We start from the raw sequence: 113,932 nt of genomic DNA on the forward strand, positions 1-113,932 counted from the left end.
TCGCGGTGAGTAACGCCCAGACGCTCGCCTTCGAGACCGATTGCCACATTTTTGAAGGGTGCGGTTTCCCGACCCCCGGCCTGCACTCCTTCCTCTTCAAGCCGATTTTCACCGTCGGCGGCTTCGAGTTCAACAAGCCGATGCTGCTGGCCCTGGTGAGTTCGGTCGTCGTCGTCGGCTTCTTCTGGGCCGCCTTCAACAAGCCGAAGCTGATCCCCGGCAAGCTCCAGATGGTCGCCGAGATCGGCTACGACTTTGTGCGCCGCGGGGTCGTCTACGAGACGCTCGGCAAGAAGGAGGGCGAGAAGTACGTCCCTCTCATGGTCTCGCTGTTCTTCTTCATCTGGATCATGAACCTCTGGTCGATCGTTCCGCTCGCCCAGTTCCCGGTGACCTCGGTCATCGCCCTTCCGGCGGGCCTCGCGGCGATCGTCTACATCCTCTGGGTGAGCGTCACCTTCAAGAGGCACGGCTTCATCGGCGGCTGGAAGAACATCACCGGCTACGACCGCTCGCTCGGCCCGGTCTTCCCGATGGTCATGTTCTTCGAGTTCCTCTCGAACATGATCATCCGGCCCTTCACCCACGCGGTCCGGCTCTTCGCCAACATGTTCGCGGGCCACGTCCTGCTGGTGATCTTCACCATCGCGAGCTGGTACCTGCTGAACGGCATCGGCATCGCCTACGCGGGTGTCTCGTTCGTGATGGTCATCGTGATGACGATCTTCGAGCTCTTCATCCAGGCGCTGCAGGCGTACGTCTTCATCCTGCTGGCCTCCAGCTACATCCAGGGCGCGCTCGCCGAGCACCACTGAGTACGCCTGGCCTCTCCCCCCGATACATCCGGTGGCCAACCCCCACCGGCCCGTAAAAAGAAGGAAGTTACGGCATGTCCGCTCTCGAGACCCTCGCCGCGGTCAACGTCCAGGGCAACTTCGGTGCGATCGGCTACGGCCTCGCCGCCATCGGCCCCGGCATCGGCGTCGGCATCATCTTCGGTAACGGCACGCAGGCCCTCGCCCGTCAGCCCGAGGCCGCCGGCCTCATCCGCCAGAACCAGATCCTCGGCTTCGTGCTCTGTGAGGCCCTGGCGCTCATCGGTCTGGTCATGGGCTTCGTTTACCCGGTTCCTTCCTGATCCGGTCTCGTTGACGAGAAACTTCAACGGAAGGCACTGATGTGATCTCCCTGGTACAGCTGGCGTCGGAGGAGCCTCAAAACCCTCTGATCCCGGCAATCCCCGAGCTCGTCATCGGCCTGATCGCGTTCGTCATCGTCTTCGGCTTCTTCGCCAAGAAGTTCCTCCCGAACATCAACAAGGTTCTGGAAGAGCGTCGCGAAGCGATCGAGGGCGGCATCGAAAAGGCCGAGGCCGCTCAGACCGAGGCCCAGAGCGTTCTTGAGCAGTACAAGGCTCAGCTCGCCGAGGCCCGGCACGAGGCCGCGCGTCTGCGCCAGGAGGCGCAGGAGCAGGGCGCTCAGCTCATCGCCGAGATGCGGGCCGAGGGCCAGCGTCAGCGCGAGGAGATCGTCGCCGCCGGTCACGCCCAGATCGAGGCCGACCGCAAGGCCGCCGCGCAGTCGCTGCGTCAGGACGTGGGCCAGCTGGCCACCACCCTGGCCGGCAAGCTCGTCGGTGAGTCCCTCGAGGACCACGCGCGTCAGAGCCGCACGATCGACCGTTTCCTCGACGACCTCGAGGAGAAGGCCGAGGCGGCTCGATGACAGCGCACGGAGCCAGCCGCGAGGCACTGGCCGCCGCGCGTGAGCGTCTGGACGCGCTGACCGACAACACGTCGGTCGACGCGAAGCGGCTCGCGGACGAGCTGGCCGCGGTCACCGTGCTGCTGGGCCGCGAGGTCTCGCTGCGTCGGGTCCTGACCGACCCGGCGCAGTCCGGTGAGGCCAAGGCCGAGCTGGCCGGGCGCCTGCTGAGCGGCCAGGTGGGCGGCGAGACCGCCGACCTGGTGGCCGGCATGGTCCGCTCGCGCTGGTCGCAGTCGCGTGACCTGGTCGACGCTCTGGAGGAGCTGGCCAACCTCGCCGACCTGACCGGCGCGCAGAAGTCCGGCGCGCTGGACAACGTCGAGGACGAGCTGTTCCGGTTCGGCCGGATCGTCTCGTCCAGCACCGAGCTGCGAGCGGCACTGACCGACCGCGCCGCCACGGGCACGGCCAAGAGCGAGCTGCTGCGCAGCCTGCTCGGCGGTCGCGCCGAGGACGTGACGGAGCGACTCGTCGCACGCCTTGTGACCGCGCCGCGCGGACGTAGCCTGGAAGAGGGACTCGAGTCCCTCTCCAAGCTGGCCGCGGACCGACGCAACCGCATGGTCGCCGTCGTCACCTCCGCCGTCCCGCTCACGGACCGGCAGAAGCAGCGTCTCGGCGCCGCGCTGGTCAAGGTGTACGGACGGCAGATGCACCTCAACCTCGACGTGGACCCCGAGATCCTCGGCGGGATCAGGGTCCAGGTCGGCGACGAGGTCATCAACGGCTCCATCGCGGACCGCATCGAGGAAGCCGGCCGCCGCGTGGCCGGCCAGTAACTCAACACGCACGAACTACGGCCCTAGTTGGGCCGTGCAGAGGATTCCTGGGGGCTGACCCCAGACCCCCCAAGAAAACTTCGGGCCCAACAAGGAGAGCAGGGAACCCAGATGGCGGAGCTCACGATCCGGCCGGAGGAGATCCGGGACGCGCTGGAGAACTTTGTCCAGGCGTACAAGCCGGACGCGGCCTCGCGCGAGGAGGTCGGTACGGTCACCGTCGCCGGCGACGGTATCGCCAAGATCGAGGGTCTGCCCTCGGCCATGGCGAACGAGCTGCTGAAGTTCGAGGACGGATCTCTCGGCCTCGCGCTGAACCTCGAAGAGCGCGAGATCGGCGCGGTCGTCCTCGGCGAGTTCAGCGGTATCGAGGAAGGCCAGCCGGTCAGCCGTACCGGCGAGGTCCTGTCGGTCGCCGTGGGCGAGGGTTACCTCGGCCGCGTCGTCGACCCGCTCGGCAACCCGATCGACGGTCTCGGCGAGATCGAGACCAGCGGACGTCGCGCCCTCGAGCTGCAGGCACCGGGCGTCATGGCCCGTAAGTCGGTCCACGAGCCGATGGAGACGGGCTACAAGGCCGTCGACGCGATGACCCCGATCGGCCGTGGCCAGCGTCAGCTGATCATCGGTGACCGCCAGACCGGCAAGACCGCCATGGCCGTCGACACGATCATCAACCAGCGCGACAACTGGCGCTCGGGCGACGTGAACAAGCAGGTCCGCTGCATCTACGTCGCCATCGGTCAGAAGGGCTCCACCATCGCCTCCGTGCGTGGTGCGCTCGAAGAGGCCGGCGCGCTGGAGTACACGACCATCGTCGCCGCCCCGGCGTCCGACCCGGCCGGCTTCAAGTACCTGGCGCCGTACACCGGCTCGGCCATCGGCCAGCACTGGATGTACGAGGGCAAGCACGTCCTCATCGTCTTCGACGACCTCTCGAAGCAGGCCGACGCCTACCGCGCCGTGTCCCTGCTGCTCCGCCGCCCGCCGGGGCGCGAGGCCTACCCGGGTGACGTCTTCTACCTGCACTCGCGTCTCCTTGAGCGTTGCGCGAAGCTCTCCGACGAGCTGGGCAAGGGCTCGATGACGGGTCTGCCCATCGTCGAGACCAAGGCGAACGACGTGTCGGCGTTCATCCCGACCAACGTCATCTCCATCACCGACGGCCAGTGCTTCCTGGAGTCGGACCTCTTCAACGCCGGTCAGCGCCCCGCGCTGAACGTCGGTATCTCCGTCTCCCGAGTCGGTGGTTCCGCGCAGCACAAGGCGATGAAGCAGGTCTCCGGCCGCCTGCGCGTGGACCTCGCCCAGTTCCGTGAGCTGGAGGCGTTCGCCGCCTTCGGTTCCGACCTGGACGCCGCGTCGAAGGCGCAGCTCGAGCGCGGCCAGCGCATGGTCGAACTGCTCAAGCAGCCGCAGTACGAGCCGATGGCCACCGAGGACCAGGTCGTCTCCGTGTGGGCCGGTACCACCGGTCGCATGGACGACGTGCCGGTGGGTGACATCCGCCGCTTCGAGAAGGAGCTCCTGGAGTACCTGCACCGCAAGGAGCAGGGCCTCATGACCTCCATCAAGGAGGGCGGCAAGATGTCGGACGACACCCTCCAGGCCGTCGGCGACGCCATCGTGGAGTTCAAGAAGCAGTTCGAGACCTCGGACGGGAAGCTTCTCGGCGAGGACGCTCCGGCCGCCGCCGGCAAGTGACGACGGAAGGGACCTGACTCATGGGAGCCCAGCTCCGGGTCTATAAGCGTCGCATCAAATCCGTCACCGCGACCAAGAAGATCACCAAGGCGATGGAGATGATCGCCGCCTCGCGTGTCGTCAAGGCGCAGCGCAAGGTGGCGGCCTCCACGCCGTACGCGACCGAGCTCACCCGCGCGGTCACGGCGGTCGGCACCGGCTCGAACACGAAGCACCCGCTGACGACCGAGGCGGAGACGGCGACCCGTACCGCGGTTCTGCTCCTCACGAGCGACCGTGGTCTGGCCGGCGCCTTCAACTCGAACGCCATCAAGGCCGCGGAGCAGCTGACCGCGCGCCTGGAGGCCGAGGGCAAGGAGGTCGACACGTACATCGTCGGCCGCCGTGGTCTGGCCCACTACAACTTCCGCGAGCGCAAGGTCGTGGAATCGTGGTCGGGCTTCACCGACGAGCCCACGTACGCGGATGCCAAGAAGGTCGCGGCGCCGTTGATCGAGGCGATCGAGAAGGAGACGGCGGACGGCGGCGTGGACGAGCTCCACATCGTCTACACCGAGTTCGTCTCGATGATGACGCAGACGGCCATCGACGGCCGCCTGCTGCCGCTCAGTCTCGAAGAGGTCGCGGAGGAGAAGCCCGCCAAGGGCGAGATCCTTCCGCTGTACGACTTCGAGCCGTCGGCGGAGGACGTCCTCGACGCCCTGCTGCCGCGCTACGTCGAGAGCCGTATCTACAACGCGCTGCTCCAGTCGGCTGCCTCCAAGCACGCCGCCACGCGCCGCGCGATGAAGTCGGCGACCGACAACGCCGGGGATCTGATCAACAGCCTCTCCCGGCTTGCCAACGCGGCCCGCCAGGCCGAAATCACCCAGGAAATCAGCGAGATCGTCGGCGGCACAGCAGCGCTGGCCGACGCGACCGCGGGGAGTGACAAGTAATGACGACCACTGTTGAGACGGCCGTTGCCACGGGCCGCGTCGCCCGGGTGATCGGCCCGGTCGTCGACGTGGAGTTCCCCGTCGACGCGATGCCGGAGATCTACAACGCCCTGCATGTCGAGGTCGACGACCCGGAGACCGCGGGCGGCCGCAAGACGCTGACCCTCGAGGTCGCCCAGCACCTGGGTGACGGCGTGGTCCGCGCGATCTCGATGCAGCCCACCGACGGCCTGGTCCGCCAGGCCCCGGTCAAGGACACCGGAAAGGGCATCTCGGTGCCCGTCGGTGACGTCACCAAGGGCCGGGTGTTCAACACCCTCGGTGAGGTCCTGAACGACGACCCGTCCACGGTCGCCGACGCCGAGCGCTGGACGATCCACCGCAAGGCCCCGTCCTTCGACCAGCTCGAGTCCAAGACCGAGATGTTCGAGACCGGCCTGAAGGTCGTCGACCTTCTCACCCCGTACGTCAAGGGTGGAAAGATCGGTCTGTTCGGTGGTGCCGGTGTCGGCAAGACCGTGCTGATCCAGGAAATGATCGTCCGTGTGGCCAAGCTGCACGACGGTGTCTCCGTCTTCGCCGGTGTCGGCGAGCGCACCCGTGAGGGCAACGACCTCATGGTCGAGATGGAGGAAGCCGGCGTTCTGGACAAGACCGCGCTGGTCTTCGGCCAGATGGACGAGCCGCCGGGCACGCGTCTGCGCGTCGCCCTGGCCGGTCTGACCATGGCGGAGTACTTCCGCGATGTGCAGAAGCAGGACGTGCTGTTCTTCATCGACAACATCTTCCGCTTCACGCAGGCCGGTTCCGAGGTCTCGACCCTGCTCGGCCGCATGCCCTCCGCGGTGGGCTACCAGCCGAACCTGGCCGACGAGATGGGCCTCCTCCAGGAGCGCATCACCTCGACCCGCGGTCACTCGATCACCTCCATGCAGGCGATCTACGTCCCCGCGGACGACCTGACCGACCCGGCCCCGGCCACCACCTTCGCCCACCTCGACGCGACGACGGTTCTCTCCCGTCCGATCTCCGAGAAGGGCATCTACCCGGCCGTGGACCCGCTGGACTCCACGTCCCGCATCCTGGACCCGCGCTACATCGCGCAGGACCACTACGACGCCGCCATGCGCGTCAAGGGAATCCTGCAGAAGTACAAGGACCTCCAGGACATCATCGCGATCCTCGGCATCGACGAGCTCAGCGAGGAGGACAAGCTCGTCGTCGCCCGTGCCCGTCGCGTGGAGCGCTTCCTGTCCCAGAACACCCACGCCGCCAAGCAGTTCACCGGTGTGGATGGTTCGGACGTGTCCCTCGACGAGTCGATCGCGGCCTTCAACGCGATCTGCGACGGCGAGTACGACCACTTCCCGGAGCAGGCGTTCTTCATGTGCGGTGGTCTCGAGGACCTCAAGAAGAACGCCAAGGAGCTCGGCGTCTCCTGAGCCGCGTAGCTCATCCGCGCGAAGGGGCGGGTTGCACCCCGCAGGGGCCGTGTCCCGCCCCTCCGCGTACGCCCACTAGAATTTGACCCAACACCCGGCGAAGCCGCCGGGTGGTGACCCGAGGAGCCACCCTTGGCTGCTGAGCTGCATGTCGAGCTGGTCGCCGCGGACCGCAGCGTCTGGTCCGGCGAGGCCACCCTGGTCGTCGCGCGCACCACGTCCGGCGACATCGGCGTCATGCCCGGTCACCAGCCGCTGCTCGGTGTGCTGGAGTCGGGCCCGGTGACCATTCGTACGAGTGGCGGCGGCACCGTCGTCGCCGCCGTCCACGGAGGTTTCATCTCCTTCGCGGACGACAAGCTGTCGCTGCTGGCCGAGATCGCGGAGCTGTCCGACGAGATCGACGTCCAGCGTGCGGAGCGGGCGCTGGAGCGCGCGAAGTCGGAGGCCGACGCCTCCGCCGAGCGGCGCGCCGATGTCCGACTGCGTGCGGTGGCGGCGCGCTGACCCCAGCGCGCGGCGTGACGTGACTCAGCCGCGGCCAGGTCCGGGAACATTCCGGACCGGGTCGCGGCTGAGGCAATGCGGGTGCAATGTATTGGTCCGTCGTCGGTCGGCCGACCGACAGTAGAGGCGAGGAGGTCGGTGCCGATGATCCTCACTCTGCTCGTGTGCGGACTTGCGTTGATCGCGCTGGTGTTGGTGGGGCTCTTCGTCTTCGGGCTGCGGCGCCGGCTGATCCAGCGTTCCGGCGGCACCTTCGACTGCTCCCTGCGCTGGGACGCCCCGGAGAAGGGCGACACCTCCGGCAAGGGCTGGGGGTATGGAGTCGCCCGCTACAACGGCGACCGCGTCGAGTGGTACCGCGTCTTCTCCTACGCTCCCCGGCCGCGCCGGGTCCTTGAGCGTTCATCCATCGAGGTCGTCGACCGCCGCGCCCCGGACGGCGAGGAGGAGCTGGCCCTGCTCTCCGACGCCATCGTCCTCGGCTGCCTGCACCGTGGCGTCCGCCTGGAGCTGGCGATGAGCGAGGACGCGCTCACGGGTTTCCTGGCCTGGCTGGAGGCGGCGCCTCCCGGGCAACGGGTGAATGTGGCCTGACCGGTCACGCACGGCCCGCGGACATGAAGAAGCCGGGAAGATGGGGGGCGATCCCATCTTCCCGGCTTCGTTCGTGGACGGCGCTTACTTCAGGCCGTCATTGATGGCGCTCACCAGCTCACCGTTGCTGGTGTCCCCGCTGAACTCCCAGAAGAACGCCCCGCCCAGACCCTGCTGCTTGGCCCAGGCCATCTTGGAGCGGATCGTCTCCGGGGTGTCGTACGACCACCAGTTGCTGCCGCAGTGGGCGTACGCGGTCCCGGCGACCGTTCCGTTCGCGGGGCAGGAGTTCTTCAGGACCTTGTAATCCTCGATGCCCGCCTCGTAGGTGCCCGGCGCCGCGCCGGTCGCGGTGCCGCCCGGCTCCTTCTGGGTGACGCCGGTCCAGCCACGCCCGTAGAAGCCGATGCCGAGCAGCAGCTTCGCCGCGGGCACGCCCTTGGCCTTCAGTTTGGAGATCGCGGCCGCGCTGTTGAAGCCCTCCTGCGGGATACCGGCGTAGGAGGTGAGCGGGGAGTGCGGGGCCGTCGGGCCCTTGGCCGCCCACGCGCCGAAGAAGTCGTACGTCATGACGTTGTACCAGTCGGCATACGGTGCCGCGCCGCCGTAGTCCGCGGCGTCGATCTTGCCGCCGTCGGAGCCGTCCGCGGTGATGGCCGCGGTGACGAGGTTCTTGGCGCCGAACTCGTTGCGGAAGGCCTGCATCATCGTCTTGAAGACGGCCGGGCCCGAGGTGTCGCAGGACAGGCCGCAGGCGTTCGGGTACTCCCAGTCCAGGTCGATGCCGTCGAAGACGTCGGCCCAGCGCGGGTCCTCGACGAGGTCGTGGCAGGACTTGGCGAAGGCCGCCGGGTTCTTCATGGCGTCGGTGAAGCCGCCGGACCAGGTCCAGCCGCCGAAGGACCAGAGGATCTTGATGTTCGGGTACTTGGCCTTCAGCTTGCGCAGCTGGTTGAAGTTGCCGCGCAGGGGCTGGTCCCAGGTGTCGGCGACGCCGTCCACCGACTGGTCGGCGGTGTACGCCTTGTCGATCGCCGCGTAGGAGTCGCCCATGGTGCACTTGCCGTTCTGGACGTTCCCGAAGCTGTAGTTGATGTGGGTGATCTTCCCGGCCGAGCCGGAGGTCGCGATGTTCTTCGCGTGGTAGTTGCGTCCGTAGACGCCCCACTCGGTGAAGTAGCCGAGCTTGACCTTGTCGCCGGGGCCGGGGCCCGGGTCGCCGCCGCCTCCCGTGGTGCGCACCTTGACGGCGCCGCTGACCGGACCGGTCTGGTCGGCGGTGTCACGGGCCTGCACGGTGTACGAGTAGTCGGTGCCGGCGGTCAGGTCCTTGTCGGTGTACGTGGTGTCCGTGACCGTGGCGACCTTGGCGCCGTCGCGCAGGACGTCGTAGTTCTTGACGCCCTTGTCGTCGGTGGCGGCCTTCCAGGACAGCTTCACGGACGTGTTGGTGACGTCGGAGGCCGTCGGGGCGCCGGGCGCGCTCGGCGGGTTGTCGCCGGGGACGCTGCCGCCGTCGCAGCTGCCGCCGTTGAGCGAGCACTTGGACGGGGCGCCGGAGCCGGTGCCGTTGAAGCCGAAGGAGACCGAGGCGCCGGGGGCGAGCGTTCCGTTCCAGCCGAGGTTCTTGGCACTCCAGCGGGTGCCGGAGTTGGTGACGGTGGCGTCCCAGGCGGAGGTCACCTTGGTGTCGGCGGGGAAGTCCCACTGGACGTTCCACGAGCTGAGCGTCGTGGTGCCGGTGTTCTTGATGGTCCACTTGCCCTCGAAGCCGTTGCCCCAGTCCTGGGTCTTGGCGTACGTGGCGGTGGCCTCGGAGGCTGCCTGGGAGGCGGTTTCGGGGGCCGCCTCGGCGGGGGCGCCGAGGGCGACCAGGGTGGCGAGCGGGAGCAGCAGCGTGGTCAGTCCGGCCACGGCTCGATGTCTGATGCTGAGTCCTGAGCGGGTGTCGCTCTGTGTGAAGCGCACGAGGTGCTCCTCGGGTGAGATCCGGGGGTCTGAGGGGTGGGACCCTGCGCCGCCCGTGAGCACGTGGACACGTGGGGGAGTGCTCACCGCAGTGCGGCGAGAATAGAAAGGTCTGGACCAGCGGTCAAGAGGTCTGTACCAATGGCCGAAATGTTCCGGTCCGGCGCGATCCCGCCCCCGGTCAAACCCCCAACTCCTGCGCGAGCACGGCCGCTTGCACCCGGCTGCGCAGCTCCAGCTTGCCGAGCATCCGGCTCACGTGCGTCTTCACCGTCGCCTCCGCCATGCTGAGGCGGTCGGCGATCTCCGCGTTCGACAGCCCCTCCCCGATGCAGGACAGCACCTCGCGCTCGCGCCGCGTGAGGCTCTCCAGGATGGCCGGGTCCGGCGCGTTCTCCCTGCGCACGGCCTGCCGCGGGGCGGCGAACTCGGCGATCAGGCGGCGGGTGACGGCCGGGGCGATCAGCCCCTCGCCGCGCGCGACCGTGCGGACGCCCTCGATGAGGTCCTTCGCCTCGGTGTTCTTCAGGAGGAAGCCGCAGGCACCCGCGCGCAGCGCCCCGAAGACGTACTCGTCGAGGTCGAAGGTGGTCAGCACGAGGACGTCCGCGAGGCTCTCGGCGACGACCTGGCGCGTCGCCGACACCCCGTCAAGGCGTGGCATCTGTATGTCCATCAGGACCAGGTCGGGGCGCAGCTCGCGGGCGAGGGCCACGGCCTGCTCGCCGTCCGCCGCCTCGCCGACCACCTCGATGTCGGGGGCGCTGCGCAGGATCAGGACCAGTCCCGCGCGTACGGCGGACTGGTCCTCGGCGACCAGCACTCGGATCATTCCTTGGCTCCTTCGTCCGCGGGGTCGACGGGCAGGGTCACGGAGACGGTCCAGACCTTCCCGCCGCCCTCGCTCTGTGGGCTGGTCTCGGGGCCCGACTCGAAGGTGCCGCCGAGCAGTTCGGTGCGCTCGCGCATGCCGACGAGGCCGGCTCCCGAGCCGGGGGCGCGGGGCCCGGCGGGATCGTCGTAGGGGCTGGTGACGCGGACCCGCAGGGCGCGCGGCTCCTGGGTGAGGGTGACGGTGACCCGGCCGGGGGAGGCGTGCTTGAGGGCGTTCGTCAGGGACTCCTGCACGATGCGGTACGCCGCGAGCTCGACCGGCGCGGGCAGCTTCGGGCCGTCCGCGGCGAGGGTGTCGTCGAGCGTGACGTCGAGGCCGTTGGTGCGGGCGGTGTCGAGCAGGGCGGCCAGCCCGTCCAGGGTGGGGGAGGCGGCCGGCTCCAGGTCACCGCTGTCGTCGCGCAGGATGCCGATGAGGCGGCGCATCTCGGCGAGGCCCTGGACGCTGTTCTCCCGGATCACGGCGAGGGCGTCCTTGCTGGTGGCCGGGTCGTCCAGGGAGAGCGCGGCCGTGGAGTGGATGGCGATCGCCGAGAGGTGGTTGGCGACCATGTCGTGCAGCTCGCGGGCCATCCGGGCGCGCTCCGCCGTGACCGCCTGGGCGCGGTCCATCTCGGCGAGCAGCGCGGTCTGCTCGGCCCGCAGCTTGGCCGCGGCGGCGGCCTCGCGGTGGTTGCGCACCAGGACGCCGGTGGCGGCGGGCCCGAACGAGACGATGCCGGTCAGCACACCGACGAGCACGGCCTCGGGCTCGCGCCACCACGCGAGGAAGCCGAGCGTCACCGCGACCGTGATGGTGCCGGTGGTCAGCGGGATGCGGCGGGCGGCGGCCGGGGTGCCGTAGACGACGGCCGCGTACATGATGTCCGTGAACATCATCACCGAGGCGAGGTTGCCCGACGTGAACTGGTCGAACACCAGCGCGCACGTGGCGAGGACCAGGGCGGTCTGGGGCATGGTGCTGCGCAGCAGTTCGAGCGCCGCCAGAGCGAAGAGCGGGAGCAGCGCCCACGCGGCGCCGAGCAGGCGGTCCGTCTGCATGTGCAGCCCGAGCGCCCACAGGGCGAGCCCGCTGGCCAGGCTGACGACGGCGATCTGCACGTCGATGCGCTGCGGGCGGGGCAGGGGCGGGGCCATGCCCTCCATCCAACACGCAGCGGGGGCCGCCCGCCTGATCCTGAGGGAGGAACCGCCCGCTACATCGAAGGATGCAGTGCCACTTCGTCACTGGCGACGATGATCCGCGCCCGGTCCGGCGGGAGCCTGGAGGGGTGACCGAGAGGAGCGAGCCGTGATCGTCACACTGATCATCATCTGCGAGGTCGGCTTCTGGGTGCTGCTGGCCGCGGGCCTCGCCGCCCGCTATCTGCTGCGCAAGCCGCGCCTCGGCCTCGCCATCCTGCTGTGCGAGCCGCTGCTCGAGGTCCTGCTGCTCGTCGTGACCGCCGTCGACCTGAAGAACGGCGCCGACCCGAGCTGGAAGCACGGCCTGGCCGCCGTCTACATCGGCTACACCGTGGGCCACGGCCACCGCACGGTCAAGTGGCTGGACGGCCACGCGGCGCACCGCTTCGACGGCGCGCCGCTGCCGCGCCCGCCCCGCTACGGCCGGGCCCGGGCCCTGCACGAGGCGAAGGTCTGGCTCGGCACCCTGGTCGCGGCGGCCGTCGCGAGCGCACTGCTGCTGCTCGCCATGTGGTACGTCGACGACCCGGGCCGCACCACGTCGCTGAAGGGCTGGCTGCACACCGCCTGGCGGGCGGCCACCATCCACGGCGTGGTCGCGCTCACCTACGCGCTGTTCCCGAAGCGGGCCCCGGCCCCGCGGGAGCGGGACGAGGACCGGCCCCTCACCCAGGTCTGACGGCGCCTACCGCTCGCCGCCCGGCACCCACAGCACGTCCCCGACCTCCTTGTTGGCCGTACGGGCCAGGATGAACAGGAGGTCGGAGAGGCGGTTGAGGTAGGTGGCCGTCAGCGGGTTCATGGTCTCGCCGTGCGTCTCGAAGGCCGCCCACGTGGACCGCTCGGCCCGCCGCACCACCGTGCACGCCTGGTGCAGCAGCGCCGCGCCCGGCGTGCCGCCCGGCAGGATGAAGCTGCGCAGCTTCTCCAGCTCTTCGAGGAAGCGGTCGCAGTCGGTCTCCAGCTTGTCGATGTAACTCTGCTCGACGCGCAGCGGCGGATACTTCGGGTCCTCGACGACCGGCGTGGACAGGTCGGCGCCCACGTCGAAGAGGTCGTTCTGGACCCGTACGAGGACCTTCACGACCTCCTCGTCGAGCCCGCCGAGCGCGATCGCCGTGCCGATGGCCGCGTTGGCCTCGTTGGCGTCGGCGTACGCCGCGATCCGCGGGTCGGTCTTGGCGGTGCGGCTCATGTCCCCGAGGGCGGTCGTGCCCTGGTCGCCGGTCCTGGTGTAGATGCGCGTCAGATTGACCATGCGGGCCAGCGTAGAGGGGGGACGCCGACGGGGTGAGCCGAGGAGTCGCCGCCCGGGGGGTCAGAAGGGCATGCGCCCCCGGGCGCGGCGGCCGGCGGACCCGCTGCGGCCCACCGCCTTGGAGCTGCTGCGGAAGGGCTTGCTGAAGAGGCGGCCCAGGATGCCGGGGGCCTTGCCGCCGGCGCGCGAACCGGCTCCCAGGGTGCGCTGGGTGCCGCGTTCGGGATGCCGGGACAGGCGGGGGACGAAGAAGGCGAGGACGGCCAGGACGACGCAGACGGCGACGATACCGACAACCATCATGAGGGGCTCCCTGAGGTGGGGTACGCCTTCCGTCTGCCCCCGCGGCCCCGGCCCATGCGCCGACCGACGGCCGCTCGTGGGGGCGGGGGTACAGTCGGCTCGCCGCTCAGCCCGTGCCGGACCGGGCGCCGCGGCCCGACGTTGCCTCGTGGTGTTCCGGCCAGGGAATGCCATGACCGGTACGCAGGAGTCCCCCGAGCTGACCTCGGACGCCACCGGAGGGCCGGGGAACCCGTCCGCGACGGACCGCGTCGCGCGGATACGCCGGCGTCTGGAGCGGCTGATCGGCATCGCGGCGACCGAGGGCAACGCGCTGACCGTCCTGCGCAACGGCGACGAGATATTCGCCGCCATGCTGGCCGCCATCGGGTCCGCCGAGCACACGGTCGACATGATGACCTTCGTCTACTGGAAGGGCGACATCGCCCGCCGGTTCGCCGACGCCCTCGCGGAGCGGGCCCGCGCCGGGCTGCGGGTGCGGCTGCTGCTCGACGGCTTCGGCAGCCGGCTGATCGAGGCCGAGCAGCTGCGGCTGATGGAGCGGGCCGGGGTGCAGGTGGCGTGGTTCCGCAAGCCGCTGCACCTGTCGCCCCTCAAGCAGAACCACCGCTGCCACCGCAAGGTCCTCGTCGTCGACGAGGAGACCGCCTTCACCGGAGGCGTGGGCATCGCCGAGGAGTGGTGCGGCGACGCCCGTAACCCCGACGAGTGGCGCGACACCCACGTCGAGGTGCGGGGCCCCGCGGTGGACGGCATCGCCGCGGCGTTCGCGCAGAACTGGGCCGAGTGCCACGGCGAACTCTTCGACGGCCGGGACCGGTTCATCGGGCACCGCCCGCAGGGCGACGCCATCGTGCAGGTGGTGCGCGGCTCGGCCAGCTTCGGCTGGCAGGACATGCAGACCCTGATCCGCGTCATGCTCGAGTCCGCCGAGGACCGCTTCCGGCTGGCCACGGCCTACTTCTCGCCGGACGCGTACTTCGTCGAGCTGCTCTGCGCCACCGCGCGGCGCGGCGTCGAGGTGGAGATCCTGCTGCCCGGCCCGCACACCGACAAGCGGGTCTGCCGGCTGGCCGGGCAGCACCACTACGAGGACCTCATCCGCTGCGGGGTGCGGATCCACGAATACCAGCCGACGATGATGCACGCCAAGGTCATCACCGTCGACGGCGTCGCCGCGCTGATCGGCTCGACCAACTTCAACCGGCGCTCCCTCGACCACGACGAGGAGGTCATGCTGGCCGTCCTGGACCAGGAGTTCACCGCGACGCTGGACGCGCACTACGACGAGGATCTCAGGGCCAGTGAACTGATCCGACGGGGCCGGTGGAAGGGACGCTCCCTCGTCCAGCGGGCCCGTGAGATGAGCGTCCAGCCCATCCGCCGTTTCCTGTGACGCGCCCACAGCGCCGCGGCCGCGCCCCGGACACGACGCGTTCGCGTCACGCCCCTGCCTTCTTGTAGACGCGCGTGCCCACCGCCACGGACAGCAGCACGAAGGCGAGCGCCATCAGCACGCCGTACAGCATGGTCGTGGAGGCGTAGTCGCCCACGTAGCCGGCCCGCACCGCGTCCACGAGGTAGCGGAACGGCATGAAGTGCGACAGGACGTCCAGCCAGGTGGGCGCGAGCGCCATCGGCAGCATCAGGCCCGACAGCAGCACCGAGGGCAGGCTGATGGCGTTCACGGCGGGCCCGAACTCGTGGGCCCTGGCGACCTTCATGCCCAGCGCGTACGAGAGCGAGGCGAGCGACGCGCTGAGCAGCGCCACGAACGCGAACCCGATGAGCACACCGCCGAGCGGCGCCCTGAGCCCCATCACCAGCGCGGCCAGCACCAGCAGCACCGCCTGGAAGACGAAGAGCGCGGCGTCGCGCAGGATGCGGCCGAGCAGCAGCGCGAGGCGGCTGACGGGCGTCACCCGCATCCGCTCCACCACGCCGAACTGCTTCTCGATGATGAGCGCGAAGCCGCTGAAAGTGGCGCCGAACAGGCCGAGTTGGAGCAGCAGTCCGGGGACGAGCACCTGCCAGGAGTCGCCCTTCGAGCCGAGCGGCAGGTCGGTGAGGAGCGGGCCGAAGAAGAGCAGGTAGAGCAGGGGCGTCAGGACGCCGAAGAGGATCTGGAACTTGGAGCGCAGGGTCTGCCGGGCGTACCGCCCGAAGATCAGCGCGGTGTCGGAGAGCAGTGCGGGCATCGGTGGGGTCCTGTGGTGTCAGACGGCGAGGGGAGCCGTGTCCTTGGGGGCGAGGTCGCGCCCGGTGATGGCGAGGAAGGTGTCCTGGAGCGTGGCGTCGATCGAGCCGCCGTACCGGAGCTTGAGCGCGCTCGGCGTGCCCTCGGCGGCCACGACGCCCTTGTCGACGACGACCAGGCGGTCGGAGAGCGCGTCGGCCTCGTCGAGGTAGTGCGTGGTGAGGAAGACCGTCGTGCCGTGCTCGTCGCGCAGCCGCCGCACCAGCGCCCACAGGTCCGCGCGGCTGCCCGGGTCGAGCCCGGTGGTCGGCTCGTCGAGGAAGAGCACTTCGGGCCGGTGGGTGAGCCCCATGGCGATGTCGAGCCGCCGCCGCTGACCGCCGGAGAGGGTGGCGCAGGGGCGCTCCATCAGCTCGGTGAGCCCGAGGTCCCTTGCCAGCTCGTCGGCGCGTGCGGCGGCCTGATCTTTCGTCAGGCGGTAGAGGCGCCCCTGGGTGACCAGTTCCTCGCGTACGCAGATGGTGGGGTCGACGCCGCCGGACTGGGCGACGTAACCGATCTTCTCCCGTACGCCGGCGGGGTCCCGGAGCAGGTCGTGGCCCGCGACGGTGGCGGCGCCGCCGGTCGGCGCGAGCAGGGTGGTGAGCATGCGCAGCGTGGTGGTCTTGCCCGCGCCGTTGGGCCCGAGGAAGCCGAGGATCTCGCCCGGCTGGACGGTGAGGTCGATGCCGCGCACGGCCTCGACGGCGCCGTTCTTCGTCGCGAAGGTCCGGGCGAGCCCGGCGGTGCTGATGATTGGCATGGTGACCACAAAAACAGAGTCCATGAAATTTTGCAATGCCACCAAGTTTTCAGGGGGCCTAAGATGGCGGCATGGCTGAGGGGCTCAGGGAGCGCAAGAAGAGGCAGACAAAGCAGCGCATCTCGGATATCGCGACCGGGCTCTTCCTGGAGCACGGCTTCGTCACGGTGACGATCGCCGACATCGCCGAGGCCGCAGACGTCTCCGTCAACACGGTCTACAACTACTTCCCGGCCAAGGAGGACCTCTTCCTCGACCGGGGCGCGGACGCCGTCGACCGGCTCTCCCGCTATGTGCGCGGCCGCCGCGACGGCGAGTCCGCCGCCGACGCGGTCCTGCGCGAACTGCGCGCCGACGTCGAAGGGCTCTCACCGGGCGTCGGGCTCTTCCCCGGCTGGGCCGACTTCATGAAGGTCATCACCGAGGCGCAGCCGCTGCGCTCCCGCCTCTGGGCCATCCAGCAGGAAGCCCTCGACGACCTCACCAGGACCCTCGCCGAGGAGACGGACGCGGCCGAGGGCGACCCGCTGCCGGCGCTCGTCGCCGGCCAGCTCTCCTGGATTCACGGCACGCTCATGAGCTGGATCGGCGACGAGATGACCAAGGGCCGCGAGGCCGCCGAGGTCTCCCGGGAGGCGCTCGCCCTGCTCGACCAGATGGAGTCCCTCCTCGGCGAGAAGGTGCTCAACTACGCGGTGCGCGCCGCCAAGTGACACGTGCGCGGCGTGCGCCGGTGTGATGTCCGTCAGTTGAGACGTGACGCGCATCTCTTCGCCGCCACAGGCGCCCTCACGGCCGCTAATGTCCGCTCCAGAGGCATACGTAAACAGCGTGCAAGCCAAGCGTGACAAGCGGTAGGGGAGTCGGAACAGTGGCACGGAAGCTCGCCGTCATCGGAGCCGGACTCATGGGGTCCGGCATCGCACAGGTCTCCGCCCAGGCGGGCTGGGACGTCGTCCTGCGCGACGTCACCGATGAGGCCCTGACCCGTGGCACCGACGGGATCAAGGCGTCGTACGACAAGTTCGTCGGCAAGGGCAAGCTCGCCGCCGACGACGCCGAGGCCGCGCTCGCGCGGATCACGACCACCACCGACCTGGACGCCGTCGCCGACGCGGACATCGTCGTCGAGGCCGTCTTCGAGAAGCTGGAGGTCAAGCACGAGATCTTCCGCACGCTGGACAAGCTCGTGCGCGAGGACGCGGTGCTCGCCTCCAACACCTCCGCCATCCCGATCACCAAGATCGCGGCCGTGACGGAGCGCCCGGAGCGCGTCGTGGGCGCCCACTTCTTCTCGCCGGTCCCGATGATGCAGCTGTGCGAACTGGTGCGCGGCTACAAGACCAGCGACGAGACCCTCGCCCGGACCCGCGAGTTCGCCGAGTCCGTCGGCAAGACCTGCATCGTCGTCAACCGCGACGTCGCCGGGTTCGTGACGACCCGTCTGATCTCCGCGCTCGTCGTCGAGGCCGCCAAGCTCTACGAGTCGGGTGTCGCCACCGCCGAGGACATCGACATCGCCTGCAAGCTCGGCTTCGGCCACGCCATGGGCCCCCTCGCGACCGCCGACCTCACCGGCGTCGACATCCTCCTCCACGCCACCAGCAACATCTACACGGAGTCCCAGGACGAGAAGTTCGCCCCGCCGGAGCTGATGCGCCGGATGGTTGACGCCGGTGACATCGGGCGCAAGAGCGGGCAGGGCTTCTACAAGCACTGAGTCCGACCCCACGCGTGCCGCTTACGCCTGCTGACGCCTCGTCCGACGATTCGTCGCCCTCCTGGGTCACCCCTCGGAGTGAATTCGGTATCGGTTCGCTTACAGACGGCAACTTCCTTGCCCATGCGGCAGTCAGTTGCTGTGACATACGCAGACGACTCACGGATCAGACGGCACAGCGGACACGGCACTCTCGGGGAGCGTATATGCACATCAAGGGCGACCAGGCCCAGCTGGTCGTCGGGGGCCGCCTCGACGTACGCAGCGCGGCGGACGCCCGTACGGTCCTGCACTCGGCCGTCGACGACGGCGCCGGCGACCTGGTGCTGGACCTGTCCGAACTCGACTCGTGGGACGCCACGGGACTCGGCGTCATCATGGGCGCCCACCGCCGCGCCGGGCGGTGCGGGCGCAGGCTCGTCCTGCGCCACGTGCCGCCCCAGATGCAGCGCCTGCTGGTGGCGACGAGGCTGCACCGCATCCTCGCCATCGAGGGCGGCATCGGCGTCGAATCGCTCCCCAGGGCCTGAACCGGAACCGCGCGCGCAATCCTCACGAGACCGTGACGTCTCGGGCGGGACGGCACCCCGCCCTCTCGTAGATACTGTGCGAAGGTCTAGGGTTCGGTCGCCCACCGATAGACGAACCCGCACGGGGGCACCGGACCAGAAGCGACAGCGCAGTGTGCACGAAGGCCGGAGGGGGCTCTGCACACCACGCATCTGGGGGGCTTTGACCATGGACCCGATGGACCCGACGAACCACAGGCCCGAGGAGTACGACCACGGCGGCGCCGGCCACGACGGCACGGCCCGCCCGCCGCGGCCACGCGACCCGCTGACGCCCGACTTCGGCCAGCCCGCGCCCGCGCTGGCCCGCACCGTCCGGCTCGTCTCGGGCGACTTCCTGCTCACCGTCAACCCCGTCGACGGCAGCGAGATCGAACCCTGCCCGCCCGGGGAGCGGCCGGCCCGGCCCGCCAAGCGCACCGCCGACGAGCGCGCCGAACTGCGCCGCGCCGCCGCGCCGCCCGTCCCGCCGGGCCCCGCCCTGCCGAGACTGCCGCTCCTGGAGCGCCAGGAAGAGCGTGAGCGCCTCGTACGGCTCCTCGCGCGCGGCCGCTCGGTCCGGCTGACCGGGCCCGCCGGATCGGGCCGCACAGCGCTTCTCGACGCCGTCGCGGACGACTGCGCGGGCCTCGCGCCCGACGGCGTCGTCCGGCTCTGCGGCTACCGCAAGACGCCCGGCGAACTGCTGCACGACCTCTTCGCCGCCGTCTACCACGCGCCCCTGCACCGCCCCGAGCGCTCCATGCTGCTCGAACTCGTCCACGAGATCGGCGCGGTCGTCATCCTCGACGACCTGGAGTTCGGCGGCGCCGGCCTCGACGAACTGCTCGACGCGACACCCGAGTGCGCCTTCCTCCTCGCCACGACGCCCGACGTCGCCGCCCCGTCCGCCGACTCCCGCCTCGAAGAGGTCTTCCTCGCCGGCCTCGGCCGCGGCAGCACCCTGGAGCTGCTGGAGCGCGCCGTCGGCCGCGTCCTCGACGACGAGGAGGCCAACTGGGCGGGCGACCTGTGGTTCGAGTCGGAGGGCCTGCCCCTGCGCTTCGTCCAGGCGGGCGCCCTGCTGCGCCAGCGCGACCAGCTCCGCGCCGACCCGCACGCCTTCGCGGAGAACGGCTACTCGCTCCAGACCTCCCCCCAGGCCGCCACCGACGCGCCCTCGGACGACGGCGACGCCGACATCCCGCTGCCCTCGCTCGCCGACGGAGCCGCGCCCGCCGCCCTGCTCGCCTCGCGGCTCAGCCCCTCCGCCCGCGACACCCTGAAGTTCGCCGTCGCCCTCGGCGGCGAACTGCCGCACCAGGCCCACCTGCCCGCCCTGGTCGGCGACACCCACGCCGACGCGGCCCTCGCCGAGCTGGTCGGCTGCGCCCTGGTCACCGCCGTCGGCTCCCGCTACCGCCTCGCCGCCGGGGTACGGCCCCAGCTGGAGGCTTCCGGATACGCCGACGAGGCCGCCGAGTACGCCCGGGCCGCCGCCCAGCACTACGCCTGGTGGGCCGGGCACCCCTCGGTCACCCCGGAGCGGGTGGCGGCCGAGGCGGACGCCGTGCAGGCCGCCCTGGCCGCCCTGGTCACCTCCGAGAGCGGCGCCGCCGTGCTGCTGGCCCGCACCGCGGCGCCCGCCTTCGCCGGAGGGCTCCACTGGGGCGCCTGGGAACGCGCCCTGCGGTCCGGCCAGGAAGCGGCGCGCAACGCCGGGGAGGTCGCCGAAGAGGCGTACTTCCACCACGAGTTGGGCATCCTCGCGCTCTGCGGCGGCCTGCTGGACCGGGCCCGCGCCGAGCTGGAGGCCTCCATCGGGCTGCGCGGCGCCCTCGCCGACAAGCGCGGCATGATCTCCGGGCGCCGGGCCCTGGCCCTGGTCGCGGACCGCTCGGGCGGCACACCGCCCGGCGGGCGCACGGCCGCGGGCGAGGAGGTCCCCGACGCGCGCCACGAGGAGTCCGCGTCGCCCTCCGGCGGTGCCCCGGCGGCCTTCGCGGCGCCCGAGCCGCCGACCGAGCCGATCACCCTGGTCGCGGGCACGGCGGCCGCGCCCGGCGCGGGTCCGGCGCCGAGCCGCCGCTCCATCCTCAGCGGCACCCGGCGCAACCTCGTCGCCGCGGGCGCGGGCGCCCTGCTGGCCGCCGTCCTCGGCACCGTCGTCACGCTCGGCGCCACCTCCGACAACGACCGTCCCGAGCACGACCGGGTCAAGACGGAGCAGTCCGCGCGGGAGGACCGCGACGACGGCGGCCTCAGCGCCGACGAGCCCCCGGAGGGCTCCACGAGCCGCCCCCGCGACCCCGGCGAGGACGGCGTCGTCGGCACCGCCGACGACCCGAAGCCGTCCGCGAGCGGCGCCCCCTCCAGCAGGCCGAGCGCGAGCGGTGACCCCTCGGGGAAGCCCACGGACGAGCCCACCGGCGAACCGACGGACAAGCCGACCGGCAAGCCCACCGGCGACCCGACCGACAAGCCCACGGACAAGCCGACCGACAAACCGACGGACAAGCCGACCGACAAGCCCACGGACAAGCCGACGGACCCGCCGACCACGCCGCCGACGAACCCGCCGACGACCCAGGCCCCGCCCTCCTCGCCCAACACGTCGACCTCGGCGAGCGGCCCGGCCGGCTCGCCGCCGACGGCCTGAGGCGGTCGTACGCGTGAGGGGCCGGGTCCACTGGACCCGGCCCCTCACGCGTAGGTGTGACGTCTCTCGCGTACGTGTGACGTCTCTCAGAACAGCCGCAGCTTGTCGTCCTCGATGCCGCGCAGCGCGTTGTAATCGAGGATGGCGCAGCCGATGCCGCGGTCCGTGGCGAGGACGCGGGCCTGCGGCTTGATCTCCTGGGCGGCGAAGATGCCCTTGACGGGCGCCAGGTGCGGGTCGCGGTTCAACAGCTCGAGATAACGGGTCAGTTGCTCGACACCGTCGATCTCGCCGCGCCGCTTGATCTCCACGGCGACCGTCTGCCCGTCGGCGTCCCGGCAGAGGATGTCGACGGGACCGATCGCCGTCATGTACTCGCGGCGGATGAGCGAGTATCCCTCACCGAGTGTCTCGATCCGGTCGGCGAGAAGCTCCTGAAGGTGTGCTTCCACGCCGTCCTTGATGAGGCCGGGGTCCACGCCCAGTTCGTGCGAGGAGTCGTGCAGGACTTCCTCCATCGTGATGATGAGTTTCTCGCCCGCCTTGTTCACGACGGTCCACACACCGGCGTCGTCCCCTGATCCCTCCTTCAGCGTGCAGGGCGGGGACATCCAGTTGAGGGGTTTGTAGGCCCTGTCGTCCGCGTGGATGGAGACGCTGCCGTCCGCCTTCACAAGGATCAGACGGGGGGCCGACGGGAGGTGGGCGGTGAGCCGGCCCGCGTAGTCCACGGAGCATCGGGCAATGACGAGACGCATGGGGCGCAACGCTACTCGACTCGGGGCGGTGCACGCGATTCGCCCGTCGGCGACCGGTGGGCCCTGTGGGGATCGTGCGACTTGTCCGCCGATGGACCCGTTCGATCCTGGCCGGTTATGCGCCCAATCTCCTGGTGCCGTCACCGCCCGTTGCCTACCGTAGAAGCGGGAGGTCGCCATCCGTGCACGCTGCGTATGCGGACTCCATCCCTGTCCGTAAGCCCTCGCTCGACGGGGGTGCGAGAGGAGAACCCATGTCGCTCGACGTCTCACCGGCACTGTTGGAACAGGCCGAGCGAGGCGAGGTGGACGAAGCAGCTTTCGTCGACTGCGTCCGGACCTCCCTGCCTTACGCATGGGAGATGATCAGCTCCCTGGTGGCCCAGCTGAAGGTCGACGGCGGAGAGTTCGCCGACAACCAGACGCCGCCCCCGGACGAGCAGGCACGTGGACAGCTGCTGCGCGCGCTCGCGAGTGACGCGATTCGCGGCGCTCTGCAGCGGCACTTCGGAGTGCGTCTGGCATTCCAGAACTGCCACCGTGTGGCGGTGTTCCCGCTGGATTCCTCGGTGGACGACAGGCTTGCCCGCTTCACCTCGATCCGGGGCCAGCTGCTCAATCAGTCGCCCGAACTGCGGGACTGCTGACGCTTGTTGCTGCCGCTCCGTACGCGGGAGGTGTATCAGTCCGGAGCGGCAGCTCCCGTCCCGGCCCGCTCCGGGGCCGGGGGGTCACCCGAGCTGGGGCAGCACCTCGGCGCCCAGCCGCCGTACGTTCTCCTCCGTGGCCGCGAGGTCGCCGGAGCCCTCCACGAGCAGCGCGAAGCGTGTGATGCCGGTGCGCTCCGCCGTGGCCGCGAGACGGTCCGCGCACACCTGTGGGGTCCCCACCGGGTGCAGCCCGCAGAGCAGTTCGGTGTACGCCAGCGGGTCCCGCATGGCACGGCGGCGGCCGTCGACCGTCACATGGGCGTCCAGACCCTGCTTGAGCCAGCCCGGCATCGCTTTCTGTAACGTCTCGGCGGCCTCCAGGGGGCGGTCCCCGATCTGCACCACCCCGGCGGAGACGTGCGGAGCCGTGGCGATTACCTCCGGCGTATGCCCGGCGGCACGTGCGTGCCGCTGCCACAAGGCCACCATTTCGGCCTTCTCGTCGTCGCCCGCGTGCATGCCGAGCAGCATCGGCAGCCCGCGCTGCGCGGCGAGCCGCACACTGGTCGGCGAGGTACAGGCGAGGATCACCTCGGGGCCGCCGTCGCCCTGCCCGCTCAGGGCCTCCTGCGGGCGCGGCACGACGGCGACCTCACGGAAGGCGAACCGCTCGCCCGAACTCTCGACACGCGGCTCGGTCAACCACCTGAGCAGCAGGTCGAGTGAGTCGGGGAACCCCTTCTCGTACGCCTCCAGGCCCGCGCCGAAGACCTCCAGGTCCACCCAGGGGCCGCCCCGGCCGACGCCGAGCGAGAACCTGCCGCCGGAGGTGATGTGGAGCAGGGCCGCCTGCTCGCCGAGCGCGACGGGATGTGCGGTGGGCAGGACGCTCACGGCCGTGCCGACCCGGAGCCTGCGGGTCCGTCCGAGGAGCAGCGCCGCCAGGGTCACCGCCGAGGGGCAGGTGCCGTACGGCACGAAGTGGTGCTCGGCGAGCCAGACCGAGTCCAGCCCCGCCTCCTCGGCCACCTCGGCGGAACGCACCGCCCGGTGCAGTGCCTCACCCTGCCCCTGTCCGGGGAACTGGGCGGCCAGAACAAAACTACCTACACGCATCGCACTCCTGCCTCCTTGGCACCGACGCAGGCACTCCCCCCACGGGCAACAACGCATGACACGTGCCAAAGGCACGGCCTGGCAGAAAGATTGTTGGATTTTCCGTGCGCTGCCGCGTGCGCCGCGGGAGTGGGCAGGCGACGAGTACCCCGTGGCGCGGCGCGTAGGCTGGTCACCCCTCTGACCGTCGTACAGCCAGTGAGGTGTCCTGTGTCCCCGCGTCGCAACCGCCCCAAGGGCATCGGAGAGCCGAGGGCGTCCTCGGACGCGGAGCCGCCGGGGCGCTACGGCGGATTCCAGAGCGTCGAGACCTGGCAGGGCGAGCAGTGGAGCGTACGCCATGTGGCGGGCGCGAGTGCGACGGGCAAGCGGTACCGCTGCCCCGGCTGCGACCAGGAGATCCCCTCGGCGCTCGCGCACGTGGTGGCCTGGCCCGAGCACTCCGGGGTGGACGAGCGCCGGCACTGGCACAAGGCGTGCTGGAACGCGAAGGACCGCCGCACCACGCGGGTGCAGCGGTCCCGTAACGCGCCGCGGTACTAGCGGCTCCGTCGCACGTCAGACGTCGCGCTTCTCCAGGAGGGCGTAGGCGCCGGCGATCGCGACGAGCGTCACGACGACGAGCACGACCAGCTGGGAGGTGCCGCCGGAGCCGTCGATGCCGTCCGCCCCGAAGATCTTGGCGAGCGAGTTGATGGCGTTGTAGTCGGACATCTTCTCGGCGAGCGACTGCGTGCTCTCCCAGATCATCAGGAACGCGGGCAGGATCGCCGGTACGAGCACCACGCCGAGCATCGCGGTGATGGCGCCCGCGGAGTGCCGCAGCATGGAGCCGACGGCGAGCGCGAGGACGCCGAGCAGCGACACGTACAGGCCGCCCTTGAAAACCGTGCCCGCCCACGGGACGTCGCCCGACCCGGGGCCGCTGTTCATCGACGAGGTCACGAGGCCCACCAGCAGGATCGAGCCCGCGGAGACGACGAAGGCCGTGACGAAGAAGACCACGATCTTCGCGGTCAGGACGCGGTAGCGCTGCGGGGACGCCGTGAACGTCGTACGGATCATGCCCGTGCCGTACTCCGACGAGGTCACGAGGACGCCGAGCGTGATCAGGCAGATCTGGCCCAGCATCAGGCCGAAGAAGGCCGGCACGGTGAACGGCATGTCCGAGTAGTTCTCGGGCGTGGTGTTCGCGGCGGCGAGCAGGCCGATGCCGATCACCAGGGCGAGGAAGATGCCGAGCGTCCACATGGTGGAGCGGACCGACTTGATCTTCGTCCACTCGGAGGCGAGGGCGTTGCCGAGGTGGGTCTTCCTGACCGGGATCGGCGAGGTGTAGGCGTTGGCCATCGCCTGCTCCCAGGCGGAGGGCGGCGCCGGGGCGGCGGGCGGGGGAGCCATCGGAGCACCCATGGGAGCACCCACGGGCGCGCCGGCCTGGGCGTACGCCTGCTGGGGCTGGGGGGCCTGCTGCGCCTGCGGCTGCTGCTGCGGAGTCTCAGGCGTGGTCATCGGGGAGCATCCTCGTTGTCGGTGGCGCGCTTGGCCAGTTCGGGCGCGGGAGCGGGTGCGGGGGAGGCCTGCGGCTGCGGCGCGGCGGCGTACGGGTTCGGCGTCCCGGGGGCGCCGTGCGGCTGCGGCATCGCGAAGGGCTGACCGCCCGGCTGGGGCGGCGGCGGCGCGTACCAGCCGGGCTGGTCCTGGCCGGGCACCGGCAGCTGGCCGCCCGGCATCATGCCGGGCGGCATGGCGCCGGGCTGCACCGGCTGCTGGAGGCCCGCGCGCTGGTCGACCGTGGAGCGGTAGTCGACGGCGCCCTGCGTCATCCGCATGTACGCCTCCTCCAGCGAGGCCTGGTGCGGGGACAGCTCCCACAGGCGGACGTCCGCGCCGTGCGCGAGGTCGCTGATGCGGGGCAGCGGCAGACCGGTCACGCGCAGCGCGCCGTCCGGTTCGGGCAGGACCTGGCCGCCCGCCTCGGTCAGCGCGGCCGTCAGCTTCTCGCGCTGCTGCGGCTCGGTGTCCGGCGTACGCACCCGCGCGAAGTCGGCGGAGTTGTGCGAGATGAAGTCCCTGACGCTCATGTCGGCGAGCAGCTGGCCGCGGCCGATCACGATCAGGTGTTCGGCGGTGAGCGCCATCTCGCTCATGAGGTGGGACGAGACGAAGACCGTGCGTCCCTCGGCCGCGAGCGACTTCATGAGGTTGCGGACCCAGAGGATGCCCTCGGGGTCGAGGCCGTTGACCGGCTCGTCGAAGAGCAGCACCTGGGGGTCGCCGAGGAGCGCCGCCGCGATGCCGAGGCGCTGGCCCATGCCGAGCGAGAAGCCCTTGGAGCGCTTCTTCGCCACGTCCTGGAGGCCGACGACGCCGAGCACCTCGTCGACCCGGCGGGCCGGGATGCCGGAGAGCTGCGCGAGGCAGAGCAGGTGGTTGCGGGCGTGCCGGCCGCCGTGCACCGCCTTGGCGTCGAGGAGCGCGCCGACCTGGCGGGGGGCGTTGGGGAGCTTGCGGTACGGGTAACCGCCGATCGTCACCTGCCCCGTGGTGGGTGTGTCGAGCCCGAGGATCATGCGCATCGTCGTCGACTTGCCGGAGCCGTTGGGCCCGAGGAAGCCGGTGACGGTACCGGGCCGCACCTGGAAGGAAAGGTTGTACACGGCTGTCTTGGCGCCATAGCGCTTCGTCAGGCCGACTGCCTCGATCATTCTCCGCACCCATCGAATGGTTCAGGACGTCGGGGCACACGCCCCCGTAAGGGTTAGGAGGATATCGGGGAGCTGACGGTTCCAGCCAAGAGCGAGCAAAGAGAACCGAACGCGCGGAGCGGGGGGCGCGGCTTACGCGTCCCGCTTCTTCAGCACCGCGTATCCGCCGGCCAGCGCCACCACGACCCACGCCACCATGATCGCCAGACCGCCCCAGGGCCCGTACGGGGTGTCGTCGTCGAGTGGTGTCTTGACCTGCATGATCTTGCTGCCGGCCTGGTCGGGCAGGAAGCGGCCGACCTTCTTCGTCGCCGACACGTTGCCGAGGATGCTGGAGATCAGGAAGAAGAACGGCATCAGGATGCCCAGCGACAGCATCGGGCTGCGCAGCATCGCCGCCACGCCCATCGAGAACATCGCGATGAGCGTCATGTAGAGCCCGCCGCCGATGACGGCCCGCAGCACACCGGGGTCGCCGAGCCGCGCCTGGTACGGGCCCAGCATCGCCTGTCCCACGAAGAACGTGACGAAGCTGGTGGCCAGGCCCACGGCGAGGGCGAGCAGCGTGGCCACGGCGACCTTGCCGAAGAGGAACGTGCCGCGCTGCGGGACCGCCGCCAGGGAGGTGCGGATCATCCCGGTGCTGTACTCGTTGGAGACGACGAGCACCCCGAAGACGATCATCGCGAGCTGGCCGAGGGACATCCCGGCGAAGCTGATGAACGTGGGGTCGAAGGCGAACCGGTCCTCGGCGTCGAGGCCGTCGTAGTCGTTCCTGGACAGGATGCTGATCAGCGCCCCGAGCGCGATCGTGACGACACCGGCGAGGCCGAGCGTCCACACCGTCGAGGAGACCGAGCGGATCTTGGTCCACTCCGATCGCAGCACCTGCGCCGTGGCCATCGCTCAGTTCCCCTTCCGCCGCTGCCGACCGTCGGCCCAGGACTCGCCCCAGCCGGGGGCCGGGCCTGGCGGTTGACCGGTGTGGTCGGAGTGCGCGTGATACTCCACCGACTCGGCGGTGAGCCGCATGAACGCCTCCTCCAGGGAGGCCTGCTGGGGGCTCAGCTCATGCAGGACGATCCGGTGGCTCGCGGCCAGCTCCCCGAGGCGCTCGGCCGTCGTGCCGTCCACTTCGAGGACACCGTCGCCCGCTTCGGTGACGGTGACCTCCGCCCGGTGCAGCACGTCGAGGAGACGCTCGCGCTCCGGGGAACGCAGCCGTACGTACGAACGTGAGTTGCGCCGGATGAAGTCGGACATCGACGTGTCGGCGAGGAGACGGCCCTGGCCGATGACCACGAGATGGTCGGCGGTGAGCGCCATCTCGCTCATCAGGTGCGAGGAGACGAAGACCGTACGCCCCTGCCCGGCAAGGGACTTCATGAGGTTGCGGATCCAGTGGATGCCCTCGGGGTCGAGGCCGTTGACCGGCTCGTCGAACATCAGGATCTCGGGGTCGCCGAGCAGCGCGCCCGCGATGCCGAGGCGCTGGCCCATGCCGAGCGAGAACCCCTTGGCCTTCTTCCGGGCGACGGCGGTCAGCCCGACGGTGTCGAGGACCTCACCGACACGGGCGCGCGGGATGCCGTTGCTCTGCGCGAGGCAGAGCAGGTGGTTGAAGGCACTGCGCCCGCCATGCGTGGCCTTGGCGTCGAGGAGGGCGCCGATGTACGTGAGGGGGTCGCGCAACTGGGCGTAGTGCTTGCCGTCGATGCGGACGGCGCCGGCCGACGGGTTGTCGAGCCCCAGCATCATGCGCATGGTGGTCGACTTGCCCGCGCCGTTCGGCCCGAGGAAGCCGGTGACCATGCCGGGGCGGACGGTGAAGGTGAGGTTGTTGACCGCCACCTTCTCGCCGTACCGCTTGGTCAGCCCCTCGAGCTCGATCATGCGGCAACGCTAAAACGGGACAAAGCCCCCTGCCACTGGAGAGCAGGGGACTCAGGTGTGCCCCGAAGGGCCGCGGAGCTGTGCCTTACCGGGTCTGCTGCGCCGGCACGCCTCGGGAGACCGGCTCGTCGTCGGCGGGCGTCCCCGCGGCCGCGACCGCCGCACCGGTGAGCGTCGCCAGCATCTCGCGCACATTGGTGAGCTGCGCGTTGATGCTGTCCCGGCGGTTGGTGAGCGCCGCCAGCTCCCGCTCCGATTCGCTGCGGATGCGGTCGGCCTTGGCGTTCGCGTCCGCCACGATGTCCTCGGCCTGACGCTGCGCCGTCTCCACCGTCTGGCGCGCGCGGCGCTCCGCGTCCGTGCGCAGCTTCTCCGCCTCAAGACGCAGCTGCTCCGCGCGGTGCTCGATCTCCGCGAGGCGCTTCTCCGCCTTGGCCTGACGCGACGCCAGGTCACGCTCGGACTGCTCGCGCCGCTTGGCGAGGTTCGTCTCGAAGTCGGCGGCGGCCTGGGCGGCCTTGGCGCGCGTCTCCTCGAAGAGGGCGTCCGCCTCCTCACGCTTGGACTGCGCGTCCTTCTGCGCCTCGGCACGCAGGGCGTTCGCCTCGCCCTTGGCCTTCTCGACGATCCGAACGCCCTCGTCCTCGGCCTTCGCCTTGCGCTCGGACGCGAACGACTCGGCGTCGTTGCGCACCTGCTGCGCGGCGGACTCGGCCAGCTCGCGGTGCTGTTCGGCCGCGCGGCGGGCCTCCTCGCGCAGGTCCTTCGCCTCCTCCTCGGCGAGGCGGAGGATCTTCTCGACGCGGGCGCCGAGCCCGGCGTACGACGGCTCGGCGTCGGCGACCTGGGCCTGGGCGTTCTGCGTTTCGAGGTGCAGCTCCTCGATGCGCTTTTCCAGAGCAGTGATGCGGGCAAGAGCGCTGTCACGGTCGGAGACGAGCTTGGAGATACGTTCGTCCACCTGAGCGCGGTCGTACCCACGCCGCACAAGCTCGAAGCCGTAGGGGGAAGTGTCGCTCATGGGGTTCCTGTCGAATGAGACCGGTGAGGTGATAGAGGGAATCCTAGGGGTCCAGGCGGCGTGTCATCGAGCAGATGCCTGTTTGATCTGGAGAATGACACCCCTTTTGAGTGGCAAGACGTCAGAGGCCTTGCCAGGGACAGGGCCGAAGGTCCTCACTCAGCACGGTAAGCCCTCTTTCGCTACCCCTCTGACGTCTTGCCACCCGATCGAGTAGATCCGGCCGCCGCCCCGGCCTTGACACCGCCGGCACCCGAACCCCCGCCGGACGCCGACTTCCCGCCGCCCGTCGGAGCCTCGAAGGACTCCAACGCCTCCAGCACGTCCTGGACACGGGAGATCTCCGCGTTGATGTCCGCCCGGCGCCGCACCAGGACCTCCAGCTCGCGCTTGCCCTCCTCGACCATGCGCGTCGCCTCGGCCTCGGCCTCCGCCTTGATGCGCTCGGCCTCGGCGACCAGCGACGCCTTCTTCGTCTCGGCCTCCTTCAGGAGCCCCTCCGCCTTCTTCACGGCGGCGATGCGGACCTTGCCCGCCTCCGAATCGGCGTCCGAGACCAGCTTCTTCGCCTTCGCCTGAGCCTCGGCGAGCTGCTCCTCCGCGGCCTTCACCAACGCGTCACATCGTTCGCCCGCGGTCTTCATCGCCTCCGCGGACTCATGGCGCGCACGCTCGTGCAGTTCCTCGATCTCGGCGGTCACCCGGTCACGCTGCTCCTCGGAGCGCTCCCTTATGGCCGTCGCGTCGCGCCGGGCGCCGATGAGCAGCTCGTCCGCGTCCGTACGGGCCTTCTCCACCAGGGTGTTGCCCTCGATCGTCGCCTCGGTGACCACCCGCTCGGCCTCCTTGCGGGCGGCGCCGACCATCGTGTCGGCCTGCGCCTCGGCCTCCGTGGTCGCCTTCAGGGCCTTCTCCTGGGCGTCCGCCGTCAGCTTCTCGGCCTCGGCGGCGGCTTCCGTGATGAGCGTGTCGACCTGCTCGGCCGCCTCCTGACGCTTCTTGTTGGCGGCCTGACGCGCCTCGTCCAGGGTGCGTTCGGCCTCCTCGCGCGCCTGGGACGTGAGCCGCTCGGCCTCTTTGGCCGCCTCCGCCTTGACGCGCTCGGACTCGGCGCGGATGCGCTCGGCGTGCTGCTGGGCGGAGTTGACCGCCTCGGCGGCCTCCGCGCGCAGCCGCTCCGCGTCACCGGAGGCGTCCGAGATGAGCTTCTCGGCCTTGGCCACGGACTCGGCGCGCACCCGCTCGGCCTCCGCGGCCGTCTCGGCGTGCAGCCGCTCCGCCTCGGCCGTGGCCTCCGCGCGCACCCGCTCCGCCTCGGCGGTCGACTCCGCCTTGAGACGGTCCGCCTGCTCCGTCGACTCGGCGCGCAGGCGCTCGGCCTCCGCGATGGTCTCGTTCTGCAACCGCTCGGCCTCGCTGCGGGCCTCGCCGATCAGGGTGTCGGCCTGACCCGCCGCGTCACTGCGGATGCGGTTGGCGTCCTCACGGGCGTCGGCCCGCGTACGGGCGGCGTCCTGCTCGGCCTGCGCGATGGTGTCCGACGCCTCCGTGCGCACCCGCTGGGCGTGCTCCGAGGCGTCCGAACGCATCCGCTCGGCCTCCGCCATCGCGTCCGAAACCGTGCGCTCCGCAAGGGCCTTGGCGGCCTCCGAGGCCTCCGCCGCCTCGCGCCGCGTACGGCTGGCGTCCTCGGCGGCGCGCTCCCGCTCGGCGTGCGCGTCGGCACGGACGCGGTCGGCCTCCTCCTGCGCCTCGGTGCGCGTGCGCTCCGCGGCGTGCTCGGCGGCCGAGCGCAGGCCCGCGACCTCTTCCTGCGCCGCCTCGTGCAGACCGGCGACGGAATCCCGTACGGACTGGGCGGTCTGCTCGGCGGCCGACACCAGCTCCGTGGCGCGGCGGTCGGCCTCCTCGACCAGACGCGCCGCCTCGGCCTGCGCCTCCTCGACCCGCTTGCGCGCCGAGGCGAGCAGCTCCTCGCTCTGCTCGCGGGCCCGCTCCCGCTCCTGGTCGGCCTCCGCGCGCGCCGAACCGAGGGTCTCCTCGGCCTCGCGGCGGCGCCGGGCGGCCTCCTCCTGGGCGGCGGCCAGGGCCTCGGCGGCCTCCGTGCCGACCCGCTCGGCCGCGGCGGCGGCCTCCGCGCGCACCCGGTCCGCGGACTCCTGCGCCTCGGTCTTGAGCCGCTCGGCCTCGGCCGCGGCCTCCGAACGCAGGCGCACCGCGAGGGTCTCGGCCTCCGCGCGGGCCTGCGAGGCGTCGGCGGCGGCCTCGTCGCGCAGCCGCTCGGCCTCCTCCTCGGCCTGCGCCTGGAGCGTACGGATGCGCTCGGCGGACTCCGCCCGCAGCCGGTCGGTCTCCTCCGTGGCCTCCTTGCGCATCCGCGCCGCTTCCGCGCGGGCGTCGCTCAACGCCTGCTCGGCGGTGGTGAGGCGCTCCTCGGCCTCCGCGTGCAGCCGCGCCAGCTCCTCGGCGGCCTCCGCCCGCCGGGCCGCCATGGCCCGCTCGGTCTCCTCGCGCAGCGCCCGCGCCGCTTCCTCGGCCTCCGTCCTGGTGGCCTCGGCCTGCTCGGCGGTCTCCTCGCGGTGCCGCTCGGCCTCCGCGCGGGTGCGCTCCAGCGTCTCCTCGGCCTGCTTGCGCAGGGTCGTGGCCCGCTCGACCGCCTCGGCACGCAGCCGCTCGCTCTCCGTGGCCGCGGCCGTGCGCAGCTCCTCGGCGTCGGCCTTCGCCTTGGCGAGCAGCTCCTCGGCGGACTTCGCCGCCGCCTCGATCTCCTTGACGGCCTCGCGCCGCGCCTCGCCCCGGATGCGCTCGCCCTCGGAGACGGCGTCGGCCCGCAGCTGCTCGGCCTCGCCGCGCAGCCTGCGCGCCTCCTCCTGAAGCTCGACGGTCTTGGCGCGGTACTCCTTGGTGTCGTCCTTCGCCGCGCCCTTCAGCTCCTCGGCGATGTCGTGCGCCTGGGCGCGCAGCCGGTCGGCCTCGGCCTCGGCCTCCGAGCGGATGCGCTCGGCCTCCTCGGTGGCGGCCTTCGTGGTCTCCTTGGCGTTCTTCGACGCCTTGTCGAGGACCTCCTCCGCCGTCCGCGCCGCCTTCGCGAGCTGGCCCGCGGTCTCCTCGGCGGTGATCGTGCGCGCCTTCTCGGCGGCCTCCGCGATGAGCTTCTCGGCCTCGGCCCGGGCGTCGGCGATCAGCTGCTCCGCCTCGGACTTGGCGGACTCCGCCTCCTTGGTGGCCTCGCCGACAAGGCGCGCCACCTGCTCCTTGGCGGTACGCGTGCGCTGCTCGCCCGCGGCCTCGGCGGCCGCGAGCTGCTTGCCCGCCGTCTCCTTGGCCTCGCTGAGCACCTTCTCGGCCTCGGCCCGCGCCGCACGCAGCGCCGCGTCGGCCTCGGCCATGCGCTGCTCGGCGGCCCGGCTCGCTTCCGCGGCCCGCCGGCGCGCCTGCTCCGACTCGGTCGCCGTCGTCGAGCGCAGCTGCTCGGCGTGGTCGGTGGCCTCCTGGGCCTGCGTGGAGGCCGCGTTCAGCAGCCGCTCGGCGTCCGAACGGGCCCGGCGCAAAAGCGCCTCGGCCTCGGCGCGCGCCGCCTCGGCGTCGGTCGTCAGACGCTGCCGCGCCTGCGCCGCGATCCGCTCCGCCTCCGCGCGGGCGGCGGCCAGCGCCTGCTCCGCCTCGGCACGCGACTCGTCGAGCAGACGGCGCGCCTGCTGCTCGGTGCGGGCCCGCAACTGCTCGGCCCACGCCACGTTCTCGTTGACGTGCGACTCGACGGTCTGGCGGCGCTCCGCCAGCTCCTGGTCCAGCTGCTGACGGCGTGCGACGGCCTCGGCGTGCAGCTCCGCCTGGAGGCGGGCCTGCTGCTCCGCGTGCTCCTGGAGGATGCGCTGCGTCTGCGCGCGGGCCTCACGCAGCTCCCGCTCCGCGTCGGCCCGCAACTGCTCGGCCTGGATCTGCGCGTTACGCAGCATCTGCTCGGCCTGATAACCGATGTCCGCGCTGTCGTAGGCAGGACGGTTCGCGAGGTTGCGGCGCGCCTCATGCAGCTTGGCGCGCAACACCTCGACCTGATAGCCGAGGTCCTCGGCGTGCTGGACGGCCTTCTCCCGCTCGGTCTTCAGCCGGTCCATCTCGGCCTCGAACCGCGAAAGACTGTCCGTCTCAGCCCGCGAGTTCTCTTGGCGTTCGTAGCCCCGCACTGCGCGGTCCCATCCTTCCCCGAGCTCTCGGCTGCGCTCGAGCAGGGGAGGCCCCACTCCTGGTCGCAATTCTCTCCAACGAGCCCCGTCCATCCGTCGAACGGTGCCCCCGGGGGAATGGTGTCAGATCAACGGCGGAGCATGGGTTGCTGCCCCGACGCTCGTCCCCCGAAACCCGGACCCCGGCACGCGGCCGCCCAGCATGCGGGCGACCTGCCGCCCCGACTTCGGACGGCCGCCCCTCACCCTACCGGCCCAGATATACGGAGGTCAGTGCTCCGGTGACGGGGAGGGCGCCGAAGTGACGAGTTCGGTCAGGACGCCGTGGCAGTCCTTGGGGTGGAGGAACGTGATGCGTGACCCCATGGAGCCGATCCGCGGCTCTTCGTACAGGACCCGCACGCCCTTGTCCTTGATGGCCGCGGCGTCGCCGTCCACGTCCGCGGTGCCGAAGGCGATGTGGTGCACGCCCTCGCCGTTCTTGGCCAGCCACTTGCCGACCGCCGAGTCGTCCCGCGTCGGCTCCAGGAGCTGGAGGTACGAAGCCCCTCCGTCGCTCGTATCATTGATCTTGAGCATGGCCTCCCGCACGCCCTGCTCTTCGTTCACCTCCGTGTGGAAGACCGTGAAGCCGTATGTCTCCCGGTAGAACTCGACGGTCTTGTCGAGGTCGAAACAGGCGATCCCGATGTGGTCGATTCGCGTCAGCATGGTTCAAGTGCAGCGCTTCCCGCGGTGATTACGCAACGTGCGCGCGATCACACTCGCCGCCCGATGACGGGCGGGGTACCGCTCAGTACATTCAGATAAACCCTCGTTAACTTCTCCTCCCAAGGGGCCGTGGCACATGTCTCGAACGTCCGGTACCACCTCAGTGATCGTCGCGGGCGCGCGCACGCCCATGGGCCGCCTCCTCGGCTCCCTGAAGTCCTTCTCGGGTGCGGACCTGGGGGGCTTCGCGATCAAGGCCGCGCTCGACCGGGCCGGCATCGGCGGCGACCAGGTCCAGTACGTGATCATGGGTCAGGTGCTCCAGGCCGGGGCGGGGCAGATCCCGGCGCGCCAGGCCGCCGTCAAGGCGGGCATCCCCATGAACGTCCCGGCACTCACCGTGAACAAGGTCTGCCTCTCCGGCCTCGACGCCATCGCCCTGGCCGACCAGCTGATCCGCGCCGGCGAGTTCGACATCGTCGTGGCGGGCGGCCAGGAGTCGATGACCAACGCCCCGCACCTGCTCCCCAAGTCCCGCGAGGGGTACAAGTACGGCGCCATCGAGATGCTCGACTCCATGGCGTACGACGGTCTGACCGACTCCTTCGAGGGCGTCGCGATGGGCGAGTCGACCGAGAAGCACAACGGCCGCCTCGGCATCGCCCGCCCCGAGCAGGACGAGATCGCCGCCCTCTCCCACCAGCGCGCCGCCGCCGCGCAGAAGAACGGCCTGTTCGAGGCGGAGATCACCCCGGTCGAGATCCCGCAGCGCAAGGGCGACCCGGTCCTCTTCGCCAAGGACGAGGGCATCCGCCCCGAGACCACCGCCGAGTCCCTCGGCAAGCTGCGCCCCGCCTTCGCCAAGGACGGCACGATCACCGCGGGCTCCGCCTCGCAGATCTCCGACGGCGCCGCCGCCGTGGTCGTCATGTCCAAGGCCAAGGCCGAGGAACTGGGCCTGCACTGGATCGCCGAGATCGGCGCCCACGGCAACGTGGCGGGGCCGGACAACTCCCTTCAGTCCCAGCCGTCCAACGCCATCCGGCACGCCCTGAAGAAGGAGGGCCTGGACATCTCCGACCTCGACCTCATCGAGATCAACGAAGCCTTCGCGGCCGTCGCGGTGCAGTCAATGAAGGACCTCGGGGTTTCGCCGGAAAAGGTGAATGTCAACGGCGGCGCCATCGCCCTCGGTCACCCGATCGGGATGTCCGGCGCGCGCCTCGTGCTCCACCTGGCCCTGGAGCTGAAGCGGCGCGGCGGCGGCGTCGGCGCGGCCGCGCTCTGCGGTGGCGGCGGCCAGGGCGACGCCCTGATCCTCAAGGTGGCCAAGGGCTGACGACCCCGCGGCCTGCGGTGTCCCGTACGTAGCGAACGGAGCTGTTCATGCAGGACGTCCCCTCCCTGGTGGCGCAGGCCCGCGAGGGCAGGCCGCGGGCCGTGGCCCGGCTGATCTCACTGGTCGAGGGGGCGTCACCGCAGCTGCGCGAGGTGATGGCGGCGCTCGCCCCCTTGGCGGGACACGCGTACGTGGTCGGGCTCACCGGATCGCCCGGTGTCGGCAAGTCGACATCGACGTCCGCGCTCGTGAGCGCCTACCGGCGGGTCGGCAAACGGGTCGGTGTGCTCGCGGTCGACCCATCGTCCCCCTTCTCCGGGGGCGCGCTCCTCGGCGACCGGGTCCGCATGTCCGACCACGCCTCCGACCCCGGGGTCTACATCCGTTCGATGGCCACGCGCGGCCACCTCGGCGGGCTCGCCTGGGCCGCCCCGCAGGCGATCCGCGTCCTGGACGCGGCGGGCTGCGACGTGGTGCTCGTGGAGACCGTCGGCGTCGGCCAGTCGGAGGTCGACATCGCCTCCCAGGCGGACACCTCGGTGGTCCTGCTCGCGCCCGGCATGGGCGACGGCATCCAGGCGGCCAAGGCCGGAATCCTGGAGATCGGTGACGTGTACGTGGTCAACAAGGCGGACCGCGACGGCGCGGACGCCACCGCCCGGGAGCTGAACCACATGCTCGGCCTCGGCGAGTCCCGCGGCCCCGGCGACTGGCGGCCGCCCATCGTGAAGACGGTCGCGGCGCGGGGCGAGGGCATCGACGAGGTCGTCGAGGCGCTGGAGAAGCACCGGGCGTGGATGGAGGAGCGGGGGGTCCTCGCCGAGCGGCGCGTCGCCCGTGCCGCCCGGGAGGTCGAGACGATCGCGGTCACGGCGCTGCGGGAGCGGATCGGCTCCGTGCACGGCGACCAGCGGCTGTCGGCGCTGGCCGAGCGCATCGTGGCGGGGGAGCTGGACCCCTACGCGGCGGCGGACGAGCTGGTCGCGGGGGTCACCACGGCGTGAGCGCGCCGAGGGCGGCGTCCGTGGACGCCGCCCTCGGCGGTGGATGCGGTGACCGGGTGAGCGCGTCCCCGCGGGTCAGTCGTCGGAGCCGTCGTTGTCCTGGCTGTCCTGGTCGTCACGGTCGTCCTGGCCGTCCGCGTGGTCGGTGCGGTCCGCGGTGACCTTGCCGGTCTTCAGGTCGACGTGCCACTCGGACTCGGCGCCCTTGGCCCCGGTCGTCTCCACGCCCCAGGCGCCGGCCTTGCCGTCGTCGTCCAGGTCCACGGAGGTCACCGTGCCCTTGGCGGCGGCGGTGCGCGCGGCGTCACCGGCGGTGGTGGCGGAGCCCTTCAGCGCGGAGTTCACCCGGGCGGCGTCGGCGGCGTCGTCACCGTCGTCGTCCTTGTCGACCCAGGTGCCGAGCACCTTGCCGGTGCCCGGGTCCACCTCGACGTTGTGCCAGGTGTCGCCCTTCAGGATGTCGACGCCCCAGACCAGGCCGCCGTCCTCCTCGTCCAGCTCGGCGGAGACGGCGGTGCCGGGGGTCTTCGCGAGGGCCGCCTTGATCGCGTCCGCGGCCGTCACCTTGGCGGCCTTGGCCTCCGCGGTGTTCTCGGCGGCGTCGTCGCGGTCGTCGTCCTTGCCGTCGTCGTCACTCTTGCGGTCGTCGTCCTTGCGGTCGTGGTCCTTGAGCTGGACGCTCGACTTCGTGGCGGCGCTGTCGTCGTCGCCGGTGGTCGCGAGGGCGGTGGCGGTGCCTCCCGTGATCAGGGCCGCGGCGGCGACGGTGGCGATGACGATGTTGCGCTTCATGAGGTGTTCCTCCCGAGACGGTGGGCGAGGGTGGCGGCGGCCGGTGGGCCGCTGCCGTTCGCTTTCGATGAGGACCAATCTGGCCGAACGACCCTGAACAGAAGCTGAAGCCACCTGAAGACTTCTTCAGGTTCGCTCTGCCACCCTGAACGCATGCGCCCTCCCGTCTCCCACCACCACCCTGCCGGAGGCGCTACGCGCCACACCTACCGACTTTTGATCGTGGAGGACGAGAAGCGGCTGGCCCTGTCGCTCGCCAAGGGCCTGACCGCCGAGGGCTACGCCGTCGATGTCGTCCATGACGGCATCGACGGCCTGCACCGCGCGAGCGAGGGCACGTACGACTTGATCGTCCTCGACATCATGCTGCCCGGCATGAACGGCTACCGCATCTGCTCGACCCTGCGCGCGGCGGGCAACGACGTGCCCATCCTGATGCTCACCGCCAAGGACGGCGAGTACGACGAGGCGGAGGGCCTGGACACGGGCGCCGACGACTACCTCACCAAGCCGTTCTCGTACGTGGTGCTCGTGGCCCGGGTGAAGGCGCTGCTGCGCCGCCGCGGCAACGGCGGCCCGTCACCGGTCCACACCCTGGGCGACCTCAAGGTCGACACCGCCGCGCACCGCGTCTTCCGCGGCGAGGGCGAAGTCACCCTCACCGCCAAGGAGTTCGCGGTCCTGGAACAGCTGGTGTTGCGGTCCGGGGAGGTCGTCTCCAAGGGCGACATCCTGGAGCACGTCTGGGACTTCGCGTACGAGGGGGACCCGAACATCGTCGAGGTGTACGTGAGCACCCTGCGCCGCAAGCTGGGCGCGAGCCTCATCAAGACGGTGCGCGGCGCCGGTTACCGCCTGGAGGCTCCGCGATGAGGCGGCTCTTCAGTTCCGTGCGCGCCCGCGCCACGCTCGGCGCGAGCCTGGTCGTCGCCCTCGCCCTGGTGGCGGCGGGCGCCGCCGTGCTGTTCTCGCTGCGCGCCAACCTCACCGGCCAGGCCGACGGCCGGGCGAACGCGGCCGCCCGCGAGGTCGCCTCGCAGCTGGCGGCCAACCGCCCGTACGCGGATCTCGACCTGCCGGACGGCGACGAAGCCCCCGTCCAAGTGGTCGACGAGAACGGCACGCTGGTCGCGGCCAGCGAGGACCTGGAGCGCATCAGCGGCACCGGCACCGACGCGGTCAAGCCCCGCCCCGCGACCCGCCCGACCCAGGGCGACGGCGACGGGGAGAAGCCGGAGCCGGGAGAGACCGGCGAGATCGACGACGAGACCGAGTACACCGACGGCTCCGCCACCGTCGACGGCGAGAGCGGCGACTACCGCTTCGCCGCCGTCGAGGTGAGCACGCGGGACAGGGGCGACCTCACGGTCCATGCCGGCGGCTCCCTGGCCGACGAACAGAGCGCCGTCTCCACGGCGTTGACGTCGATGCTGATCGGCTTCCCCCTGCTGCTCGGTGTCGTCGCGGGCGTCACCTGGCTGGTGACGCGCAGGGCGCTGCGCCCGGTGGCCGCCATCACCGCGGAGATGTCCGCGATCACGGCGTCGGAGGATCTCGCGCGCCGCGTGCCCGAGCCGGACACGCACGACGAGATCGCCCGCCTGGCCCGCACCACGAACGAGACGCTCACCGCGCTGGAGACCTCCGTGGAGCGTCAGCGGCGCTTCGTGGCGGACGCCTCGCATGAGCTGCGCAGCCCCATCGCCTCGCTGCGCACGCAGCTCGAAGTGGGCGCGGCGCACCCGGAATTGCTGGATGTCGACGGGGCCGTGGAGGACACCGTGCGACTCCAGGAACTCGCTGCCGACCTGCTCCTGCTCGCCCGTCTCGACGCCGGCGAGAAGCCCGGCGGGGCGCGCGTGGATCTCGCGGCCCTCGTCCGGGAGGAGCTCTCGCAGCGCACCCGGGACCGGGTGGACGTGCACACCGACCTCAGGAGCGTCGAAGTGGTGGGCTCCCGAGGTCAGTTGGCGCGGGTGCTCGGCAATCTGCTGAACAACGCGCAGCGGCACGCCCGCTCCCGCGTCACGGTCACCACGCGGACCGATGGCATGTGGGCGGTCCTTGAGGTGTCCGATGACGGGAGCGGGGTGCCCCCGGACGAGCGGGAGCGGATCTTCGAGCGGTTCGTCCGGCTGGATGACGCGCGGACCCGCGACGAGGGCGGGGCCGGTCTCGGCCTCGCGATCGCGCGGGACGTGGCGGCGCGGCACGGCGGCACGCTCGTGGTCAAGGAGGCGCCGTCGGGGGGTGCGCTCTTCGAGCTGCGGCTGCCCGGCCCTCAGTCGTCGGCGGAATGAGGGACGGCACGGCCGGTCGCCGCGGAGCGGTCAGGGCTTGCCGCGCTGGGAGCGCAGATGTTCCGCGATCGGGGTCAGGGCCTTGTGCAGTTCGCAGAGCGCCTCGGGGGAGACGAGGTCGACGAAGTGCCGCCGCACGGAGGCGACGTGGTGCGGGGCCACCTTCTGCATGGTCTCCATGCCGTCCTCGGTGAGGACGGTGTAGAGGCCGCGCCGGTCGGACTCGCAGTTCTCCCGGCGTACCAGGCCCGCGTTCTCCATACGGGTGATCTGGTGGGACAGGCGGCTCTTGGACTGCAGAGTGGCCGCGGCGAGATCGCTCATGCGCATCCGCAGGTCTTCCGATTCGGAGAGATGCACGAGAATGTCATAGTCGTTCATGGTCAGGTTGAACGGCTGAAGGTCCTTTTCGAGCTGATATGTCAGCATCCTGTTGACCTCCACGTGGGTGCGCCAAGCGCACTGTTCCTCGTCGGTCAGCCACTGCGGGGCCGTCTCGGTCTCCATGGAATCGATTCTACCTAAGAAGTTGAAAGGTGAACGAATGGTGGGCTGTGACACGCCTCGCACCCCCTGGTCAAGGGGGAGGGGCACAGGCGTTCGCCGTCACACTCCGCAGACTACCGCTCACAGCCCGAAGCGACGCTGGAGGTCCCCCAGTTGTCCGGGAAGGCGCGGTACCCCCGGCTGCTGACCCGAATGAGTGGGAGCGCTCCTCCCTCCGGGCACTCCAGCCTCGTCCGGCACCCCTCCCGTCGCCTGCTCGGACATGAGCGTCTCGGTCGACTGGAGCAGCACCGTGCCGGCGCCCACGAACTCGAACTGATGCTCCTCTCCGGAGGTGCCACCGACGCCGGTCAGTGCCCGCAGGCCTCCGATCACCCCTGTGAGGTAACCGTGGTCGTAGTGATGGCACGGTGAAGGGCAGTCCGCCCACCCCACGAGCGCCTGTGGATCAACGCGGATCGGCGGCTCCATGAACACCACCGGACCGTTCGAAGCGGCCACGAACTTCCCCGTCCCGATCAGCGTCAGAAACCCCGGAACGATCGACTGCTTCAACGCGAGAGTTGGCTGAAAAGCGAGGAGGTTGCCCGAGCGAATGGTGAGGTTGCCCTCATTCAAGTCATACGAATTCACGTCGAAGGCCCGGTCGGCCAGGAGCATCTTGCCCTGGCCCTCCGCCACCACCCACTCACTCGCGTGCAACGGCGAATGAAAACTGGTCCGGACCAGCCGGTCGAGCCGGCCGTGCCCGATGCCGTTGAAGTCGATCCGCCCGTAGTAGGCGATCATCTTTCCCTTCTGGAGGAACCACTGGCTTCCCGCGAGTTCCACACAGAAGGTGTACGCGTTGACGTTGTCGTCGCTCGGCAGTGTCATGGGGTCGAAGACCGCGGGCGCGCCCGCTGGGATCGAGACGTTGGGGTTCACAGCTTCTCCTCCGAGGCCTGGACATAGACCGCGCCGCTGCCCGACAGCTCCAGCTGGAACGCCTCGCCGGAGCCGCGGCCCACCATGTCGCGCCAGCCGAGGGCCGTGGACAGCTTGTTGCGCACGTCGCCGTGGTGCGCCACATACGCCTGGGGGTCGACGTGGACCGGGCGCTGCGGGGTGATCGGGACCTCGATGACGCCGCCGTGTGCCATGACGGCGACCGCGCCGTGGCCCTTGAGGGTCGTGGTGAACAGGCCCTGGCCGGTGACCTGGCCGCGCACCATGCCCATGACGCCGCCCTGCGCGCCCATGAACATCGTGCCCTGCTGGAGCGTGCCGTCGAAGGCCAGCAGGCGGTCCGCCTCCACGTACAGCGTGTCTCCGGAGAGGCCGATCACCTGGATGTGGTGCCCGCCGTGCCCGAACAGGACCGTGCCGCTGCCCTCGACGGTCATCAGCGGCGCCGCCTCGCCCGCCACCCGGCGGCCGATCATGGACGCGAGGCCGCCCTGTCCGCCCTGGAGGTTGGGCGTGAACGAGACGTCTCCCTTGTAGGCGAGCATGGCGCCGCGCTGGCTGAAGATCTTGACGCCCGGCTGGACCGTCGCCTCGACCATCTTCGCGTTGATCTCTCGGAAGGGCATGTCAGACGTCCCCCGCGATCGTCGTGCGCTCACTGGGCTGTACGTAGACGAGGCCGTCGCCCTCGAAGCGGATCTGGAAGGCCTCGCCGCCGCCCTCGCCCATGAAGGTGCGGAAGGTGACGCCGGACTGGAAGCTCTGGCGTACATCCCCCTGATGGGCGATGTACGCCCCCGGGTCGACCGTCAGCGGATACTGCGGTGAGACGCGCAGCACGACCGCGGGTCCGCCGGAGACGATCGCCGCCTGGCCCGTGCCCTCGACGGTGGTCGTGAACAGGCCGTTGCCCTGCGTCGCGCCCCGCAGGCCCGTGAAGCTGGTGCCGGTGCGCAGGGCGGCGTCCGTGCACAGCAGGTTGCCCGCCTCGACGTACAGCTTCTCGCCGCGCAGATGCACCAGATTGATCTCGGTGGCGCGGTCGGCGAACCAGCAGGTGCCGTGTCCCTTCACCTCCATCACCGTCATCTGCTCGCCGGTGACGCGGCGGGTCACCATGCCGCGTATGCCCTCACCGCCGCCGGACATCTTCTTGAAGGCCATCTGGCCGTCGTAGGCGACCATCGAGCCGTTCTTCGCCTTCACGGCGTCGCCGGTCATGTCGACGGCGAGCACTCTGCTCCCTTGGAGCCGGAACGTAGCCACGAATCGACGGTAGCCGTCGCGTACCCACCCAGAACAGGGTGAAGGCCCCTGAGCGAACCCGGAGAACACCCCGATGTCACAATGGGGGTCGCTTGTGCGCGCGTTCACAAGATCGGCCCGCCGAGCGTGCGACGCCCCTTTCCCGCCCCGCCCCACTCACCGAAGGTGACCCGTGGACATCAAGACTGCCGCTGCCTTGCACCGACTCCGACTGGTCTCGATCCCGGAGGCCATCTCGTTCCCGATCCTGTTGGTCTGCTCGGTGCTCAAGCGCACCACTGAGTTCAACGCTGTCCCGGTGATGGGGTGGATTCACGCGATCCTGTTCATCCTCTACGTCGTCTTCCTGCTCGACGCCTGGAACCGGACCAAGTGGCCGTGGCAGAAGGCGGCGGTGTACTTCCTGCTCGCGATCCCGCCCTTCGGCGGTCTGTTCGCCGAGCGCAAGCTGAAGCGGGAGGCCGAGGCCGCGGTGATCGCGTCGCGCGCCCGCAAGGAAGGGATCGTCAACGCATGATCGTCGCTTTCTCCGTGACCCCGCTCGGCGTCGGTGAGGACGTCGGCGAGTACGTGGCCGAGGCCGTCCGTGTCGTACGTGAGTCGGGGCTGCCGAACAGGACCGATGCGATGTTCACCTCCGTCGAGGGCGAGTGGGACGAGGTGATGGACGTCGTCAAGCGTGCCGTCGCCGCGGTGGAGGCGCGGGCGCCGCGTGTCTCGGTCGTCATGAAGGCCGACATCCGTCCCGGCGTGACGGATGGACTGACGTCCAAGGTCGAGACGGTGGAACGCCACCTGTCCGCGTGACCCGCACGTAGGAAGGGGCCCCCGCTTGCCGGCGGGGGCCTTGCCTGTACCTGTGACCCGGCGGTATCCCCCAGCCCGCCGCTCCGCGCCGGATGTCTCCCACCGGGGCCGTGCCTGTATCTGTGGCCCGGCGGTATCCCCCAGCCCGCCGCTCCGCGCCGGATGTCTCCCACCCACCCGCCCGTTACTCGGCGTCGAGATGTCGGGGTGGGCCGGGGGCCCGTTACCCGGCATCGAGAGTTCTGGGCAGTGGCGGGAGCCCGTTAGCCGGCGTCGAGGGAGGGCGAGGTAGGGGTGGGGGGCCTGTTACCCCGGGTCGAGCGGATCGGGGTAAGGGTGGGGGGAGTTACCCGGCGTCGAGCGGGACGAGGTAGGGGCGGGGAGCCTGTCGCCCGGCGTCGAGGCAGGCCGGGGAAGGGGCCCGTTACCCGGCATCGAGCCGGTCGGGGTAGGGGTGGGGAGGCCTGTCACCCGGCGTCGAGCGGGAACGTGGGCTACCGCCCGCAGACGCCAGTCAGCCCCAGGCTACGTGGGCCGACGACGGCCCGCAGCTGCGAGCGCGCCCGAGGGATCGTGGGTCGACGACCGCCCGCAGACGCCAGTCAGCCCAGGCGGCGTGGGCCGACGGCGGCCCGCAGGCGCCCAGCGGTCCGAGCGAGCGTGGGGCGACGACGGCCCGCAGCCGCGAGCGCGCCCGAGGGATCGTGGGTCGACGACCGCCCGCAGACGCCAGCCAGCCCAGGCGGCGTGGGCCGACGGCGGCCCGCAGGCGCCCAGCGGTCCGAGGGATCGCGGGCCGACGACGGCCCGCAGCCGCGTACGTGCCCGAGGGGACGTGGGGGTATGTGCGCGCGGAGCACAGTGGTGGTCATCACGGTCCCGAAGCAACGGAACGCCCGCGCCAAGATGGCGAGCACGGACATACCCCCGCGGCCCCGCCCCCGAGACGCACCCCAGGCGAGCCGACCGCAGCCCACCGCAACCCGCACCTGCCCCACACCCCCACACCCCCGCCCCCGCACCCCTCACACCCCCACAACCCGCACCTACGCCCCCCTCACCCCCCACACCCCCCGCCCCACCGCAACCCCACCAAACCCCCTCCCCCCAAAACCGCCCACACGGACGCACCCGGTTCGACACGCCCCGGAAACTCCACTTTGGTGGGGGTATCGGCTCGTTCGATCACCAGTCACCAGAACCTGGAGGGCGCTGTGCGGCAGCCGGAGGGTTACGACTACGACACCCACAGCACGCTCGCCGGCCCGCTCACCGAGCCGCGCGGCGGCAAGGACGGCGGCGGCAACGGCGGCGGCTATCAAGTCCAGTACCGCAAGCTTCTCTCCTCGGAGCCCCACCGAATACGGGCCGTGTTCCTCATGACACTGGCCCCCGTGCTCACCGGCCTCCTGCTCGTCTACCTCGTCTGGCCCACCCACTGGACCGAACGCGAGGGCGGCGAACGCTGGCTCATCGGCCTCGACGTCACGATGCTCGTGGCGATCGGCCTGATCGAGCTGTTCATGCTGGTCAACGTCATATCGATCGCCCACGCCACGATGGTCGCGAGGGACCCGGTCCCGGTCACCCCGGAGGAAGGCACCCGCGTCGCCTTCCTCACCACGTACGTGCCGGGCAAGGAACCCCTCTCCATGGTCCGGGCCACCCTCGAAGGCGCGGTGCGGATACACCACACGGGCCCCATGGACGTATGGCTCCTGGACGAGGGGAACGACCCCGAGGCGAAGGCGCTCTGCGAGGAACTGGGCGTACGGCACTTCACACGCCTCGGCGTACCGGAGTGGAACCGCGAGAAGGGCCCGCACAAGGCCCGCACCAAGCACGGCAACTACAACGCCTGGCTGGCGATGCACCAGGCGGAGTACGACTTCTTCGCGTCCGTCGACACCGACCACGTCCCGCTCCCCAACTTCCTGGAGCGGATGATGGGGTACTTCCGCGACCCCGACGTCGCGTTCGTCGTCGGCCCGCAGGTCTACGGGAACTACGAGGCCCCGGTCACCAAGGCCGCCGAGTCCCAGCAATTCCTCTTCCACGCGCTCATCCAGCGGGCGGGCAACCGCTACCGGGCGCCCATGTTCGTCGGCACCAACAACGTCGTACGCATCAGCGCGCTCACCCAGGTCGGCGGCCTGTACGACTCGATCACCGAGGACATGGCGACCGGCTTCGAACTGCACCGCCGCCGCAACCCGGCCACCCGCAACCACTGGCGCTCGGTCTACACCCCCGACGTCCTGGCGGTCGGCGAGGGCCCGGCCTCATGGACGGACTTCTTCACCCAGCAGATGCGGTGGTCGCGCGGCACGTACGAAACGCTGTTCAAGCAGTTCTGGAAGGCGCCGCTGACGATGCCGCCCGGACGGCTCTTCTCGTACACGCTGATGCTCGTGTACTACCCGATGACGGCGGTCAACTGGCTGCTCGGCATCCTCAGCTGCGTCCTCTTCCTCTGGTTCGGCGCGTCCGGCACGCAGGTGGCGGCCTCGGTCTGGCTCATGCTCTACAGCGACGCGGCGGCCCTGCAGATAGGCCTTTACCTCTGGAACCGCCGCCACAACGTCTCCCCGCACGAGCCCGCGGGCTCCGGAGGCCTCGCCGGCATGGCGATGTCGGCGCTCTCCGCCCCCATCTACGCCAAGTCCCTCGGCGCGGCCGTCCTGCGCCGCCCGTGCCGCTTCGTGGTCACGCCCAAGGGCAACGACGCCAGCCCGGACCGACTGCTGACCTTCCGCATCCACCTCTTCTGGGCGGTGCTGCTCGCCACCTCGCTGGTCGTCTCCTTCGTGCTCGGTCACACGCATGTGGCGATGCGCACCTGGGCGGTCCTCGCGATGGCCATCTCGCTGGCCCCGGTCGCGGTGTGGACCTTCACCGTGGCCAGGGAGCGCAGGCAGGCCAGGCAGGAGCGGGAGGCGCTCCGGGAGGCCGGACATCCGGTCCCGGAAGCGGAGGGCGAGCCGGAGCCGGCGTTCGCCACCGGTACGACGACAGGAGGGAACTGACACATGGCACCCATGGCCTACCGGCCCTCAAGGCGTACGAGGAAGACGCTCATCGGAGCGGGCGCGGGCGCGCTGCTCATCGGGCTGAACGCGCCCGCGGCGCTCTCCTTCGCCGAGGAGCGGTACCACGAGTACAAGATCTCCCGGCCCGGCTACAAGGCGAAGTACGGCTCCTGGAAGATGGTCGACATCCCCAAGGAATTCCGCACCAACGCCATCCACGCCGCGCTCCTGCACACCGGCAAGGTGCTGATCGTGGCGGGTTCGGGCAACGAGCAGAAGAAGTTCGACGCGGGGTCGTTCGACACGGTCCTGTGGGACCCGAAGAAGAACAGCTTCAAGAAGATCGACACCCCCGTGGACTTCTTCTGCGCCGGGCACGCCCAACTGCCCGACGGGCGGCTCCTGGTGGCGGGCGGCACCGCGCGCTACGAACTGCTCGACGGCGAGGTGGAGCGGGCGGGCGGCGGCATGCGGGTGAAGAACGAGAACCCGGACAAGGCGGTGTTCCTGAAGAAGGGCACCAGGTTCCGCTCGCCGTCCGGCATCCAGTACGTCAGCAAGTTCGACGTCGAGGTACCGAAGGCCAAGCGGGACTTCAAGATCTCGTACGACAAGTCCGGTGAGATGGAGCCCTGGAAGACCGACATCAAGGCGAGCGAGGCGCGGGTCTTCGTCGAGGCGCTGGAGCCGGGCGAGCAGTCGGTCAACGAGACGACGGCGCAGTACGAGATCGAGGGGCTGACCGGCGACGAGGCCGACAACACGTACGGCATCGCCGAGAAGATCGACATGGAGAAGCAGGACTTCCAGGGGATCAAGGCGGCGTACGAGTTCGATCCCCGGGCGGAGCGGTACGTGCCGGTCGAGCCGATGAAGAAGGCCCGCTGGTACCCGACGCTGGTCGGCCTGGAGGACGGCAAGGTGCTCGCGGTCTCCGGCCTCGACGACGTGGGCGTGATCGATCCGGGCGACAACGAGATCTACGACCCGAAGACGAAGAAGTGGACGGACGGCCCCAAGCGGTACTTCCCGACCTACCCCGCGCTCTTCCTCACCAAGGGCGGCAAGCTCTTCTACCCGGCGTCCAACGCGGGGTACGGGCCCGCCGACAAGGGCCGGGAGCCGGGTCTGTGGGATCTGGCGACGAACACGTTCGAGAAGGTCCCCGGGCTGACCGACATGGACCAGACCGAGACGTCGGCGTCCGTGCTGCTGCCGCCCGCGCAGGACCAGAAGGTGATGATCCTCGGCGGCGGGGGAGTGGGCGAGTCCGAGAAGGCGACGCGCCGCACGGCCGTGATCGACCTCAAGGAGGAGAACCCGTCCTTCAGGACCGGCCCCGAACTGCCGCAGGGGACGCGCTACTTGAACAGCGTGATCATGCCGGACGACTCGGTGTTCACCTCCAACGGGTCCTCCGACTACCGGGGCCGCAGCGCCAGCAACATCCTCAAGGCACAGTTCTACGACCCCAAGCAGAACGTCTTCCGTGAGGCGGCGGCCCCCAAGGTGGGCCGCAACTACCACTCCGAGGCGCTGCTCCTGCCCGACGGCCGCGTCGTCACGTTCGGCTCGGACCCCCTCTTCGACAACCAGCAGAACACCAAGCTCGGCCACTTCGAGCAGCGCATGGAGATCTTCACGCCGCCGTCGCTGCACAAGGGCGGCAACCAGCGCCCGGTGCTCGGCGCGGGCCCGCAGCAGCTGCCGGCGAACGGCCGCGCGACGTTCCCCACCGCCCACCCCGAGAAGATCGCCTCCGCCCGCCTGATGCGGCCGAGCGCGGTGACGCACACGACCGACGTCGAACAGCGCTCGATCGCGCTGGGCCTCACCAAGGGCAAGGGAGCGGTGACGGTGGACGTCCCGGTGAACGACGCGGCCCTGGTCCCGCCGGGCTGGTACATGCTGTTCGTCACCGACAAGGACGGCACGTCCTCGGAGGCGAAGTGGATTCACGTGGGCCAGGAGAAGCGCTGACCAGTCCGTGCCGGGCGGCTGCGACCGGGCCGTGCCCCGCGGGTGCGACCGGGCCGCGCCTCACGGCCACGACGGACCATGCCCCACGGATACGACCGGCCTGCGCCCCTTGGCAGCGACGGGCCGTGCCTCGCGGGTACGGCCGAGCTGCGCCTCACGCCGCGACGGGCCGCGCCCTGCGGCTCCGACCGGGCTGAGCCTCGCGGGTATGACCGGAGTCCGCACCCCACGGCCACGGCCACGGTCACCCCCGCGCCCCGCGGCTACGCCTCCTTGGCGTTGCGGGCGAGGCCCAGTGCGTAGTCCGGCCACCACTGGCCCGCCGCCGGGCCGCCTCGGCACGGGCCGTCCGAGTCGCCCGGGCGTTTGATCCACAAAACGGCGTCGAGCAGGGGGTCGTCCGTGCGGTCGGTGGGCGGTGTGCCGAGGCCGCGGCCGGGCGGGTTGCACCAGGCGTCCTCGCGGTCGCCGGCCAGCGGGCCCCTGCCGTTGCGGCTGGTGTCCATGACGAAGTGCTTGTCGCCGACCGTCGCCGAGAGGGTGCGGCCGTACTCCTTGGTGACCTCGTCGCTCTGGAAGTTGGAGACGTTGAGCGAGAAGCCGTCGGCCCGCGCGATCCCCGCCTTGAGGAGGGGCTCGGAGAGCTTGTGCGCGTCGGTGATCCAGCCGGGGTTCCCGGCGTCGAGGTACACCTTCACCTTCGGCTGGCGCTTGAAACGCTCGATCGCCTCGGAGAGCAGCTGGTAGCGGTCGGCGTGGTACTCGGCGGGCGTGCAGCCGTCCACGATGTGCGGGATCGCGTCGGGTTCGAGGACGACCACGGCCGGGGTGTCGCCGATCGCCCCGGCGAAGGAGTCCACCCACTGCCGGTAGAAGGCGGAGCTGTGCGCGCCGCCCGCGGAGTGCTGGCCGCAGTCGCGGTGCGGGATGTTGTAGGCGACGAACACCGCCGTGCGGCCGTCCTTGCCCGCGCCCTCGGTCGCGGCCCTGACGTCGGGCGCCGGGTCGTCGCCCGCGGGCCACACGGCGAGTGGCTGCTCGGAGATCCGCTTCAGGGCCTCGGCGTCCTGGGCACGGCCCTGCCGCTCCCACTTCTCCACCTGCCGGGCGGCGGGACTGTCGGGGTCGACCCAGAACGTGTTCGGGGCCTTCGCGGCGGCGGTCGAGGCCTCGGCGGCGACATCGGCGGCCTTCGACCTGGCGGGGTCGGCCGCGGACCCTGATCCCGAGGAGCAGCCGGCCGTGAGCCCGACGGCGGTGAGAGCCGTGAGTGCCGTGAACGTGCGGAGCAGCCGGTACATCCAGACCCCTTGGGCGACGGTGACGGTCAGTCAGCCGGGCAATCCTCGCATATCGGGCCAACCATCCCCTTGTGCGACACCGGGTCCGCCCCGGTGAGCGGCGCGACGCCGGGCGCAGGGGTGAGCCCGCGGAGCGAGGAACGTACGTACGCCCGGATCGCGAGACGGGGCTGACCGCCATATGACCGGCGGGTAAGGTCTTTGGCGTGCCGAAGCCGCTCAGCCTTCCCTTCGATCCGATCGCCCGCGCCGACGAGCTCTGGAAGCAGCGCTGGGGCTCGGTCCCGGCGATGGGCGCGATCACCTCGATCATGCGCGCGCACCAGATCCTGCTCGCCGAGGTCGACGCGGTCGTCAAGCCGTACGGACTCACCTTCGCGCGCTACGAGGCCCTGGTGCTGCTCACCTTCTCCCAGGCCGGCGAACTGCCGATGTCGAAGATCGGCGAGCGGCTCATGGTGCACCCCACCTCCGTGACCAACACCGTCGACCGCCTCGTGAAGTCCGGCCTCGTCGACAAGCGCCCGAACCCCAACGACGGCCGCGGCACCCTCGCCTCCATCACCGAGAAGGGCCGCGAGGTCGTCGAGGCGGCCACGCGCGAGCTGATGGCGATGGACTTCGGGCTCGGGGTGTACGACGCCGAGGAGTGCGGGGAGATCTTCGCGATGCTGCGGCCGCTGCGGATCGCCGCGCGGGACTTCGAGGAGAAGTAGCGCTGCCGCGGGCCCCCGGCGGGGAGGGGGAGCCGTGGCTTCCGCTCGGGGCGGGGGCGGCGAAGATCGCGCGAGACGGGCCGTTACGCTCGTAGCCATGAAACGCAGCGTGCTGACCCGCTACCGGGTGATGGCCTACGTCACCGCCGTCATGCTCCTCATCCTGTGCGCGTGCATGGTGGCCAAGTACGGCTTCGAGACGGGCGAGGGCCTGACCCTGGTCGTCTCCCAGGTGCACGGTGTCCTGTACATCATCTACCTGATCTTCGCCTTCGACCTGGGCTCCAAGGCGAAGTGGCCGTTCGGCAAGCTCCTGTGGGTGCTCGTCTCGGGCACCATCCCGACCGCCGCGTTCTTCGTCGAGCGCCAGGTCGCCCGGGACGTCGAGCCGCTGATCACCGACGGCTCCCCGGTCACCGCGAAGGCGTAACCTCCACCGCCACGGACAGGTCCGTGGCGGTGAACCATCGACTTTTACTAGGACGTCCTAGTAAATTCGAGGTATGGACGCTGACGCGATCGAGGAAGGCCGCCGCCGCTGGCAGGCCCGTTACGACAAGGCCCGCAAGCGCGACGCGGACTTCACCACGCTCTCCGGCGACCCGGTCGACCCCGTCTACGGACCGCGCCCCGGTGACTCGTACGACGGCTTCGAGCGGATCGGCTGGCCCGGGGAGTACCCCTTCACGCGCGGGCTCTACCCCACCGGGTACCGCGGCCGGACCTGGACCATCCGCCAGTTCGCGGGCTTCGGCAACGCCGAGCAGACGAACGAGCGCTACAAGATGATCCTCGCCAACGGCGGCGGCGGCCTCTCCGTAGCCTTCGACATGCCGACCCTCATGGGCCGCGACTCCGACGACCCCCGCTCGCTCGGCGAGGTAGGGCACTGCGGCGTCGCCATCGACTCCGCCGCCGACATGGAGGTCCTCTTCAAGGACATCCCCCTCGGTGACGTGACGACCTCCATGACGATCAGCGGGCCCGCCGTGCCCGTCTTCTGCATGTACCTCGTCGCCGCCGAGCGCCAGGGCGTCGACCCGAACGTCCTCAACGGCACGCTCCAGACCGACATCTTCAAGGAGTACATCGCGCAGAAGGAGTGGCTCTTCCAGCCCGAGCCCCACCTGCGCCTCATCGGCGACCTGATGGAGCACTGCGCGCGCGACATCCCCGCCTACAAGCCGCTCTCCGTCTCCGGCTACCACATCCGCGAGGCCGGGGCGACGGCCGCGCAGGAGCTGGCGTACACCCTCGCGGACGGCTTCGGATACGTGGAGCTGGGGCTCAGCCGCGGCCTGGACGTCGACGTCTTCGCGCCCGGGCTCTCCTTCTTCTTCGACGCGCACGTCGACTTCTTCGAGGAGATCGCGAAGTTCCGCGCGGCCCGGCGCATCTGGGCCCGCTGGCTGCGCGACGAGTACGGCGCGCAGACCGACAAGGCCCAGTGGCTGCGCTTCCACACCCAGACCGCCGGGGTCTCCCTCACCGCCCAGCAGCCCTACAACAACGTGGTGCGTACGGCGGTGGAGGCGCTCGCGGCGGTCCTCGGCGGCACGAACTCGCTGCACACCAACGCCCTCGACGAGACCCTCGCCCTCCCCAGTGAGCAGGCCGCCGAGATCGCGCTGCGCACCCAGCAGGTGCTGATGGAGGAGACCGGCGTCGCCAACGTCGCCGACCCGCTCGGCGGCTCCTGGTACATCGAGCAGCTCACCGACCGCATCGAGGCCGACGCCGAGAAGATCTTCGAGCAGATCAAGGAGCGGGGACGGCGGGCCCACCCGGAGGGTCAGCACCCCATCGGACCCATCACCTCCGGCATCCTGCGCGGGATCGAGGACGGCTGGTTCACCGGGGAGATCGCCGAGTCCGCCTTCCGGTACCAGCAGTCCCTGGAGAAGGGCGACAAGCGCGTCGTCGGCGTCAACTGCCACGAGGGCTCCGTCACCGGTGACCTGGAGATCCTGCGGGTCAGCCACGAGGTGGAGCGGGAGCAGGTGCGGGAGCTGGCGGAGCGCAAGGCGGGGCGGGACGACACGAAGGTGCGGGGCGCCCTGGAGGCCATGCTGGCCGCCGCACGGGACGGCTCGAACATGATCGGCCCCATGCTGGAGGCGGTGCGGGCCGAAGCCACCCTCGGGGAGATCTGCGGGGTGCTGCGGGACGAGTGGGGGGTCTATACGGAGCCGCCGGGGTTCTAGCCCCCGCTGTCGGGCGGCGCGAAAACTCCCAGGTTTGAAATCGCCGGGATGGGTAGGCGCGGCGCGTCCCCGTGTCCCCTGCCCTGGAGCCACCCGTGACCTCGACCGGCCACGCCCGCACCGCCGCCATCGCCATCGGAGCCGCCACCCTCACCGTCCTCGGGGCGCTGCTGGTGGGCGGCTCCGGTGACGTGAGTGCGAGCCCGTCGCCCGAGCCCAGGGTGCAGGACGACTTCGACCCGCTCGGCCCCGAGGTGCGGGCGGTGAAGCTGGCGGACGGGCGCACCGCCCACTACACCGACCAGGGGCCGCGCGACGGCCGGCCCGTCCTGTACATCGGCGGCACCGGCACGAGCGCCCGCGCCGCGCACCTGACGGACTTCTTCCGCGGCACGCGCGAGGACCTGCGCCTGCGGCTCATCTCCGTGGAGCGCAACGGCTTCGGCGACACGGAGTTCGACGAGGACCTCGGCAAGGCCGACTTCGCCGAGGACGTCCTGGCCGTCATGGACCGCCTCAAGGTGCACGACTTCTCCGTCGTCGCGATCTCGGGCGGCGGCCCCTACGCCGCCGAGCTGGCCGCCAAGGCCCCCGGCCGCGTCTCGGCGCTGCACCTCGCCGCCGCGCTCCCGCCCTACGGCGCCCGGCCCGCGTTCTGCGACCTGTCCGACGAGGCGCTGGTCGCGGCCGTGCGGGACCAGATCAAGGACCCGCGCAGGTGGTGGGCCTTCCCCGACGACAGCGCCGTGAAGTCGATACCCGGCTTCGCCGACACGGCGTACGAGGAGGGGGCACGCACCTACAACCAGCGGGGCCAGCGGTCCGACCCGGCGCCCCAGGTGCACGAGCAGCGGCTGTACTGCGAGCGCCCCGGCCCCGACCTGTCGAAGCTGGACGCGCCCGTCCACCTCTACGCCGGGAAGAAGGACACCACCGTGCCCCCGGCGACGATCGAGACGTGGCGGCGGGAGCTGCCGGGCACGCCGAAGGTGCGGACGTACGACGACTCCGGGCACGACGTGCAGTACCGGCACTGGGACCAGATCCTGGTGGACCTGGCGGGGCACGGCGAGCGGACGGTCGTCTGCAAGGGCGGGCACACGCGGGTCCTCGTCGCGCGCGAGGCGGACCGCCTCGTCGCCAAGGGGAGCGCCACGCTCGGCAGTTGCGCCTGGACGGCAAAGGGGTAGGGGGCGGGCGTGCGCCTGGGCTATGAAGCCGGCAGCGCCAGGCGGAACAGCGCGCCGCCGCCCGGCGCCCGCTCGGCCGTCAGCTCCGCGCCGTGCGCGTGCGCGATCTGGCGGGCCATCGCGAGGCCGAGACCCGAGCCGGGCAGGGCGCGGGCCTTCTCGGCACGGTAGAAGCGGTCGAAGACGTGCGGCAGGTCCTCTTCCGCGATGCCCGGCCCGTAGTCGCGTACGGTCAACTCTGTGGCCGTGAGGCAGAGTTCGACGGGGGCGCCCGGTGGGCTGAACTTCGCCGCGTTGTCCAGGAGGTTGGTGAGCAGCCGGGACAGGCGCGCCGGTACGCCGGGGACGCTGAGGTTTGCCGCCTCCGGCGCGATCCGGAGGGTGAAGGGGACGGCGGGCCAGTGGCCGCGCGCCGCGTCCACCGCGTGCGTGGCCAGCGGGGCGAGCGGCACCTCCTCCAGCAGGGGCTGCGGCTCCTCCTCCCTGGCCAGCTCGATCAAGTCGTTGACCAGGCCGGTGACTTCGCGCAGCTGGCGGCCGAGCGCCCCGGCCGCGCGCTCGCGCTGGGCCGGTGTCAGACGGTCCGCCTTGGCGAGGAGTTCGGCGTTCGTGCGCAGCGCGGTCAGCGGGGTGCGCAGTTCGTGGGAGGCGTCGGCGACCAGGCGGCGGCGGGCCGCGACGGACTCCTCCAGCTCGGCGAGCATCGTGTTGAACGTGGCGGCCAGCCGCGTGACCTCGTCCTCACGGCCCTCCCGGACCGGCCGCCCCGGCGGCAGCTCGATGCGGTGCCGGGCGTCGCGGGTGGCGGCGATGCGCTCGGCGGTGGCGGTGAGCCGGGTGATCGGGGCGAGGCCGGTGCGCGAGACCCAGTAGCCGCCGGCCGCCGAGAGCGCGATGCCCGCGCCGCCCACCGCGACGAGCAGCAGCGCGGCCTGGCGCACCCCGCGCTCGGCGATGTCGGCGCGCAGGGCGACCTGCACGGCCTCGCCGTCGCCGAAGGTGGTGGTGAACATCCGGCCCGGCTTGCCGCCGGGCAGCGGGATGTTCGCGTAGTACGGGTCCCGCCGGCCGGCGGCGACCTCACGCGTCGCCCCCGCCACCGGCAGCAGGTACGGCGCGGCCGGATCGTCGGCGGAGTCCGCGGGCACGATCTGCGCGCAGGCGGGCGCCCCGAGGAAGCGGCACTCGCCCGCCCTCACGCCGGGACCCTCGTCGCGGTGCTGCTGGACGGTGAGGGTCGCCGACTGGGCGAGGTTCTGGTCGAGCTGCTGGTACAGCTTGAAGCGGATGACGAGGAACGCGGCGGCGCACACCCCGATCGCCACCAGCGCCACGGCCGCCGCCGCGGCCAGCGCGAGACGGGTCCGCAGCGGCCTGCGGCGCCGCCAGCGCGCGCCGAGCCCGCGCCGCGCGCTCACGGTGAGCCCAGACGGTAGCCGACGCCGTGCACGGTGTGGACGAGCCGCGGCTCGCCGCCCGACTCCAGCTTGCGGCGCAGGTAACCGACGTACACGGCGAGGGAGTTGGAGTCAGGACCGAAGTCGCGGCCCCACACCGCCCGCTGGATCAGCTCGCGTGGCAGCACCTGGCCGGCGTTGCGCAGCAGCAGTTCCAGGAGCGCGGCCTCGGTGCGGCTGAACTCGACCCGGCGCCCGCCCCGGCTGCCGGTGCGGGTCGTGGGGTCCAGGACGAGATCGCCGTACGTCAGGCCGTCGCCGTCGTCCGCCGCCCGCTCCGGGGTCGCGCGGCGCAGCAGGGCCCGCACCCGGGCCACCAGTTCGTCCAGGGCGAAGGGCTTGACCAGGTAGTCGTCGGCGCCCGCGTCCAGACCGTCGACGCGCTCGCTCACCGAGTCCAGGGCGGTCAGGACGAGCACCGGCGTGCGGTCGCCGGCCGCGCGCAACTGGCGGCAGACGGCGAGACCGTCCATGACGGGCATCAGCACGTCCAGGACCACCAGATCCGGCTGCCAGCGCGCCACCGCCGTGAGCGCGCGGTGGCCGTCCTCCGCGCCCCGCACCAGGTGCCCCTCGACGGTCAGGACGTCCTCGACGGCGGCGCGGACCTCGGGATCGTCGTCGACGACGAGGATCTTGTGCGGTACGGGTCCGGGCGCGCCGCCCGGCGGGCCGCCTCTGCGGGTCGGGCCCGGGGCCCCCGGGACGCTCGTGAAGCTCATGGAGCAACGGTGCCAAACGCGGCTCTTAAAACCCTCTTAGACCCTCTCGCGATGCTCCGTCGTCATGCGAACCTCTCACTCTGGTGCTCCGGGACGCCCCGGCCCGCCCGCCCTCTCCGTCGTCATCGGCGCGGGCGGCACCGGCGGGCACATCTATCCGGGCCTCGCCCTCGCCGACGCGCTGCGCCGGGCCGTGCCGGACGCGGTGATCTCCTTCGTCGGCACCGAGCGGGGCCTGGAGAAGCGGCTGATACCGGACGCCGGGTACCGCCTGCACACCGTCGACATGATCCCCTTCGACCCCTCGCTCGGCGCCCGCCGCTATCTGCTGCCCGCCGCGCTGCTGAAGTCCGGGGCCCAGTGCCGCGCCATCCTGCGGGAGCAGGGCGCGCAGGTCGCCGTCGGCATGGGCGGCTACCCCAGCGCCCCCGTCGTCGTCGGCGCCCGCATGGCCGGCCTGCCGAGCCTCATCCACGAGTCCAACGCCGTGCCGGGGCGCGCCAACCGCTTCGCCGCCCGCCTCACCCCGCACATCGCGGTCGCCTTCGACCGCAGCCGCGCGCACCTGCCGGGCGGTGACCGCGCCCACACCACCGGCATGCCGATCGCCGCGCCGCTCGCCGCGCTCGACCGGGCCGCGCTGCGCACCGAGGCGCGGCGCGCGCTCGGCGTACCGGACGGGGCCCGCCTGGTCCTCTTCAACGGCGGCAGCCTCGGCGCCACCCGGCTCACCGAGGCCGCGGTCGGCCTCGCCGAGCGGTGGCGGGGCCGCCGGGACGTGCACCTCCTCGTCAAGACCGGCCCTGCCGCGCTGGAGCGGACGCGGGCCAGGCTCGCGGCCTCGGGCGGGTCCGCCGTGGCCCGCGCCGTCGCCTACCTCGACCGCATGGACCTCTCCTACGCCGCCGCCGACCTGGTCGTCTGCCGCGCGGGCTCGGCGACCGTCGCCGAACTGGCCGCCACCGGCGTCCCCGCCGTCCTCGTGCCCTATCCGCACGCGCCCGGCGACCACCAGACCCACAACGCCCGGGTCCTCACCGACGCGGGGGCGGGCCTCCTGCTGCCCGACGCAGAGACCACCGCCGAGCGCCTCGCGGAGCTGGTCGGCCCGCTGCTCGCCGACCCGGCGCGGCTCACCGCGATGAGCGGCGCCGCCGAGCCCGGCCCGCACGCCCGCGCCGCCGACCTGCTCGCCGAGCGGGTCCTCCGCCTCGCCCACGCCACCATCACCTCTCACCTGGAGTACGCATGACCACGTCCTTCTCCTGGCAGGACCGCACCGTCCTCGTCACCGGCGCCGAGGGCTTCATCGGCTCGACCCTCGCCGACCTGCTCCTCGAAGCGGGCGCGCGGGTCCGCGCCCTCGTCCACTACAAGCCGTACGCGGAGAAGGGCCACCTCGCGCACCTCCTCGGTGACCCGCGGGTCGAGATGATCGCCGGTGACGTGCGGGACGCGGGGCGGGTGATGGACGCGGTCGCCGGGTGCGACACCGTCTTCCACCTCGCCGCGCTGATCGGCATCCCGTACTCGTACGACTCGCCGGGCGCGTACGTGCAGACGAACGTCGTCGGCACCGAGAACGTCGCGGAGGCGTGCCGGCGCCACAGTGTGCGGCGCCTCGTCCACACCTCCACCAGCGAGGTGTACGGGACGGCGCTGACCGCGCCGATCAGTGAGGCCCACCCGCTCCAGCCGCAGTCGCCGTACTCCGCGTCGAAGATCGGCGCCGACATGATGGTGCTCTCGCACTGGCATGCGTTCGAGTTGCCGGTGACGGTGGTCCGGCCCTTCAACACGTACGGGCCCCGGCAGTCGGCCCGGGCCGTGATCCCGACCATCCTCGCGCAGCTGCACGCGGGCGCCCGGGAGATCAGGCTGGGCTCGCTGACGCCCACGCGGGACTTCACGTACGTGACGGACACGGCGCGGGGCTTCATGGCGATGGCGGTGTGCGACCGGGCGCTGGGGCACGCGGTCAATCTCGGCGTGGGCCGGGAGATTTCCATCGGGGAGCTGGCGGAGGCGTTGATCGCGGCGTCGGGCCGCGAGGCGTCGGTCGTGGTCGACCCCGCGCGGCTGCGGCCCTCGGGCAGTGAGGTGGAGAGGCTGCTGTCGGACAACTCCCGGGCGCGGGAATGGGCGGGGTGGGAGCCTCGGGTTGCTCTCGCGGAGGGGTTGGAGCGGACGTCGGAGTGGGTTGCCGGGAATCTGCGGTTGTTCGCGCCGGAGCGGTATCAGGTTTGAGGTGGGGGTGGGGGTGCGGGTGCGTGGGGGGTTGGGCGTGGTGTGTGGGTGCGGGTTGGTGGGGGCTGGTCGCGCAGTTCCCCGCGCCCCTGGCGGGGTTGGGCGCGCCCCGCGGCGAAGTCGCGGCCGCCCCTAGCCCTTACGTCTGTGCGGCCGCCGCTGCCAGGCCGCCCAGCAGGAGCAGTGTGAAGCGGCGGGCCCATTCCTCGTCTACCGGTTCCGCGCTGACCAGGGCTCGGTGGACCACCGCGCCGGCGATCACGTCGAAGATGAGGTCCGCCGTGCGGGCGGCGGCGGACGGGTCCGGCTCCACGGGGAGTTCGCCCCGCTGCTGCGCCCGTTCGCGCCCCGCGAGGACCAGCCGCTTCTGGCGGTCGACGATGGACCTGCGGATGCGTTCGCGCAGCGGCCCGTCCGTCGTCGACTCCGCGACGACCGCCATCAGCGCCGTCTTCGTCTCGGGGCGCCCCAGCAGCGCCGCGAACTGCAGGACCACGCCCTCGATGTCCGCGGCGAGGCTGCCCCGGTCCGGTAGTTCCAGCTCGTCGAAGAGTTCCGCCACCGCGTCCACCACCAGCTCGCTCTTGCCCGCCCAGCGCCGGTACAGGGTCGTCTTGGCGACCCCCGCGCGCGTGGCGACGGCACCGAGCGTCAGCCTGGACCAGCCCAGTTCGACGAGCCCCTGCCGGGTCGCCTCCAGGATCGCGGCATCGGCGGTCGCGCTGCGCGGGCGGCCGCCGGTGCGGGCGGGCGGAGTGGTCGGCGTACGGCTCTGCATGGGCGCGACCATACCGGTCGGTACGGACCGGCCCGGGACCCCCTCGGCCCCCGGCAGCCGGAGAGATCAGTGAGGGAGATCACCGACGGGGGCTGTCCACTCCCGGCGGGCGCCAGTTACGCTACGACCCGTAGCGAAAGCCACGAGCGACAACCACGCGATACACACGTACGACGGCACGGGGTGGGGACCCCGGGCCAACCACCGGTCCTCCTCGGGACCTTGGACCAAGGCCTCTGCGCCCCGCAATCCGGCGGGGGTTCGCGGACGGGCGCGGTTCCCGCACGGCTTGGGGGAGGATGTACTCATGCAGCCACGGAACATGTCCATGAGCGGAGTCGTCGACCTCGCCGCGGTGAAGGCGGCCCAGGAGGCCAAGGCGAAGGCGGAGCAGGCGCGCGCCGAAGCGGCCCGGCAGGGCGGAGGCGCGGCGGGCGTCGCCATCTCCCCGTCGAGCCTCGTCATCGATGTCGACGAGGCGGGCTTCGAGCGCGAGGTCCTCCAGCGCTCCACCGAGGTCCCGGTCGTCATCGACTTCTGGGCCGAGTGGTGCGAGCCGTGCAAGCAGCTGAGCCCCCTTCTGGACCGGCTCGCGCAGGAGTACAACGGCCGCTTCCTCCTCGCCAAGATCGACGTCGACGCCAACCAGATGCTGATGCAGCAGTTCGGGGTCCAGGGGATTCCGGCGGTCTTCGCGGTGGTCGCCGGCCAGGCCCTGCCCCTCTTCCAGGGCGCGGCCCCCGAGGCGCAGATCCGCCAGACCCTCGACCAGCTCATCCAGGTCGGCGAGGAGCGCTTCGGCCTGACCGGCCTCGTGGTCGACCCCGGCGCCGAGGACGGGCAGGCCCCCGCCGCGGCCGAGGTGCCCGCCGGTCCCTACGACGCGCTGCTCGAAGCGGCCGTGCGGGCGCTGGACGCGGGCGACCTGGCCGGTGCCGTCCAGGCGTACCGGAACGTCCTCAGTGACGACCCGGCGAACACCGAGGCCAAGCTCGGTCTCGCCCAGGCCGAACTGCTCCAGCGCGTGCAGGGCCTCGACCCGCAGCAGGTCCGCAAGGACGCCGCCGACAAGCCCGCGGATGTCCGGGCCCAGATCGCCGCGGCCGACCTGGATCTGGTGGGCGGTCACGTCGAGGACGCCTTCGGGCGGCTCATCGACACGGTGCGGCGCACCGCGGGCGACGACCGCGACGCCGCGCGGGTGCGGCTGCTCGAACTCTTCGAGGTGGTCGGCTCGGACGACCCCCGCGTGACGGCGGCGCGCACGGCGCTCGCCCGGGTGCTCTTCTGAGCCATGCGCCGAACCGCCCGTGGCCGGTCCGTCCCCCGGCCCGTCGGCTGACCACCCCTCACCGCAGGGGCTTGTGATGCCGGAGTGAAAACTCTGGTCCCAGGACGCGACAGTGGCCGTGCTTTGCCAAAACTTGGCAAACACGGCCACTGTTACTTGCAGTAAGTCGGGGGCGTCCATCTGGGCGCTTTCACCCGTACATGTCCCGTTCCGCTCCCACCTGTTGGGCCACCGTCCGTGGCCGACCGATATCGCGCGGTCGCGGTTCGGTTACCCCCCCGTTACTAGCCAGTAATGAACCCCCTTGTGCGGGGCCCGAGAATGCACCACGATCGGCGACGCTCGGTCCGATGAACCGCCACCCGACAGCCGGTCGGGAGCGGGGCCTTCGGGTCCCCACCGGGCAGACCGGTGACGCCGTCGCCGGTCTTGGGACAGGGGGGTCTCTGCCGGTTCCGGCAGGGCCTGTCCATGAGGTCGTGCGTGCTGCGTCAGGCGCGGCCAGTGGTTGTCGCTCGGGGGTGATCGCCGGTGATGTGTGGTGCGGTTGGCGCCTTGCGATGCGGGCGCTCTCCTTCCCGAGGACGTAGCACTTCTCCCATCCCTGCCCGGCTGAGCCGCCCGAGCGGGAGCAGTCAGGGCCGGAGATGTACGTCCGAGAAGGAGGAAAGTCATGGAGTCCGTGGCTCGTGGCGGAACCAGATGGAAGCGGTTCGCCGTGGTCATGGTGCCGAGCGTCGCGGCGACCGCCGCGATAGGCGTCGCCCTGTCCCAGGGTGCGCTCGCGGCATCGTTCAGTGTGTCCGGTCAGCAGTTCAAGGTGACTGCCGACGAACTCAACGGCAGGGGCTTCGTCCAGTACGGCGCCTTGGACGTGGGCAAGTCGGGCAAGCACCCGGTCGCCGTCGTCGGCCTCGACTCGGCCACGATCACCAACCTGTGCCAGTCGGTGGTCGTCCCGGTCCCGGTCTTCGGCGATGTGACGATGACCCTCCGGGCCGGTCAGCCCGGTAGCCCCAAGGTCATCGCCAAGAACCTCTACATCGACGCCGACGACCTGAGGGCCAACGCGACCTTCCACAAGGTCGACATCGGTGTCTCGGTCGACCAGACCACCAAGGGCCCGGGTCCGGCGGCGAACGACCACTACGTCGGGGACTCGTTCGCCCAGCAGGCGGAGAGGGTGCGCTTCACCAAGGTCAAGCAGCGTGCGTGGGCGACCAGCGCCGGCACCTTCAAGCTCTCCGGCCTCTCGATGAAGGTCGTGAAGGGCACCGACGCGGAGTGCTACAAGGGCGACTGACGCCCCGACAGGCCGTGCGCGGACATATGCGCGTACGCACTCGATGCGATGAACGGACGGGCGCGGGGGCGCGACGGCACATGAGGAGCCGTCCCCGCGCCCGCATCCGCACGACACACAGAACCAACGCCATTCCCGAGGAGCTGTACGAGATGAGCGCCGAAGCGCAAGTGGGACTGGGCGACAAGCTCGGCCGGATGCGCCGATCGTTCCGAGGGTGGCGCGGTCAGCGCCCGTTCTGGGGTGGTCTGCTGACGCTGCTCGGCGGCATCCCGATCATGTACTTCCCGTACGCGAACCTCACGCTCGGCACGATGACGATCCGGATGGCGACCACCACCGGCGCCGGATCGCTGATCATCGGCGTGCTGCTGGTCGTACTCGGCCTGACCATGTGGTTCCAGCCGCACTCCAGGATCTTCGCGGGCGTCGCGGCGATCCTGCTCGCCCTGGTCTCCCTGGTGGTCTCCAACTTCGGCGGCTTCGTCATCGGCTTCCTGCTCGCCCTGCTGGGCGGCGCCCTCGGCGTCTCCTGGGCGCCCGGCAGGCCCCCCAGGGGGCCCGCGAAGGGACGTACGGCCCAGGGAGCAGGTGACCCCGTGGACGACGGGACTCCCGAGCCGGCCACCACGGCGGCCGCGGGTGGGGTGAGCGGCGAGCAGGACGACCTGTCAGGAACGAGCCCGACGAATGGGACGAACGGGAGGCACCGTGCCGGCTGACGAGGTGCACCACGACAGCTCCGCGGGGGAGCCTCGGGCCAGAACCGGGCCGCGCCACGCGGCTCCCAGGAAGCCGCTGCTGACCCGGTTCCACGTGCCCGCGGGCAAGGCGATCGCCCTCGCGGCCATGCCCACCGCGGTCCTCATGGGCATGGGCCTGACCCCGACGCTCGCCCAGGCGAAGCCGGGTGTGCCCGAGAACCCCTTCCAGGACGGGCCGTGCGTCACGGCGCCCGACAAGGACGCGGAGGCGGAGGAGAAGGCCGAGCGGGATGCCGAGGCCGAAGCCGCCGCCGAGAAGAAGGCGCGGGAGGACGCCGCGAAGAAGAACGCGAAGAAGGACGCGGAGAAGAGCGGCGAGAAGAGCGGCGGGAAGGGCGACGCGGATCGGGACGCGAAGGACTCCGACGGGCCGACCGCGCCCTCGTCGCCCCCCGCCGGGGACAAGCCGGACCCCGGCGACAACGCCGATCCGGACCCCACGCCGTCCAAGCCCGCTCCGAAGCCCGAGCCCGAGCCTGAGCCCGAGCCTGAGCCCGCCAAGCCCAGGAACCCCCTGGACCCGCTGGGTCTCGGTGACGCCATCAAGGACGTCTTCACGCCCGACGAGAAGGAGTCCGCCGACCCTGACCCGCGCCCGTCCGCCCCGGAGAGCACCACGTCCCCGAAGGCCCCGGCCAAGGACACCACCGACAAGGTGACTGAGCCGGTCAAGGACGCCGTCGACAAGGCCGGCCAGGAAGACAAGGCCGACCAGGACGACAAGGCCGAGCGGGACGACAAGCCCGGCCAGGATGACAAGCCCGGCCAGGACGACGCTGCCGGTCAGTCGGCGGACGACGCGGCCGGCGAGGGAAGCGGCGACACGGCCGAGGCCGAGGACCCCATGGCGCCGGACGAGAACGGCAAGAAGCCGTTCCCGTGCGTGGTCGAGAAGAAGGTCGACGGCAAGGCCGAGCAGGCCCCCGCCCCGATCCCGAACCAGCCGTGGCACCTGGAAGCCAGCTCGCTCACCCTCAAGGGCGCCGACTACCAGGGCGTCGTGAACCTCACGATGCCCGACGGACGGACCAAGCAGGCCCTGAAGTACGTCGTACAGAAGACCGACATCGGCGACCTGCACCAGATCGTCGAGGGGCCCGCCGGCAAGAAGTACCACGTCGAGGCGGCCAAGGGCTCCACGTCCACCATCCGGGACGGGGAGACCACGATGTACACCGAGCGGATCTCCGGCAAGCTGTTCGGGCTCATCCCGATCACCTTCGACCCCGAGCACCCGCCGCCGCTGAACATCCCGCTGATCTACTTCACGGATGTGACGGTGCAGCAGGCGGGCCAGTTCGGCGGCAACCTCACGATCCCCGGACTGCACCAGTCGATCACCGACTGACCCACACGGTACGAACGCCGAGGGCGCCCCCTGGACCAGGGAGCGCCCTCGGCGTTTCGAAGAACGACCGACGGCTAGTCGCGCTCGCCGCCGCCGAGGTGGTGCACCCGGACCATGTTCGTGGTGCCGGGGACACCGGGGGGCGAGCCCGCGGTGATGACGACGGTGTCGCCGTCGTTGAAGCGGTTGAGCTTGATCAGCTCGGCGTCGACCAGCTCGACCATCGCGTCGGTGTTGTCGACGTGCGGCACGACGTAGGTGTCCACGCCCCAGCTCAGCGTCAGCTGGTTGCGGGTCGACTCGTCGGTGGTGAAGGCCAGGATCGGCTGGGCCGCGCGGTAGCGGGACAGGCGGCGGGCCGTGTCACCGGACTTGGTGAAGGCGACCAGCGCCTTGCCGCCGAGGAAGTCGGCGATCTCGGCCGCGGCGCGGGCCACCGAACCGCCCTGCGTGCGCGGCTTCTTGCCGGGCACGAGCGGCTGGAGGCCCTTGGAGAGCAGCTCCTCCTCGGCCGCCGCGACGATCTTCGACATCGTCTTGACGGTCTCGATCGGGTAGGCGCCGACGCTCGACTCGGCCGACAGCATGACCGCGTCCGCGCCGTCCAGGATCGCGTTGGCGACGTCGGACGCCTCGGCGCGCGTGGGGCGCGAGTTGGTGATCATCGACTCCATCATCTGGGTCGCGACGATCACCGGCTTGGCGTTGCGGCGGCACATCTCCACGAGGCGCTTCTGCACCATCGGGACCTTTTCCAGCGGGTACTCGACGGCCAGGTCGCCACGGGCCACCATCACGGCGTCGAACGCCGCGACGACGCCCTCCATGTTGGCGACGGCCTGCGGCTTCTCCACCTTGGCGATGACGGGGACGCGGCGGCCCTCCTCGTCCATCACCTTGTGGACGTCCTTGACGTCGTTGGCGTCGCGCACGAAGGACAGGGCGACCATGTCGCAGCCCATCTTCAGCGCGAAGCGCAGGTCCTCGATGTCCTTCTCGGAGAGCGCGGGCACGTTCACGGCCGCGCCGGGCAGGTTGATGCCCTTGTGGTCGGAGATGACACCGCCCTCGACGACGATCGTCTTCACGCGCGGGCCGTCCACCTCGACGACGCGCAGCTCGACGTTGCCGTCGTTGATGAGGATCTGGTCGCCCTTGGAGACGTCGCCCGGCAGGCCCTTGTAGGTCGTGCCGCAGATCGACTTGTCGCCGGGCACGTCCTCGGTGGTGATGGTGAACTCGTCACCGCGCACCAGCTCGACGGGGCCCTCGGCGAAGGTCTCCAGACGGATTTTCGGGCCCTGGAGGTCGGCGAGGACGCCGACCGCGCGGCCGGTCTTCGCGGCGGCCGAGCGGACCCGGTCGTACCGGCCCTGGTGCTCGGCTTGCGTGCCGTGGCTGAAGTTGAAGCGGGCCACATTCATGCCGGCTTCGATCAGCGAGACCAGCTGCTCTTCGGAGTCGACGGCGGGGCCCAGCGTGCAGACGATTTTGGAACGGCGCATGGGGCGATCCTATCGGTTTGTTTCGCTACGGAATATTCCGTCTGGTGGAATCTACAAATGGGCGGATGCGCGCTCAGGCGTTGCGGTCGCCGACCAATGCGTACGTCTGAGTGGCGATCTCCAATTCTTCGTCCGTCGGCACCACGGCGACGGCGACGCGCGCGTACTCCGGCGAAATCAGCCGCGCCTCGTCGGAACGCACGGAATTCAGCGCGCCGTCCACCGCGAGCCCCAGCTCCTCCAGGCCCGCCACCGCCGCCTCCCGCACCGGAGCCGCGTTCTCGCCGACGCCGGCCGTGAACACCACGGCGTCGACACGGCCGAGAACGGCGTAATAGGCGCCGATGTACTTCTTCAGCCGGTGGATGTAGATGTCGAAGGCGAGCGCGGCCTCCTGGTCGCCCTCGTCGATCCGGCGCCGGATTTCCCGCATGTCGTTGTCGCCGCAGAGTCCGATCAGACCGCTCTTCTTGTTGAGGAGAATGTCGATCTCGTCGACGGACATTTCGCCGACCCTGGCCAGGTGGAAGATGACCGCGGGGTCCATGTCTCCGGAACGGGTGCCCATCACGAGCCCCTCGAGCGGCGTGAGCCCCATCGACGTGTCGACGCACCGGCCGCCCCGCACGGCGCTCGCCGAGGCGCCGTTGCCCAGGTGCAGCACGATGACGTTCACGTCCTCGGGCGCCTTGCCCAGCAGCTTCGCGGTCTCGCGCGAGACGTACGCGTGCGAGGTGCCGTGGAAGCCGTAGCGCCGCACGCGGTGCTCGTCGGCGGTCCGCACGTCGATCGCGTAGCGCGCCGCGGACTCCGGCATCGTCGTGTGGAACGCGGTGTCGAAGACGGCGACCTGCGGCAGGTCCGGGCGCAGGGCCTGGGCGGTGCGGATGCCGGTGATGTTGGCCGGGTTGTGCAGCGGCGCCACCGGCACCAGCCGCTCGATCTCCTTGAGCACCTCGTCGGTGATCACGGTCGGCGCGGTGAACTTCAGGCCGCCGTGCACCACGCGGTGGCCTATCGCGGCCAGCTCGGGGGAGTCGAGGCCGAGCCCGTCGGCGGCCAGCTCCCCGGCGACGGCCTTGAGCGCCGCCTCGTGGTCGGCGATCGGCTCCTCGCGCTCACGGGACTCGGCGCCGCCGCCGGTCAGCGGGGTGTGCTTGAGCCGCGAGGTCTCCTCGCCGATCCGCTCGACGAGACCGACGGCCAGACGTGAGCTGTCGCGCATGTCGAGCAGCTGGTACTTCACCGACGAGGAGCCGGAGTTGAGGACGAGGACGCGCGTAGCAGACACGGATTCGGGGTGCTTTCTGTGGGGGGAACTACTGGGCGGGCGTCTGGGACTGGATCGCCGTGATGGCGACGGTGTTGACGATGTCCTGGACGAGCGCGCCCCGGGACAGATCGTTGACCGGCTTGCGCAGACCCTGCAGGACCGGACCGACGGCGATCGCGCCGGCCGAGCGCTGCACGGCCTTGTAGGTGTTGTTGCCGGTGTTCAGGTCCGGGAAGATCAGCACGCTGGCCTGGCCCGCGACGTCGGAGCCGGGCAGCTTGGTGGCCGCCACCGACGGCTCCACGGCGGCGTCGTACTGGATCGGACCCTCGATCTTCAGGTCCGGCCGCTGCGCGCGCACCAGCTCGGTCGCCTCGCGCACCTTGTCCACGTCGGCGCCCGAACCGGACGTACCCGTCGAGTACGAGAGCATCGCGATCCGCGGCTCCACCCCGAACTGCGCGGCCGTGGCGGCCGCCTGGACGGCGATGTCGGCGAGCTGCTCGGCGTTGGGGTCCGGGTTCACGGCGCAGTCACCGTAGACCAGGACCTTGTCGGCGAGGCACATGAAGAAGACGGACGAGACGATCGAGGCGTCCGGCTTCGTCTTGATGATCTCGAAGGCGGGGCGGATGGTGGCGGCCGTGGAGTGCACGGAGCCCGACACCATGCCGTCGGCCAGGCCTTCCTGGACCATCAGGGTGCCGAAGTAGTTGACGTCGGCCACCACGTCGTACGCCAGCTCGACGGTGACGCCCTTGTGGGCGCGCAGCTCCGCGTACTTCCCGGCGAAACGATCCCGCAGCTCGGAGGTCTGCGGGTCGATCAGCTCGGAGTCGGCGAGGTCCACGCCGAGGTCGGCGGCCTTCTTGCGGACCTGCTCGACGGGGCCGAGCAGCGTCAGGTCGCACACGCCCCGGCGCAGCAGGACGTCGGCGGCGCGCAGCACGCGTTCCTCGGTGCCCTCCGGCAGTACGACGCGGCGGCGGTCGGCGCGGGCCCGCTCCAGGAGCTTGTGCTCGAACATCATCGGCGTGACGCGGTCGCTGCTCGGCGCCGAGACGCGCGTGAGGAGGCCGGCGGTGTCGACGTACCGCTCGAAGAGGCCGAGGGCGGTCTCCGCCTTGCGGGGCGTCGCGGCGTTCAACTTGCCCTCCAGGGCGAACAGCTCCGCCGCCGTGGGGAAGGAGCCGCCGGAGACCGCGACGACCGGGGTGCCGGGCGCGAGGCGGTCGGCGAGGGTGAGGATCTCCTGGCCGGGCTGTTCGTTCAGGGTCAGCAGGACGCCCGCGATGGGCGGCGTGCCGGCGCTGTGCGCGGCCAGCGAGCCCACCACCAGGTCGGCGCGGTCGCCGGGGGTGACCACCAGGCAGCCCGGCGTCAGGGCGTTCAGGAAGTTCGGCAGCATGGCGCCGCCGAAGACGAAGTCCAGGGCGTCGCGCGCGAGCCCCGAGTCGTCGCCGAGCAGGACGCGGCCGCCCAGCGCGTGGGTGATCTGCGCGACGGTCGGCGCGGAGAGCGCGGGCTCGTCGGGCAGGACGTAACAGGGGACCGGCAGGCTGGCCGCCAGCCGCCGGTGGATCTCGTCGCGGTCGGCGGGGGCCACCCGGTTGGTGACCATGGCGAGGACGTCGCAGCCGAGGCTCTCGTACGCGCGGTGGGCGTTGCGCGTCTCGGCGTGCACCGACTCGGCGGTCTGGTTCTTGCCGCCGACCACGGGGAGCACGGAGGCACCGAACTCGTTGGCGAGGCGGGCGTTGAGCGCCAGCTCGTCGGGGAGCTGCGTGGCGGCGAAGTCGGTGCCGAGGACGAGGACCACCTCGTACTCCCCGGCCACCCGGTGGAAGCGGTCGACGATCCGCGAGACCAGCTCGTCGGTGCCCTGCTCGGCCTGGAGCGCGGACGCCTCGTGGTAGTCCATGCCGTACACGGACGCGGCGTCCTGCGAGAGGCGGTAGCGGGCCCGCAGCAGTTCGAAGAGACGGTCGGGACCGTCGTGGACGAGGGGCCGGAAGACGCCGACCCGGTCGACCTGGCGGGTCAGGAGTTCCATGACTCCCAGCTCGACGACCTGGCGGCCGTCGCCGCGGTCGATCCCGGTCACGTACACGCTGCGCGTCACGCGTGCTCTTCCCTTCCTCGCTGCCCGCTGGCCGCCCGGCGGGGGACGCCGGGTGAGCAGGACAAATTACCCGATATCGCGGCTGTGCCCTCTTGACAATACCTCTGCGGCTGGTTAAGCCGCCCGCCGGACGGAGGGGCCGCCAGGAGGGCCCACCCTGCCCCTGCCCCCGTATCGCCGCCCTATCGCACGGGCGTCCGTCGGACAACCGTGAGCGGCGTCCCCCGTCCGGCCGTGGAACAATCGGACCGGTTCACCAGTGCCGACGGACCGGCTCACAAGCACCAACAGCGAGCAGGAGACACAGCGCGATGCGTATCGGAATTCTCACCGCGGGCGGCGACTGCCCCGGCCTCAACGCCGTGATCCGGTCGGTCGTGCACCGCGCCGTGACGCACTACGGCGACGAGGTCATCGGCTTCGAGGACGGCTACGCGGGCCTGCTCGAGGGGCGCTACCGCGCCCTCGACCTGAACGCGGTCAGCGGCATCCTGGCCCGCGGCGGCACCATCCTCGGCTCCTCCCGCCTGGAGCGCGACCGCTTCCGCGCCGCCTGCCACAACGCCAAGGAACTCATCGAGAAGAGCGGCTTCGACGCGCTCATCCCGATCGGCGGCGAGGGCACCCTGACGGCGGCGGGCATGCTGGCCGACGCGGGCGTGCCGGTCGTCGGCGTCCCGAAGACGATCGACAACGACATCTCCTCCACGGACCGCACCTTCGGTTTCGACACGGCGGTGGGCGTGGCCACGGAGGCGATGGACCGCCTCAAGACGACCGCCGAGTCCCACCAGCGCGTGATGGTCGTGGAGGTCATGGGCCGCCACGCGGGCTGGATCGCCCTGGAGTCCGGCATGGCGGGCGGCGCGCACGGCATCTGCCTGCCCGAGCGGCCGTTCGACCCCGCCGACCTGGTGGCGCTGGTCGAGGAGCGGTTCTCGCGCGGCAAGAAGTTCGCGGTGATCTGCGTCGCCGAGGGCGCGCACCCGCAGGACGGCACGATGAACTACGGCAAGGGCGCGATCGACCAGTTCGGCCACGAGCGCTTCCAGGGCATCGGCACGGCTCTCGCGTACGAGCTGGAGGCTCGCCTCGGCAAGGAGGCCAAGCCGGTCATCCTCGGCCACGTGCAGCGCGGCGGCACCCCCACCGCGTACGACCGTGTCCTCGCGACCCGCTTCGGCTGGCACGCGGTGGAGGCGGTGCACCGCGGGGAGTACGGCAAAATGACGGCGCTGCGGGGCACGGACATCACGATGGTGCCGCTGGCGGAGGCCGTCACGGAGCTGAAGACGGTGCCGAAGGACCGGATGGACGAGGCGGAGTCGGTCTTCTGACGGTTCTCCGGGGGCTCTGCGGGCTCTGCGGTTCTGGAGGCTCCGCCGCGGTGGGTAGCCGGGTGGCCGGGCGGACGGCGGTGCTCAGGCCCGGCCCCTTCCGGCCCCGCCGCGGACCAGTGTCCAGAAGTGCTCCAGAATCCGTTCGAGGAAGTCCCGTCCGGCCTCGCCGGACGCGTCGGAGCCGGCACCGCCGCCCCAGCTCAGGGTCCGCGCCATCCGGGCCTGGTAGTCGTCGTGCATCTGCCGCAGGACGTCCTCGACGTGCCGTTTCTCCACGGGCAGCAGCTTGCTGACGGGCCGCACATACCCCTGCCACCGGGTGGTGACGGCACTGCGCAGCAGCTCGGCGAGCTGCTCCGACCGGCCGGTGACGGTGACGAAGTCGGGCACGGAGAGCCGCAGGACCCGGGCGAGGGCCTCGGACTGCCGCTCGTTCCCGCGCCAGGTGTCGGTCTCCTCCATGCGCAGATACGCCTGGACCTCCACGCCGGACTCCCGGGCGACGTCCTCCGGCGCGAGCCCGCGGGCGACGCGGTGCTCCCGCAGGGTCCGGGCGGCCCCCATCAGCTCCCCGGGCGAACACCAGAGCGTGGCCGCGAGCGCGCTGAGCTCGGCGGAACTGGGCGAGGCGAGCCCGCGCTCCCAGGCGGCGATGGTGTCGGCGGTGATGTACGTGAGCCCGTAACCGGCCCGCATCCCGTATGCGACATGCCCGTGCGCCATCCCGAGCGCCTCGCGCAGGCGCCGGGCGGCGGGGAAGTTGAAGGGGGGTGCGGGCTGGTGCGGGGGCTGGCTCGATCGGCTCGGTTGCACGGGCACACCGTAGGCGCCTGCGGGGGTGGCGACTACGGTGCGTTCCTACGAGGTTGCGGATTGGTGGGAAGGTACGGGGGCGTGGACCACTCCCTTGGCCAGAAGTCGCATACCCGGCGGAGGTGTTCCCGGTGGCGGAGGACCCAGTCGTCTACGAAGACCTCCGCCGTGCGCATGTCCGGCCGCCCCGGATATCTCCCCAGTACCGTGACCCGCACTACCGGTTGATGGACTGGATCTCCTGGACCACCACATCCTGCTCCGCGCCGAACTCGCCGTCCGGGAGAGTCTGTTCGCCGTCGACGCCCGTCCCCGTCCAGCGGATCTTCCAGGTGACCGTCGCCTTCAGCGGGTACGAACCGTCGCCCGAGGACCGCAGGTACTTCACACCGCAGGGCGGGGTCTCCTTGGCCTTGCCCTTCGCGTACGGGGTGCCGATCCTGTCGCCCACGAGGTCGCAGACGCCGGACGCGGGGTAGATCTCGGCGTCGGGGGTGCCGGGGTCGATCTTGAGGGAGACGGGTTCGGCTGTTGCTGTTGCCTCGATCTGCAGGACCGGCACCGAGGCCGTTACTGAGACCGGCTTGAAATCCGCCTTGTCCAGCCAGGCCCAGGTGGGCAGATTGACCTTCGTCGTCCCTGCGGGGGCGAGGGACACCTCCGTGTCGGGGACGCGGATTTCAGCGTAGGCGAGATGCGCGAGGATCTCTGGCGTGACGGCCTCGGGAGCGTCAGCCGGAGGCGGCTCACCCTTGTCCACCCAGAAGTAGGGCTCGTCGCAGTCGAATGCGCCAGGGGCACTTTCCCTGCCCTCGGGGATGAAGCTGTCCCACCAGTAGCCGTCACCGGCCTTCTTCTTGTTGAAGTCCTTGTAGGGCTTTCCGTTCACATAGCGGTCGCGCTGGGTCAGGTCCCATTCGGGGCCGGTGGAGTCGACCGCCCAGATCGGCTCAAGCTTCTTCTGCAACTGGGCAGGTGTGTAGGCGGGGGCGTAATAGCAGGGAGGAGGGGTCCAACTGGTCGCGGGAATCAGGGGACCAGCGTTGCTCCCTTTGCCGTTCTTCGAACGGTCATAGACGATCCCACCCGCGGTGGCCGACAGGGTCTTCTCATCGGCGTCCGCGTCCACCTGCGTCTCGGTGTCACCGCCGCCCGGGTCGATGTCGGCCATGGCCGGTGAACTGCTTACGGCGAGAATGAGACCCGCGATCACGGCCGTGAAGGCCGGGTTCGTCCTTATGGCTGGCACTGAGCCGCCCCCCTTGTGGAGAAGATCTGAGAGGTCTGCCACGTTCCATGGGAATTCTTGATCAGCTGCGTGTTGTAAGCGACGTAGCTGTTCTTCGTGACCGGCGTCTTGTTGACCTTCTCGGTCGACTTCTTCTTCGTGTAGCCCTTGCCCTCGTCCGCGCAGAACGAGAGCGTGGCCGTCTTCTTGTCCTTGAGCGTCACTTGGCGGTCGTAATAGCGGATCTCCCCCGTGAGGCTGAGACCGGCGTCCTTGAATTTCGCGACCCATGTCACGGACGCTTCCAGAGCCTTGCCGGTGTTGTAGTAACCGAGCGCTTCGCTCTTGGGGTCGGTCCCCGTGATCGCGGCGTTCACCGCCCGCATGCGCTCTTCGTTGTCCGCCAGTACGGCCTTCTTCGCCGGGTCACTGGTGCCGGCGGGCTCGAAGGTCATGGTCAGGTCGGACGGCAGCTCGATCTTCGGGCGATCGGCGTCCGCTGTCGCCGTCCCGCTCGGCGGCGGCGACTTCTTCGCCTCCCCCTGCTCCGCTCCGGCGATCTTGTCGTCGTCCCCGGAGGGCTTCTCGTCGCTGCCGCAGGATGTCAGCAGCAGGGCCGCGGTCGCGGTGAGCGTGGCCGTCGCGAGGCGGAGGGGGCGGGTCACTGTCGGCTCCTGGCAGGTGGGGGAGAGGGCGCGGGCTCAGCACGCTAGTGCGAGGCGGGGCCCGATACCAGGGAGTTGTCCCGTCACGAATGGGGCGTGCGGGATGTATCGCCGCGAACGAATGTCACAGTTCTGTGCCCACGGGCGGCGGCCGCCCCCCTTCAGCCCTTCACCGCCCCGCCCAGCGCGAAGCCGCCGCCCAGGCGGCGGGAGACGAGGACGTACAGCAGGATCACCGGCGTCGAGTAGAGGATCGAGAACGCGGCCAGCTGGCCGTAGACCACGGTGCCCTTGTTGCCGAAGAAGTCGTTGATGCTGACCGACGCCGGCATCTGGTCGGGGGTGAGCAGGAGCATGAAGGGGACGAAGAAGTTGCCCCACATCATGACGAAGGAGAAGACCGTCACCACGGCCACGCCCGGGCCCATCAGGGGGAGGACGATCCGCAGCAGGGACTGGAAGGACGACGCGCCGTCCGTCCACGCCGCCTCCTCCAACTCCTTCGGGACGCCGTCCATGAAGTTCTTCATCAGCCAGATGGCGAAGGGCAGTTGGGACGCGGCGAAGAAGAAGATGGTGCCCTGCATCGTGTCGATCAGGTCCACCTGCACGAACAACGCGTAGACCGGGACCATGATCGCGGTGATGGGCAGGCTCGTCGCGAAGAGGATCGTCAGCATGAACGGGCGGTTCAGGCGGGAGCGGTAACGCGACAGGGGATACGCGGCGAGGGCCGCGCACACCACCGTCAGCAGTGTGCCGCCGCCGCACAGGAAGAGGCTGTTGAGGAGGGGGGTGAAGGTGATCTCGGGGGTGAGGACCTTGTCGTAGTTGTCCAGGGTGAGGCTGTCCGGCAGCCGCACCCTGAGGTCCGCCTCCGGGTCGAAGGAGGACAGGACCACCCAGGCCAGCGGCAGTACGAACGCCGCCGCCACGGTCAGGAGGCCGACGTCCGCCGCCAGGCGGTGCCTGGCGCGCCGGGAGCGGAACGTGCGGGGGCGCTTGTCGGCGGGCACTCAGACCTCCGTACGCAGCAGGCGCATGTAGACGAGGGAGAAGAGCGAGCCGACCAGGAGCAGGAGCAGGGCCACGGCCGTGCCGTAGCCGATCATGCTCTTCTGGAAGGCCTGCTCGTACATGAACAGCGGCAGGGTCTGGCTGCGGTTTCCGGGGCCGCCGCGCGTCATCACCCAGATCAGGCCGAAGACGGAGAGGGTCTGGAGGGTGTTGAGCATGAGGTTCGTGCCGATCGAGCGGCGGATCATGGGCAGCGTGATGTGCCACATGCGGCGCCAGCCGCTCGCGCCGTCGACCTGCGCGGCCTCCGTGATCTCCTTGGGGATCTCGTTGAGCGCGGCGGAGTAGACCAGCATCGAGAAGGCCGTGCCGCGCCATACGTTCGCGAACGACACCGCCAGGATGGGGAGCGTGAACAGCCAGTTCTGGGACGGGAGATGGAGGAAGTCCAGGACGGCGTTGAGCGTGCCCTCGCGGCGGAAGAAGGCGTAGAGGAGGAAGCCCGCGACGACCTCCGGCAGCACCCAGGCCGTCACGACGATCGCGCCGGTGAGCGTGCGCACCGGCTTCGACGCGCGCTGCATGAGGGAGGCGAGGGCGAGGCCCAGGGTGTTCTGGCCGATGAGGGAGGAGAGGACGGTGAAGACGAGGGTGAGCCAGACCGCGTTGAGGAACCGCTCGTCGCCGAACGCCTCGCGGAAGTTGTCAAGACCGATGAAGCTGGACTCGGCCTGGCCGGTCAACTGGAGGTCGGTGAAGGCGATGTACGCGCAGTAGCCGATCGGACCCGCGAGGAAGAGCGCGAGGAGGACGACGGCGGGGGAGACGGGCAGCGCCCGGAGCAGTCCGCGCCGGACGCGGGCGGCGGTGCGGGCACGGGGGTCCGGCGACGAGCCGGCCGAACCCGACGACGTCTTGCCGACGCGGCCCGGACCCATGGGAGATGCGGTGGTCACGTGCGGACACTCACTCTCTGGTACCGGGGGGGGCGGGGGTACCGGGTGGCGTGACGGGCGGACGGGGGAGCGTGAGGGGCGACCGGGTGGCATGACGGGTGTACCGGTTCGGCGTGGTGGGCGATCGGGTGGCGTGATGGGTGACCGGGTGGCGTGTGCGGGGGGTGCCGGGCAGCATGACAGGCTCCCCGTGGCGTGACGGACGACCGGGTGGCACGGCGGGCGCACCGGCCCGCGCGAACGAGCTACCGGGCCCCATGACCGGCCCCCATGGCACGGCCGGCCACCGGGCCGCATGGCTGGTGTGCCGGATCAGGTGGCCTGGGCCAGGGGCTACCTCTCCACCACCTCCCCGTCCGTCGCCGACTTAACCTCCTCGTCGTAGCCCTTCGCCGCCTCCGTCACCGAGCTGTCGCCCGTCGTCACCGACTCCATCGCCTCCTGGATCGCGGTGGAGATCTTCGGGTACGCGGGGTACGCGGGCCGGTAGTGCGTCGTGGCGACCAGGTCCGTGAAGAACTTGATGCCGGGCTGCGCCTTCACGTACGTCGGGTCGGCCGCGACGTCCTTCCGGACCGCGATGCCGGAGTTGGCGACGTACCACTTCTTGGCGTTGGCCTTGGTCTGCATCGTCTTGATGAAGGCGAACGCCAGGTCGGGGTTGCTCGCCTTGGACGGGATCGCCCAGGTCCAGCCGCCGGACATGCTCACCTTGCCGGGGGCCTGGCCGTGCTGCGTGGGCATGGCGGCCAGGCCCAGCTTCTGCGGCCACTCGGGCCACTCGTGGCCCGCGCCCTTGCCCCAGTCCTGGGGGAGCCATGAGCCGTCGAGGGCGATGCCCAGCTTGCCCTCGGGCAGCAGTTCGCCGCGTACACGCGTCGCGAAGTTGGGGTCGAGGGCGTCGGAGACGTCGGGGCCGAGCTTCTCGTCGTACACCGTCTCGACGAACTGCAGGGAGTCCTTGAAGCCCTTGCCACCCGTGACCCACTTCTTCGCCTCGGGGTCGTACAAGGGGTCCTTGCCCGTGCCGTACGCGAGCATCTGGAAGCCCTGCATGGCCGCCGCCTCACCCGCCGGTTTGCCCGTGTAGACGTTCAGGGGGGTGACTCCCGGGACCTTCCGCTTGATCGTGCGGGCCGCGTCGAGGACCTCGTCCCAGTTCTTCGGCTGCCAGTCGGCCGGCAGGCCCGCCTTCTTGAAGATCGCCTTGCTGAACCACAGGCCGCGCGTGTCCGTGCCGTCCGGCACGCCGTACGTCTTGCCGTCGGCCGCCTTCGCCGCCGTCTTGGCCGTGTCGATGAACTGGTCCCAGTCCCGCCACTTCTCCAGGTAGGGGTCCAGCGGCTTCAAGTACCCGCTCGTGATGTCGGAGTTGATGAGGAACGTGTCCTCGTACACCAGGTCGGGCGCGGTCTTGGGGGAGCGCAGCATCTGCTGGAGCTTGGTGTAGTACTCGGAGTCCGGCGCCTTGATCGGCACCAGCTCGACCTTCTTGCCGGGGTTCGCCTTCTCGAACTGCTTCTTGATGTCCGCCAGATAGGTGTCCATGACCCTGATCTCGTTGTCCGTGGACTGCTTGAACGAGACCTTCACGGTGTCGGGGTCGTCACCGGAGCCGCCGCCGCACGCGGAGAGGGTGCCGGCGGCCAGCAGGGCGGCGGTGGCGAGGATCAGCGGAGTGGTGGTGGGACGCACGGGCACGACCTCCTGCAACGCGGGCTACCACGCGCGGTTGCGACGCGGGGCTGCCCGGTGAACGTACGGGCGCGCTCGGAGCAAGGTCAATGCCCGTGCCACGGATGGGCGTTGGCGCTCGTCATCCGCGTGACAACGTTGTTATAGGACGTACGGTGACGGCGCCCTCCCCCAGGGCGCTCACTCCGCCGCGGTGAGCCACCGGTAGACCAACTCCGGCCGCCCGACATGGCCGTACTGAGGGCTGCGGGCCGCGCGCGCCGTGTCGACCAGGTGTTCCAGGTAGCGGCGCGCGGTGATGCGGGACAGGCCCGCCGCCTCGGCCGCCGCGGTGGCGGTCAGGCCCTCGGGGGCGGCCCGCAGGGTGCGTATGACGCGCTCCAGGGTGGGGCCGCTGAGGCCCTTCGGCAGCGCGGCCGGGCCCGGGGCGCGCAGCGTGGCGAGCGCGCGGTCCACCTCGTCCTGGCCGGTGGCCTCGCCCTCGGCGGCGGCCGAGCGGAACTCGGCGTAGCGGTTCAGGCGGTCGCGGAGGGTGGCGAAGGTGAACGGCTTCAGGACGTACTGCACGACGCCGAGGGAGACGCCCTCGCGCACCACCGCCAGGTCGCGGGCCGACGTCACGGCGATCACGTCCGTGGGGTGGCCGGTGGCGCGCAGGGTCCGGGCGAGCTGGAGGCCGTGGCCGTCGGGGAGGTGCAGGTCCAGGAGGAGCAGGTCGACGGGGGTGCGGTCCAGGACGCGGCGGGCCTCGGCGGCGGAGTGGGCGGGCTTCGCGATGGCTTCGAAGCCGGGGACGCGGTTTACGTAGAGGACGTGGGCGGCTGCCGAGACGGGGTCGTCTTCGACTACGAGTACGCGGATCATCTGGTGCCGCCTCTTGTGCCCGTGCGGTCACCTTTTGGCAAGCTCTGGGTGCTCCGGGTGGCGCCCTCTTCGTCGGCACTCGGCGCCGTGGGCTGTGCCCACCCGTTCCGCCCTGCGGAACGCCTGCCCACAGCGGGAGCGGCTCCGGCCCCGGCAGCGGAAGCGGCGCCAGCGGCGCCAGCGGCACCGGAGGCGGAAGCGGCACCCGGGACCGTGAAGGTCACCTCGAATTGGGCGCCGCCCTCCTTCGCCTCCCGTAGTGTCAGCACGCCTCCGTTCCGCGTGACCGTCTGGTCGACCAGCGCGAGGCCGAGGCCCCGGCCCGTCGCCGCCTTGGTCGACCAGCCCCGTTCGAAGACCGTCTCGCGCTGCGCGGGGTCGACCCCCGGGCCGGTGTCGCGGACGCGCAGGAGCAGGCCCGCCCCGTCCGCCCGCGCCGTCACCGTGACCCGCGCCGCCGGGGAGCCCTGCGCGGCGTCGACCGCGTTGTCGATGAGGTTGCCGAGGATGGTCACCAGGTCACGGGCGGACAGGCCGGGCGGCAGCATGCCGTCGTCGATGCTGCTGTCGTCCGAGACGACCAGCTCCACGCCGTGCTCGTTGGCCTGTGCCGCCTTGCCGAGCAGCAGGGCCGCGAGGACCGGTTCGCTGACGGCCGCCACCACCTGGTCGGTCAGGGCCTGCGCCAGCTCCAGTTCGGCGGTGGCGAAGTCCACGGCCTCGTCCGCGCGGCCCAGCTCGATCAGCGAGACCACCGTGTGGAGGCGGTTCGCGGCCTCGTGGGCCTGCGAGCGCAGCGCCTGCGTGAAACCGCGCTCGGAGTCCAGCTCGCCGGTCAGCGCCTGGAGTTCGGTGTGGTCGCGCAGGGTGACCACCGTGCCCCTGCGCTCGCCGCCGGTCACCGGCGAGGTGTTGACGACCAGGACCCGGTCGGCGCTCAGGTGCAGTTCGTCCACCCGCGGCTCGGAGGCCAGCAGCGCCCCGGTGAGCGGCGCGGGCAGCCCCAGCTCGGCGACGTTGCGCCCCACGATGTCGCCGTGGACGCCGAGGAGTTCGCGGCCGGCGTCGTTGATCAGCGCGATCCGCCGCTGCCCGTCGAGCATCAGCAGGCCCTCGCGCACCGCGTGCAGCGCCGCCTCGTGGTAGTCGTGCATGCGGCTCAGCTCGGCGGCGTTCATGCCGTGGGTGCTGCGGCGGAGGCGGGCGTTGATGACGTACGTCCCGATGCCGCCGAGGACGAGCGCCGCCGCGGCGACACCGAGCAGCGCGAGGAGCTGACCGCGCGCCTTGGCGGTGATCTCCTCGATGGTGATGCCCGCGCTGACCAGGCCGATGATCCGCCCGTCGTCCGTCCCGTCCGCCCGGATCGGCGTGACCACCCGCACGGACGGGCCGAGCGTGCCGGTGTACGTCTCCGCGAACGTCCTGCCGCGCAGCGCCTGTGCCGTGTGGCCGAGGAAGCGCTCGCCGATGCGCCGCTCGTCGGGGTGCGTCCAGCGGATGCCGCGCGGGTCCATGATCGTGACGAAGTCGACGCCGGTGTGCCGCTGCACCCGGCTCGCGTACGGCTGCAGCTCCCTGGACGGGTCGCCACCGTCGCGTATGGCGTTCCGTACGGAAGGGGAGTCCGCGACCGCGCGGGCCGCCGCGGTCGCCTGGTGGCGGGCGCTCTCCTCCGCCTGGTGCTTGTCGCTCAGGTAGGTGAAGAGCGCGCACCCGGCGACCACGGCCGTCACCAGCACGATCTGCATCGCGAAGAGCTGGCCCGCCAGGCTGCGGGGCAGGCGGCGACGGCGGGGCGGACGGGTGCGGGACATGCTGTCAGTCTGCCTCTTCGGCCCCGGCGGGTGCGGCGGCGGTCGTACCGGCGCGAACTCAATGAACGCAAGGGTGACCGCCCTCACAGGGCGGGAGATAGTCGCCGGGATCGCCCGGGGCGTGAGCCGCACCCACCGCGGGCGCACCGCGCCTCATACGCCACCGGGCGGTACGCGCCACCGGGCAGCACACGCCACCCGGCACCACAACGCCGACGTCGTCGTTCAAGGAGGGCCCCCGTGACCAGCACGGCCGACCCGCAGCAGACACCCCCGGCCCCCGCCGCCGAGCGGGACCGCACGCATTACCTCTACATCGCCGTGATCGGCGCCGTACTGCTCGGCATCGCCGTCGGCTTCCTCTGGCCGGAGTTCGCCAAGGAGCTGAAGCCGGTCGGCGCGGGCTTCGTGAATCTCATCAAGATGATGATCTCGCCGATCATCTTCTGCACGATCGTGCTCGGCGTCGGCTCGGTCCGCAAGGCCGCCAAGGTCGGCAAGGTGGGCGGGCTCGCGCTCGCCTACTTCGTCGCCATGTCGGTCGTCGCGCTCGCCATCGGCCTCCTCGTCGGCAACATCCTCCACCCGGGTTCGGGCATCGACCTCGCCGACTCGGACAAGGGCGCCGGCCACGACGCGGCCGACGAGGCGGACAAGGGTCTCGTCGACTTCGCGCTCGGCATCATCCCGAAGACGCTCGTCTCCGCCTTCACCACGGGCGAGGTGCTCCAGACGCTGCTCGTCGCGCTGCTCGTCGGCTTCGCCCTCCAGGCCATGGGGCGTACGGGCGAGCCGGTGCTGCGCGGCATCGAGCACATCCAGAAGCTGGTCTTCCGGGTCCTCGGCATGATCATGTGGGCCGCTCCGGTCGGCGCGTTCGGCGCGATGGCCGCCGTCATCGGCGAGACCGGCGCCGACGCCCTCAAGGCGCTCGCCACGATCATGATCGGGTTCTACGTCACCTGCGCGCTGTTCATCGTGATCGTGCTCGGCACGCTGGTGCGCGTGGTGGCCGGTGTGAACCTCTTCCAGCTGCTCAAGTACCTGGGCCGCGAGTTCCTGCTGATCCTCTCCACCTCCTCCTCGGAGTCCGCGCTGCCGCGGCTCATCGCGAAGATGGAGCACCTGGGCGTCAGCCGCCCGGTCGTCGGCATCACCGTCCCGACCGGCTACTCGTTCAACCTCGACGGCACCATGATCTACCTGACCATGGCCTCCCTCTTCATCGCCGAGGCCATGGACCAGCCGCTCGGCCTCGGCGAGCAGATCTCGCTGCTGCTCTTCATGATGATCGCCTCCAAGGGCGCGGCGGGCGTCTCCGGTTCGGGCATCGCGGTCCTCGCGAGCGGCCTCCAGTCGCACAAGCCCGCCCTCGTGGACGGCGTCGGCCTGATCATCGGCGTCGACCGCTTCATGAGCGAGGCCCGCGCCCTCACCAACTTCGCGGGCAACGCGGTGGCCACGCTGCTGATCGGCACGTGGACCAAGGAGGTCGACAAGGAGCGGGTCTCGGCGGTCCTCGCCGGCCGCCTCCCGTTCGACGAACGGACGCTGGTCGACGACGGGCACGGCCCCGGGACGCCGGAGGCCGCCGACTCCGGGGCGGAGCGGCGCAGCGAGGACGGCAAGGAACCGGTGAAGGTGTAGCCGCCGCCCCTCCCCTTCGGCTGTCCCTTCGTCATAGCGTGGCGTGGGCGCAGAGGCTCAGGGACGGACGGACGGGCGGAACGGGGGCGGGGACCGGGATGCAAGGGCTCGAAACAGCGCTCGTCCGGCTGGCGGTGACGGCCCTGTCGACACTGGCCAGGTCGGTGGTGACACCGCAGCCGGGGGCCGGTCTCGTCACGGGCCGCGTACGGCCGTTACCGAAGCCCGCGAGCCCGGAGAGACTGGCCCGGGTGCTGTCCGGCCGCATCAAGGGCTCGTACGCGCGGCTCCCGGAGAACGAGCGGCTCGCGGCGGTGGCCGCCGTACGGGACGCCTTCGCGGCGGCCGGGACGCTGGACGCGGAGCGGCTGTTCGCGGTGGACCTGGAGCCGCGACGGCTGGCGGCGGAGATCCGCCGCCCCGTGCCCGACCTCACCGAGGAGGCCCAAGGGCTCTACGCCGCGCTGCTGGAGCTGTGCTGCGCGCACTTGATCGAGCAGCTCACGGCGCACCCGTCCTTCGCGGCGCGGGCCGCGGTGGAACAGACCCGGCGCACCGGAGAGTTACTGCGCGAGAGGCAACCGGCGGCAGCATCGGCCGCGTCGGACTTCGAGCGGCGGTACGCAGGGTTCCTCGCCGAGACCCACAGCCGCCTGGAGCTGTTCGGCGTCACCCTGGCCGGACGCACACGCGCCGAGTGGTCCTTGGACACCGCCTACTTGAGCCTCGCGGTGAGCGGAGACCGGCCGCACGGCCCGCAGGCCGAGGAGGACGGCCTGCCGGGTGGCGCCGCGCAGCCGGCCGTACGCGTGGAGCAGGCGCTGGCGGGCGGCCACCGGCTGATGCTGCGCGGCGCGGCGGGCTCGGGCAAGTCGACTCTCGTGCAGTGGCTGGCCCTGAACGCGGCACGGCAGAGCTTCGGCCCCGAACTGGCCGACTGGAACCGCTGCGTGCCGTTCGTCCTGCGGCTCCGGTCCTTCCGGCTGCCCGAGGCCTTGCCGATGCCCGAGGACTTCCTCACCACGTCGGGTGTGCCGCTGCGGGCGCCCGAGGGCTGGGTGCAGGACATGCTGGACAGCGGACGGGCGCTGGTGCTGGTGGACGGCGTCGACGAAGTGCCGGCCAAGCTCCGCAACCGTACGGAGAGCTGGCTGAGGTCCCTGATCGCGGCGTTCCCCCATGCGCGTTACGTGGTGACCACCCGTCCCTCGGCGGTCCCCGAGGACTGGCCGCCGGGGCAGGGCTTCACGGCGTACACCCTGCTGCCCATGGAACGGGACGAGGTACGCGCCTTCATCGCGCACTGGCACGACACGGCCCGGCGCGAGTGCGCGGCACCGGGCGAACAGGACGTGCTGCACCGGTACGAGTCCGGCCTCGTCGAAGCGGTGACGACCCGGCGCGACCTGGGCCGCCTGGCCACCAACCCGCTGATGTGCGCCCTCCTGTGCGCCCTCCACCGGGACCGCCGCATGCACCTGCCGCGCGCCCGCAAGGAGCTCTACGACGCGGCCCTTGACCTGCTGCTGATCCGGCGGGACACCGAGCGCGAGGTCACGTCCGTCGAGGGCGTCTCCCTCTCCCGCGACGAGCAGACCGCGCTGCTGCAACGGCTGGCCTACTGGATGATCCGCAACGGCCAGGCCGAGGCGGACCGGCAGGACGCCGTCGCCATGCTGGACGAGTGGCTCGCGGCGATGCCGCAGGTACGCGCGCAGGGCGACGCCGAGCAGGTCTTCACCCACCTGCTCATCCGCAGCGGCCTGCTCCGCGAACCCGTCCCCGGTTCCGTCGGCTTCGTGCACCGCACCTTCCAGGACTACCTGGGCGCGAAGGCGGCGGTCGAGGCGCGCGACTTCGGGGTGCTGGTGCGCAACGCCCACGACGACCAGTGGGACGACGTGGTGCGGATGGCGGTGGGGCACGCGCGCGTGGAGGAACGTACGCGGCTGCTGCGGCAGTTGCTGCGGCGCGCGGAGAAGGTGCGCAGGCACCGGGAGCGGCTGGTGCTGCTGGCGGCGGCGAGTCTGGAGCATGCGCCGGAGCTGGAGCCGGAGGTGAGACGGGAGGTGGAGGAGCGGACGGGCGAGTTGATGCCGCCGGAGACCTTCGCCCAAGTGGAATCCCTCGCCAAGGCGGGGCAACTGGTACTGGAATTGCTACCGGGGCCCGAGGGGCTGACCGACCGGCAGGCGGCTGCGGTGGTGCGCACGGCCGAACGGGTCGGGGGAGACGCGGCGCTGACGGTGATCTCCCGGTTCCGCTCCGACCAGCGTCCCTTGACGCGCTCGGCACTGGGCAACGCGTGGTCGGCCTTCGACACCCGTGAGTACTTCGAGGCAGTCCTTGAGGGCAACGTGGGGGGCGACCAAGTGGTGCCCATCACCAGGACGGAGCAGCTGGCGTTCCTTACGCGACTGCCGGAACTGACCGATCTCAACCTCTTGGGTGATCACGGCCTGCCGGACATGGTGCTGGAGCACCTACCCATGAAGTTCCTGCTGTTCTGGGAGAACCCCTCGCTCATTGACCTCTCCGGCCTCAGGCGGCTGCCGCACCTGGAGGCCCTGAGCTTGAGCCGTTGCCCGTCAGTCACCGACCTGCGCGCACTGTCCGGCCTGCGTCTGCGTGACGTCTTCCTCTACTCGCCGTCGGTCCCGATGTCGTTGACGCCGCTGGCCGACATGCCCGAGCTGCGCCACCTGGTCTTCGACTTCGCGCCGGTGGAGAAGGCCTTGGACGACTTGCCGTTCGCCCCTCAACTCACCGGCCTCGGGTTTCTCCAGCAGGCCTCCCGGATGCGGTTGTCCGGGCTCGAAGCCCTGACCTCCTTGCGCTGGCTGACCGTCAACGAGGACCACCAGTGGCGCGCCCTCCTGTCGGCCGGAGCTTTCTCCCCGCTGTCCACGCTTCAGATTCTGGACGTGCCACACGTCGATCTGTCCGCTCTTGTGGCGCACCGGCAACTCGCCAGCCTTTACCTCAGGCTTGCCCACCAGGTCGACGGAATCACCGCGCTCGCCGAGCTGCCCCTGCTGGAGTCCGTCCGCTTCGCGGACTGCGGTCCGCTCGATCTGACGCCCCTGGCGCATCTGGAGAACGTCACCGTCACGCTGCACAACTGCCCCCAGGTCACCGGCCTCGACCTCTTCCCACCGGAACGCCTGTTCATCGAGTGATCCGCGGGGCGGCGCGGCACTACCCCAGCCCCCCGACGATCCCCCGCACCCTCTCCACCGGAACCCCCGCCGACAGCAGCGCCGTCGACGCGGCGGCGCGGCCCGCGTCGCCCGGGGGGAGCAGGCCGTCGTTCACGGCCTCCATCAGGCCGAAGAGCTGCTGCTCATGCACGTACGCCAGCGCGGCGGGCGGCAGGGAGGAGGTGAAGGAGCCGTCCGCGAGGCCGGCCCGCAGGAGTTCCACGCACTTGGCGCGGACCGGGGCGAGGCGCTGCCTGATGCCCTCCATCGCGACGCTGCGCTGCGCGAGGCCGACCAGGAGGCGGTAGCCGTCGGCGATCTCCCAGACGGCGACCATGGAGTGGGCGAGCGACTCGGCGGGGTCGTCGGACTGCGCCCGCCCGGAGGCGTGGGCGGCGGCGACCGCCTCGACCGCGCCGTCGATGAGCGCGCCGATCAGCGCCTCCCGGCTCGGGAAGTGGCCGTACACGGTCCTGCGCACGACGCCCGCCGCCCGCGCGATCTGGTCCATGGACGCGTCCGGATCGCGGAGGAGTTCGGCGAGGGCGACCTCCAGGATGCGGCGGCGGTTGGCGTCGGCTCGGCTCATGGCGTCCATTCTGCACGCGCGCGTCAGGGGGCCCGCCTCGTCCGTTTTGCACAGCCGTGTGCAGTGGCGTAAATTGCACACCAGTGTGTAATTGCACAGAGCTGTGCAAGGTCACCGGACAGCAAGAACGCGCAGCAGCAGGAAGGGTGAGGCTTCGGTGGCTGTACTCATGAAGCAACCGGTCGACGAGATGAAGGGGCCGTACGCGCGCCGCTGGTGGGCGCTGGGCGTGCTCTGCCTGAGCCTTCTGATCATCGTCATGGCGAACACGGCGCTGACCGTCGCCGCCCCCGACATGACCAAGGACCTCGGTCTCTCCAGCTCCGACCTCCAGTGGGTCATCGACGGCTACACCGTCCCGTACGCCGCGCTGATGCTGCTGCTCGGCGCCATCGGCGACAAGTACAGCCGCCGCGGGGCGCTGGTGCTCGGCCTCGTCGTCTTCGGCGCGGGCTCCGTCGCGGGCTCGCTGGTCGACAGCTCGGGCGGGGTCATCGCGTCCCGCGCGGTGATGGGCCTCGGCGCGGCGATGATCATGCCGGCCACGCTGTCGCTGCTCGCAGCCACCTTCCCGCGGGCCGAGCGGGCCAAGGCCATCGTGCTGTGGACCGCCACCGCCGGTCTCGCGATCGCCGCGGGGCCGCTGGTCGCGGGCGCGCTCCTGGAGGACCACGGCTGGTCCTCGACGTTCCTGATCAACGTGCCGGTCGCCGTCCTCGCGATCGCCGGCGCCTTCGTGCTGATCCCGCCGTCCAAGGCCGGGCACCACGACCGCATCGACTACGTCGGCGGACTGCTCTCCGTCATCTGGACCGGCGCGCTGGTCTACATGATCATCCAGGGTCCGCACTTCGGCTGGGACGCCAAGGCGATCTCCGCCGCCGTCGTCGCCGGCATCGGCCTGCTGGCCTTCGTCGCCTGGGAGCTGCGCCACCCGCACCCGATCCTGAACGTCCGCCGCTTCCTCGACCGCCGCTTCGCCGGCTCGAACCTCGCGGTGGCGCTGTTCTTCCTCGCGGTCTTCGGCGCGTTCTACTACCTGACCCAGCACCTCCAGTTCGTCCTCGGCTACAACCCGCTGGAGACGGGCGTGCGCATGCTGCCGCTCGCGGGCGCGGTCTTCGTGGGCTCGGCGCTCACCGGCTTCCTGACCCCGCGCATCGGCATGAAGATCACCGTGTCGGCGGGCATGGTCGCGGGCACGGTGGCGCTCGCGCTGCTCACCCAGGTCGACGTGTCGTCCTCGTACGGGGACTTCGTCGCCCCGCTGATCGTCCTCGGCCTCGCCATCGGCCTCGCGCTGTCGCCCTGCACGGACGCGATCATGGGCGCGTTCCCCGAGTCGGAACTCGGCGTCGGCGGCGCGGTCAACGACACGTCCCTGGAGCTCGGCGGCTCGCTCGGCATCGCCATCCTCGGCTCGGTGCTGGCGAGTTCGTACTCCTCGAAGCTGGCGGACGCGGCTTCGGCCTCCGGGACCAAGCTGCCCGACGGCACGCTGGAGACCGCCCAGGACTCGGTCGGCGCGGGCTACGCCGTCGCCCAGGGCATCGGCGACAAGGCGCACGCGGTGGCCGAGAAGGCCGCCCACGCCGGTTCCCAGGAGCAGGCGGCCCAGCTCAAGGGCCAGGCCGAGCAACTGGCCCAGGGCGCGGGCAAGATGGCCGACGCGGTCAGCTCCGCCTTCTCCGACGCGGTGGCGCACACCAGCCTGGTCGGCGCGGTGATCCTCGGCGTCGGCACGGTCCTGGTGGCGGTGCTGCTGCCGCGCAAGGGCCGGGACGCCGAGCCGGAGGCCGACGCGCAGGCGCCGGAGCCGGTCGCCGCCGGGTCCGGACGCCAGAAGTAGCGCGGCCGGGCACCGGCAGGAGCACCGGGACGGGGCAGGGAGGACGAACCTCCCTGCCCCGTCCGTCTGTTCGGAGCCCGCCGCGGCGGGCCCGCGACCGGGGGTTATGCTGCGCCGCAGGTACTGGGGAGGGGACGCGTCATGGGTTTTCGCAGGCTGTTCGGGTGGGGGAGCGACGGTGGCGACGAGGAGCCGCCGGAGATCGACACGCAGATCACCACGGTCGCGGTGGTGCCCGGCCGGGCCATCGAGGGGGAGGTCTTCCTCAAGGGCGGCGGCCAAGGCCTCAGGATCGAACACCTGAACCTCGACGTGGTGGCCAAGGGCCGCTACTACGACGGCACGGTGACGGACGACGAGGTGGCCGGTCTGAGCACGAGCCGCTACGCGATCACCGTGGCGCCCGGCACGGAGGAGCGCGTGCCGTTCAAGGGCACCCTGCCGTGGGAGTGCCCGGTCACCGAACTGCGGGGCCAGGCTCTCGGCGTCGACGTGTCGCTGACCACCCGGCTGGCGTGGGAGTCGCAATCGCCGATCAGGGACGTGGACTTCCTGCACATCGCGGCGCCGCCGCTGTACGAGGCGGTCCTGGACGCGTTCGGCGAGGCGGGCTACCTCGTCGACGGCTCGCAGCTGATCGACGAGTACATCCCCGACGTCGAGGCGCGCAGGGGCATGCACCAGATCTTCTTCCTCGGCGACCGCTCGCGGGGCGCGCACCGCTTCGGGGAACTGGAGGTCGTCTTCCTCCAGAACGTCGTCGGGGCCCTGGTGTACGTCCGCCGCGCGGCTCGCTCCACGTTCGAGTGGTCGGAGAAGCCCCCGGCGCGTACCTTCGCGGTCGCGCACCACGAGGTGGGGCAGGCCGACCTGGCCGAGCGCGTACGCAAGGCGCTCGACGAACTGCCCCTCATCGGCGGCTAGGCGAGGCGCCCGCCATGTCCTCCGCTCCCTGCCTGGCCTGCGCGCTGGCCGCCGGCACGGCCCCGCTCCCCGGCGGCACCCTGCTGCGGACGGCCCACTGGACCGTCGAGCACTGTGTGGGGCCGCTCGGGGTCGGTACGTTGCTGGTCAAGCCCCTGCGGCATGTCACGGGCCTGCATGAGCTGACCGTGGAGGAGGCCGCCGAGACGGGACCCTTGCTGTCCCGCGTCGCCGCCGCGGTCCGGGCCTGCGCCGCGGAGTGCGAACAGGTGTACGTCTGTCTCTGGTCGCACGCCGGGCGCACCCCCGGGCACCTCCACTTCGTCGTACAGCCCGCCCGTACGCCCGACATCGAGCGGCACGGCGGTGCGTACGGGCCCGCCCTCCAGGCGGCGATGTTCCGCGCGGGCGAGCAGCCCGACATCGAAGCGGTCGGGGAGTTCTGCCGCCGCGCACGGAAGGCCCTCGCGCCACAGGGGCCCGCCGAGGGCTGAAGGGTCCCGCGAGACGTCATACCGGAGAAGTCCCGTCGGCCATTGACACCACTCCGGGTGGAGTACTACGTTCTTACCACTTCAGGCAGAGTACAACGAACGACGTAAGGAACCGCGGCTGACCGGACGCCCGGACCTCCCGACCGACCACGACCGCCGCCCCCCAGGAGCCCGCATGCGAAAGCTCGTCTACTTCATCGCCGTCAGCATCGACGGGTTCATCGCCGGGCCCGACGGCTCCGACCCCACGGGCCCCGACGGCTTCTGGCCGGTCGCCCAGGACTACATCCAGCACCTCGCGCAGACGTACCCCGAGACCCTGCCCGCCCCGGCCCGGCAGGCCCTCGGCGTCACCGCCGAGGGGACGTGCTTCGACACCATCCTCGAAGGCCGCAGGACGTACATGAACGGCGTGGACGCCGGTTTCGCCGACTGCTACCCGCACTTGAGGCACTACGTCTTCACCCGCACCCTCACCGAGAGCCCCGACCCCCGCGTCGAACTCGTCGCCACCGACCCGGTCGCCAAGGTGCGCGAGCTGAAGCGCGAGGACGGCAAGGACATCTGGCTCTGCGGCGGCGGCGAACTGGCCGGGGCGCTGCGCGGCGAGATCGACCGCCTGGTCGTCAAGCTGGCCCCGCTGACGCTGGGTACGGGCACGCCCTTGTTCGGCCGCGGGGCCGCCGCCTTCGCGCCCGTGCTGTACGACCGGACGGACGCCGTCGTCCTCGACAGCGGCACGGTCTTCCTCACGTACGACAAGAAGGCCGGCGGCGACGCCTAGGGCCTGTCTGACAATTCCCGTCTGCCTCGCGACGCCATGCACGCACTCTCGCCGCACCGGGCGCAGAGCCAAGTACATCCAGTACGAGGCCCTATGCCCGGCACGCCGAGAGCACGCACCTGACGCCGCGAGGCCGCCCTCCGGGCGACGACGGGAATTGTCAGACAGGCCCTAGGCGGCGGTCGCGGCGGCGAGGCGGTGTCCCTCGCCCGCCGCCGCCCGCAGCAGCACCGCGGCCAGCTCGTCCGGGGTGGAGAGCATCGGCCAGTGCCCGGTGGCCAGTTCGAAGAAGGTAGCCCCCGGGCCGGCCAGCCGCTGGACCAGCGGCATCCCCGAGGCCACGAGGGCTTCGAGCGCGGCGATGTCCATCGTCCCGCCGACGGTGCAGAAGACGCCGGTCACCGGGAGCGCGGCGACCGCCCGCGAGATCCGCAGCGGCTGCGTGGCCGGACCGATCGGCATCGGCGAGGCCAGGCGCGCGATCCGGGCGAGCCCTTCGGGACCGACGCCCGCGAGGTTCCCCTGCGCCCGCCACTCCTCGGCCGTGGGCGCGGGGACCCGCCAGCCGTCCTCGGCCCGGTCGGCCAGGCCGAGCATCCGCTCGCGGGCCTCCCCGGCGGGCATCAGCTCCCGGATCTGGTCGAGCATGGAGCGGCCGTCCTGCGGCAGCGGCGAGTCCAGGTGCACGAGGCGGGCGATCCGCTCCGGACGCCGGTCGGCGGCGCCCACCGCCGGGTAGATGCCGTAGCAGTACCCGACGAGCACCACGTCGTCCGCGTCGACGTGGTCGATCGCCTGGACCACGTCCTCGATGTGCGTCTCCAAGTCGGTGTCAGGGCCCGCCAGATGGCGGCGGTCCCCGAGCCCGGTCAGCGTCACCGGGTGCACCTCGGCGCCCCCCGCGCGCAGCGGCGGTGCCACGTCCCGCCAGACCCAGCCCCCCGTGTAACCGCCCGACACCAGCACGAACGCCGTCATGATTCCTCCCGATACGACCTGGGTACGCCGTTGCCCGCGCGGCCGGGCCGACCGCCCCGCCGCGCTCGCCCGTACGCTAGGAACTCCCCCTGAGGGAGGTTCAAGTCGTGCCGGAAGACGGCGAGCGCGGGGAAGACGGCCGGTGGAGCATCGGGCAGCTCGCCGAGCGGGCGGGCGTCACCGTCAAGACCGTCCGCTTCTACTCCGACCGCGGGCTGCTGCCCGAAGCCGCCCGCAGCGGCGGCGGCCACCGCCGCTACGGACCCGAGGCGCTGGAGCGGCTGCGCCTCATCCGTTCCCTGCGGAACCTCGACCTGCCGGTCCGTGACGTCAGCAGGGTCCTGGCGCAGGACGCAGCGCAGGACGAGGCGCTGGAGGAGGTCGTGGAGAGCCAGTTGCGCGACGTCGGCACCCGCCTGACCGCCCTGCGCTGGCGGCAGGCCGCCCTGCGCCTGCTGCGCGACTGCCCCGCCGAGGAGCGCGCCGAGCGGCTGCGGCTGGTCGGCGGGCTGCCGACGCCGCCCAGCACGGCCGCGCTCGCGAGGTTCTGGCGGCGCTGGCTGCCCGCGCGGCTGCCGGCCCGCGTGGTGTCGGCGGTCGTCGAACAGGCGGTCCCGCAGCTGCCCGAGGACCCGGCCCCCGCCCAGGTGCTCGCCTTCGCCCAGATGCACGCCTTCGTCTCCGGCAGCTGCTTCGACTCGGGCCCACGCCCGGACAGCGGCCGGCCCGAAGTGCACCTGCCGGGCAAGGGCCACCGTCCCGCCGTGCTCTACGAAGGCCTCCCCGAGGCCTTCACGCTGGCCTCCGCGGAGCTGCGGGCGGGCCGGGCACCGCGTCCGGGCGAGGCGCTCGACTGCTTCGTCGCCGTCCACGCCGCCGCCCTCAACGCCCGCGACACCGCCGACTTCCGGCGCGGCCTCGCCCGCATGCTCGCCGCCGAGACCCGCATCGACCGCTACTGGCAGCTCGCCGCCGAGGTCATGAGCCCGCCGCCGGGTCCGCCCGAGCCGACACCCGGAGCCGCCGACAACTGGCTCCGCGCGGCCCTGACCGCCACCGCCGGCCCCGGCCACCGGGCCCGCGCCTCCCGCGGTCGCGCCCCGACCACCCGGATGGACGGCACACCTCCGGCGGACACGGCACGTTAACCGGCGAGAGACCGTCTTCCGGGAGGCAACCTCATGAGCCGCAGCGGGGCCCGCGTACCGGGTGCCACCGGGCCCCGTCACCGGGCCGCGGGAGGACGGACGGACTGGAGGCGTTTCGCGCTCGCCGCGACAGGCGCGCTGGTCCTGGCCGGCGCGACGGTGGCCACCACGACGGCGGCGGCGGTCCCGGTCTCGTTCGCCGTCGCCGGGAGCCCCTTCGCCGTCACGGCGCACCGGCTGGAGGCCAAGGGCGTGACGCAGTTCGCCTCGTTCCGCCAGGAGACCTCCGGGAGGCGGCACGCGGTCGCCGCGGTCGGGCTGGAAGAGGTCGCGCTGTACGGGCTGTGCCAGTCCGCCGTGGCGCGCACGCCGTTGGGGACGGCCACCCTGCGCATCCGGTCCGGCGACCACCGGCCGGTGAAGGCCTCGTCGATGGCGCTGGACCTGTCGTCCATCCGCGGCGACATGCGGTTCCGGGCGGTGGAGATGGGGCGTGACGCCGCCACGCTGCGCGGTGGCGCCCGGGGCGCGTCGGGCACGTACGGCCAGCGGGCGGACGCACTGACGATCCGGCACATGAAGATCGACGCCTGGGCGCTGACCGCCGGGCTGTTCACGCTGGGCGACGCCACCATGGACGTCCGCGCCGGGGAGCGGCCGTGCGCGTGAGGCGAGGGCACCGCCCGCGGGGAGCCATCGCGTGTGTCGCCGTCGCCGGGGTGGAGATCGGCTACTTCCCGCTGGCCCAGGTCGGCCTGCTGCCGGTGCAGGGGGTCAGCGGGGCGGCCACCGTCCTGCTGGCCCTCGCGCTGGTCGGCTGCGCGGCGCGCATGTGGGCCGTGCCGGCGCGCGCCCACTCCAGCGGGGCCGCCGCGATCGTCCTCGGCGTCCTGTCCTATCCGTTCGCCAACCTGGGCGGCTTCCTTCTGGGCATGCTTCTCGCGCTGGTCGGCGGGGCCCTGGCAGTGGCGTGGCGGCCGCCGCCCGTCCAGGCCGCGGGGAGCGGCGGGTGACCCCTGGCCGTGCGCGGTGGTGGCTCGCCGTGGGCGCCGGCCTCACCGCCTCCCTCGCCCCGGCCTGGACGGGCACCGCCACCGGCCCCGGGCCCGCCCCCGCCCCGGACCGTGCCGTACGCGCCGACGGGCCGAAGGACACCGAAGGGGCGAAGGGTGCCGACGTGCCGGAGGGCGCCGCTGGGGGAGGCGACCGCGGCTGCGCTCTCGGCGCGCTGCCTTCCGCGCTGCCGCGGCGCGGGGAGCGCGGGGCGGCGGCGCGAGCGCTGGCCGACTGCCTGGCCACGGCCGCACCGGGGAGGCGCACCGCTGGGCCCGGCGGGACCACGCTGCGGGCGGCCACGCTGTCCGTCACCGGCCTCTACTGCCCCCCTGGTGCGGACGCGTGCCGGGCCTCCTCGGTCCGCCTGACCGGACCCCGCATCCGGTACGGGCAGGGCGAGGCCGCCACCTGCCTGGCCGCCGAGGAGCTGTCGCTGACCGGTACCGTCCTCTTCCGCGCGGCCAGCCTGCACGGGCGGCTCCTGGGCGTGCTGCCGCTGACCGTCGCCACCCGGGCGGTGCCGCCCGTACCCGTACCGTTCCTGCGGCTGGACGCCGTGGTCGCACACGGGCTGTGGATGCAGGCCGGGCAGGGCACGGGCACGGCGGTGACGGCCGGCCCGGGAAGCGGCGCGTGCGGTGCGCCAACTACCCCTGACCGGGCGGCACTTGAGGAGAGGCGTACGGTGGATCGATGACCGGTATCGAGGACCTCGGGCCCCGTGGAGTGGGCGTCGACTTCTGGTTCGACCCCGTCTGCCCGTACACCTGGCTGACCTCGCGCTGGCTCCGCGAGGTGGAGCGGGTGCGGGAGATCGACGTGCGGTGGCGCGTGATGAGCCTGGCCGTCCTGAACGAGCGCCGCGACACCGACCCGGAGGACCCCGAGGGGCTGTACGGGGAGTACATGAAGGCGCACGGCCGGGTCTGCGCCGCCGTCCGCGAGCGGCATGGCAACGAAGCGCTCGGGCGGTACTTCGACGCCCTCGGGCGGCGCGTCCACGAGCGGCAGGACTGGTCGGGCATGACCGCCGCCCTCGCCGAGGTGGGGCTTCCGGCGGAGCTGGAGGACGTGGCGATGACCGCGGAGTACGACGCCGTGGTGCGCGCCTCGCACGCGGAGGCCGTCGCCCTGGTGGGCGCGGACGTCGGCACACCGGTCCTCTCCGTCGAGGGCGTCGGGGCGCTGTTCGGCCCCGTCGTGTCACCGGCACCCAGGGGCGAGGCGGCGGGGCGGCTGTGGGACGGCGTGGTGCTGATGGCGGGGGTGGAGTGCTTCCACGAGTTCAAGCGGCGGTACGGGGAGCCGGACTTCGGCTGAGCGGCAGGCCGCCCGCGGAGGGCCGGGCGGCGCACCCCTGGCCTTGACGCCCACGTCAACGATTACCGTCGGGGCATGCGAATCGGCGAGCTCGCGGCGCGCGCGGGGACGACCACGCGGACGCTGCGCTACTACGAGTCCCGCGGGCTGCTGCCCGCACGGCGGGCCGGCAACGGCTACCGCACCTACGACGAGGACGACCTGCGGCTCCTGGAACAGATCAGGACGCTCCAGGACTTCGGGTTCGACCTGGAGGAGACCCGGCCCTTCGTGGAGTGCCTGCGCTCCGGCCACCCGGAGGGCGACGCGTGCCCCGCGTCGCTCGCCGTCTACCGCCGCAAGCTCACCGAACTCGACGCGCTGATCAGCGAGCTGAACGCGGTGCGCGCACAGGTCGGCGCACAGCTGACGCGCGCCGAGGCCTCGCTCCCCGGCGGCCCCGAGCCGCGGTGCGAGCTGACCGGCTGAGCCGATGGACCGGATGACCGATGTGACGAGGAGAGTGGCGACATGAAGGCAGCAGGCGTGGCCGAGGTGACGGACGCGGACTTTGAGGGAGAGGTGCTGCGCGAGGCGGACCGCCCCGTCCTCGTGGAGTTCACGGCGGACTGGTGCGGCCCGTGCCGGCAGCTGGCGCCAGTCCTGAGCGAGCTGGCGCGCGAGGAGAGGGAGCGGCTGAAGATCGTGCAGCTGGACGTGGACCGCAGCCCGGCGACCGCGATCGCGTACCAGGTGCTGTCGGCGCCGACCATGATCGTGTTCCGGGGCGGTGAGCCCGTCAAGCAGCTGGTGGGCGCCCGGGCCAAGCGCAAGCTCCTCGCGGAGCTGGCCGACGTGCTCTGAGGTCGCGCCTCCGAGGGCCGCGCGGAAGGCGGCGAGCGGCAAGAGAAATGCCCCGGACGAATTGACGTCCGGGGTATTTCTCTGCGTATATTGGATTCTTTCGCGAAGCCCTGCCCATTTGAACACGGGGGCACTTTGCGGGAAGCTTTATAAGAGCACTGTAACTGTCGAGGGGCTGAATTGTCAACCGAGGAATTGCGGGAAGAGCAGCAATTCGTCTCCGAGCTGTACGCGCGTCTTGACGCGCTGCGTGCGGAGGCCGAGGACGCCGTGCAAGCTTCGTTGTCGCAGGTGGGCAACGGTCTCCAGGCGCGCCTTGAGCGCGATGTCCTGGTGGCGGAGCAGTCCGGCCTGCTCGCCGCCTTCGACGCGGGCGAGAACGGCCTCTGCTTCGGCAGACTCGAATTCCGCGACGGCCGCGACCACCACATCGGGCGCATCGGAATCCGCGCCTCCGACGCCGAGCGCACCCCGCTCGTGATCGACTGGCGCGCCGATGTCGCGCGCCCCTTCTACCTCGCGACCGGCCACACCCCGATGGGTCTGCGCCGCCGCCGGCACATCACCACCGAGGGCCGCGAGGTCACCGGCCTGCACGACGAGATCCTCGACCTCAGCGACACGACCCGCACCGGCCACGAGAGCGCCGACGCCGACGAGGTGCTGCTCGCCGCGCTCGACTCGGCGCGCACCGGCCGCATGCACGACATCGTGCAGACCATCCAGGCCGAGCAGGACCGCATCATCCGCGCCCCGCACCGCGGCGTCCTCGTCGTCGAGGGCGGCCCCGGGACGGGCAAGACGGTCGTGGCGCTGCACCGCGCCGCCTTCCTCCTCTACGCCCACCGCGAGCTGCTCGCCAAGCGCGCGGTCCTCGTCGTCGGCCCGAACCCGGCGTTCCTCGGCTACATCGGCGAGGTGCTGCCCGCGCTCGGCGAGACGGGCGTCCTGCTGGCCACGGTCGGCGAGCTGTTCCCCGGCGTCACGGCCACCGGCACCGACACCCCCGAGGCGGCCGAGGTGAAGGGCCGCGCCGAGATGGCGGAGGTCCTCGCCAGGGCGGTACGCGACCGCCAGCGCATCCCCGAGCCGGGCGAGCCGCTGGTCATCGCGCACGACGACGGCGACCTGATCCTGGACTGGACGATCGCCTACGAGGCGCGGGAGGCGGCCCGCGAGGCGGACGTGCCGCACAACCTGGGCCGCCCCTACTTCGCGTTCCGGATCATCGACGCGCTCACCGAGCAGCTCGCCGAACGCATCGGCCACGACCCGTACGGCGGTCCGAACTTCCTGGGCCCCGACGACATCGCCCAGCTCGGCAAGGCCATCGCCGCCAGCCCCGAGGTGCACGCGGCCGTCGAGGAGCTGTGGCCCACGCTGACCCCGCAGGGCTTCCTCGCCGACTTCCTGGAGGAGCCCACGGGCCTGAGTGAGGACGACGCCGAGGCGATCCGCCGCCCGCGCGGCACGCCCTGGACGCCCGCCGACGTCCCGCTGCTCGACGAGGCGGCCGAACTGCTCGGCCACGACGACAGCGCCGAGCGGGCGGCGGCCGAGGCCGAGCGCGCCCGGCAGATCGCGTACGCGCAGGGGGTCCTGGACGTCTCGCGGGCCTCTCGCACGTACGAGTTCGAGGACAAGGACGAGGACGACGCCGAGGTCCTGCTCGCGCACAACATCATCGACGCCGAGCGGATGGCCGAGCGGCAGGAGGAGGCCGACCACCGCAGCGCCGCCGAGCGCGCGGCCGCCGACCGCACCTGGGCGTTCGGGCACATCATCGTCGACGAGGCGCAGGAGCTGTCCGCCATGGCCTGGCGGCTGCTCATGCGGCGCTGCCCGACCCGCTCCATGACGCTCGTCGGCGACCCCGCCCAGACCGCGGAGGCGGGCGGCTGCGGCTCGTGGGAGAACATCCTCGCGCCGTACGTGGCGGACCGCTGGGAGTACACCCGGCTCGGCGTCAACTACCGCACGCCCGTGGAGATCATGGACGTGGCGGCCGAGGTGCCGCGCCTCGCCGGGAACCCGGACTTCCGCCCGCCCAGCTCGGTGCGGTCCACGGGCGTACGGCCCTGGGCGCGCCGCGCCGACGACCTCGCCGCCGCCGTGGCCGCCGCGGTGGCGGCCGCGGCCGGGGACGACGGCCGCCTCGCGGTCATCGCCCCGCGCGAACTCCACCAGGAGATCGCCGCACAGCTCCCCGGGGTGACGGCCGGGGAGGCCCCGAACCTGACGCGGCCGGTGGTGCTGATCGACCCGCGTCAGGCGAAGGGCCTGGAGTTCGACACGGTCCTGGTCGTCGAGCCGGCGCGGTACGGCGCGAGCGACCTGTACGTCGCCCTGACCCGGGCCACCCAGCGGCTCGGCGTGCTGTACACGCACGAGCTGCCGGCGGCCCTCAAGCGCATCGAGGAGGTCACACCGGCCGCAGCCACACCGTAGCCAGCGGCGGCAGGGTCAGGAGCAGCGACGCGGGACGGCCGTGGGACGCCACCGGCTCCGGCTTGAGCGGGTCGGGGTGGGTGACGTCACTGCCGCCGTAGCGCGCCTCGTCGGTGTTCAGGACCTCCTGCCAGGCCGCGAACTCGTCCGGCACGCCGATGCGGTAGCCGTGCCGCACGACCGGTGCGAAGTGGGAGACGGCGAGCAGCGGCGTCCCCCGCTCGTCGTGGCGCAGGAAGGCGAAGACGTTGTCCTCGGCCGCGTCGCCCTCCACCCAGGCGAAGCCGCCGGGGTCCGTGTCGCGCTGCCACAGGGCGCCCTCGCTCCGGTACACGGTGTTCAGGTCGCGGACCAGGTCCCGTACGCCCCGGTGGTCGGCCTCGGCGCCGTACGCCGGGTCGAGCAGCCACCAGTCCGGGCCGTGCGCCTCCGACCACTCGGCGCCCTGGGCGAACTCCTGGCCCATGAAGAGGAGTTGCTTGCCGGGGTGGGCCCACATGAAGCCCAGGTAGGCGCGGTGGGTGGCCCGCTGCTGCCACCAGTCGCCGGGCATCTTCGACACCAGCGAGCGCTTGCCGTGCACCACTTCGTCGTGGGAGATCGGCAGGACGTAGTTCTCGCTGTAGGCGTACACCATCGAGAACGTCATCTCGTGGTGGTGGTGCTTGCGGTGCACGGGCTCCTTCGCGACATAGCCGAGGGAGTCGTGCATCCAGCCCATGTTCCACTTCAGGCCGAAGCCGAGCCCGCCGAAGCCGCCCGGCCCCTGGTGGTGGGTGGCGCGGGTGACGCCGTCCCAGGCCGTGGACTCCTCGGCGATGGTGACGACGCCGGGGTTGCGGCGGTAGACGGTGGCGTTCATCTCCTGGAGGAAGGCGACCGCGTCGAGGTTCTCCCGGCCGCCGTGCGTGTTCGGCGTCCACTGGCCGTGCTCGCGGGAGTAGTCGAGGTAGAGCATCGAGGCGACCGCGTCGACGCGCAGGCCGTCGATGTGGAACTCCTCGCACCAGTAACTCGCGTTGGCGACGAGGAAGTTGCGCACTTCCTTGCGGCCGTAGTCGAACTCCAGGGTGCCCCAGTCGGGGTGTGCCGCACGGAGCGGGTCCTCGTGCTCGTACAGGGGCCGCCCGTCGAACTCGGCGAGTGCCCAGTCGTCGCGCGGGAAGTGCGCGGGCACCCAGTCCATCAGGACACCGATCCCGGCCTGGTGCAACGCGTCCACCAGGTACTTGAAGTCGTCGGGGGTGCCGAGACGGGCCGTCGGCGCGTAGAAGCCGGTGACCTGGTACCCCCAGGAGCCGCCGAAGGGATGCTCGGCGACGGGCATCAGCTCGACGTGGGTGAAGCCGAGATCGGAGACGTACGCGGGCAACTGCTCGGCGAGTTGACGATACGTCAGCCCCGGGCGCCACGACGCCAGATGCACCTCGTACACCGAGAACGGCGCCTTGTGCGCAGGACGTTCGGCGCGGCGGGCGAGCCACTGCGCGTCATGCCACTCGTGATGTGACGCGTGGACGACCGAGGAGTTGGCGGGCGGCGTCTCCGTGCGGCGGGCCAGCGGGTCGGCGCGCAGCGTCTTCGAGCCGTCGGGCCGGGTGATCTCGAACTTGTACAGCTCGCCCTCGCCGACGGACGGCGCGAACAGCTCCCAGACACCGGTCCCGCCGAGCGACCGCATAGGGAAGCCGGTGCCGTCCCAGAAGTTGAAGCCGCCGACGACCCGCACGCCTCGCGCGTTGGGCGCCCACACGGTGAAGCGGGTGCCGGTCACCCCCTGGTGGGTCATGGGGTGCGCGCCCAGCGCCTTCCACAGTTCCTCGTGCCGTCCCTCGCCGATCAGGTGCAGGTCGAAGTCGCCGAGCGAGGGCAGGAAGCGGTACGCGTCGTCGATCTCCAGCTCCGCTTCCTCGTACGTGACGCGGAGCCGGTACCCCTTGGGCGGGGCGTCCAGCGGCAGCACCGCCGAGAAGAATCCGCCGCCGTCGTCGCGCAGCTCGGCGCGGAGGTCCTCGGCGACGACGGCGACCGCCTTGGCGTAGGGCCGCAGGGCGCGGAAGGCCGTGCCGCCCGGGACGGGGTGGGCGCCGAGCACGCCGTGCGGATCGTGGTGGGTGCCCTCCAGGAGGCGTACGCGGTCCTCCTCGGGAACGGGGGACGCGGCGACGGCGGTCACCGGGGCCGCAGGGACCGGGGCCTTGCGTGGCTTCGGCGCGCTCTTCGGGGGCGTCTTCGCGGCCGCCTGCCGCGCGGGCCTCGGGCTCTTCGCGGTCCTGGCCGCCTTCGCCGCCTCGGTCGCCTTCGCCGTCCTGCCCGCCTTCTGGGCCGGAGTCTTCCGCGCGCTCTTCGCGCTCTTCGTGCTCTTCGCGTTCGTCGGGGCGGGCCGCCGCTCGGCGGGGCCCGGGTCCGGTTCCGGGGTGCGGGGCGGGGGCGGGGCCGGGGTCTCGGCGGACGGCTTGCGGGGGCGGGGCGTCACGGGGGAGGCCTCCTTTCGGAAGAGGTCGTCAGTGGGCGGCGTCGGCGGAGCCGTTGTCGGCCAGGCGGCGGACGGCGGCCAGGGGGACGGGGAGCCAGTCGGGGCGGTGCCGGGCCTCGTAGAGGACTTCGTAGACCGCCTTGTCCGTCTCGTGGGCGCGCAGCAGCACGGGGTCCGTGCGCGGGTCGCGGCCCGAGACGTCGGCGTACCCCACGCAGAAGGCGGCCCGGCAGTCCGTCGCCCACTCCTGCGTCCAGGGCTCGCGGGTGGCTGCCGCGTAGTCGAAGGAGCGCAGCATGCCCGCCACGTCACGGGCCGGTGGCTGCGGCATGCGCCGCTCGGCGAGGGGGCGCGCCGGCTCGCCCTCGAAGTCGATGAGCGACCAGTGGCCGTCGGGGGAGCGCAGGCACTGCCCCAGGTGCAGGTCGCCGTGGACGCGCTGGGCGGTCCACGACTGGCCCTCGCCGCCCAGGTCGGCCAGCGCCTCGTAGGCGGTGAGCAGCCCGGGGGCGTATGGCCGCAGTGCCGGGACGGCCTGCGCGGCCGCGGTGAGGCGGCGCGCCATGGCGTCGGCCATCACCTCGACCTGGGCCCGGCCGAGCGTGACGGTCGGCAGCGCGGCGGCGAGCGAGGCGTGCACCTCGGCCGTGGCGCGGCCCAGTGCCCGCGCCTCGCCGGTGAAGGCCTCGCCCTTGGCGAGCATGCGCAGGGCGAGTTCCCAGCCGTCCTCGGCGGCGGCCAGATAGGGCTGGAGCACCCCGAGGCCACAGGCCTCGTCCGCCGGTTCGTCCGCCAGGTCCGCGAGGAACCACGCGGCGGGCGCGGGCACCCGCCCGCAGCCCTGCCGGGCCAGGTGCAGCGGCAGCTCCAGGTCAGGGTTGACGCCGGGCACGACGCGGCGGAACAGCTTGAGGATGAACGTATCTCCGTAGACGAGCGAGGAGTTGGACTGCTCGGCGGCGAGCGGGCGAGCGGTGAGACCGGAGGGGATGTCGACGCCCGGGTCGCGTTCGAAGCGGAGCACGCCGTGTCGGCCCGGTATCCGCAGCCGCTCCAGGAGCAGCGCGGCGAGCCGCGGGTCGTGCAGCGCCTCGTACACCGTCTGCCCGGCGAGCGGGCCCTCGGTGACGTGGCCGATGAGGGCGGGCGCCAGCTGGGGCGGCAGGGTGCGGCGTACGCCGAGCAACAACTGGTAGCAGTCGCCCGTGCGTTCGGCCGATGTGCCGTCCTGGGCGGTGCCTTGCGTGGGCACCAGCGGCTGGCGGACCCGCAGCAGGAGGTGCAGCAGCCCCGACGGGGCGCTGCGGGGCAGGAGTTCGGTCACGGCCACCGGTTCGAAGGAGCCGATGGGGCGGCCCTTCCCGGCGAACCACCGCTGTCTCGGCAGCCACTCACGCAGCAGCGGGTCCAGGGAGGTGAGCAGCGCCGTGGTGTGCGCGGTGGGGCGGGTGACGGCTTCCGACATGGCGTCGCGTCCTTTCCGCGGGGCGGACAAGGCAGAGTGCGGGAGTGCCGGTCGTGCGTAGGAGTGCCCAGGGCGGGGCGGCGGAAACCGCCCCGCGAAGGCGTCGCGCCGCGGAGCCTACGACGGTTCCCTGCGCAGCCGGAACCAGTAGAAGCCGTGGCCCGCGAGGGTGAGGAGGTAGGGCAGTTCACCGATGGCCGGGAAGCGCACCCCGCCGATCAGCTCGACCGGGTGGCGTCCGTTGAAGGCTTGTAGATCCAGTTCGGTGGGCTGCGCGAAACGCGAGAAGTTGTGCACGCACAGCACGAGGTCGTCGTCGCCCTCCTCCTCCGCGGGCGCCTCGCGGAGGAAGGCGAGGACGGCGGGGTTGGTGGAGGGGAGTTCGGTGTAGGTGCCGAGGCCGAAGGCGGGGTTCTGTTTGCGGATCTCGATCATCCTGCGGGTCCAGTGCAGGAGGGAGGAGGGCGAGGACATGGAGGCCTCGACGTTGGTGACCTGGTAGCCGTAGACCGGGTCCATGATCGTGGGGAGGTAGAGGCGGCCGGGGTCGCAGGAGGAGAAACCGGCGTTGCGGTCCGGGGTCCACTGCATGGGGGTGCGCACCGCGTCGCGGTCGCCGAGCCAGATGTTGTCGCCCATGCCGATCTCGTCGCCGTAGTAGAGGATCGGCGAGCCGGGCAGGGACAGCAGCAGGGCGGTGAAGAGTTCGATCTGGTTGCGGTCGTTGTCCAGCAGGGGCGCCAGACGGCGGCGGATGCCGATGTTGGCGCGCATGCGCGGGTCCTTGGCGTACTCCGCGTACATGTAGTCGCGCTCTTCGTCGGTGACCATCTCCAGGGTCAGCTCGTCGTGGTTGCGCAGGAAGATGCCCCACTGGCAGCCCGAGGGAATCGCCGGGGTTTTCGCGAGGATTTCGGAGACGGGGTAGCGCGACTCACGGCGTACGGCCATGAAGATGCGGGGCATCACGGGGAAGTGGAACGCCATGTGGCACTCGTCGCCGCCCTTGGAGAAGTCCCCGAAATAGTCGACGACGTCCTCCGGCCACTGGTTCGCCTCGGCGAGGAGAACGGTGTCCGGGTAGTGGGCGTCGATCTCCGAGCGGACCCGCTTGAGGAACTGGTGGGTGGCCCGCAGGTTCTCGCAGTTGGTGCCCTCCTCCTGGTAGAGGTACGGCACCGCGTCCAGACGAAAACCGTCGATCCCCAGGTCCAGCCAGAACCGCAGCGCCGAGATGATCTCTTCCTGGACGGCGGGGTTCTCGTAGTTGAGGTCGGGCTGGTGGGAGAAGAAGCGGTGCCAGAAGTACTGCTTGCGCACCGGGTCGAAGGTCCAGTTGGACGCTTCGGTGTCGACGAAGATGATGCGGGCGTCGCCGTACTGCTTGTCGTCGTCGGCCCAGACGTAGTAGTCGCCGTAGGGGCCTTCCGGGTCGGTGCGCGAGGCCTGGAACCACGGGTGCTGGTCGCTGGTGTGGTTCATGACGAAGTCGATGATCACGCGCATGCCGCGCTGGTGGGCGGAGTCGACGAACTCCACGAAGTCGGCGAGGTCCCCGAACTCGGGCAGGACGGCGGTGTAGTCGGAGACGTCGTAACCGCCGTCGCGCAGCGGGGACTTGAAGAAGGGGGGCAGCCACAGGCAGTCGACGCCGAGCCATTGCAGGTAGTCGAGTTTGGCGGTGATGCCTTTGAGGTCGCCGATGCCGTCGCCGTTGCTGTCCTGGAAGGAACGCACGAGTACTTCGTAGAACACGGCGCGTTTGAACCAGTCGGGGTGCCGGTCCTTGGCGGGCGTGTCCTCGAACGTGTCCTGGACGGGCTCGTTGACGATCATGATGTGGGTGACCCTCCGATCAGCGGTGAGGACGGTCGCAGGACGCGGAAGACGTGGGCGGGCGCGCGGCCCGGCTCCAGGCGCACATAGTTGGCCCTGCCCCAGTGGTAGGTCTCGCCGGTGAGCTCGTCGCGCACCGGCACGCTCTCGTGCCAGTCGAGGCCGAGTAGCGGCATGTTCAACGACACCGTGGCTTCCTGGGTGTGGTGGGGGTCGAGGTTGGCCACCACCAGAACCATGTTCGAACCGTGCGCGTCCGCGGCGGACTTCGAGTAGGCGATCACCGCTTCCTTGTCCGTGGGGTGGAAGTGCAGGTTCCGCAGCTGTTGCAGCGCGGGGTTGTCCCGCCGGACCTGGTTCAGCCGCGTGATGAGCGGGGCGATGGTGGTGCCGTCGCGCTCGGCCGCCGCCCAGTCCCGTGGTCGCAGTTCGTACTTCTCCGAGTGCAGGTACTCCTCGCTGCCGGGCCGCACCGGGGTGTTCTCGCACAGCTCGAAGCCGCTGTAGACACCCCAGGTCGGTGAGAGCGTCGCGGCGAGCACCGCGCGCACCTCGAACGCCGGGCGCCCGCCCTCCTGGAGGTACGCGTGCAGGATGTCCGGGGTGTTCACGAAGAAGTTCGGACGCAGGAAGTGCGCGGTCTCCCGCGACAACTCGGTGAGGTACTCGGTGAGTTCCTCCTTGGTGTTGCGCCAGGTGAAGTAGGTGTACGACTGCTGGAAGCCGATGGCGGCCAGGGTGTGCAGCATCGCGGGCCGGGTGAAAGCCTCGGCGAGGAAGACGACGTCCGGGTCGGTGCCGTTGATCCGGGCGATCACCTCCTCCCAGAACACCACCGGCTTGGTGTGCGGGTTGTCGACCCGGAAGATCCGCACGCCGTGCCCCATCCAGAACCGCAGCAGCCGTTCCGTCTCCGCGACCAGCCCCGGCAGGTCCTTGTCGAAGGCGATCGGATAGATGTCCTGGTACTTCTTCGGCGGGTTCTCCGCGTACGCGATGGAACCGTCCGCCCGCTGCCGGAACCACTCCGGGCGCTTGTCCACCCACGGATGATCCGGCGAGCACTGCAACGCGAAGTCCAGCGCCACCTCGAGGTCCAGATCCCGCGCGCGCCGTACGAACGCGTCGAAGTCGTCCAGCGTCCCGAGGTCCGGATGCACGGCGTCGTGCCCGCCCTCCGGCGAACCGATCGCCCACGGCACCCCCACGTCGTACGGACCGGGGGAGAGGGAGTTGTCCGGGCCCTTGCGGAAGGTGCTGCCGATCGGGTGGATCGGCGGCAGGTACACCACGTCGAAGCCCATGTCCGCGATGGCCGGCAGGCGCTCGGCCGCCGTGCGGAACGTCCCCGAAACCGGGGGCTCGCCCTCGCGGACCACCGCGCCCTCCGAGCGCGGGAAGAACTCGTACCATGACCCGAACAGCGCCCGCCTCCGCTCCACGACGAGCGGGAACTCCGGGGAAGACGTGACCAGTTCACGCAACGGATGGCGGTCGAGCGCCGCCACCACCTCCGGGGTGAGGGCGGCCGCCAGGCGGGCGGCGGGTCCGCGGGCCGCGTCGCGCAGCGCAGTCGCCGCGCCGAGCACGGCGGTCCGCGCCTCGCCGGGCATCCCGGCGGCGGCGCGTTCGTGGAGGCGGGCGCCCTCCTCCAGGACGAGGTCGGTGTCGATGCCCGCCGGTATCTTGATCCGCGCGTGGTGCCGCCAGGTCGAGACCGGATCGCCCCACGCCTCGACGGCGAACGTCCAGCGGCCCTCGGCGTCCGGGGTGACGTCCGCGCCCCACCGGTCGGTGCCGGGGGCCAGTTCGCGCATCGGGGTCCAGGGGCCGGGGCGGCCCGCGGGGTCGCGCAGCACCACGTTGGCGGCGACCGCCTCATGTCCTTCGCGGAAGACGGTGGCGGACACCTGGAACGTTTCGCCGGGCACGGCCTTCGCCGGTTTTCGGCCGCAGTGGACGGCGGGCCGAACGTCCAGAACGGGGATGGTGGGCTGGGGGGTTGAACCAAGAGGCATGTCTGACCGCTCCTGTCCGCGTGCACGGATACGGGGGTGTGGAGAGGTTCCGCGGCGCGTGCCGGCCGCGGTGTGCCGGAGTGTGTACCGCAGGAGCCTTCCCACACCCTCCGGGTGGGCAATCCGGCGCTTTGTTAACTACTAGTGCGTAACGGCCCGTGCAAGACCGGCCCCGACGTGCGGGGCGGGCCGGGTCCGAAAATGCACTGTTCAGTACGGGACAGACGCATATGCCCCGCGCATTCTGGCCGCCAGGTACGCGGCCGGGGCCGGGCACGGCGCGGCGGGCGGGCCCGGCCTGCCGTGCGGCAGCGCGTGGCGCGGCCACGCGGGACTGGCGTGTTTCTTCCTCGCGGGGAGTGAGATGTGGCCGACGGCTGTGACTCCCGGAGCGGTCGGGGCGCGTACCCCGAGACGATCCGGCCGTCGCCGGTGGGAGGCGAAGAGGACGCCACCCGCCTACGGCGGGGCGCAGAGCGGCCGACTGTCGTCGAACTCCCTCCCCCCGTCGGGCGGGGGACTTACTGCCTGCGGTACGAGTCCGGGCCGCCGGTGGTGGAGCGGGCCCACATCTCGTACAGGCCCACGGCCGGCACCGCTTGCCCGCCAGGGCCACCACCGCCGTGTCCCGCGGGGCGCCGTGGCGGCACAGGCGTCTGCCCGCGCCGCCCGCGACGTCCCCCCGCCGCCGGTCTTGCCCCCATGGGCACACCCCGTGTCAGCTGCCTTCATGGCCGCACACCCGACCGTCCCCACCGTCCACGGCCCCGTCCGGGGCGAGTGCCGTCGCATCGATGGCGTCCGCTCGTTCCGGTTCCTCGGCATCCCCTACGCCGCACCCCCCGTCGGCGCCCTCCGCTTCGCGCCGCCCGTCGCCCCCGCGCCGTGGACCGACCCGCTGGACGCCACCGCGTACGGGCCGACGGCGCAGCGGCGCGGGCTCGGTGAGGGCGCCACGATCCCCGAGCCGTCCGTCCCGGGCGACGCCGTCCTCAACCTGAACGTCTTCACCCCCGACCCCGGCCCCGGCGCGGCCCTGCCCGTCCTGGTGTGGATACACGGCGGCGGGTTCACCGCCGGGTCCGCCGCCAGTCCTTGGTACGACGGGGCGGCGTTCAACCGTGACGGCGTCGTCCTCGTCTCGCTCGGCTACCGGCTCGGCATCGAGGGCTTCCTTCCCCTGGGCGACGCCCCGGACAACCGCGGCGTACGGGACTGGATCGCCGCCCTGGAGTGGGTGCGCGACAACATCGCCGCGTTCGGCGGTGACCCCGCGAAGGTCACCGTCGCCGGGCAGTCGGCGGGCGGGGGCGCCGTCCAGACGCTGCTGGTGACCCCCGCCGCGCGCGGCCTGTTCCGCGCGGCGATCAGCATGTCCGCCCCGCTGATGGAGCCGCAGGACCGGTGGACGGGGCCCGCCGTGGCCGAGCTGTTCACGCGGCGCACCGGCGTGCCCGCCACCGCCGCGGCGCTGCGCGACCTGAGCCACGACCGGCTCCACGCGCTCCAGGAGGCCGTGGACGCACCGGGCCCCGACCGCGCGCACCTGCCGGGACGGCTCTTCCAGCCCCGCGCCGACGGCGAGCTGATCCCGCGCCCGGTGCTCGCCGAACTGACCGAGGGCGACCTGGGCGCCGACGTGCCGTTGCTGCTCGGCTTCACACGCCACGAGTTCCACGCCTTCGGCGGCCAGGAGCTGACCGACCTCGTCTTCCGCAGGCCGAACCTCGCGGTGGCGGAGGCTCGCGCCGCCCGCTCCCGCCCCACCTGGCTGTACGAGTTCGGCTGGCCCTCACCCGCGCCGGGCGACAGGCGGGGCCAGGCCTTTCACTGCCTGGACCTGCCCTTCGCGTTCGACGTGCTCGGCGCCGAGGGCGTCACGGCGGCCGCGGGCGAAGCCCCGCCGCGGCACCTGGCCGACGCGGTGCACGGTGCCCTCACCGCCTTCGTGCGCGGCCTCGACCCGGGCGGGGCATGGCCGCGCTACACCCGAGGCCGCCGCGCCACCCGGCTCTGGGAGGAGCAACCCGCCCTGGTGGCGGACCCCTTCCGGGCCGAGCGCGCACGCTGGTTCGGCTGATCCCGGCCGCCCGGACGGCCGACGGGGGTCACCGGACCGCCGGGTCGTGCGCCCCGTGCGCCGTGGTGGTACGAGGCGGCCCGCCGCTACCTTCGTGTCCCGTAGGTCGATATGTGCCGCATCCCCCGTAAATCCCGGCGATTTTCCGCGAAGGTGGAGACCGTGAAGGCAATCCGTCGTTTCACCGTCCGTCCCGTCCTTCCCGACCCCCTCGGCGACCTCGCCGAGCTGGCCCGCAACCTGCGCTGGTCCTGGCACCCGCGCACCCGCGACCTCTTCCGGTCCGTCGACCCGGGCCTGTGGGAGGCGTCCGGCTGCGACCCGGTGCGGCTGCTCGGCGGCGTACCGGCCGCACGCCTCGCCGAACTCTCCCGTGACGAGGCCTTCCTGCGCCGCCTCGGCGAGGCCGCCGACGAGCTGCGGGAGTACGTCACCGGAGAGCGCTGGTACCAGCAGCAGGCACAGGGGTACGCGCACCTGCCGCGCGCCGTCGCGTACTTCTCGCCGGAGTTCGGCATCACCGCCGCCCTGCCCCAGTACTCCGGAGGCCTCGGCATCCTCGCCGGAGACCACCTGAAGGCGGCCAGCGACCTCGGGGCGCCGCTCATCGGGGTCGGGCTGCTCTACCGGCACGGCTACTTCCGCCAGTCCCTCTCCCGCGACGCCTGGCAGCAGGAGCACTATCCCGTCCTGGACCCGAACGAACTGCCGCTCACCCTGCTCCGCGAGGCCGACGGCACCCCCGCCCTCGTCGCGCTCGCCCTGCCCGGCGGTCGCGCGCTGCGCGCCCACGTCTGGCAGGCGCAGGTCGGCCGCGTACCGCTGCTGCTGCTCGACTCCGACGTGGAGGAGAACGACCGCGGCGAGCGCGACGTCACCGACCGGCTCTACGGCGGCGGCAGCGAACACCGGCTGCTCCAGGAGATGCTCCTCGGCATCGGCGGAGTGCGCGCCGTACGGACGTACTGCCGGCTGACCGGCCACCCCGAGCCGGAGGTCTTCCACACCAACGAGGGCCACGCGGGCTTCCTCGGCCTGGAGCGCATCCACGAACTGACCGGCGCCGACGCCGACTTCGACACCGCCCTGGAGGCCGTCCGCGCCGGGACCGTCTTCACCACCCACACCCCCGTCCCGGCGGGCATCGACCGCTTCGACCGGGAGCTGGTCGCCCGCCACTTCGGGCCCGGCGCCGAACTGCCCCGGCTCGACGTCGGCGACATCCTGCGGCTCGGCATGGAGACGTACCCCGGCGGCGAGCCCAACCTCTTCAACATGGCCGTGATGGGCCTGCGCCTGGGCAGCCGCGCCAACGGCGTCTCCACGCTGCACGGCGCGGTCAGCCGCGAGATGTTCGCGGGCCTGTGGCCGGGCTTCGACCCCGAGGAGGTCCCGATCACCTCGGTCACCAACGGCGTGCACGCCCCGACCTGGGTCACCCCCGAGGTCCAGGCGCTCGGCGCCCGCGACCTCCCCGACATCGACGCCGGCGACCTGTGGGGGCTGCGCCGCACGCTGCGCGGGCAGCTCGTCGACGAGGTCAGGCGGCGCCTGTACGCCTCCTGGCGCCAGCGCGGCGCCGCCACCGCCGAGCTGGGCTGGATCGACGACGTCCTCGACCCGGACGTCCTCACTGTCGGCTTCGCGCGCCGCGTCCCCTCGTACAAAAGGCTCACGCTCATGCTGCGCGACCGGGACCGGCTGATGGAGCTGCTGCTCCACCCGGAGCGGCCGGTGCAGATCGTCGTCGCGGGCAAGGCGCACCCGGCCGACGACGGCGGCAAGCGGCTCATCCAGGAGCTGGTGCGCTTCACCGACGACCCCCGGGTGCGCCATCGCATCGTCTTCCTGCCGGACTACGGCATGGCGATGGCGCAGAAGCTCTACCCCGGCTGCGACGTGTGGCTGAACAATCCGCTGCGGCCCCTGGAGGCGTGCGGCACCAGCGGCATGAAGGCGGCCCTCAACGGCGGCCTCAACCTCTCCGTCCTGGACGGCTGGTGGGACGAGTGGTTCGAGCCCGACTTCGGCTGGGCGATCCCCACGGCGGACGGCGCCGCCACCGACGACGACCGCAGGGACGACCTGGAGGCCGCCGCGCTCTACGACCTCCTGGAGCGCCGCGTCGCGCCCCGCTTCTACGACCGGGGCCCCGACGGCCTGCCCGACCGGTGGATCGAGATGGTCCGCAGGACGCTGACCCGGCTCGGCCCGAAGGTCCTCGCGGACCGCATGGTGCGCGAGTACGTCGAGGAGCTGTACGCCCCCGCCGCCCGCGCCCACCGCGCGCTGGACGGCACGGCCGCCGGGGAACTGGCGGCGTGGAAGGCCCGGGTGCGCGCGGCCTGGCCGCGGGTGGCCGTCGACCACGTGGAGGCGTCGGCGACCGGCACCACCGCCGAACTGGGCGCCACGCTCGCCCTGCGGGTCCGGGTCCACCTGGGGGAGCTGACCCCGGACGACGTGGAGGTGCAGGCCGTCACCGGCCGGGTGGACCCCGAGGACCACATCACCGGGGCCACGCCGGTGCCGCTGAAGCCCGTCGGCGGGCCCGACCAGGAGGGGCGGCGCGTGTACGAGGGACCGCTCGCCCTGGACCGGACGGGGTCGTTCGGCTACACGGTGCGGATTCTGCCGGCGCACCGGCTGCTGGCCGACGGGGCGGAGCTGGGGCTGGTGGCGGTGCCCTCGGAGGCGACGGGGGAGGCGGCCGGGCTGCTCATGAGGTGACGCGGAACATGAGGTGACGCGAAAGGGGCGGCGTCCCGTCAGGACGCCGCCCCTGCGACACAGTGTCGCCCGAGGGTGCTACTTGACGTTGACGCCGGCCCAGGCCGCCGCCACGCGCTTGTACTCGGTGGACGTCGCGCCGTACAGGTCCTTCGCGGCGCGCAGGGTGGCCTTGCGGGCCGCCTTGTAGTCGGTGGTCGACGTGAAGTACCGCGTCAGGGCCCGGAACCAGATCTTCTCGGCCTTGGCGCGCCCGATGCCGAGGACCTTGGAGCCGTCGGCGGTCGGCGAGTTGTACTGGACGCCGTTGATCCGCTTCTTGCCGCTGCCCTCGGACAGCAGGTAGAAGAAGTGGTTGGCGATGCCCGAGGAGTAGTGGACGTCGACCCTTCCGGCGCCGGCCTTCCACTTGTCCAGGGAGGCGCCGTCCTTGCTCGGCTTGTCCATGTAGCGCAGCGGGGTGCCGTCGCCGTTGATGTCGATCTTCTCGCCGATGAGGTAGTCGCCGACGTCCTTGGGGTTCTTGGCCCTGAACTCGACGGCGGCGGCGAAGATGTCCGAGGTGGCCTCGTTGAGACCGCCGGCCTCACCGCTGTACTCCATGTTGCCGGTCGCCGAGGTGACGCCGTGCGTCATCTCGTGCGCCGCGACGTCGATCGAGGTCAGGGGCTTCTTGTTGCCCTCGCCGTCGCCGTACGTCATGCAGAAGCAGCCGCTGTCCCAGAAGGCGTTGACGTAGCCGTTGCCGAAGTGGACCCGCGAGGTCGCGCCCTTGCCGTCGCCGTTGATGCCCTTGCGGCCGTGGACCGACTTGTAGTAGTCCCAGGTGAGCTGGGCGCCGTAGGCGGCGTCGACGGCGGCGGTCTGCGCGCTGGAGGGCTTGCCGTTGCCCCAGACGTCGTTGGCGTCCTTGAAGAGCTTGCCCGCGCCGCTCTCCGCGTGCTTCAGGTCGTAGGTGCGGTGGCCGCCGCGGGCCTTGTCGGTCAGCTCGTAGCCGCTCGTGCCCTTCTTCGAGCCGATCGTGACCTTGCCGCTGTACTGGCTGTTGCCGGTGCCGGTCTCGATCTCCTGGAACTGGTACAGCTTCTTGCCGGTCGCGGCGTCCGTGATGACGTGCAGGCGGCTCGGCGTGCCGTCCTTCTGCACGCCGGTGACGACCGTCTCGTACGCGAGGACGGGCTTGCCCGAGGCGGCCCAGATCACCTTGCGCGGCGCCTGCGCGTCGGCCTGCGCGGTCTTCGCCTTGGCGGCGCTCGACTCGGCGGACTTCGCGACGGAGGACCTGGTCAGCTTCGCGTCGGTGGAGGGCACCTTCACCGAGGCCTCGGTCGCCTTGGTGACGCCCTCGACCTTGCCGCTCTTCGCGGCGTGCACGACGAGGTCGCCGCCGAGGACGGGCAGGCCGTCGTAGGTGCGCTCGTAGCGGGTGTGGGTGGTGCCGTCGCTGTCCTTGACGACGTCACGGACGACGAGCTTCTCCTTGGCGTCGAGACCGATCCGGTCGGCGGTCGCCGCCTTGTCGGCGTTCGCGTCCTGGAGCAGCTCGGCGCGGGCCGACGCGGAGAGGGTGACGGGCGCGTCGGAGGGCGCGGCGTCCTTCTCCGGCTGGGCGGAGGCGCCGGTGGTCAGTCCGGCGGTGAGCAGCGCCCCGGCGGTGACCGCGGTGGCGATCGCGAGCGTCGAACGTCTGCGGGACGGGCGGGATATGTGAGAGGTCACGCGGGCTCCTTCTGTGGGGGACCTGGGTGGCGAGGAGGCCGCCCAGGGCAGGAACAACGCGGCGCGGGAGTGCAGCGTGGTGCTGAACGTGCGGCGTGTTGCGGTGGAACAGTGTCATTCGGGCCAGGTACATGTCATGACTTTGGCCGGATATTGGCCAGAAGTGGTCCGTTGAGCGTTGGTCAACATACGCAATGCGAACAGGGCCTGGACAGGCGGGGCCCGGCATGTGGACGGCGGCGGCCGGGAACGGGCGCGCCGCCCCGGGGAGTTGTCACCCGGGGCGGCGCCGTCCGTACAGCGGTCAGGTCTACGGGAAAGTGACCTTCCAGCTGTTGATGTAACCGGTGTCCTGCGCGGCCTTGTCCTGGACCTTCAGCTTCCAGGCACCGTTGGCCACCTCGGAGGAGGCGTCGACCGTGTAGGTCTCCTTGACGTTGTCCGCCGAGTCCGAGGAGCTGGTGCTCTTCAGGCGGTACGCCGTGCCGTCGGGGGCCACCAGGTCGACCTGGAGGTCACCGCGCCAGGTGTGCACGATGTCGACGTCGACCTTCAGCGCGCTCGGCGCGTTGCCGGTGCGGCCCGTGACGTTCACCGAGGAGGTCACCGCGGCGCCGTTGTCCGGGATGGCGACGTCGGTGGTGTTCTCGAAGGAGGTGCCGCCCGGCTCCTCGCCGCCCGGCCGGCTGCCGACGTTCACCGCGGCCCAGGCGTGCGCCACGGCCTTGTACTCGGCGCTCGTCGTGCCGTACAGCTCACCGGCGACCGCGAGCGTCCCGGTGCGCGCCGCCGCGTAGTTGGTGGTCGAGGTGAACTTCGTGGTGAGCGCCTTGAACCAGATCAGCGACGCCTTGTCCCGGCCGATGCCGGTCACCGGCTGGCCGTCGGAGGTCGGCGAGTCGTACTGGACGCCGTTGATCTCCTTCTTGCCGCTGCCCTCGCTCAGCAGGTAGTAGAAGTGGTTGGCGACACCCGACGAGTAGTGCACGTCGACGTTGCCGATGCCCGAGTACCACGAGTCCTTGGACGAGCCGTCCTTGCTCGGCTTGTCCATGTAGCGCAGCGGGGTGCCGTCGCCGTTGATGTCGATCTTCTCGCCGACGTAGTAGTCGCCCTTGTCCTGGGCGTTGTTGGCGTTGAACTCGACGGCCGCCGCGAAGATGTCCGAGGTGGCCTCGTTCAGGCCGCCGGACTCGCCGCTGTAGGTCATGTTGCCGGTCGCGGACGTCACCCCGTGCGTCATCTCGTGGGCGGCCACGTCGATGGAGGTGAGCGGCTTGGCGTTGCCGGCGCCGTCGCCGTACGTCATGCAGAAGCAGGAGTCCGACCAGAAGGCGTTGACGTAGTTGTTGCCGTAGTGGACCCGGGAGTACGCGCCGACGCCGTCCCCGCGGATACCGCTGCGGCCGTGCACGTTCTTGTAGTAGTCCCAGGTCAGCGCGGCGCCGTAGTGGGCGTCGGCGCCCGCGGTCTCCAGGTTGGCGGGCAGGCCGTTGCCCCACACGTCGTCGGCGCCCGAGAAGAGGGTGCCGGTGCCGGAGGTGCCGCGGTTCAGGTTGTACGTCTTGTGGCCGCCGCGGGCGGTGTCGGTGAGCGTGTAGTTCGACCCCGACTGGGCCGTGCCCAGGTTCACTTGGCCGCTGTACTGCGTGTTGCCCGTGCCGTTCTCGATGCCCTGCCACTGGAAGAGCTTCTTGCCGGTGGCGGCGTCCGTGACGACGTGCAGCTCGTTCGGCGTGCCGTCGTGCTGGAGACCGCCGACCACCGTCTCGTACGCGAGGACCGGCTCGCCCTTGGCCATCCACACGACCTTGCGCGGCGCCCGGTCCGCCTCCGTCTTCTTCGAGCCCTCGGCCTTCGCGGCGCTCAACGCCTGCTTCTCCGCGGCCGAGGCCTTGACCTCGGCGCTCATGTCGATGCCCGTGAGCCGCGCCTTCGCGGCCTTGGTGACGCCCTCGGTCCTGCCGGACTTGGCGGTGTCGACGACGAGGTCGCCGCCGAGGACGGGCAGGCCGTCGTAGGTGCGCTCGTAGCGGGTGTGGACCGTGCCGTCACGGTCCTTGGTGACGTCGCGGACGACGAGCTTCTCCTTGGCGCCGAGGCCGAGGTCCTTGGCGGTCTCCGCCTTGGTGGCGTTGGCCTTGCGGAGCAGCTCCGCGCGCTGGGCGGGGGAGAGCTTGACGGCGAGCGCGCCGGGGTCGACCTTGCCGAGCTTCTGGGCGGCGGCGGTGGACTTCGCCGCGGGGTCGTCGGCCGATGCGGGGCCCGCCTGGACGGCGACGGCCAGCAGAGCGGCGACGGCGGAGAGGGCGCCTGCTGCGGCGGCACGTCTGTGGGAGGCGTTTCTCAACACGGACTCCTTCTGCGCGGCCGCGGCATGCGCGGCCAGAGCTACCGGGCGGCTGGATCGCCGTCCGGGCAGTGCGGGGGCGGTACGCAGAACTGGGCGGTGCACAACGGGTATTGCGTGAAGAGAAACCGTCGCGTTGTTGAAAGCCGTGCGGCGGTCGAGGGGAAGAGTGGCACCGGAGCCGTGGGTCTGTCAGGAGCGCATCAAGAGTTGGCCGGAAATCGTCCGTTGGCCGGTGAGTTACGTCCACTATCCGGAGCCCGGTGAGAAGCCGCCCTGGTGATGGCGGCACGGTCGGCACGGGGCGGCCCCAAGGGCGGCTTCGGGCCCCTGTGGGCGGCGCAGAGGTGGCGTGAACCGGCGGTGTCCTAGGACGCCGGCCGTCCTCATGGCCCCCTAGCCTGAAAGCCGCACAAACGGCCAAACCCGGAGGTTCCCCCATGAAAATCGCTGTCCTCGGCACGGGTGGCGGCGCCCGCGCCCACATCGCCCGGCTGGCCGGACTCGGCCACGAGGTCCACGTCGGCACGCGCGACCCCCGGGCCACCCTCGCCCGTACCGAGCCGGACATGATGGGCACCCCGCCCTTCGGCACCTGGCTCGCCGGTCACCCCGGGATCAAACTGCACACCTTCGCCGACGCCGCCGCGCGGGGCGAGCTGGTCATCAACGGCATCGACGGCCGCAACGCGGTCGCCGCACTCTCCGGCGCGGCCCGGCAACTGGAGGGCAAGGCACTCGTCGACTACGCCGTTCCCTATGTCTACGACCCCGACATCGAGCACCCCTGGCCCACCCCGTGGGGCGTGATGCCGACGTTCGACCCGTGCGACAGCGACAGCCTCGCCGAACAGATCCAGCGGGCCCTTCCGGAGACCAAGGTCGTCAAGGCCTTCGTCACCCAGGAGCAGGAGACCGTCGTCGACCCGGAGGCCGTCGGCGGCGGTGACCACACGATGTTCGTCGCCGGCGACCACGCCGACGCCAAGCGCGCCGCCACCGGCCTGCTCACCGCCTACGGCTGGACCGACGTCCTCGACCTCGGCCCCCTGGTCGCCGCCCGCGGGATGGAGATGTACGC

The 113,932-nt window shown here is 71.4% G+C and carries 97 protein-coding genes (1 of these 97 cut by a window edge); 53 read left to right on the forward strand and 44 right to left on the reverse strand.

Annotated elements, in window-relative coordinates:
* Window positions 1–5: 5 nt before the first annotated feature.
* From atpB to J2N69_RS25475, 9 genes are all read left to right on the forward strand, one after another.
* Complete coding sequence (gene atpB, locus J2N69_RS25435; protein ID WP_205036304.1) at window positions 6–815, forward strand: F0F1 ATP synthase subunit A; 810 nt, start codon at window positions 6–8, stop codon at window positions 813–815.
* A 74-nt stretch (window positions 816–889) separates the two neighbouring features.
* Window positions 890–1,138, forward strand: a complete 249-nt coding sequence (gene atpE / locus J2N69_RS25440) for an ATP synthase F0 subunit C (RefSeq protein WP_205036302.1) — start codon at window positions 890–892, stop codon at window positions 1,136–1,138.
* A 41-nt stretch (window positions 1,139–1,179) separates the two neighbouring features.
* Window positions 1,180–1,725: a F0F1 ATP synthase subunit B gene (locus tag J2N69_RS25445; protein ID WP_230902792.1), complete on the forward strand. Its 546-nt coding sequence runs from the start codon at window positions 1,180–1,182 to the stop codon at window positions 1,723–1,725.
* Window positions 1,722–2,546, forward strand: coding sequence for a F0F1 ATP synthase subunit delta (locus tag J2N69_RS25450; protein ID WP_230902793.1), 825 nt, complete (start codon window positions 1,722–1,724; stop codon window positions 2,544–2,546). The genes J2N69_RS25445 and J2N69_RS25450 overlap by 4 nt, the downstream gene beginning before the upstream one ends.
* A gap of 111 nt (window positions 2,547–2,657) precedes the next feature.
* On the forward strand, window positions 2,658–4,250 hold the full coding sequence (gene atpA / locus J2N69_RS25455) for a F0F1 ATP synthase subunit alpha (RefSeq protein WP_230902794.1): 1,593 nt from the start codon (window positions 2,658–2,660) through the stop codon (window positions 4,248–4,250).
* Window positions 4,251–4,270: 20 nt separating this feature from the next.
* Window positions 4,271–5,188, forward strand: a complete 918-nt coding sequence (locus tag J2N69_RS25460; protein WP_230902795.1) for a F0F1 ATP synthase subunit gamma — start codon at window positions 4,271–4,273, stop codon at window positions 5,186–5,188.
* A complete protein-coding gene (gene atpD, locus J2N69_RS25465; RefSeq protein ID WP_230902796.1) occupies window positions 5,188–6,630 on the forward strand; it encodes a F0F1 ATP synthase subunit beta in 1,443 nt (480 codons plus the stop codon). Before J2N69_RS25460 ends, atpD begins: the two co-directional genes overlap by 1 nt.
* 132 nt (window positions 6,631–6,762) lie before the next feature.
* The gene (locus J2N69_RS25470) at window positions 6,763–7,137 is read left to right on the forward strand and encodes a F0F1 ATP synthase subunit epsilon (protein ID WP_205036291.1); all 375 of its coding nucleotides are present in this window, start codon (window positions 6,763–6,765) and stop codon (window positions 7,135–7,137) included.
* A 144-nt stretch (window positions 7,138–7,281) separates the two neighbouring features.
* On the forward strand, window positions 7,282–7,731 hold the full coding sequence (locus J2N69_RS25475) for a DUF2550 domain-containing protein (RefSeq protein ID WP_127909448.1): 450 nt from the start codon (window positions 7,282–7,284) through the stop codon (window positions 7,729–7,731).
* 84 nt (window positions 7,732–7,815) lie between these two features.
* On the opposite strand, the gene J2N69_RS25480 is transcribed toward J2N69_RS25475, so the two are convergent.
* The 3 genes from J2N69_RS25480 to J2N69_RS25490 form a co-directional block, all read right to left on the reverse strand.
* Window positions 7,816–9,699, reverse strand: a complete 1,884-nt coding sequence (locus J2N69_RS25480; RefSeq protein WP_230902797.1) for a glycoside hydrolase family 18 chitinase — start codon at window positions 9,697–9,699, stop codon at window positions 7,816–7,818.
* Between the two features lie 181 nt (window positions 9,700–9,880).
* On the reverse strand, window positions 9,881–10,531 hold the full coding sequence (locus tag J2N69_RS25485) for a response regulator (RefSeq protein ID WP_230902798.1): 651 nt from the start codon (window positions 10,529–10,531) through the stop codon (window positions 9,881–9,883).
* Window positions 10,528–11,730 carry a sensor histidine kinase gene (locus J2N69_RS25490; RefSeq protein ID WP_230902799.1) on the reverse strand — a complete coding sequence of 401 codons (1,203 nt, stop codon included), beginning with the start codon at window positions 11,728–11,730 and terminating at the stop codon, window positions 10,528–10,530. Before J2N69_RS25490 ends, J2N69_RS25485 begins: the two co-directional genes overlap by 4 nt.
* A gap of 154 nt (window positions 11,731–11,884) precedes the next feature.
* Here J2N69_RS25490 and J2N69_RS25495 point away from each other — a divergent pair, with 154 nt between their 5' ends.
* Entirely contained in the window at window positions 11,885–12,457 is a 573-nt protein-coding gene (locus tag J2N69_RS25495) for a hypothetical protein (protein ID WP_230902800.1), read from the forward strand.
* Window positions 12,458–12,463: 6 nt separating this feature from the next.
* Here the strand turns inward: J2N69_RS25495 and J2N69_RS25500 are convergent, their stop codons facing one another.
* Both J2N69_RS25500 and J2N69_RS25505 read right to left on the reverse strand, forming a co-directional pair.
* A complete protein-coding gene (locus J2N69_RS25500; protein WP_230902801.1) occupies window positions 12,464–13,036 on the reverse strand; it encodes a cob(I)yrinic acid a,c-diamide adenosyltransferase in 573 nt (190 codons plus the stop codon).
* Window positions 13,037–13,096: 60 nt separating this feature from the next.
* Window positions 13,097–13,339, reverse strand: a complete 243-nt coding sequence (locus tag J2N69_RS25505; RefSeq protein WP_127909443.1) for a DUF6411 family protein — start codon at window positions 13,337–13,339, stop codon at window positions 13,097–13,099.
* Between the two features lie 172 nt (window positions 13,340–13,511).
* On the opposite strand from J2N69_RS25505, the gene J2N69_RS25510 reads away from it, so the two are divergent.
* Window positions 13,512–14,735 carry a phospholipase D-like domain-containing protein gene (locus J2N69_RS25510; protein WP_230902802.1) on the forward strand — a complete coding sequence of 408 codons (1,224 nt, stop codon included), beginning with the start codon at window positions 13,512–13,514 and terminating at the stop codon, window positions 14,733–14,735.
* 46 nt (window positions 14,736–14,781) lie between these two features.
* On the opposite strand, the gene J2N69_RS25515 is transcribed toward J2N69_RS25510, so the two are convergent.
* Window positions 14,782–15,537 carry an ABC transporter permease gene (locus tag J2N69_RS25515; RefSeq protein ID WP_127909441.1) on the reverse strand — a complete coding sequence of 252 codons (756 nt, stop codon included), beginning with the start codon at window positions 15,535–15,537 and terminating at the stop codon, window positions 14,782–14,784.
* Window positions 15,538–15,555: 18 nt separating this feature from the next.
* Entirely contained in the window at window positions 15,556–16,338 is a 783-nt protein-coding gene (locus J2N69_RS25520; RefSeq protein WP_230902803.1) for an ABC transporter ATP-binding protein, read from the reverse strand.
* A 71-nt stretch (window positions 16,339–16,409) separates the two neighbouring features.
* On the opposite strand from J2N69_RS25520, the gene J2N69_RS25525 reads away from it, so the two are divergent.
* The 4 genes from J2N69_RS25525 (at window position 16,410) to J2N69_RS25540 (ending at window position 21,265) form a co-directional block, all read left to right on the forward strand.
* A complete protein-coding gene (locus tag J2N69_RS25525) occupies window positions 16,410–17,051 on the forward strand; it encodes a TetR/AcrR family transcriptional regulator (protein ID WP_230902804.1) in 642 nt (213 codons plus the stop codon).
* Window positions 17,052–17,209: 158 nt separating this feature from the next.
* On the forward strand, window positions 17,210–18,058 hold the full coding sequence (locus J2N69_RS25530; protein ID WP_230902805.1) for a 3-hydroxyacyl-CoA dehydrogenase family protein: 849 nt from the start codon (window positions 17,210–17,212) through the stop codon (window positions 18,056–18,058).
* A gap of 206 nt (window positions 18,059–18,264) precedes the next feature.
* Window positions 18,265–18,588 (forward strand): STAS domain-containing protein, encoded by a 324-nt coding sequence (locus tag J2N69_RS25535; RefSeq protein WP_230902806.1) that lies wholly within the window; start codon window positions 18,265–18,267, stop codon window positions 18,586–18,588.
* 217 nt (window positions 18,589–18,805) lie between these two features.
* Window positions 18,806–21,265, forward strand: coding sequence for an ATP-binding protein (locus tag J2N69_RS25540; RefSeq protein WP_230902807.1), 2,460 nt, complete (start codon window positions 18,806–18,808; stop codon window positions 21,263–21,265).
* An 86-nt stretch (window positions 21,266–21,351) separates the two neighbouring features.
* On the opposite strand, the gene nucS is transcribed toward J2N69_RS25540, so the two are convergent.
* Window positions 21,352–22,023 carry an endonuclease NucS gene (gene nucS, locus J2N69_RS25545; RefSeq protein WP_030789353.1) on the reverse strand — a complete coding sequence of 224 codons (672 nt, stop codon included), beginning with the start codon at window positions 22,021–22,023 and terminating at the stop codon, window positions 21,352–21,354.
* Window positions 22,024–22,277: 254 nt separating this feature from the next.
* Between nucS and J2N69_RS25550 the strand changes: the two genes are divergently transcribed.
* Window positions 22,278–22,670 (forward strand): SCO5389 family protein, encoded by a 393-nt coding sequence (locus J2N69_RS25550; protein WP_030789356.1) that lies wholly within the window; start codon window positions 22,278–22,280, stop codon window positions 22,668–22,670.
* Between the two features lie 84 nt (window positions 22,671–22,754).
* Here the strand turns inward: J2N69_RS25550 and J2N69_RS25555 are convergent, their stop codons facing one another.
* Complete coding sequence (locus tag J2N69_RS25555) at window positions 22,755–23,789, reverse strand: LLM class flavin-dependent oxidoreductase (RefSeq protein ID WP_230902808.1); 1,035 nt, start codon at window positions 23,787–23,789, stop codon at window positions 22,755–22,757.
* 210 nt (window positions 23,790–23,999) lie between these two features.
* Between J2N69_RS25555 and J2N69_RS25560 the strand changes: the two genes are divergently transcribed.
* Complete coding sequence (locus tag J2N69_RS25560) at window positions 24,000–24,332, forward strand: ATP/GTP-binding protein (protein ID WP_230902809.1); 333 nt, start codon at window positions 24,000–24,002, stop codon at window positions 24,330–24,332.
* 15 nt (window positions 24,333–24,347) lie between these two features.
* Here the strand turns inward: J2N69_RS25560 and J2N69_RS25565 are convergent, their stop codons facing one another.
* From J2N69_RS25565 to mce, 7 genes are all read right to left on the reverse strand, one after another.
* The gene (locus tag J2N69_RS25565; RefSeq protein ID WP_408056913.1) at window positions 24,348–25,190 is read right to left on the reverse strand and encodes an ABC transporter permease; all 843 of its coding nucleotides are present in this window, start codon (window positions 25,188–25,190) and stop codon (window positions 24,348–24,350) included.
* A gap of 107 nt (window positions 25,191–25,297) precedes the next feature.
* Window positions 25,298–26,497, reverse strand: a complete 1,200-nt coding sequence (locus J2N69_RS25570) for an ABC transporter ATP-binding protein (RefSeq protein ID WP_230902810.1) — start codon at window positions 26,495–26,497, stop codon at window positions 25,298–25,300.
* Between the two features lie 132 nt (window positions 26,498–26,629).
* Window positions 26,630–27,400 (reverse strand): ABC transporter permease, encoded by a 771-nt coding sequence (locus tag J2N69_RS25575; protein ID WP_230902811.1) that lies wholly within the window; start codon window positions 27,398–27,400, stop codon window positions 26,630–26,632.
* Between the two features lie 3 nt (window positions 27,401–27,403).
* A complete protein-coding gene (locus J2N69_RS25580; RefSeq protein WP_230902812.1) occupies window positions 27,404–28,390 on the reverse strand; it encodes an ATP-binding cassette domain-containing protein in 987 nt (328 codons plus the stop codon).
* A gap of 85 nt (window positions 28,391–28,475) precedes the next feature.
* Entirely contained in the window at window positions 28,476–29,411 is a 936-nt protein-coding gene (locus J2N69_RS25585) for a coiled-coil domain-containing protein (protein ID WP_030789382.1), read from the reverse strand.
* A gap of 182 nt (window positions 29,412–29,593) precedes the next feature.
* Window positions 29,594–33,598 (reverse strand): polarized growth protein Scy, encoded by a 4,005-nt coding sequence (gene scy / locus J2N69_RS25590; protein ID WP_230902813.1) that lies wholly within the window; start codon window positions 33,596–33,598, stop codon window positions 29,594–29,596.
* Between the two features lie 270 nt (window positions 33,599–33,868).
* Complete coding sequence (mce, locus tag J2N69_RS25595) at window positions 33,869–34,309, reverse strand: methylmalonyl-CoA epimerase (RefSeq protein ID WP_127909434.1); 441 nt, start codon at window positions 34,307–34,309, stop codon at window positions 33,869–33,871.
* 136 nt (window positions 34,310–34,445) lie between these two features.
* On the opposite strand from mce, the gene J2N69_RS25600 reads away from it, so the two are divergent.
* Window positions 34,446–35,648: an acetyl-CoA C-acetyltransferase gene (locus J2N69_RS25600; RefSeq protein ID WP_230902814.1), complete on the forward strand. Its 1,203-nt coding sequence runs from the start codon at window positions 34,446–34,448 to the stop codon at window positions 35,646–35,648.
* Between the two features lie 47 nt (window positions 35,649–35,695).
* Complete coding sequence (gene meaB / locus J2N69_RS25605) at window positions 35,696–36,652, forward strand: methylmalonyl Co-A mutase-associated GTPase MeaB (protein WP_230902815.1); 957 nt, start codon at window positions 35,696–35,698, stop codon at window positions 36,650–36,652.
* A gap of 75 nt (window positions 36,653–36,727) precedes the next feature.
* On the opposite strand, the gene J2N69_RS25610 is transcribed toward meaB, so the two are convergent.
* Window positions 36,728–37,444: a PepSY domain-containing protein gene (locus tag J2N69_RS25610; protein ID WP_230902816.1), complete on the reverse strand. Its 717-nt coding sequence runs from the start codon at window positions 37,442–37,444 to the stop codon at window positions 36,728–36,730.
* Between the two features lie 153 nt (window positions 37,445–37,597).
* Between J2N69_RS25610 and J2N69_RS25615 the strand changes: the two genes are divergently transcribed.
* Entirely contained in the window at window positions 37,598–38,317 is a 720-nt protein-coding gene (locus J2N69_RS25615; RefSeq protein WP_230902817.1) for a response regulator transcription factor, read from the forward strand.
* A complete protein-coding gene (locus J2N69_RS25620; RefSeq protein ID WP_230902818.1) occupies window positions 38,314–39,744 on the forward strand; it encodes a sensor histidine kinase in 1,431 nt (476 codons plus the stop codon). Before J2N69_RS25615 ends, J2N69_RS25620 begins: the two co-directional genes overlap by 4 nt.
* A gap of 30 nt (window positions 39,745–39,774) precedes the next feature.
* On the opposite strand, the gene J2N69_RS25625 is transcribed toward J2N69_RS25620, so the two are convergent.
* From J2N69_RS25625 to J2N69_RS25640, 4 genes are all read right to left on the reverse strand, one after another.
* Window positions 39,775–40,251: a MarR family winged helix-turn-helix transcriptional regulator gene (locus J2N69_RS25625; protein WP_127909430.1), complete on the reverse strand. Its 477-nt coding sequence runs from the start codon at window positions 40,249–40,251 to the stop codon at window positions 39,775–39,777.
* A gap of 120 nt (window positions 40,252–40,371) precedes the next feature.
* Complete coding sequence (locus J2N69_RS25630) at window positions 40,372–41,127, reverse strand: AIM24 family protein (protein ID WP_230904868.1); 756 nt, start codon at window positions 41,125–41,127, stop codon at window positions 40,372–40,374.
* Between the two features lie 47 nt (window positions 41,128–41,174).
* Window positions 41,175–41,825 carry an AIM24 family protein gene (locus tag J2N69_RS25635; RefSeq protein WP_230902819.1) on the reverse strand — a complete coding sequence of 217 codons (651 nt, stop codon included), beginning with the start codon at window positions 41,823–41,825 and terminating at the stop codon, window positions 41,175–41,177.
* Between the two features lies 1 nt (window position 41,826).
* Window positions 41,827–42,465 carry an AIM24 family protein gene (locus J2N69_RS25640; protein ID WP_230902820.1) on the reverse strand — a complete coding sequence of 213 codons (639 nt, stop codon included), beginning with the start codon at window positions 42,463–42,465 and terminating at the stop codon, window positions 41,827–41,829.
* 172 nt (window positions 42,466–42,637) lie between these two features.
* Here J2N69_RS25640 and J2N69_RS25645 point away from each other — a divergent pair, with 172 nt between their 5' ends.
* The 4 genes from J2N69_RS25645 (at window position 42,638) to glxA (ending at window position 48,281) form a co-directional block, all read left to right on the forward strand.
* Complete coding sequence (locus J2N69_RS25645) at window positions 42,638–42,982, forward strand: DUF3817 domain-containing protein (RefSeq protein WP_230902821.1); 345 nt, start codon at window positions 42,638–42,640, stop codon at window positions 42,980–42,982.
* Window positions 42,979–43,272, forward strand: a complete 294-nt coding sequence (locus tag J2N69_RS25650) for an MTH1187 family thiamine-binding protein (protein ID WP_230902822.1) — start codon at window positions 42,979–42,981, stop codon at window positions 43,270–43,272. The genes J2N69_RS25645 and J2N69_RS25650 overlap by 4 nt, the downstream gene beginning before the upstream one ends.
* 1,163 nt (window positions 43,273–44,435) lie before the next feature.
* Window positions 44,436–46,298: a glycosyltransferase family 2 protein gene (locus J2N69_RS25655; protein ID WP_408056795.1), complete on the forward strand. Its 1,863-nt coding sequence runs from the start codon at window positions 44,436–44,438 to the stop codon at window positions 46,296–46,298.
* A 12-nt stretch (window positions 46,299–46,310) separates the two neighbouring features.
* On the forward strand, window positions 46,311–48,281 hold the full coding sequence (gene glxA / locus J2N69_RS25660) for a radical copper oxidase GlxA (RefSeq protein WP_230904869.1): 1,971 nt from the start codon (window positions 46,311–46,313) through the stop codon (window positions 48,279–48,281).
* 263 nt (window positions 48,282–48,544) lie between these two features.
* On the opposite strand, the gene J2N69_RS25665 is transcribed toward glxA, so the two are convergent.
* Window positions 48,545–49,582 carry a glycoside hydrolase family 6 protein gene (locus tag J2N69_RS25665; protein WP_230902824.1) on the reverse strand — a complete coding sequence of 346 codons (1,038 nt, stop codon included), beginning with the start codon at window positions 49,580–49,582 and terminating at the stop codon, window positions 48,545–48,547.
* Window positions 49,583–49,788: 206 nt separating this feature from the next.
* Between J2N69_RS25665 and J2N69_RS25670 the strand changes: the two genes are divergently transcribed.
* From J2N69_RS25670 to J2N69_RS25685, 4 genes are all read left to right on the forward strand, one after another.
* Window positions 49,789–50,298, forward strand: coding sequence for a MarR family winged helix-turn-helix transcriptional regulator (locus J2N69_RS25670; protein ID WP_230902825.1), 510 nt, complete (start codon window positions 49,789–49,791; stop codon window positions 50,296–50,298).
* 97 nt (window positions 50,299–50,395) lie between these two features.
* A complete protein-coding gene (locus J2N69_RS25675) occupies window positions 50,396–50,728 on the forward strand; it encodes a DUF3817 domain-containing protein (RefSeq protein WP_230902826.1) in 333 nt (110 codons plus the stop codon).
* 73 nt (window positions 50,729–50,801) lie between these two features.
* A complete protein-coding gene (locus tag J2N69_RS25680; RefSeq protein ID WP_230902827.1) occupies window positions 50,802–52,502 on the forward strand; it encodes an acyl-CoA mutase large subunit family protein in 1,701 nt (566 codons plus the stop codon).
* Between the two features lie 95 nt (window positions 52,503–52,597).
* Window positions 52,598–53,692: an alpha/beta fold hydrolase gene (locus J2N69_RS25685; protein ID WP_230902828.1), complete on the forward strand. Its 1,095-nt coding sequence runs from the start codon at window positions 52,598–52,600 to the stop codon at window positions 53,690–53,692.
* A 20-nt stretch (window positions 53,693–53,712) separates the two neighbouring features.
* Here the strand turns inward: J2N69_RS25685 and J2N69_RS25690 are convergent, their stop codons facing one another.
* Window positions 53,713–55,110 (reverse strand): sensor histidine kinase, encoded by a 1,398-nt coding sequence (locus J2N69_RS25690; RefSeq protein ID WP_230902829.1) that lies wholly within the window; start codon window positions 55,108–55,110, stop codon window positions 53,713–53,715.
* The gene (locus J2N69_RS25695; protein WP_230902830.1) at window positions 55,107–55,871 is read right to left on the reverse strand and encodes a response regulator transcription factor; all 765 of its coding nucleotides are present in this window, start codon (window positions 55,869–55,871) and stop codon (window positions 55,107–55,109) included. Before J2N69_RS25695 ends, J2N69_RS25690 begins: the two co-directional genes overlap by 4 nt.
* Window positions 55,872–55,935: 64 nt before the next feature.
* Here J2N69_RS25695 and J2N69_RS25700 point away from each other — a divergent pair, with 64 nt between their 5' ends.
* Both J2N69_RS25700 and J2N69_RS25705 read left to right on the forward strand, forming a co-directional pair.
* The gene (locus J2N69_RS25700) at window positions 55,936–57,123 is read left to right on the forward strand and encodes a UDP-N-acetylglucosamine--N-acetylmuramyl-(pentapeptide) pyrophosphoryl-undecaprenol N-acetylglucosamine transferase (RefSeq protein WP_230902831.1); all 1,188 of its coding nucleotides are present in this window, start codon (window positions 55,936–55,938) and stop codon (window positions 57,121–57,123) included.
* Window positions 57,120–58,118 (forward strand): SDR family NAD(P)-dependent oxidoreductase, encoded by a 999-nt coding sequence (locus J2N69_RS25705; RefSeq protein ID WP_230902832.1) that lies wholly within the window; start codon window positions 57,120–57,122, stop codon window positions 58,116–58,118. The genes J2N69_RS25700 and J2N69_RS25705 overlap by 4 nt, the downstream gene beginning before the upstream one ends.
* A gap of 139 nt (window positions 58,119–58,257) precedes the next feature.
* Here J2N69_RS25705 and J2N69_RS25710 read toward each other — a convergent pair whose 3' ends face one another.
* Complete coding sequence (locus tag J2N69_RS25710; RefSeq protein ID WP_230902833.1) at window positions 58,258–58,896, reverse strand: TetR/AcrR family transcriptional regulator; 639 nt, start codon at window positions 58,894–58,896, stop codon at window positions 58,258–58,260.
* Window positions 58,897–59,203: 307 nt separating this feature from the next.
* Between J2N69_RS25710 and J2N69_RS25715 the strand changes: the two genes are divergently transcribed.
* The 4 genes from J2N69_RS25715 to J2N69_RS25730 all read left to right on the forward strand — a co-directional run bounded on the left by J2N69_RS25715 (window position 59,204) and on the right by J2N69_RS25730 (window position 63,602).
* A complete protein-coding gene (locus J2N69_RS25715) occupies window positions 59,204–60,187 on the forward strand; it encodes a tetratricopeptide repeat protein (protein WP_230902834.1) in 984 nt (327 codons plus the stop codon).
* A gap of 673 nt (window positions 60,188–60,860) precedes the next feature.
* On the forward strand, window positions 60,861–61,490 hold the full coding sequence (locus J2N69_RS25720; RefSeq protein WP_230902835.1) for a DUF6230 family protein: 630 nt from the start codon (window positions 60,861–60,863) through the stop codon (window positions 61,488–61,490).
* 152 nt (window positions 61,491–61,642) lie between these two features.
* The gene (locus J2N69_RS25725) at window positions 61,643–62,212 is read left to right on the forward strand and encodes a DUF6114 domain-containing protein (protein ID WP_230902836.1); all 570 of its coding nucleotides are present in this window, start codon (window positions 61,643–61,645) and stop codon (window positions 62,210–62,212) included.
* Entirely contained in the window at window positions 62,202–63,602 is a 1,401-nt protein-coding gene (locus tag J2N69_RS25730; protein WP_230902837.1) for an MSCRAMM family adhesin, read from the forward strand. The genes J2N69_RS25725 and J2N69_RS25730 overlap by 11 nt, the downstream gene beginning before the upstream one ends.
* A 74-nt stretch (window positions 63,603–63,676) precedes the next feature.
* Here J2N69_RS25730 and pyk read toward each other — a convergent pair whose 3' ends face one another.
* The 3 genes from pyk to pta all read right to left on the reverse strand — a co-directional run bounded on the left by pyk (window position 63,677) and on the right by pta (window position 68,502).
* Complete coding sequence (pyk, locus tag J2N69_RS25735; RefSeq protein ID WP_230902838.1) at window positions 63,677–65,107, reverse strand: pyruvate kinase; 1,431 nt, start codon at window positions 65,105–65,107, stop codon at window positions 63,677–63,679.
* A gap of 73 nt (window positions 65,108–65,180) precedes the next feature.
* A complete protein-coding gene (locus J2N69_RS25740) occupies window positions 65,181–66,398 on the reverse strand; it encodes an acetate kinase (protein ID WP_230902839.1) in 1,218 nt (405 codons plus the stop codon).
* Between the two features lie 28 nt (window positions 66,399–66,426).
* Window positions 66,427–68,502 (reverse strand): phosphate acetyltransferase, encoded by a 2,076-nt coding sequence (gene pta / locus J2N69_RS25745; protein WP_230902840.1) that lies wholly within the window; start codon window positions 68,500–68,502, stop codon window positions 66,427–66,429.
* Between the two features lie 311 nt (window positions 68,503–68,813).
* Here pta and J2N69_RS25750 point away from each other — a divergent pair, with 311 nt between their 5' ends.
* Complete coding sequence (locus tag J2N69_RS25750; protein WP_127912365.1) at window positions 68,814–69,839, forward strand: 6-phosphofructokinase; 1,026 nt, start codon at window positions 68,814–68,816, stop codon at window positions 69,837–69,839.
* An 84-nt stretch (window positions 69,840–69,923) separates the two neighbouring features.
* Here the strand turns inward: J2N69_RS25750 and J2N69_RS25755 are convergent, their stop codons facing one another.
* From J2N69_RS25755 to J2N69_RS25790, 8 genes are all read right to left on the reverse strand, one after another.
* Window positions 69,924–70,565, reverse strand: coding sequence for an XRE family transcriptional regulator (locus J2N69_RS25755; protein WP_408056914.1), 642 nt, complete (start codon window positions 70,563–70,565; stop codon window positions 69,924–69,926).
* Window positions 70,566–70,872: 307 nt separating this feature from the next.
* Complete coding sequence (locus tag J2N69_RS25760) at window positions 70,873–71,904, reverse strand: hypothetical protein (protein WP_408056797.1); 1,032 nt, start codon at window positions 71,902–71,904, stop codon at window positions 70,873–70,875.
* Complete coding sequence (locus J2N69_RS25765) at window positions 71,892–72,548, reverse strand: hypothetical protein (RefSeq protein WP_230902842.1); 657 nt, start codon at window positions 72,546–72,548, stop codon at window positions 71,892–71,894. Before J2N69_RS25765 ends, J2N69_RS25760 begins: the two co-directional genes overlap by 13 nt.
* A gap of 161 nt (window positions 72,549–72,709) precedes the next feature.
* The gene (locus J2N69_RS25770) at window positions 72,710–73,564 is read right to left on the reverse strand and encodes a carbohydrate ABC transporter permease (protein ID WP_230902843.1); all 855 of its coding nucleotides are present in this window, start codon (window positions 73,562–73,564) and stop codon (window positions 72,710–72,712) included.
* Entirely contained in the window at window positions 73,565–74,521 is a 957-nt protein-coding gene (locus J2N69_RS25775) for a carbohydrate ABC transporter permease (RefSeq protein WP_230902844.1), read from the reverse strand.
* A 333-nt stretch (window positions 74,522–74,854) separates the two neighbouring features.
* Complete coding sequence (locus J2N69_RS25780) at window positions 74,855–76,222, reverse strand: extracellular solute-binding protein (RefSeq protein WP_230902845.1); 1,368 nt, start codon at window positions 76,220–76,222, stop codon at window positions 74,855–74,857.
* A gap of 174 nt (window positions 76,223–76,396) precedes the next feature.
* On the reverse strand, window positions 76,397–77,080 hold the full coding sequence (locus tag J2N69_RS25785; RefSeq protein WP_230902846.1) for a response regulator: 684 nt from the start codon (window positions 77,078–77,080) through the stop codon (window positions 76,397–76,399).
* Complete coding sequence (locus J2N69_RS25790; RefSeq protein ID WP_230902847.1) at window positions 77,077–78,897, reverse strand: sensor histidine kinase; 1,821 nt, start codon at window positions 78,895–78,897, stop codon at window positions 77,077–77,079. The genes J2N69_RS25785 and J2N69_RS25790 overlap by 4 nt, the downstream gene beginning before the upstream one ends.
* A gap of 240 nt (window positions 78,898–79,137) precedes the next feature.
* On the opposite strand from J2N69_RS25790, the gene J2N69_RS25795 reads away from it, so the two are divergent.
* Entirely contained in the window at window positions 79,138–80,544 is a 1,407-nt protein-coding gene (locus tag J2N69_RS25795) for a cation:dicarboxylate symporter family transporter (protein WP_230902848.1), read from the forward strand.
* Window positions 80,545–80,642: 98 nt separating this feature from the next.
* Window positions 80,643–83,723: an NACHT domain-containing protein gene (locus tag J2N69_RS25800; protein WP_230902849.1), complete on the forward strand. Its 3,081-nt coding sequence runs from the start codon at window positions 80,643–80,645 to the stop codon at window positions 83,721–83,723.
* Window positions 83,724–83,742: 19 nt separating this feature from the next.
* Here the strand turns inward: J2N69_RS25800 and J2N69_RS25805 are convergent, their stop codons facing one another.
* Window positions 83,743–84,342, reverse strand: a complete 600-nt coding sequence (locus tag J2N69_RS25805) for a TetR/AcrR family transcriptional regulator (RefSeq protein ID WP_230902850.1) — start codon at window positions 84,340–84,342, stop codon at window positions 83,743–83,745.
* Window positions 84,343–84,502: 160 nt separating this feature from the next.
* Here J2N69_RS25805 and J2N69_RS25810 point away from each other — a divergent pair, with 160 nt between their 5' ends.
* The 4 genes from J2N69_RS25810 (at window position 84,503) to J2N69_RS25825 (ending at window position 88,384) form a co-directional block, all read left to right on the forward strand.
* Window positions 84,503–86,182: an MFS transporter gene (locus J2N69_RS25810; protein WP_408056915.1), complete on the forward strand. Its 1,680-nt coding sequence runs from the start codon at window positions 84,503–84,505 to the stop codon at window positions 86,180–86,182.
* 141 nt (window positions 86,183–86,323) lie between these two features.
* Window positions 86,324–87,106 (forward strand): sporulation protein, encoded by a 783-nt coding sequence (locus J2N69_RS25815; RefSeq protein WP_230902852.1) that lies wholly within the window; start codon window positions 86,324–86,326, stop codon window positions 87,104–87,106.
* 14 nt (window positions 87,107–87,120) lie between these two features.
* Window positions 87,121–87,600 carry a hypothetical protein gene (locus tag J2N69_RS25820; protein ID WP_230902853.1) on the forward strand — a complete coding sequence of 160 codons (480 nt, stop codon included), beginning with the start codon at window positions 87,121–87,123 and terminating at the stop codon, window positions 87,598–87,600.
* 175 nt (window positions 87,601–87,775) lie between these two features.
* Window positions 87,776–88,384, forward strand: coding sequence for a dihydrofolate reductase family protein (locus J2N69_RS25825; protein ID WP_230902854.1), 609 nt, complete (start codon window positions 87,776–87,778; stop codon window positions 88,382–88,384).
* Window positions 88,385–88,555: 171 nt separating this feature from the next.
* Here J2N69_RS25825 and J2N69_RS25830 read toward each other — a convergent pair whose 3' ends face one another.
* Window positions 88,556–89,362 (reverse strand): alpha/beta fold hydrolase, encoded by an 807-nt coding sequence (locus J2N69_RS25830; RefSeq protein WP_230902855.1) that lies wholly within the window; start codon window positions 89,360–89,362, stop codon window positions 88,556–88,558.
* Window positions 89,363–89,469: 107 nt separating this feature from the next.
* Between J2N69_RS25830 and J2N69_RS25835 the strand changes: the two genes are divergently transcribed.
* The 8 genes from J2N69_RS25835 (at window position 89,470) to J2N69_RS25870 (ending at window position 96,177) form a co-directional block, all read left to right on the forward strand.
* Window positions 89,470–90,510 carry a MerR family transcriptional regulator gene (locus tag J2N69_RS25835; RefSeq protein WP_230902856.1) on the forward strand — a complete coding sequence of 347 codons (1,041 nt, stop codon included), beginning with the start codon at window positions 89,470–89,472 and terminating at the stop codon, window positions 90,508–90,510.
* A 33-nt stretch (window positions 90,511–90,543) separates the two neighbouring features.
* The gene (locus J2N69_RS25840) at window positions 90,544–91,179 is read left to right on the forward strand and encodes a DUF6230 family protein (RefSeq protein WP_230902857.1); all 636 of its coding nucleotides are present in this window, start codon (window positions 90,544–90,546) and stop codon (window positions 91,177–91,179) included.
* Entirely contained in the window at window positions 91,170–91,523 is a 354-nt protein-coding gene (locus J2N69_RS25845) for a DUF6114 domain-containing protein (RefSeq protein WP_230902858.1), read from the forward strand. The genes J2N69_RS25840 and J2N69_RS25845 overlap by 10 nt, the downstream gene beginning before the upstream one ends.
* Complete coding sequence (locus tag J2N69_RS25850) at window positions 91,520–92,263, forward strand: hypothetical protein (RefSeq protein ID WP_230902859.1); 744 nt, start codon at window positions 91,520–91,522, stop codon at window positions 92,261–92,263. The genes J2N69_RS25845 and J2N69_RS25850 overlap by 4 nt, the downstream gene beginning before the upstream one ends.
* On the forward strand, window positions 92,260–92,886 hold the full coding sequence (locus tag J2N69_RS25855; protein ID WP_230902860.1) for a mycothiol-dependent nitroreductase Rv2466c family protein: 627 nt from the start codon (window positions 92,260–92,262) through the stop codon (window positions 92,884–92,886). The genes J2N69_RS25850 and J2N69_RS25855 overlap by 4 nt, the downstream gene beginning before the upstream one ends.
* A 75-nt stretch (window positions 92,887–92,961) precedes the next feature.
* Entirely contained in the window at window positions 92,962–93,354 is a 393-nt protein-coding gene (locus tag J2N69_RS25860) for a MerR family transcriptional regulator (protein WP_230902861.1), read from the forward strand.
* Window positions 93,355–93,396: 42 nt separating this feature from the next.
* On the forward strand, window positions 93,397–93,729 hold the full coding sequence (gene trxA / locus J2N69_RS25865) for a thioredoxin (protein WP_272595841.1): 333 nt from the start codon (window positions 93,397–93,399) through the stop codon (window positions 93,727–93,729).
* A 180-nt stretch (window positions 93,730–93,909) separates the two neighbouring features.
* On the forward strand, window positions 93,910–96,177 hold the full coding sequence (locus J2N69_RS25870; RefSeq protein WP_230902862.1) for a HelD family protein: 2,268 nt from the start codon (window positions 93,910–93,912) through the stop codon (window positions 96,175–96,177).
* On the opposite strand, the gene glgB is transcribed toward J2N69_RS25870, so the two are convergent.
* The 4 genes from glgB to J2N69_RS25890 form a co-directional block, all read right to left on the reverse strand.
* On the reverse strand, window positions 96,152–98,653 hold the full coding sequence (glgB, locus tag J2N69_RS25875; RefSeq protein ID WP_230902863.1) for a 1,4-alpha-glucan branching enzyme: 2,502 nt from the start codon (window positions 98,651–98,653) through the stop codon (window positions 96,152–96,154). The two genes, J2N69_RS25870 and glgB, sit on opposite strands and share 26 nt — an antisense overlap.
* Before the next feature lie 28 nt (window positions 98,654–98,681).
* Entirely contained in the window at window positions 98,682–100,118 is a 1,437-nt protein-coding gene (locus J2N69_RS25880) for a maltokinase N-terminal cap-like domain-containing protein (RefSeq protein ID WP_230902864.1), read from the reverse strand.
* Window positions 100,119–100,235: 117 nt separating this feature from the next.
* Entirely contained in the window at window positions 100,236–101,954 is a 1,719-nt protein-coding gene (gene treS, locus J2N69_RS25885; RefSeq protein WP_230902865.1) for a maltose alpha-D-glucosyltransferase, read from the reverse strand.
* Window positions 101,951–103,972, reverse strand: a complete 2,022-nt coding sequence (locus J2N69_RS25890) for an alpha-1,4-glucan--maltose-1-phosphate maltosyltransferase (protein WP_230902866.1) — start codon at window positions 103,970–103,972, stop codon at window positions 101,951–101,953. Before J2N69_RS25890 ends, treS begins: the two co-directional genes overlap by 4 nt.
* Before the next feature lie 730 nt (window positions 103,973–104,702).
* On the opposite strand from J2N69_RS25890, the gene J2N69_RS25895 reads away from it, so the two are divergent.
* Together J2N69_RS25895 and glgP are read left to right on the forward strand one after the other, a co-directional pair.
* A complete protein-coding gene (locus J2N69_RS25895; RefSeq protein ID WP_230902867.1) occupies window positions 104,703–106,052 on the forward strand; it encodes a carboxylesterase/lipase family protein in 1,350 nt (449 codons plus the stop codon).
* A gap of 162 nt (window positions 106,053–106,214) precedes the next feature.
* The gene (gene glgP / locus J2N69_RS25900) at window positions 106,215–108,782 is read left to right on the forward strand and encodes an alpha-glucan family phosphorylase (RefSeq protein WP_230902868.1); all 2,568 of its coding nucleotides are present in this window, start codon (window positions 106,215–106,217) and stop codon (window positions 108,780–108,782) included.
* A gap of 78 nt (window positions 108,783–108,860) precedes the next feature.
* Here glgP and J2N69_RS25905 read toward each other — a convergent pair whose 3' ends face one another.
* Window positions 108,861–110,501 (reverse strand): M4 family metallopeptidase, encoded by a 1,641-nt coding sequence (locus tag J2N69_RS25905; RefSeq protein ID WP_230902869.1) that lies wholly within the window; start codon window positions 110,499–110,501, stop codon window positions 108,861–108,863.
* 310 nt (window positions 110,502–110,811) lie between these two features.
* Window positions 110,812–112,854: a M4 family metallopeptidase gene (locus tag J2N69_RS25910; RefSeq protein ID WP_408056798.1), complete on the reverse strand. Its 2,043-nt coding sequence runs from the start codon at window positions 112,852–112,854 to the stop codon at window positions 110,812–110,814.
* 437 nt (window positions 112,855–113,291) lie between these two features.
* Here J2N69_RS25910 and J2N69_RS25915 point away from each other — a divergent pair, with 437 nt between their 5' ends.
* Window positions 113,292–113,932, forward strand: the 5' portion of a protein-coding gene (locus tag J2N69_RS25915; RefSeq protein ID WP_230902871.1) for an NADPH-dependent F420 reductase. It continues 70 nt past the right edge of the window; 641 of the gene's 711 nt are visible here — the first part of the coding sequence; its start codon is at window positions 113,292–113,294; its stop codon lies beyond the right edge, outside the window.

It is taken from the genome of Streptomyces huasconensis (assembly GCF_021028635.1).
Taxonomy (GTDB): domain Bacteria; phylum Actinomycetota; class Actinomycetes; order Streptomycetales; family Streptomycetaceae; genus Streptomyces; species Streptomyces huasconensis.

Excerpts from the sequence above, each read along its gene's own strand:
- J2N69_RS25665 (WP_230902824.1), bottom strand. The coding sequence starts at position 49,582 with ATGTACCGGCTGCTCCGCACGTTCACGGCACTCACGGCTCTCACCGCC.
- J2N69_RS25680 (WP_230902827.1), top strand. The coding sequence starts at position 50,802 with ATGGACGCTGACGCGATCGAGGAAGGCCGCCGCCGCTGGCAGGCCCGT.
- J2N69_RS25625 (WP_127909430.1), bottom strand. The coding sequence starts at position 40,251 with ATGGAGACCGAGACGGCCCCGCAGTGGCTGACCGACGAGGAACAGTGC.
- atpD (WP_230902796.1), top strand. The coding sequence starts at position 5,188 with ATGACGACCACTGTTGAGACGGCCGTTGCCACGGGCCGCGTCGCCCGG.
- J2N69_RS25475 (WP_127909448.1), top strand. The coding sequence starts at position 7,282 with ATGATCCTCACTCTGCTCGTGTGCGGACTTGCGTTGATCGCGCTGGTG.
- J2N69_RS25815 (WP_230902852.1), top strand. The coding sequence starts at position 86,324 with ATGGGTTTTCGCAGGCTGTTCGGGTGGGGGAGCGACGGTGGCGACGAG.
- J2N69_RS25450 (WP_230902793.1), top strand. The coding sequence starts at position 1,722 with ATGACAGCGCACGGAGCCAGCCGCGAGGCACTGGCCGCCGCGCGTGAG.
- J2N69_RS25805 (WP_230902850.1), bottom strand. The coding sequence starts at position 84,342 with ATGGACGCCATGAGCCGAGCCGACGCCAACCGCCGCCGCATCCTGGAG.
- J2N69_RS25715 (WP_230902834.1), top strand. The coding sequence starts at position 59,204 with ATGCAGCCACGGAACATGTCCATGAGCGGAGTCGTCGACCTCGCCGCG.
- J2N69_RS25520 (WP_230902803.1), bottom strand. The coding sequence starts at position 16,338 with ATGCCAATCATCAGCACCGCCGGGCTCGCCCGGACCTTCGCGACGAAG.
- J2N69_RS25570 (WP_230902810.1), bottom strand. The coding sequence starts at position 26,497 with ATGATCGAGGCAGTCGGCCTGACGAAGCGCTATGGCGCCAAGACAGCC.
- J2N69_RS25650 (WP_230902822.1), top strand. The coding sequence starts at position 42,979 with ATGATCGTCGCTTTCTCCGTGACCCCGCTCGGCGTCGGTGAGGACGTC.
- J2N69_RS25890 (WP_230902866.1), bottom strand. The coding sequence starts at position 103,972 with ATGCCTCTTGGTTCAACCCCCCAGCCCACCATCCCCGTTCTGGACGTT.
- pyk (WP_230902838.1), bottom strand. The coding sequence starts at position 65,107 with ATGCGCCGTTCCAAAATCGTCTGCACGCTGGGCCCCGCCGTCGACTCC.
- J2N69_RS25895 (WP_230902867.1), top strand. The coding sequence starts at position 104,703 with ATGGCCGCACACCCGACCGTCCCCACCGTCCACGGCCCCGTCCGGGGC.
- atpE (WP_205036302.1), top strand. The coding sequence starts at position 890 with ATGTCCGCTCTCGAGACCCTCGCCGCGGTCAACGTCCAGGGCAACTTC.
- J2N69_RS25710 (WP_230902833.1), bottom strand. The coding sequence starts at position 58,896 with ATGCAGAGCCGTACGCCGACCACTCCGCCCGCCCGCACCGGCGGCCGC.
- J2N69_RS25820 (WP_230902853.1), top strand. The coding sequence starts at position 87,121 with ATGTCCTCCGCTCCCTGCCTGGCCTGCGCGCTGGCCGCCGGCACGGCC.
- J2N69_RS25505 (WP_127909443.1), bottom strand. The coding sequence starts at position 13,339 with ATGATGGTTGTCGGTATCGTCGCCGTCTGCGTCGTCCTGGCCGTCCTC.
- J2N69_RS25585 (WP_030789382.1), bottom strand. The coding sequence starts at position 29,411 with ATGAGCGACACTTCCCCCTACGGCTTCGAGCTTGTGCGGCGTGGGTAC.
- J2N69_RS25785 (WP_230902846.1), bottom strand. The coding sequence starts at position 77,080 with ATGATCCGCGTACTCGTAGTCGAAGACGACCCCGTCTCGGCAGCCGCC.
- J2N69_RS25635 (WP_230902819.1), bottom strand. The coding sequence starts at position 41,825 with ATGCCCTTCCGAGAGATCAACGCGAAGATGGTCGAGGCGACGGTCCAG.
- glxA (WP_230904869.1), top strand. The coding sequence starts at position 46,311 with ATGGCCTACCGGCCCTCAAGGCGTACGAGGAAGACGCTCATCGGAGCG.
- trxA (WP_272595841.1), top strand. The coding sequence starts at position 93,397 with ATGAAGGCAGCAGGCGTGGCCGAGGTGACGGACGCGGACTTTGAGGGA.
- J2N69_RS25855 (WP_230902860.1), top strand. The coding sequence starts at position 92,260 with ATGACCGGTATCGAGGACCTCGGGCCCCGTGGAGTGGGCGTCGACTTC.
- nucS (WP_030789353.1), bottom strand. The coding sequence starts at position 22,023 with ATGCGTCTCGTCATTGCCCGATGCTCCGTGGACTACGCGGGCCGGCTC.
- J2N69_RS25540 (WP_230902807.1), top strand. The coding sequence starts at position 18,806 with ATGGACCCGACGAACCACAGGCCCGAGGAGTACGACCACGGCGGCGCC.
- J2N69_RS25755 (WP_408056914.1), bottom strand. The coding sequence starts at position 70,565 with ATGGCGCACGGGCATGTCGCATACGGGATGCGGGCCGGTTACGGGCTC.
- J2N69_RS25880 (WP_230902864.1), bottom strand. The coding sequence starts at position 100,118 with ATGTCGGAAGCCGTCACCCGCCCCACCGCGCACACCACGGCGCTGCTC.
- J2N69_RS25750 (WP_127912365.1), top strand. The coding sequence starts at position 68,814 with ATGCGTATCGGAATTCTCACCGCGGGCGGCGACTGCCCCGGCCTCAAC.
- J2N69_RS25695 (WP_230902830.1), bottom strand. The coding sequence starts at position 55,871 with ATGAGCTTCACGAGCGTCCCGGGGGCCCCGGGCCCGACCCGCAGAGGC.
- mce (WP_127909434.1), bottom strand. The coding sequence starts at position 34,309 with ATGCTGACGCGAATCGACCACATCGGGATCGCCTGTTTCGACCTCGAC.
- J2N69_RS25575 (WP_230902811.1), bottom strand. The coding sequence starts at position 27,400 with ATGGCCACGGCGCAGGTGCTGCGATCGGAGTGGACCAAGATCCGCTCG.
- J2N69_RS25825 (WP_230902854.1), top strand. The coding sequence starts at position 87,776 with ATGCGAAAGCTCGTCTACTTCATCGCCGTCAGCATCGACGGGTTCATC.
- J2N69_RS25460 (WP_230902795.1), top strand. The coding sequence starts at position 4,271 with ATGGGAGCCCAGCTCCGGGTCTATAAGCGTCGCATCAAATCCGTCACC.
- J2N69_RS25620 (WP_230902818.1), top strand. The coding sequence starts at position 38,314 with ATGAGGCGGCTCTTCAGTTCCGTGCGCGCCCGCGCCACGCTCGGCGCG.
- J2N69_RS25550 (WP_030789356.1), top strand. The coding sequence starts at position 22,278 with ATGTCGCTCGACGTCTCACCGGCACTGTTGGAACAGGCCGAGCGAGGC.
- atpA (WP_230902794.1), top strand. The coding sequence starts at position 2,658 with ATGGCGGAGCTCACGATCCGGCCGGAGGAGATCCGGGACGCGCTGGAG.
- J2N69_RS25830 (WP_230902855.1), bottom strand. The coding sequence starts at position 89,362 with ATGACGGCGTTCGTGCTGGTGTCGGGCGGTTACACGGGGGGCTGGGTC.
- J2N69_RS25510 (WP_230902802.1), top strand. The coding sequence starts at position 13,512 with ATGACCGGTACGCAGGAGTCCCCCGAGCTGACCTCGGACGCCACCGGA.
- J2N69_RS25800 (WP_230902849.1), top strand. The coding sequence starts at position 80,643 with ATGCAAGGGCTCGAAACAGCGCTCGTCCGGCTGGCGGTGACGGCCCTG.
- J2N69_RS25705 (WP_230902832.1), top strand. The coding sequence starts at position 57,120 with ATGACCACGTCCTTCTCCTGGCAGGACCGCACCGTCCTCGTCACCGGC.
- J2N69_RS25490 (WP_230902799.1), bottom strand. The coding sequence starts at position 11,730 with ATGGCCCCGCCCCTGCCCCGCCCGCAGCGCATCGACGTGCAGATCGCC.
- treS (WP_230902865.1), bottom strand. The coding sequence starts at position 101,954 with ATGATCGTCAACGAGCCCGTCCAGGACACGTTCGAGGACACGCCCGCC.
- J2N69_RS25485 (WP_230902798.1), bottom strand. The coding sequence starts at position 10,531 with ATGATCCGAGTGCTGGTCGCCGAGGACCAGTCCGCCGTACGCGCGGGA.
- J2N69_RS25565 (WP_408056913.1), bottom strand. The coding sequence starts at position 25,190 with ATGGCTCCCCCGCCCGCCGCCCCGGCGCCGCCCTCCGCCTGGGAGCAG.
- J2N69_RS25860 (WP_230902861.1), top strand. The coding sequence starts at position 92,962 with ATGCGAATCGGCGAGCTCGCGGCGCGCGCGGGGACGACCACGCGGACG.
- J2N69_RS25840 (WP_230902857.1), top strand. The coding sequence starts at position 90,544 with ATGAGCCGCAGCGGGGCCCGCGTACCGGGTGCCACCGGGCCCCGTCAC.
- J2N69_RS25630 (WP_230904868.1), bottom strand. The coding sequence starts at position 41,127 with ATGACACTGCCGAGCGACGACAACGTCAACGCGTACACCTTCTGTGTG.
- J2N69_RS25525 (WP_230902804.1), top strand. The coding sequence starts at position 16,410 with ATGGCTGAGGGGCTCAGGGAGCGCAAGAAGAGGCAGACAAAGCAGCGC.
- J2N69_RS25615 (WP_230902817.1), top strand. The coding sequence starts at position 37,598 with ATGCGCCCTCCCGTCTCCCACCACCACCCTGCCGGAGGCGCTACGCGC.
- J2N69_RS25610 (WP_230902816.1), bottom strand. The coding sequence starts at position 37,444 with ATGAAGCGCAACATCGTCATCGCCACCGTCGCCGCCGCGGCCCTGATC.
- J2N69_RS25790 (WP_230902847.1), bottom strand. The coding sequence starts at position 78,897 with ATGTCCCGCACCCGTCCGCCCCGCCGTCGCCGCCTGCCCCGCAGCCTG.
- J2N69_RS25675 (WP_230902826.1), top strand. The coding sequence starts at position 50,396 with ATGAAACGCAGCGTGCTGACCCGCTACCGGGTGATGGCCTACGTCACC.
- J2N69_RS25555 (WP_230902808.1), bottom strand. The coding sequence starts at position 23,789 with ATGCGTGTAGGTAGTTTTGTTCTGGCCGCCCAGTTCCCCGGACAGGGG.
- J2N69_RS25810 (WP_408056915.1), top strand. The coding sequence starts at position 84,503 with ATGAAGCAACCGGTCGACGAGATGAAGGGGCCGTACGCGCGCCGCTGG.
- J2N69_RS25600 (WP_230902814.1), top strand. The coding sequence starts at position 34,446 with ATGTCTCGAACGTCCGGTACCACCTCAGTGATCGTCGCGGGCGCGCGC.
- J2N69_RS25700 (WP_230902831.1), top strand. The coding sequence starts at position 55,936 with ATGCGAACCTCTCACTCTGGTGCTCCGGGACGCCCCGGCCCGCCCGCC.
- J2N69_RS25580 (WP_230902812.1), bottom strand. The coding sequence starts at position 28,390 with ATGATCGAGCTCGAGGGGCTGACCAAGCGGTACGGCGAGAAGGTGGCG.
- J2N69_RS25515 (WP_127909441.1), bottom strand. The coding sequence starts at position 15,537 with ATGCCCGCACTGCTCTCCGACACCGCGCTGATCTTCGGGCGGTACGCC.
- J2N69_RS25535 (WP_230902806.1), top strand. The coding sequence starts at position 18,265 with ATGCACATCAAGGGCGACCAGGCCCAGCTGGTCGTCGGGGGCCGCCTC.
- J2N69_RS25725 (WP_230902836.1), top strand. The coding sequence starts at position 61,643 with ATGAGCGCCGAAGCGCAAGTGGGACTGGGCGACAAGCTCGGCCGGATG.
- J2N69_RS25500 (WP_230902801.1), bottom strand. The coding sequence starts at position 13,036 with ATGGTCAATCTGACGCGCATCTACACCAGGACCGGCGACCAGGGCACG.
- J2N69_RS25720 (WP_230902835.1), top strand. The coding sequence starts at position 60,861 with ATGGAGTCCGTGGCTCGTGGCGGAACCAGATGGAAGCGGTTCGCCGTG.
- meaB (WP_230902815.1), top strand. The coding sequence starts at position 35,696 with ATGCAGGACGTCCCCTCCCTGGTGGCGCAGGCCCGCGAGGGCAGGCCG.